Genomic DNA, 114739 nt, shown 5'->3' on the forward strand with positions numbered 1-114739 from the left:
CCGCCGCGTGGAGATCGTCCTCCGCTAAGCGGTCGCGACAGCGACTTCGCCTTCACGGGAAGGGGCGCCGAAAGGCGCCCCTTTCTGCGTTGCAGCATCATCGCGGCTCCGGCAGAATTCATTGACGTGTTTGGTGTAGACTTCCCTCGATGACGACGGCTGCCTCCTCCCGCCGCCTCTCCCTTGCGATCGCGCTGTTCGCCGCCTCAGCGGCGCCGCTCCCCGCAATGGCCCAGGCGGAGTTCGTTTCCGGTCCCTATGTGGCCGGCGGCGCAGGCGTGAATCTCGTTCCCGACACCGACCTCAACCTCGATCGCTCGCTGTCCGGCGCGCTCGGGGCTGCGGGCTATGGACCCTCCGGCAGCGTCGGATTCGACATCGGATTCGGCGGCGTGCTGAGCCTCGGCTGGGGCTTCGGCAATGGCCTGCGCGCCGAGATCGAAGGATCCTGGCGCACCAATTCGGTCGAGAGCGTTTCCGGCGTCGCGGGCTGGAGCAGCCTGCACGCCTTCGGCGGCCGGCAGGACAGCTGGGGCGTGATGGGCAACGTCCTGCTCGACCTCGGAGTCGTCGGGCCGGTGGTGCCCTATGTCGGTCTCGGGGCCGGCTACATCGTCACCGACTGGTCCGGCGTGCGCGGCGTCGGGCAGAACGGCGCCCTTCGGATGACCGTCAACGACAGCGACGGGCAGTTCGCCTACCAGGGCATCGCGGGGCTCGCCTTCCCGCTCGACTTCGCGCCGGGCCTGACGCTGACGGCCGAGTACCGCTTCCTCGGCACGCTCCAGCCGCGGCTCCAGGCGCGGTTCGACAATCCGGCGACGGGCGCGACCGTGGCTCGCGGCACCATCGAGCCGGACAACTACAACCACTCGCTGCTGCTCGGCCTGCGCTACGCGTTCTCGCGCCCCGCGCCGCCTGCTCCGGCGGCGCCCGCGGCGGCACCTGCGACGACGCGCAGCTTCCTCGTCTTCTTCGACTGGAACCGGGCCGACCTGAACGAACGTGCCCGGCAGATCGTGGGCGAGGCCGCGCAGCAGGCCCGCGCCCAGCGGAGCACGCGCATCGAGGTGGCGGGTCATGCCGACCGCTCCGGCACGGTGCAGTACAACCAGGTTCTCTCGCGCCGGCGCGCGGAAACGGTGGCGGCGGAACTGGTGCGCCTCGGCGTTGCGCGGGAGGAAATCACCGTCACCGCTTTCGGCGAGAGCCAGCCGCTCGTCGCGACCGCCGACGACGTCCGCGAGCCGCAGAACCGCCGCGTCGAGATCGTCATCCGCTGAGGCGGATCCCGTCCTGAAATGCAGAAGGGGCGGCCCCGCGGGACCGCCCCTTCGTCTTATCCACGCCCGATCGGACGATCAGCGGCGCGAGGCGCGCGCCGGGCGGGCCGGCGTCGAGCCGCACTCGCCAGGGGTATAGGACTGCGGGATGTTGCGCTCGACCGCGAGCTTCGCGAGGTCGGAAGCCGGCGTCGCGAGGGCCTGGCTGAACAACGAGGTCGCATCCGTGCAGAAGAACGAGCCGGCGCGGATCGCATCCTCGGAATGCTCGTTCGCCAGCGTCGTGTTGAACGAATCCTGGCGCGTGCGGCCCTGCCCGCCATAGGTGCGGGAGAAGTGCACCGCGGCGGCACGGTTCGCATTGGCCAGGTCGCCGCCGAAGCGGCGCATGAACTGGTTGTACGGCTCGGCCTGACGGCACTGCAGGGCGCTGACCATCAGGTAGGTCTGCAGGGCGCGGACATCGAGCGCGGAGCGCTCCTCCGGCCGCAGGCAGCCATCCGCCAGGGCGGGCCCGGCGATCGCGATGCCGCAGATCGCGGCGATGAAGGTACGGGTCTTGGTCATGGGCGCCGGGCGCTCCCTGTCACGATGGAACGGGCCCGGCGTACCGCCCGATTCCACGGGCGCCACGACAGGGCTCCTGATCGCGCTCATTACCGTGCGAGCGCGCTCTGGGGAATCGGAAATTTGTTTCAATCGTCAGCGGAACCAAGTGGTTGCGTGCCGCCGTGAAGACGGCGCCGCAAGGTCATGCTGCGCGGCGCTCCATGACGCGCTTGCGGCACCGCCCGAAGCGCGCGAGCCCCGCCAGGCGGCGGTCGAGGAAGTCGAGCGCCGGGCCGATGTCTTCCGAGCCGTCGCGCAGCCAGAAGGCCAGGGTCGCGCCGTAGATCGCCGCGAGGCTGGCCCGGCGGGTGTACCAGGAGAAGTCGGCCGACCGGTCCCCGGCCGCGTGCCAGATGGCGCTGGCGCTCCGGGCCGCCGTGCGCAGGCCGAGCGGCGCGTTCCACGGCAGCGCGAGCATCGCCATGGCCTGGCGCAGCGCGTCCTTGTGGGGCGCCGCCAGCCGCAGCCGCGCCGCGACCAGGGCGCGGATCCGATCCGGCGTGCGCAGCCCCGCGAGGTCGCCTACGGCGACCGCCATCTGCCGGTCGGTCAGGTCCAGCCAGGCGTCGATCGCGGAGGTGGCGCCGCGTGGGAAGAGGAACTCGGCGTCTTCCTGCGCCATCCCCGCATCGGCGAGGCCTGCCGCGATCGCCCGGAGCGACCAGCCCATCTCGGGCACCAGCGGCAGGATCGTCCGCAACGCGGCGTCGCGGGCCGGGCGGTCGGCTTCGGTCAGGGTCATCATGTCTCCTCCTTCGCCGTGCGGGCCTGGGCGCGGGCGAGTTCCTCGACGAAGCCGAACTGCCCGAGATCCTCCATCCGCATGGGGTAGAGCACGCCGTCGAGGTGGTCGGTCTCGTGCTGCATGACCCTGGCGACGATGCCGGCGGCCTCGCCTGCGATCTCACGGCCATCCATGTCGATGCCGCTGAAGCGCAGGCGGGAGGCTCGCCGCACCGCCCCGCGCAGACCGGGTATGGACAGGCAGCCTTCCCAGGCAAGGTCGGTCTCCTCCCCCACCTGCTCGAGCTCGGGGTTGATCAGGGCGGAGACGCCCCCTGCCCCGGTCCGCCAGACGAACAGGCGCAGCGGCACATGGACCTGCGGGGCGGCAAGGCCGATGCCCCCGGCATCCTCCATCGTTTCGGCCATGTCGGCGATCAGGCGCCGGATCTCGGGCGCGGTCGGGTCCGCGACCTCCTCCGCGCGGCCAAGGAGGACGGGGTGGCCCATGCGGGCGATCTTGAGGAGGGCCATGACGCTCCGAGGGGCGAAAAACGGTTGCGCAGCACACATATAGGGGCCTCGGGTCGCATGCGAGGGCTTCCGGCGCGTTACGAATCCATGCTAAACGCTGCCGCGAAGCGGACCGGGTGACCGGTCGCGCCCGTTTTCGTGCTTTCTGAAACCCAGTTCGCGCAGGAGGTTGCGCCGCGTGCAAGTCGTCGTTCGTGATAACAATATCGACCAGGCGCTGAAGGCGCTGAAGAAGAAGCTGCAGCGGGAAGGTGTGTTCCGCGAGATGAAGCTTCGCCGGCACTACGAGAAGCCGTCCGAGCGCCGCGCGCGCGAGGCTGCCGAGGCCGTCCGTCGCGCCCGCAAGGTCGAGCGCAAGCGCCTGGAGCGCGAGGGCTTCTGAAGCCCTGACCGCCGCCCCGGTTCGGGGCGGCCCCGAGGCACAAGCCGCGGCGTGGGGGAGGCCCCGCGGACCGCGGTTTTTGCTGTTCCTGCCCTGGCACGGACTTTGCCTGCCCCTGGCCCGCAACCAGGAGCCCGCCCTTGCCCCGCACCGTCACCCTGCCCGCGCGCCCCGAGCCCATCACCGTCACCGTCGAGGAGACGGCGCTGGTGATCGTGGACATGCAGAACGCCTACCTCTCGAAGGGCGGCTACATCGACCTGGTGGGGTTCGACGTGTCCGGCGCCCCGCCGGTCATCGCGGAGACCGCCCGCATCGCCATGGCCTGCCGCGCCGTGGGCCTTCCTGTCATCTACCTGCAGAACGGCTTCTCGCCGGACCAGCGGGAGGCACCGCCTTCCGCCCCCGTCTGGCACAAGTCGAACGCGCTGAAGTTCATGCGCGCCAACGAGGCCTATGCCGGGCGATTGATCACCCAGGGCACCTGGGACCACGAGATCGTCCCGGAACTCGCCCCTCAGCCAGGCGACATCGTCGTACCGAAGGCGCGCTATTCGGGCTTCGCGGGCACCACGCTCGAACAGGTGCTGTCGTCGCGGCGCATCCGCACCATGCTGGTCTGCGGCGTGGCATCGAATGTCTGCGTCGAGAGCACGATCCGCGATGCGTACCATCGCGAATTCTTCCCCGTCATGCTGACGGACGCGACCATGGCGGCGGGGCCGGGCCAGCAGCAGGCCACGGAATTCAACGTCGAGCACTTTTTCGGGTGGCTGAGCAGCGGCGCCGAACTGAGGGGCGCGCTGATGGCGAACGCCTGACAAAAAACATGGGGGAGGTGAACCTCCCCCAGACCCTCTCCCTTCTTTGATCACTTGGTACCAAAGAAGGTTGAGGGGGGCCCGGTTCCGCGGGGAGAAGTTCCCTTCTCCCCGGCCTTCCTTACCGCTGCAGCGCCTGCACGATCTCCTGCGTCACCTTCTTGGCGTCGCCGAAGAGCATCATCGTGTTCGGGCGGTAGAACAGCTCGTTCTCCACGCCGGCATAGCCCGAGGACATGCCGCGTTTGATGAAGAACACCGTCTTCGCGCGCTCCACGTCCAGGATCGGCATGCCGTAGATCGCGGACGACTTGTCCGTCTTGGCCGCCGGGTTGGTCACGTCGTTGGCGCCGATGACGAAGGCCACGTCGGCATCCGCGAACTCGGGGTTGATCTCCTCGAGCTCGAAGACCTCGTCGTAGGGCACGTTGGCCTCGGCCAGCAGCACGTTCATGTGCCCGGGCATGCGGCCGGCGACGGGGTGGATCGCGTACTTGATCTCCGCCCCTTCCTTCTTGAGCAGGTCCGCCATCTCGCGCAGCACCTGCTGGGCCTGGGCCACGGCCATGCCGTAGCCCGGCACCACGATGATCTTCTGCGCGTTCTTCATCATGTAGGCGGCATCTTCCGGCGAACCCGCCTTCACCGGCGGACGGTCGCCAACATCGCCGCCACCCGCGGCCGCGCCGCCCTCGGACCCGAACCCGCCCAGCAGCACGTTGATGATGCTGCGGTTCATGCCCTTGCACATGATGTAGGACAGGATGGCACCCGAGGCGCCGACCAGGGCGCCGGTGATGATCAGCAGCAGGTTGCCGATCGTGAAGCCGATGCCCGCCGCCGCCCAGCCCGAGTAGCTGTTCAGCATGGACACCACGACCGGCATGTCCGCCCCGCCGATCGGGATGATCAGCAGGAAGCCGAGCGCGAAGGACAGCAGCGCGATCAGCCAGAACAGCACGCCCGAACCGGTCGCCACGAAGACGATGATCAGCACCAGCAGCAGGATGCCGAGGCCGAGGTTCAGCCAATGCTGCCCGTTGAAGGTGATCGGCGCGCCGGACATCTTCCCCGCCAGCTTGGCGAAGGCGATGACCGAGCCCGAAAAGGTGATGGCACCGATCGCGATGCCGAGCGACATCTCGACCAGCGACTGGGTGTGGATGTGCCCGCGCGTGCCGATCCCGAAGGATTCCGGCGCGTAGAAGGCCGATGCCGCCACGAACACCGCTGCCAGGCCGACCAGCGAGTGGAAGGCCGCGACAAGCTGCGGCAGCGCCGTCATCTGGATGCGCTGCGCCACCACGGTGCCGACCGTGCCGCCGATCGCGAGGCCGGCCAGGATCAGCACGATGCCGCCGAAGCCCATGCCGTGATGGAACAGCGTCGCCACGATGGCGATGCCCATCCCGATCATGCCGAACATGTTGCCCCGGCGGCTCGTTTCGGGGTGGCTCAGGCCGCGCAGCGCCAGGATGAAGAGAACCGAGGCGACCAGGTAGGAGAGGGTCGAGAGCGTCGCACCCATCGGCTCAGCTCCCCTTCTTCTTGAACATGGCGAGCATCCGTCGCGTCACCATGAAGCCGCCGAAGATGTTCACGGCGGCGAGCGTCACGGCGATGAAGCCGAAGATCCGCGCCGCGACCCCATCCGCCGTGCCGGCCGCGAGGATCGCACCCACCACGATAACCGAGGAGATGGCGTTGGTGACGCCCATCAGCGGCGAGTGCAGCGCCGGGGTCACGTTCCACACCACGTGGTAGCCGACGAAGCAGGCCAGCAGGAAGATCGTCAGCAGGTAGAGGAACGGTTCGGCCGCCGCGGCGACCGGGGCGGCGGCCTCGGCCATGCGGCGCGCCTGCTCGGCGAGTTCGAGCGCCCGATGCGCCGCGGCTGTCGCCTGGTTGGCGAGTTCGGTCGGATTCATCGTCCCTGCCCCCTTACGCCGCCGGCTTCATCAGCGGATGGACCACGGCGCCGCCGCGGGTGAGCGTCACGCCCTTCACGATCTCGTCCTCCTCCGGCAGCTTCGGCACCTTCGCTTCCTTGTCCCAGAAGGTGGACAGGAAGGTGAGGAGGTTGCGCGCATAGAGCGCCGAGGCCGCTGCCGGCAGGCGCCCGGGCCAGTTGGTGAAGCCCAGGATCTTCACCCCGTTTTCGGTCACCACCATCTCGCCCGGCTGCGTCAGGGCGCAGTTGCCGCCAGCGTCGGCCGCGATATCCACGATCACCGAACCCGGCTTCATGGTCGCGACCATGGCCGCGGTGACCAGCGTCGGCGCCTTGCGCCCCTGCACCAGCGCGGTGCAGACGACCACGTCCTGCTTCGCGATGTGGGCCGCCACGACCTCGGCCTGCTTGGCGTAGAATTCGGCCGAGAGCTGCTTGGCGTAGCCGCCCGCGGTCTGGGCGGCCTTGCTCTCCTCGTCCTCGTAGCCGACGAAGGAGGCGCCGAGGGACTTGATCTCCTCCATCGCCGCCGGCCGGACGTCGGTCGCCGAGACCCGGCCGCCGAGGCGGCGCGCCGTCGCGATGGCCTGCAGCCCCGCCACGCCCGCGCCCATGATGAAGGCGTTGGCGGCGGGCACCGTGCCGGCCGCCGTCATCATCATCGGGAAGCCCTTGTCGTAGGCGCCCGCCCCCTCGATCACCGCGCGGTAGCCCGCAAGGTTCGCCTGGGAGGACAGCACGTCCATCGACTGGGCGCGCGTGATGCGCGGCAGCAGTTCCATCGAACAGGCGTCGATCCCTGCGCCGGCATAGCGCCCGGCAGCGTCGGCATCGGCGGCGAGGGTGCCGATCAGCAGCGCCCCCTTGCCGATGGCGCCGAACTCCTCGTCGGTCGGCGCCCGCACCTTGAGGACAATGCCGGCCCCGGCCAGCGCGTCGGCGGCCGAGGCGGCAATCGTCGCCCCGGCCTCCGCAAAGGCGGCGTCGGTCATGCCGGACGCGAGGCCCGCCCCCTGCTCGACCGCCACCTCGAGCCCCATGCCGATGTATTTCTTGACCGTCTCGGGCGTTGCCGCGACGCGGGTTTCCCCGTTTCGCCGTTCCTTCAGAACCGCAAGCTTCATGCGGGAGGTCTCCCTGGGCCCGAGTGGTTGATTTCGCACCTACAGGGGGCGCGGCGGGGTGTCCAGCATCCTTCCTGGAACGCGGAACGATCGGCCGCCACGCCCCGATTCAGAACGCGTCCGGGGCGACTCAGGCAGGCCCCGGCACGCCGACCTCGGCCAATGCCGTCTTCTGGCGTTCCGCAAGCTTCGCCTCGTCGAAATCGGCGATCAGCTCGTGGAACAGGTCGTGCCAGTTCACCTTGGCGCCAAGCCGCAGGAACACCGAGCCCAGCCCGATCGCCGCGCGGTCCATCAGCGGGAATTCCCGCGGCACCCGCACGCCGCCGGTACGCTTGAGGCCGGCATGGACCTGCTCGGCGATCTTCCGTCCGTAATTGGGGTCGTCGTTCACCTGGATGGGGCGCACGCGGTCATCGAGCAACGGCTCGTAGAGGAAGCGCGCCCACATGGTGAGCACTTCCATCGTCTCCCGCTTCAGGTCGCGGAAGCCCCAGATACGGTAGGCCTCGACCGCCTTGTCGAAATCGTCGTCGCGCACCGCCTCGTAGAGCATGATGACGCCGCCGATGAAGCTGGGCGGGAAGACCCGGATCACCCCGAAATCGAGCAGGTTGATCCCCCAGCCGTCATTGTCCGGCGCATCCCCGCGCACCTGGTAGTTGCCGAGATGCGGGTCGCCATGGATGACGCCGTAGCGGTAGAGCGGCACGTACCAGGCGCGGAACAGGGCGCGGGCATAGGCGGCGCGCTCCTCCTCGGGCGGATCCTCGTCGATGCGGGCCTGGATGGCGCGGCCGTCGAGCCAGGTCATCGTCAGCAGGCGGCGCGTGCAGAAATCCTGCACCGGCTCGGGCACCCGCACGCCGGGGACGCCCTTCAGCATCAGGCCATACAGGCGCTGCTGCGCGGCTTCCCGCAGGTAGTCCAGTTCCTCCCGCAGCCGGTCCGACAGTTCGGCATAGGCTTCGTCGTTCTCGAGCGTCGGGTCCATCCGGCGATAGATTGCCATGGCGATCTTCAGCTGGCGGAGATCGGCCTCCACCACGGATGCCATGTCCGGATATTGCAGCTTGCAGGCGACGCGGCGCCCGTCCGGCAGCACCGCGCGGTGCACCTGGCCGAGCGAGGCGGCGGCCGCCGCTTCGCGCTCGAAGGAGGCGAAGCGCGTCTCCCAGGCCGGGCCGAGCTCGCTCGCCATGCGGCGGCGCACGAAGGGCCAGCCCATCGGCGGCGCATTCGCCTGCAGCGTGGCCAGTTCCTTCGCGTATTCCGGCGGCAGCGCGTCCGGCACGGTCGAGAGGAACTGCGCGACCTTCATCATCGGACCCTTGAGCCCGCCAAGGATGGCCTTGAGGTCCTCGGCATGCGCCGCGCTGTCCGCCTTCATGCCGAACAGGCGCTGGCCCGCGACGCGCGCGGCGATGCCGGTGACCGCGCCCGAGGTGCGCAGCATCCGCCGCGCCTCCCCGAACAGCGTGCTGCCTTCGCGCTCAGCCATCCGCGCGCTCGAGCTCGTCGATGAAGCCGGAGATGACGTCGAGGCCCTTGGTCCAGAAGGCCGGGTCCGCGGCGTTCAGGCCGAAGGGCGCGAGCAGTTCCTTGTGCCGCTTGGTGCCGCCCGCGCGCAGCATGTCGAGGTACTTGGCCTCGAAATCCTTCACGCTGCCGTCGCGGTAGACGCCGTAGAGCGCGTTCACCAGGCAATCCCCGAAGGCATAGGCGTAGACGTAGAAGGGCGAGTGGATGAAGTGCGGGATATAGGCCCAGTAGACGCCGTAGTCCGGGGTGAACTCGAAGGCGGGGCCGAGGCTTTCCGTCTGCACCTGCATCCACAGCTCGGCGATGCGCTCGGCCGAGAGCTCGCCCTTGCGGCGCTCGTCATGGAGCAGCGTCTCGAAGCGGTAGAAGGCGATCTGGCGGACCACCGTGTTGAGCATGTCCTCGACCTTGCCGGCGAGCATTGCCCGGCGGCGCTTCGGGTCGGTCTCGGCATCGAGCACGGCGCGGAAGGTCAGCATCTCCCCGAACACGGACGCTGTCTCGGCCAGGGTCAGCGGCGTCGAGGACATCAGGTAGCCTTGCGCGCCGGCGAGGATCTGGTGCACGCCATGGCCCAGCTCATGGGCCAGCGTCATCACGTCGCGCGACTTGCCGTGGTAGTTCAGCAGCAGATAGGGGTGCGCCGAGGGCACCGTCGGATGCGCGAAGGCGCCCGAGGCCTTGCCCGGCCGCAGCGCGGCGTCGATCCACGGCTTGTCGAAGAAGCGCCGGCCGATCGCGGCGAGTTCCGGGCTGAAGGCGGCGTAGGAGTTGAGCACGCGCTCCACCGCCTCGTGCCACGGGATGCGGCGGTCATCCTCGTCCGGTAGCGGCGCGTTGCGGTCCCAGTGCTGCATGATAGGCAGCCCGAGCCACTTCGCCTTCATGCCGTAGTAGCGATGCGACAGGCGCCCATAGTTCGAGGTGACGGCGGAGACGAGCGCGTCCACCACCTCGTCCTCGACCATGTTGGAGCGGTTCCGGTAGGAGCCCGGGCGCGGATAGTGGCGCCACTTGTCCTCGATCTCCTTGTCCTTCGCCAAGGTGTTGGTGATCAGCGAGAACAGCCGCACCCGCTCCCCGAAGGCGGCCGACACGCCCTTCGCCGCCGCCTCGCGCTTCGAGCGGTCGCGGTCGGAGAAGCGGTTCAGCGCGGCGGAGACGGTGAGTTCCTCCTCGCCGACCTTCACCTTCATGTTGGCGATGGTCTCGTCGAACAGCCGGTTCCAGGCGGAGGCCCCGGCGACTTCCTTCTCGTGCAGCAGCTTCTCGACCTCGTCAGACAGCTGGTGCGGGCGGAAGACGCGCAGGTCGCGCAGCCAGGGCCGCCACCGACGCAGCGCCTCGGATCCACCGGCCTTGGTCTCGAGGAGATGGTCCTCGAGCCGGTTCACCTCGAGGGTGAAGAACAGCAGGTGCGAGGAGATGTTCGTCACCCGCTCCTGCATCGTCTGGTAGAAGCGGCCATTGGCCGGATCCTGCGCGTCGCCGCTGAAGACCAGGCCGGCATAGGAGGTGACGCGGCCGAGCCGCTCCCACAGCCCCTCGTAATCCGCGATGCCCTGAGCGAGAACGTCGCCGGTCAGCCCGGCGAGGCGCCCCTGGTAGCGCGTCTCGAAGGCGCGGGCCTCGGCCTCGGCGCGGTCGAGGTCGGCTGCCAGCCGCGGGTCGTCCGGCGCGGCGTAGAGGTCCGAGAGGTCCCAGACGGGCAGCGCCGCGTCCGCGGCGGCAGCGCGGTCGAGGGGGGCGCGGGCGGGGGTCGGAAGGGCGATCGTGCTCACGTGGCCCATATAGGCCAAACGGGAGCATGGCCAAGCGCTTCCGCGCCCCTTACACCGTTACGCGATCAAGACCGGGGGAGGCACGATGCCGAAGTCGCAGCGGAACTGGCCGACGCTGCCGGCCATGATGCTGGCGCTGGCCGCCGAATGGGCGGACCGCCCGCTGTTCCGTTACTGGCAGGGGGGTGCCTGGCAATCCCTGCGCTGGGGCGATTTCGCGCTGCGCGTGGCCTCGGTCGCCGCGTTCCTGCGCGCCAAGGGGGTCGGGCCGGGCGACCGGGTGATGCTGGTCAGCGAGAACCGGCCGGAATTCCCGATCGCCGACACCGCCATCATGGCGATCGGCGCGGTCACGGTGCCGACCTACACGACCAACCTCGCCGGAGACCACGCCCACATCCTGCGCGATTCGGGGGCGCGGACGGCGATCGTGTCGACCCGCCGGCTGGCCGAGAAGGTGCTGGAAGGCGCGGCATTGGCGAACGGGCTCGACCTGCTGATCACCTTCGAGGATCCGCCCACCGATGCCGGCCTCCTCGCCCATGGCTGGGCCGAGGCGATCGCGACCCCGGGCGACGTCGCCGCCCTGCATGCCGAGGCCGAGGCCGGCCCGACCGACAGCCTGGCCTGCCTGATCTACACCTCGGGCACCGGCGGGCTGCCGAAGGGGGTGATGCTGCCGCACCGCGCGCTGCTCGCGAACCGCGCCGGGGTGGTGCCGCTGGCGGACCGGCTGGGCCTCAAGGGCAAGCCCTATCTCTCCTTCCTGCCGCTGTCGCATTCCTATGAGCACACCGTGGGCGGGTTCCTGCTCCCCTCGGTCGGCATGGAGGTGGTCTATTCGCGTGGCGCCGACCGGCTTTCCCATGAGCTGGCCGAGATCAAGCCCGCGGTCCTGACCGCCGTGCCGCGCCTGTTCGAGGTGCTGCGCGGGCGCATCCTGCTGGGGCTGGAGAAGGAGACGCCCTTCAAGCGGCGCCTGTTCGACCGGACGGTGGAGCTCGGCCTGCGGAAGATGGACGGGCCGCCGCTCGGCCTGTTCGAGAAGCTGCAGGACCTGGTGCTGGACCGGCTGGTGCGGACCAAGACGCGGGCGCGCTTCGGTGGGGAATTGCTGGCGATGGTCTCGGGCGGGGCGCGGCTCGATCCGGACCTCTCGGGCTTCTTCCTCGCCCTTGGCCTGCCGGTGTTGCAGGGCTACGGCCAGACCGAGGCCGGGCCGGTCGTCTCGGTGAACCTGCCCTGGGCCAACCGCCGCCACACCGTCGGCCCGCCGCTGCAGGGGGTGGAGTTGCGCATCGCCGAGGATGGCGAGGTGCTGGTGCGCGGCGACCTTGTCATGACCGGCTATTGGAACAATCCCGAGGCCACGGCCGCGGCCTTCCGCGCGCCGAACGGCGAGACCGACAACTGGCTGCACACCGGCGATGTCGGCGTCCTCGAGGACGGCTACCTGCGCATCACCGACCGCAAGCGGGACTTCATCAAGACACTGGGCGGCGACATGGTGAGCCCGGCCAAGGTGGAATCCCTGCTGATGGCGGAACCCGAGGTCCACCAGGCGGTGGTCGCGGGCGAAGGTAGGCCCGGTATCGTCGCCCTGGTCGTACCGGCGGACGGCATGGCCGACAAGGTCGCCGAGGCGGTGCGCCGGGTGAACGGGAAGCTCGCGACCATCGAACGCATCCGCCACTTCGCGGTGACCGAGCCCTTCACCATCGACAACGGCCTCCTCACGCCGACGATGAAGGTGAAGCGCCGCGCGGCGATCGAGGCGCGCACCGGGGAGTTCGAACGCCTCTGGGGCTGAGGCGCTGGACGCGCGGCGCGGGCGGGTGGAGGCTCGGCGCATGACGACCTCCCCTTCCGATGCGCTCGACGCGCTGTGGCGCCTGGCCGGTCTCGGTCCGGCGGCCATGCCGCCCGCACGCCTGACCGGCGCCGATCCGCTCCAGCCCTCCACCTTCGCGGTCGGCACCTCGGCCGTGGCGAGCATCGCCGCCGCGGGCGCGGCCGCCGCGGCAATCCACCAGGCGCGCGGCGGGCCGGCGCAGCAGGTGGCGGTCGACATGGCCCATGCGCTGACCGAGTTCCATTCCGAGCGCCACCTGCGCGTCGACGGGCGCGAGGTGCATGAGGGCTGGGACCGCATCGCGGGGCTGCATCCCTGCGGCGACGGGCGCTGGATCCGCCTGCACACGAATTTCCCGCACCACCGGGACGCGGTGCTGCGGGTGCTCGGCTGCGACTACGACCGCGAGGCGGTGACGCGCGCCCTCGGCGCCTGGAGGGCCGAGGAGGCGGAGAGCGCGATCTACGCCGCCGGCGGCGTCGCGACCATGACGCGCAGCCTGGATGAATGGGCCGCCTCGCCGCAGGGACAGGCGGCGGGGTCCCTGCCGGCCGTCGTGATCGAGCGCATCGGGGATGCGCCGCCCACGCCGCTGCCGCCGCTCGCCGCGCGACCTTTGGAAGGCCTCCGCGTGCTCGACCTGACCCGCGTCATTGCGGGGCCGGTCGCCGGGCGGACGCTGGCGGCGCATGGGGCGGAGGTGCTGCACGTCACCAGCCCGACCCTCCCCAGCCTGCCGCCGCTGGTGATGGACACCGGGCGAGGCAAGCGCTGCACGGCGCTCGACCTGCGCGACCCTATGCAGGCGGCGACGCTGCAGAGCCTCGCGGGCCAGGCCGACATCTTCCTGCAGGGCTACCGCCCGGGTGCGATCGCCGGGCTCGGATTCACGCCGGAGGCGCTGGCGGCACTGAAGCCGGGCATCATTTGCGTGTCGCTATCGGCCTTCGGGCATCTCGGGCCCTGGGCCGGGCGGCGCGGCTTCGACTCCCTCGTGCAGAACGCGGACGGCATCAACGACGCCGAAGGCCTCGCGGGCGGCGAGGCGAAGCCGCGCCCCCTGCCCTGCCAGGCGCTCGATCATGCCTCCGGCTACCTGCTCGCCTTCGGCGCCATGGCGGCGCTGCTGCGCCGCGCGACCGAGGGCGGGTCCTGGCTGGTACGCGTCTCGCTCGCCGGCACGGGGGAGTGGATCAAGCGGCTCGGGCGGGTCGAGGGCGGGCTGGCGGCGCCGGGCATCGCCGACATCGCGCCCTTCCTCGAGGAGAGCGACAGCGGCTACGGCCGCATGACGGCGGTGCGGCACGCGGCGATGCTGTCCGCGACGCCCGCGCATTGGGCGCTGCCGTCGATGCCGCTCGGCAGCCATCCGCCGGCCTGGCAGGGTTCGTGACGGCGGCGGGCGATCCCGCCGGCGGCGCGCTCGTCGGCTTGATCCAGGCGAGCCTCAACGGGATCGCCCGGCTGGAGGCCGGAGCCCGGCGGGTCGATCCCGAGACCATCTTCGACCTGATCGCCGGCTTCGATGGCGCGGATGCGGAGGTTGCGGAGGCGCTGGCGCTCTCCCGCGCGACGGATTGGCCGGAACGGCTCGGCCCCGTCCGCGCCTGCGTCGAAGCTTCGGCGGAAGCCGCGGCGCAGGGCCTCGCCGCCCTGGCGCGCGCTGGCGAGGCGCCCGACCCGCTGCGTGCCGCCGGGCGCGCCTTCCGCGCCGCGCCGCGCGCGAGCGAGGCGATCTACCCGCTCGCCCCCTTCGTCACGCTGGTCAGCGACGCTTTCCTCACCCCGGCCGCGCGGACGGACGAGGCCCTGCGCGCGCGGATCGCCGCCACGCCCCCGGGGCGGGAGGGCACCGGGACGATGCATCTCGGCGGCCCGCCGGGCACGCGCGGCGGTGCGGCCGTCTACATCCCCGAATACCTGGCCGAGGACGAACCCGCGCCGCTGGTCGTCGCGCTGCATGGCGGCAGCGGGAACGGGCGGGACTTCCTCTGGACCTGGCTGAGGGATGCGCGCAGCCGCGGCTGCATCCTCATCGCGCCGACCGCGGCGGGGGACACCTGGGCGCTCGGCGAGCCCGCGATCGACGGGGCGCACATCGCCGCCACGATCGACGCCATGGCGCAGCGCCGCGCCATCCATCCGACGCGGCGCCTGCTCACCGGCATGAGCGACGGCGGCACCTTCACCTACACCTATGGCCTTGGGGCCGGGTGCGGCTTCAGCCACCTCGCGCCGGTCGCGGCGGCGTTCAACCGCTTCATCATGGGCTTCGCCGATGCGGAACGCCTTGCCGGCCTGCCCATCCGCATCGTCCACGGCGCGCAGGACTGGATGTTCCCGGTCGAGACCGCGGAGGCCGCCGCGCGCGCCCTGGCAGCCGCCGGCGCGCGCGTGGACTTCGAACCGATCGAGGACCTCGCGCACGCCTATCCGCGCGAGGCGAATGCGCGGATCCTCGACTGGTTCCTGGCGGGCTAGGCCGCGATCGCGCTCACGCCGGGCACCGCGCCGCCGCGCAGCGCGCCCGGTTCGGTGCGGCCCCACTGGACGCGATGGCCTTCCGGCAGCGCGCGGCTTTCCGGCACGGCAAGCCAGATGCGCTGCAGCACGCGATGCTTCCCGCTCGTCGCGTCGTCCGCGTAGGCGGTGCGGCCGTGATAGGTGACGTGCTGGTTCAGCAATTGGATGTCGCCCGGCGTGAAGGGCGCCTCGGCGCAGAGCGCGTCGGCCAGCGCGGCGAGCATGTCCATCGCCTCGACCTGCACGGGCTCGAGGGGCGGCACGCCCGGCTGGTCATGCGCCATCTCGACATAGGTGCGCGAGTACTGGCTGGTGAACGCACCGCCCGGACCGCGCGCGAAGACCGGCATGCGGAAGACGCGGTCGCTGTGGCCCACGCCTTCCTCGTCCGCCGGGCGCATGCGCCAGAAATCCTGGTACAGCACGCGCAGCAGGTCCGGCCGCCGGCGCGCCATCTCGTCATGGATCGCGACCGTCGAGACGACACGGGAGACGCCGCCCTCGATCCCGTTGGACGCGCAGAGCAGCGCCAGCACGTCGCATTTGTCGGTATGGAAGCGCAGCGGTCCGGTCGAGCGGGACCGCGCGCGCGCCGAAGGCACCGGCCCGCTGCCGTCGCCGGTCACGGCGATGCCCTTGCCGGTCTCGTCCTTCACCTCGGCGAGCACCTCCCCGGTCGTGTTCTGCAGCAGCGGCGTGCCGATGTTGCAGGCCAGGCCCCAGAACAGGCGCTTCAGGTCGTCGGTCGCGATGCGATCGACCGGCAGGCCAGACAGGCGCACCACGCCGGCGCCATGTTCCAACTCCCGACCGACCTCGGCCAGCAGGGGCGCCAGCGCGGGGATGGCGAAGCCTTCGCGGCCGAAGCGCGGCGGGGCGCGGCCGGCGTCCCGCACGGACGCCGTCGCGGCCTCCAGCGCGGCGATCTCCTCGGCGGTCAGCCGCCGCGGCCAGAAGCCGCGGGTGGCGAGTTCGGCGCCGCGCCAGGCGACGGCGCCACCGATCGGGGCGATGGTCTCGGTCATGGGCGTTCCCTTCAGTTCACGCTGATGCCGCGCTCGCGGATGATCGTCGCCCAGCGGGCGCTTTCGGCCGCGATGCGCTCGGCGAAGCCGGCACGGGTGTTGGGCAGGTAGACCAGTCCCTGCTCGGCCAGGAATTGCTGCATGTCGGGCCGCTGCGCGACCTCTGTGTAGACGGCGTACAGCCGGTCCAGCACCGCATCGGGCGTTCGTGCCGGCGCGATCACCGCATACCAGGTCGAGACTTCGATGCCCGGCTGGCCGGCCTCGGCCAGCGTCGGCACCTCGGGCAGTTGCGGCACGCGCGTCGGCGTGGTGACGGCGAGCGCGCGCACGCGCCCGTCGCGGATCGCGGGCAGGATGGTGGGCAGCGTCTCGAACATCGCCTGGATGTCGTTCGCGAGCAGCGCGATCAGGCTGTCGGTGTTGCCGCGATAGGGCACGTGCTCCATGGCGATGCCGTCGCGCTGCCTGAACATCTCGAAGATCAGGTGCTGCGCCGTGCCGATGCCGACCGATCCGTAGTTCAGCCGACCGGGCCGCGCCTTCGCGAGCGCGATGAGGTCCGCCACCGATTGCGCCGGCAGGTCCTTGTTCACCACGAGCACGAGCGGGGAGGCCGCGAACATCGTCACCGGCGCGAGGTCCCGCGCCACGTCGAAGGGCATGTCGCGGTACAGGTTGGGGAAGATCGTCAGCGGCCCGAGATTGCCCATGCCGATCACGTAGCCGTCCGGCGCGGCGCGCGCGACCTCGGCCACGCCGATCCGCCCGCCCGCGCCCGGCCTGAAGTCGTTGACGACGGTCTGGCCGAGGGCCGCGCCGACGCGGTCGTTGAAGGCCCGCGCGATCAGGTCGTTCAGCCCGCCCGGCGGCCAGGGAACCACGAAGCGGATCGGCCGCGCGGGCCAGGGTGCCTGGGCATGGGCGGCGGGGGCCGCGGCGGCGAGGCCGAGCAGCGCCGGCAGGGCGCGACGGCTGGTCTGGAACATCGGCGGGCGGGCCCTCGCGGCGCTCTTGAAGATGGCCGGAGCCTCCGCCGCCCGGCGCGGCCGGTCAAGACAGGCCGATCAATCCGGCAGCACCGACGCATCGAGCGGCAGCACCGCCCCCATCCAGACCGCGTGCTCGAGGTGGTCCACCTTCTGCCGCCCCGTTTCCGGATGCACGAGCACCGTCAGCCCTTCGCGGTTCAGCGCGATGAACGGCATCAGGGTGGGGAACAGCGCCGGGGCGAAGGCCACCTGGTACATCGCCTGGGGATGCGGCCCGACCGGCACGTCGTGCCAGCGGCCGAGGCGCGCCTCCGGGAAGGCATCGGCGATGCCTTCGCGCAACCTCGCCGCCGCCTCGCGCGTCGTGGGGTCATAGTAGATGTGGGCGTGCCAGCCCTGAATGCTGTCGGGTGCGGCAAACATCGGGCGACCCTCAGCGTCGCCGCCGGACGAGGCTTGGGAACGACGCATCGCGCAGGATGTGCATGATCTTTCCTCCCCCGGCCGAGCGAGCCTGCCACGGCGCGGCGCATCGCGAAACCGTGAAGCCGTCCCGCTCGCTGGGGTCCGGGGTCCTCAACGGTCCCGTCGTGCTTGGGCCGCCTTCACGAAGGCCGACACCCGGCCGATCTCGCGCGGGTCGGTCCGGACCGTGCGCTTGCGGCTCGGCTTCGCGTGCATGCCGACGTCCGCGCTGTCGCCGGCCGCCGGGTGGTGCGCCCGGGCGGCGTGCTTGCGCGCCAATGCATCGCGCAGCGCCGCGGCGTGCCAGGCGCGCCGAGCCTCCCCCTGAAGGATATCCAGCCGGTGATTCACCCGCTTGAGCGCCGCGGCATAGACCTGCTTGCGGCGCGCCAGCGCGACGTCGTTGCCCGACACCGCGCGCGGTTCGCCCTTGCCGCGGCGGGCGCGGCGGTTGGTGTGCAACATGCCGCGCAGGCGGTCGCGCTGCTCCCGCAGCTGCCGCGCCAGGGCGAGAACGTCCTCGGCAGGCAGATCGGCCAGGGCCGGGTAGTGGCTCTGGGCAATCGCGGCGTAGTCGTCACCCAGAATCTTGCGCTCGGTGCTGATGCTTTCGGCCATGCCGGTGTTTCTCCCAGTTGTCGTTGCAGCGGCAGGATGCCCTGTCGGGCCTTCCTACCGGACGGCTTCCACCCGATAGCGGGACGCGGCGCCAAGGCCGCCGCCGCGATCTAGAGCGGCAGGATGATGGGGATCAGTAGCACACAGACCAGCATCACCACGATGCTGAAGGGCACGCCGACCTTGATGAAATCCCCGAAGGTGTAATTGCCGGGCCCGACCACGAGCGTGTTCACCGGTGAGGACACCGGCGTCATGAAGGCCGTCGAGGCCGCCAACGCGACCGTCATCGCGAAGGGATAGGGAGAGGCGCCGATCTCCTGTGCCACCGCCAGCGCCACGGGTGCCATGAGCACCGCGGTCGCGGTGTTGGAGATGAACAGGCCGAGCATCGCCGTGATGACGAAGATCACAGCCAGGATCACGCGCGGCGCCGCCTCGCCGGCGAGCGCCACCACCGCATCGGCGGCGAGGTCCACCCCCCCCGTGCGTTGCAGCGCGATCGAGAAGGGCAGCATGCCCACGATCAGCACCAGGCTCTTCCAGGAGATCGATCGATAGGCGCTGTTGAGGTCGATGCAGCCGAACAGTCCCATCAGCAGGCAGCCGATGAGCGCCGCGTGCACATTCGGGACGATCCCGCTGATCATAAGCCCGACCGTCAGGGCCAGGACCGCGACCGCCTGTGGTGCCCGGCCGGCGGCCGGCAGCAGGTCGGCATGTTCCGCCGGCAGGTTGAGGATCACGAGGCTGCGGCCATCGGTCTGCAGGCGCCGGATGTCGGCCCAGAAGCCCGTCAGCAGCAGCGTGTCGCCCGTCTTCAGCTTCTCCTCCAGCAGATCCGCGCCGACCACGGTGTTGCCGTGGCGCAGGCCGATCGCCGTCAGCCGGTACTCGGCGCGCATGCGAGCCTGCAGCACGGTCGATCCGACGAGAGGGGAGTCGGGCGTCACCACCGCCTCGACCATGCCGATCTGCTGGGACCGGTCGAGGAAGAAACCACCTTCGGCGAGCGGCAGCACCTGGAGCCGATACTCCTCGCGCATCGATCGCATGCGCTCGGCGCTCATGCGCACGTCGATCAGGATCACGTCGCCCACCTGGATCTCGGTCGCGCCGCTCGGGCGGATCAGGTCGGTCGCGAAGTGGCCCTGGCGTTCGATGGCGAGGATGTTCACCCCCTCCTTGCGCAGGTTCAGGCCCTCCAGCCGCTGACCGACCAGCGGGGAATCCGCGGTGACACGCAGGCGGAAGGCGCGCCCGTCGAGGTCGTAGATCTTCGCCCATTCGCCGAGGCTGGGCGCGCGGCGCTGCTCGCCCGTCTGTTCCCGCCGGTCGGGCAGCAGGCGCCGGGCGAACAACATGTAGCCGATGCCGAGGACAAGCACCGGAATGCCGAAGGGCGTGAAGGCGAAGAAGGCGAAGCCGGCATGGCCCTGGCGGACCAGTTCCGCGCTGACCACCAGGTTCGGCGCGGTCGCGACCAGGGTCATCATGCCGCTGATCAGCGCCGCGACGGACAGCGGCATCATCAGCTGACTGGGCGCGGCGCCGGTGTTGCGGCAGATCCGCAGCACGATCGGGATGAAGATCGCGACCACCGCCGTCGAGCTCATGAAGGCGCCGAGGCCGGCGCCCGCGATCATCAGCAGCACCAGCAGCCGCGTCTCGCTGTTGCCGGCCTTGCGGTTGAGCATGTCGCCGATGGCCTGGGCGGTGCCCGTGCGCACCAGCGCCTCCCCGATCACGAACAGCCCGGCGAGCAGGACGATGGAGGGATCGGCGAAGCCGGCCAGCGCCTCGTTGATCGACAGCACGCCGGTGAAGGGCAGCAGCACGATCATCAGCAGCCCGACCGCGTCCATGCGCGGACGGTTGGCGATGAACATGACGATGGCGGCGCCGAGCAGCCCGAGGACGATGAGGAGGTCGGTGTTCATGGCTTCCGGGTCCGGCGAGGCCTCATCCGCGGGCGGCGAGCAGCGGCCGCAGCGCGTCGCTCGCGCCGATCAGGATGATCTGGACGCCGATGCAGAGGAGGAGGAAGGCGGTGAGCTTGGTCGCGATCAGCGTGCCCTGCGGGCCGATCCGGCGCGCGATCGCCTCTGCGTAGGCATAGGCGAGCCAGACGCAGGCGCCGATCGAGGCGGCGATGAGCAGCGCCGACAAGGCGCTGACGAGCAACACGTCCTGCGACGAGGAGGTCCGTTCCGCGCCGAGCGCGATGGAGGCGGCGATCGAACCGGGCCCGGTCGTCAGCGGCAGGGTGAGCGGGAAGAAGGCCATGCGCTCGATCGGCGCGGTGTCCATGGCCTTCGGCGCCTCCTTCGTCTCGGGCTGGGCACGCAGCATGGCCCAGCCCGAGGCCGCGACCGCAAGCCCACCACCGATCCTGAGGGCCTCCAGCGATATGCCGAAGAAGGACAGCACCCGGGACCCGAGGAACATCGCGATGACCACGACGATGAAGGAATTGATGCCGATCTGACGCGCCAGGCGGGACCGTTCCCGCGGCGTCAGCCAGCGCGTCATGTCGTGGAAGACGAAAGCGATCCCGAAGGGGTTGATGATGCTGATCAGCGTCGAGAAGCCGAACAGCCAGGACGACAGCAGCTTGGCGATGAGGAAGCCGTCGATCATCGCGCGCGCATCCTCAGCGCAGTTCGATCGTCACCCCCGCGTCGTTGAAGCGGAACTGGCCGCCGGTGCGGTCGGTGCGCAGGCGCAGTTCGACCCCGGCGGGATTGCGCAGCCAGCGCGTCTCCGGCCCCGAGGCGCCGTCGCCACGATAGCGGGGCGTCACTTCCTCGGTGTAGCGGCCGCCGAAATCCTCGAGCCGGCGCAGCCCGAAGACCTCGCCGCGTGCCGACAGGGAAGAGACGCCCACCGAGCCGAACTCGATCCCGCGCACCGAGAAGCGGTGCTCCTCGCCGCGAAAATGCAGCCGGCCCCCGCCGACCGAGGCGCCGACCGCGAGCACGCCGACGCGGACCTGCTCGATCTCGATCGTGGCATCCGGGTTGGGGTCCCGCCGCGCGCGCTGCTGCTGCGCGCTGGCCGGCAAGGCCGCGAGGAAGGACAGGACGGCGATCAGGCGGCGTGTCGGCGGCACTCGGCGGCTCCAGCGGCAGGCACGGCGATGCGACCGGCCGGACCGTTCCGGCCGTCGTGGCACTCGCCGGTCCATGATGCCGCATCGCAGCGCATCCGTCGCCCCTGGAGGCGATGGATCGGCCGGCGGGCCTGGGGGGCTCGTCGGCAACCATGCATCAAATGCCCCAGGGCAGGCCCAGGAGGTGCCACCCCGCCAGGAGGGCGGTCCACAGCACCGAGATCCAGATGACATAGGGCAGCATCAGGGCGATGACCGTGCCCACGCCCGCATCCTTCTGGTACTTGATCGCGAAGGTCACGATCATCGCGAAATAGGCATTGAGCGGCGTGATCGAGTTCATCGGGCTGTCGCCGACGCGATAGGCCGCCAGCACGGCCTCCGGCTCCACGCCGAGCTGCATCAGCAGGGGCACGAAGATGGGCGCGAAGATGGCCCATTTCGCGATGGCCGCCGTGATGATGAGGTCGATCAGGAAGACAGCGAGCACGAAGCCGACGAGCAGCCACAGCGCGTCGAGGTTCATCTCCTGCAGGATGCGCCCGAGCGAGACGGCCGCCAGCGTCGCCATGTTGGTGTAGTTGAAGAAGGCGATGAACTGGCTGATCACGAGAAGCAGCAGGATCAGCCCGGACAGCCCGGCGATCGCCTTCTGCATGGCGGCGATCGCGTCGTTCGCGCCCTTCATCGTCCGCGCGCCCATGCCGTAGCAGATGCCGCAGACCATGAAGATCAGCGCGATCGAGACGATCAGGCTGTTCATGAAGGGGGAGGCGCCGATGATCGCGCCCGTTTCCGGATGCCGCAGCGGCGCGCCCGGCGGCAGCGTGAGCGCCGCGATGAAGGCCATGACGCCGAGCATGCCCCACAGCGCATAGCGCAGGCCGCGATACTCGTCCTCGGACAGCGCGCTTTCGCCCGGCACGACATAGTCGCCCGTATAGGGCCCAAGGCGCGGTTCGATCACCTTCTCGGTGATCAGGCCGATCAGGATGGTCAGCATCGCCACCGATCCGATCGAGAACCAGACATTCGCCGCGAGGTCGATCGAGCGGCTGGGGTCGACCAGGCGGATCGCGTCGTTGGTGATCTCGGTGAGGATGCCGTCGGTCGGAACGATCAGGATGTTGACCAGGAAGGCGGACGCCACCGCCGCGAAGGCGGCCGCGAGGCCGGCCAGCGGATGCCGTCCGACGCTGACGAAGGCCGCGGCCGCGAGCGGGATCAGCACCAGGTACCCGGCATCCGCCGCGATCGAGGAGATGATGCCGACGAAGACCAGGATGTAGGTCAGCATCCTGGGCGGCGCGACCACCACCAGCTTGCGGATCAGGGCCTTCACCAGCCCTGCTTCCTCGGCGACGCCGACGCCCACCATCGCGACGATGATCACGCCGACCGCGTTGAAGTTCATGAAGTTCTGGACGATGCCGGTGAACATGAACCGGATGCCGTCCACCGTCAGCAGGCTGCGCGCGACGGTGCTCGCCGGCTCGATCTCCCCGCTCGCGGGGTTGTAGGCCTGGTAGGTGACGTGGGCACCGACCGCCGCGAGGATGGCGGAGAGCACGATCACCAGCGCGATCAGGTAGACGAAGATCATCACCGGGTGGGGCACGCGGTTGCCCACCCGCTCGACCGTGTCGAGGACTCTCTGCATCGTCGTCTTGGGCGCGGCAGCCTCGGTCATGACCGGATCCTCAGGAGGCGAGCGCGGCGAGGATGCGCGCCCAGGACCGCATGCCCTTGCGGAAGGACTGCAGGTCGTACTTCTCGTTCGGGCTGTGGATGCGGTCGTCCTCGAGGCCGAAGCCCGCGAGGATCACGTCCATGCCGAGCGACGTCTTGAGCATGTGCGTCACCGGGATGGATCCGCCGCCGCCGATGAAGAAGGCCTCCCTGCCCCATTCGTCGGTCAGTGCCTGGCGGGCCTTCTGGAAGGCCGGGTCCTCGATCGGGAAGCGGATGGCACGGCCGGCGCCGTGCTCGAGGAACTCGACCTTGCAGTCGGCGGGGATGCGGGCACGGACGAAGGCGCGGAAGGCCTCGCGCACCTTATGCGGGTCCTGATCGAAGACGAGGCGGAAGGAGATCTTGGCCGAGGCCTTGGACGGGATGACGGTCTTGAAGCCGTCGCCCTGGTAGCCGCCGCCCATGCCGTTCACCTCGCAGGTCGGGCGGGACCAGGTCATCTCGAGCACGCTGCGGCCCTTCTCGCCGGCCGGGACCGACAGGCCGACCGCGCCGAGGAAATGCTTCGGGTCGAAGGGCAGCGCGTCCCATTGCTTCTTCAGCGCCGGGTCGAGTTCCGGCACGCCGTCGTAGAAGCCGGGCAACGTCACGCGGCCATCGGCGTCCCGCAGGTCGGCGAGGATGCGCGCGACGACATGGTTGGGATTGGTCGCGGCCGAGCCGTAGAAGCCCGAATGCAGGTCGCGGTCGGCGGCGGTGACGATGATCTCCTCGCCGACCAGGCCGCGCAGCATGGTCGTGATCGCAGGCGTCGCCGCGTCCCACATGTTGGTGTCGCAGATCAGGCCGATATCGGCCTTGAGCTCCGCGGCATTGGCCTCGAGGAAGCCGGGCAGGTTGGCGCCGCCGGATTCCTCCTCGCCTTCCAGGAGGATCGTGATCGGCACGGGCAGCGCGCCGGCGACCTCCTTCCAGGCCCGGCAGGCCTCGACGAAGGTCATCAACTGGCCCTTGTCGTCGGCCGCGCCGCGGGCACGGATCACCTTGCTGCCGTCGGGGCGCGTCTCGATCTTCGGCTCGAAGGGATCGTGGTCCCACAAATCCAGCGGATCGACGGGCTGCACGTCGTAGTGGCCGTAGAACAGCGCCGAGGGTCCCGTCGCGCTGCGGTCATGGGCGACGACGATGGGATGCCCCGCGGTCGGCCGCGCCGAGGCCTCGAAGCCGATCGAGGCGAGGTCCGCGGCATGCCAGTCCGCGCAGGCCTTGCAATCCGCCGCGAAGGCCGGGTCCGTCGAGATCGACCTGATGCGCAGTACGGCGAAGAGCCGTTCGAGGGCGGCATCCGCATTGGCATCGATACGGGCGAGAACGGCGTCGAGCTTGTCCATGGGTCCTCTCGGGCGGCGTCAACGGCGACACCGGGCGAGGCCGGAACGCATGGTCCAGACCCGCGCGGGGGAGGCGCCAGCTGCCGCTGGTCGGCCATGGTCTCTGCTCCCCGATGCGGGACCGGCGACACCGACCCCGGCCCCGTCGCAGCGACGGGCCGGCGAAAACACTAGACGGGTTTCAATCGCAGCGCCTTGGCGAAACGTTCCCGCCCTTGACCGGCCGTCCCGCGGTCAGTTCGCGGGCATCGCCGGCTCGATGGATCCGATCGGACGCAGGGAGTCGCGCCAGCGATCCCCCCGCCGGCCCTGCTCCTGCCCATAGGCAAACAGCGCACGCATGAAGGCGTTGTCGAAGGGCTCGTCCCGCGTCCCGCGGAAATCCGGGCCGATATAGGCCAGGCGGAAGGCCACGCCGTCGCGCTGGGAGGTGAGGTAGATGCGCACGATGTCGTTGGCCGCGCTGAAATGCAGCAGGGTCGATGCGGCCCTGCCGGTGATCGACAGGATCGACCGGTTGGTCGAGGCCCATTCGACGTCCAGCCGACCGTTGCGCACCACCCAGCCGGTGCGCTGGCGGCGCTGCAGGCCATTGGCCTCCGCGCCATTCAGCATGGTCGGGTAGAGGAACATCTGCAGCGCCGCGCCGCCGTCGACATGCATTTCCTGGTAGGTGCGACCGTCATGCTCGATGTCGATCAGCACCGGCGGAAAGGCGCCGGGGATCGAGGCCGAGGCCAGCAGGATGCTGCGGAAAAGCTCGAGCGCGCGGGGATCGCCGCTCGCCGCGATCGCGCCGATGTTCCAGAACACCGGCCGGCCGAGGTCGAGATTGGTCGTGCCGATCAGCAGCATGCGGCCCTTGGCGTATTCCCGGGCGATCGCCGCCATCATCGGCGCGTTCACATGGCGCTCGATCAGCTTGTAGAGCGGCGAGGTGTCGGCCAGGGCCTCGCCGAAGAGGACCGCCCGCAGCCGTCCGCGCATCAGGATGACGTCGCGGGGCGCGACCTCCGTGAAGACCTCCCGCAGCTGCGGATCGTAGTCCGGGCCGAGGAAGGCGAAGGGCGCGATGAGCGCTCCCGCCGAGATGCCCGTCACGAGATCGAAGGACGGACGCCGGCCGGATTCGGTCCAGCCGACCATCAGCCCCGCGCCGAAGGCGCCATTGTCGCCCCCGCCCGACAAGGCGAGGTAGTTCGCCGGGGGAAGGCGCCCGCGCGCCGCGGCCGGCAGCTGGGCCAGCTGGCGCCGCTGCATCTCCAGCGCCTCGCGCCCGAAGGCCGAGGGATCGGCATCGAACCAGAAGCGCGCATTGCTCAGGCCGAGGATCGGCAGGGTGTCGACGGCGTTGCCTGGCGGCGGATCGGCCCGCAGGATGTTGGCGCACCCGGCGAGCATCATCGCGGCCAGCAACAGAACGCTCCTGCGCGCGAGCGCACTCCACATCGACGGCATTACCACCTCGGCCAGGCCCCTTGTCTCCTCCCGGCTCCGGACGGCGTCCGGCGGGTGGTGCCGGATACTAGGGCCACCGGCATGCCCCGTCATCAGAACCGGGCGATGGCGGCGAAGAGGATGCGGTTGGCGATCGCATGCCCGACACCGGACGCCCCCGCCGCCCCCGCGCCGCCGAACAGGTCACGCCGCGTGAAGAGGTATTCCACCCCGAGGTCGAGCCATCCGCTGCCGAAGGTCCCGTTCCGCACCTCGGCGAAGGGGCTCCAGATCAGGTTCGCGAAGACCTGCTGCATCTCCCGATTCAGGGACGTCGCGGATAGCGACCCGGGCGCGAAGCCCAGCGCGTAGCCCGGATAGTCGTTGTGGGCGTAGGCGTAGGAGACGTTGCTGCGCAGCGTTGTGGCCCAGAACCGCCGGTAGGCCAGGATCGCGCCGTAGGAGGTCACCGTGTCGAGCGACGGGGCGATGACGCCCGGCAGCCCCAGATTGGTCAACGCGTCCTGGCCCGAGGTCTGACCCGCGAAGTAGCGCCCGATGCCGTCGCCATAGAAGGCCATGCCGAGGAGTTCGTCCTGGCCCAGCGCCTCGGACAGCCAGCGCATCGGGACGCGCACATGGCCCGCGAGCCCCCAGGCGGCCGTCGTGTCGGACACGCCGGGCGGGGCGGCCGCGGTGCCGGTGGTCCGGATCTCGAGCTGCCGCAGCAGGCCGCGCGCGCCGAGTTCGAGGCCGTCTTGCCGGTAGGTCATGCGCGCGAGCAGGTCGGGCACCGAGTTGAAGGCCGGGCTCGCCCCGCCTTCGAGGCTCGATCCCGGCGTGAAGACCCCGGCGAGCGAGGTGTAGGAGGTGTCCGGTGCCTCGATCGAGACCTGCCCGGTCAGCCCTTCGGCCAGGCGCCCGGTGACGCGCAGCTGCGCCTGGCGCACGAAGGACTGGTTGAGGTTGGTCGCGTCGATCAGCGTCTCGAAGACGCCTTCGTTCCACAGGCTGTTCGCCTGGCCGCCGAGGACGCGGAAATTCTCGTCGCCGAGTTCCGCCCAGGCCTGACGCAACCGGAAGACGGCGTTGGTGGAGGTCGGCGCGCCACCGCCGAAATCGCCTTCGAGGCGGGTCTCCAGCGTGCCCCAGGCGGTGAGCGAGCGCGTGTCGATGCCGAAGCGGCTGAACCGGGCCGTCATGCCGAAATCGCCGCCCTGCTGGTCGGCCGGGCTGCCGGTCAGCGGGATGGCCTGCGGTGCCGGCGCGTCGGTCTGGTTGCGGCCGCCGAAGTCGTAGTAGCCGGTCAGCTTCACGAAGCCGTAGAGGCGGACCTGTGTCTCGGTGCCCGGCACACGGAAGGCGATGCCGGCGAGGTCCGAGCGCAGCGCGTCCCCTGTCGCGGTCTGATCGCCCATCGGCTCCGGCAGCAGCAGGCCGGGGATGTTGGCGGGCTGGGGCGTGCCGGCCTCTGCGCGGGCGGCGGCGAGGTCCGCCTGCGCGGCGCGGGCCTCCGCGGCCGCGGCGCGGGCCTCGGCGGCGGCGGCCTGGGCCTCCGCCTGCGCCGTGGCGCCGCGCGGCGGCGCGACAGCCGGCGGGGGCGCCGGGGCGCGGGCGGCCTGGCGGGCCGGCGCCACGGCGGCAGGCGTGGGCGCCGCCTGGGCCGCTCGGGCCTCGAGTTGTTCGAGCCGCCGGCGCATCTCGTCCAGTTGCCGGCGCAGTTCGGCGATGGTCGCGGCATCGGCGTTGGACTGGGCAAGCGTCGGCGCGGGCAGGATGGCGAGGCCGAGCACCCCGGCCAACGCCAACCCCGGCAGGCGCGCAGCCCGGATCCTGTCGCCCTGTGGCGAAGTGTGGTGCCCGATGGGCGGGACCGTCTGCGTCATCGCCACGTCTCCCAGCGATACTCGCGGGAAGCCTAGAGGGGTGGCGGCCAGCGAACACCGCGCCCGCATTGACCCCCGGTGCCGGCCCTGTGCCCGGCGTCCCGCAGCGCGCCATGGCCGCGTCAGGGCACGCCCGTTTGTGGTTCCGTCCCGGAAGTGTCCGGTCTAGGTTCCTCGCTCATTGTGCAGCGCACACAAACGGCAGGAAGAGGCCCGGCACCCGCCATGACCACCGATGCGACCGCCCATGGCTAAGCCCGCCGGCGCGAAGGCCGCGCGCGACACCCTTCTGATCGACCTCGCGCTGCAGGGCGGCGGCAGCCACGGCGCCTTCACCTGGGGCGTGCTCGACCGCCTGCTCGAGGAACGCTGGCTCGAGATCGAGGCGATCTCCGGCACCTCGGCCGGGGCGATGAACGCCGCCGTGCTCGCCTCCGGCTATGCCAAGGGCGAGCGGGAGGGCGCGCGCGAGGCCCTGGAAGCCTTCTGGCGGCGGGTCTCCCGCGCCGCGGCCTTCAGCCCGTTCCAGCGCACGCCGATCGACGTGATGCTCGGGCGCTGGACGCTCGACCACTCGCCCGTCTTCGTGGCGATGGACATGCTCTCCCGGCTCTACTCTCCCTATGAGCTCGCGCCCTGGGCGCCGAACCCGCTGGGCGACGTGCTGGCGGAGAGTGTCGACTTCGACGCGGTGGCCGCGGGGCCCATCAAGGTCTTCATCACGGCGACCAGCGTGCGGACGGGCCGCGGGCGGATCTTCCGCAACGCCGATCTCTCGCCGCTGGTGCTGTTGGCCTCGGCCTGCCTGCCGACCCTGTTCCAGGCAGTCGAGATCGACGGCGAATCCTATTGGGACGGCGGCTATTCCGGCAACCCGACCATGACGCCGCTGATCCGCGAATGCGTCTCGGACGACACCATCATCGTGCCGATCAACCCGATCGAGCGCCCGGGCACGCCCACCAATGCGCGCGAGATCCTGAACCGGCTGAACGAAGTCTCCTTCAACGCGACGCTGCTGAAGGAACTCAAGATGATCGCCCTGCTGCGCCAGGCGGGCGACCACCGCACCGCCGAGGGAGCGCATTGGGCGCGCAACCGTGTCCACTACGTGAAGAACGAGGTGATGGTCACGCTCGGCTATTCCTCGAAGCTGAACGCCGAGTGGGAGTTCCTCACCATGCTGCGCGACGAGGGCCGGAAATCCGCAGACGCCTTCCTGGCCGAGCACGGCGACGACCTCGGCAAGCGATCGACCCTGCCAATCGAGCGCCTGCTCGAGGAGACCTGATCCATGGGTCTCCTCGGTATCCTGGTCGGCCTCGCCCTCCTTGTCTGGTTTGCCTACAAGGGTTGGTCGGTGCTGCTGCTCGCCCCGGTCGGCGCGCTGGTGGCCGCGGCTTTCGCCGGCGACCCGCTGCTCGCCCACTGGACCCAGACCTTCATGGGCAGCGCGGGGCGCTTCGTCGCGCAGTTCTTCCCGCTGTTCCTGCTCGGCGCGCTGTTCGGCAAGCTGATGGAGGACAGCGGGTCGGTCAGCGCCATCGCCGACTGGATGACCGAGAAGCTCGGCGCGGAGCGCGCCATCCTGGCCGTGGTGCTGGCGGGCGCCATCGTCACCTATGGCGGCGTCAGCCTGTTCGTCGCCTATTTCGTGCTGGCGCCGATGGCGACCGCTCTGTTCCGCGCGGCCGACATCCCGCGGCGGCTGATGCCGGCCGCGATCATCGTGGGGTCATCGACCTTCACCATGTCGGCGCTGCCGGGCACGCCGGCGATCCCGAACACCATCCCGATGCCCTTCTTCGGCACCACGCCCTTCGCAGCGCCGGGGCTCGGCATCATCGCCTCGGCCATCATGCTCGGCATCGGCCTGTGGTGGCTGGCGCGCTGCGAGGCCTCGGCGCGCGCCGCCGGCGAAGGCTTCGGCGCGGACCAGCCCGGCGCGGCGGATGCCGCGGTCGAGGACCCGGTGATCCGCGAGCGCGCCGTCGCCGCGCGCGAATTCGACCCGGCCGAGATCCACAACAGCGCTCCTGCCCCGGACCAGCCCGGCATCGTGGCCGCCGCCCTGCCGCTGGTGGTCGTCGTGGTGGTGAACCTGCTGATGTCCTTCGTGGTGCTGCCGCAGATCGACGCCGCCTTCCTCGCCGAGCCACGCTGGGGCGGGACGACGCTGTCCGCCGTCGCGGGCGTGTGGGCGGTGGCGACCGCGCTCGCCGCGGCGATCGCGACGCTGCTCGCGGTCAGCGGGCGGCGCATCCCCTCCCTGCGCGCCACCATGGACGCAGGTGCCAATGCCGCCGTGCTGCCGATCTTCAGCGTGGCGAGCCTGGTCGGCTTCGGCGCCGTGGTCGCGGCCATGCCGGCCTTCGAGGTGGTGCGGGACTGGGTGCTGGGGATCGGCGGCGGGCCGCTGGTCTCGCTCGCGGTCGCGACCAACGTGCTGGCGGCGCTGACGGGCTCGGCCTCGGGCGGGTTGACCATCGCGCTGGATGCGCTGGGGCCGACCTACATGGCGATCGCGGCCGAGAAGGGCATCGATCCGGGCCTGCTGCACCGCATCGCGGTGATCGGCGCGGGGACTCTCGATATCCTGCCGCACAACGGCGCGGTCATCACGCTGCTCGCGGTCTGCGGCTGCACGCACCGCGAGAGCTACCTCGACATCGTCATCGTCGGCATCGGCGGATCGCTCGCCGCGCTCATCGCCGTGATCGCGATCGGCGGGCTGGTCGGATCCTTCTGATGGGTGCGCGCGCCTCAGCCAGGCTCCGGCGCGCGCCCCGACAGAAGCGACGCGATCCAGCGGGTGCCGGGGAACTGCTCGCACAGCGTCAGCGCCGCGATCAGCGCCGGCACGCCGATGAAGGCGCCCGGGATTCCCCAAAGGAAGGCGCCGAGGAACACGGCGACCAGCACCATGAAGGGCGACACGGCGAGCTGCTTGCCGGTCAGCCGCGGTTCCAGGTAGGACCCGATCAGGAACTGGATGACCTGCAGCACGGCGAAAATGGTCACCACCGCCTGCCAGGACCCGAATTGCAGCAGCCCCACCGCGGTCGGGAAGATCGTCGCGATCAGCGGCCCGATGAAGGGGATGTAGTTCAGCACGAAGGCGATCACGCCCCATTCCAGGGCAAGGTCGAGACCCATCCAGTACGCGAAGCCGTAGACCAACACGCCCGTCAGGACCGATGCGAAGCTGCGGACCATCATGTAGACGCGCAGCTTCGCGGCACTCGCCGCCAGCCCGTCCAGAACGCATTGTGCGCCGGGCTTCGTCGTCTTCATGGCGGCGAGCTGCCCGGCGGCCTGCTCCACCTCCAGCAGGCCGAGGATGATGAAGACCGATGTCACCACCGCGAAGCTGATGATGACCTGGATCTGCGCCAGCACGCCCTGGGCGATGCGGACCAGCCAGCGCACGTCGAACTGCTCGGCCAAGGCGCCGGCGGCGATGACCCCGCGCGCCTCCAGCCAGTCGAGCTTCGCGACGTAGAGCGACTGCAGCCGCGACCCGTTCGCAATGACCCATTCGGCAACGCGGCCGAAGCCCCAGGCGATGGCCAGCGCCAGCACCGCGACAACGACGAGGGTGACGACCACCGTCACCACCACCGCGAGCCCCGCCGACAGCCGCGCCTGCACCGCCTTCTGCACCGGCCAGACCAGGCCGATGACGAACAGGGCGAAGACGATCGGCGCGATGATCGCCTGGCCGGCATGCAGCGCCGCCGCGATCAGGATGGCCGTGCAGAGGCCGAGCATGGCGCGGATGGCGCGGTCCTGGGTCATGCCGGTGCGAAGCCTCTGGATGCGGTGATTCGCGCAGACTTGTCCGGCGGCGCACGCCGCGCAAGGGTGTCGCGCCCATGCTGATCACCACCCGCAGGTTCATGCTGAGAAGCGCAGCCGTCGTCGTCGTGCTGCTGCTCGTCGTGCTCGCGCTGCGGGTCTGGGACATGCAGAACGGCCCGCCGCTCGGGCCCTGGCACACCTTCGTGCCCGAGGAACTCGACCGCGACGCCGTCGATCGCGCCGACTGGGCGCGCTGGATCGCGGCGGAGGATTCGCTCTTCGCGTCCGTGCGGCGCGAGGTGTCCGGACGCCTTGGGCCCGAGGAGCAGGTCGCGACCAACCGCTATTTCAGCGGCAGCCCGGTCGATCCCGACCGCTTCGCGCGCAACTGGAACCGGTCCTTCGTGCTGGAACCCGACGGGCCGCCGCGCGGCGCGGCGGTCTTCCTGCACGGGCTGACCGACGCGCCCTTCAGCCTGCGCCACTTCGCCGAGACCTATCGCGCGCGTGGCTTCGTCGCGATCGGCATCCGCATGCCGGGCCATGGCGCGACGCCCTCCGGCCTGACACAGGCCGTCTGGGAGGACTGGATGGCGGCGACGCGCCTCGCGATGCGGGAGGCCCGGCGCCGCGCCGGCGCCGGCATGCCGCTGCACGTCGTGGGCTATTCCAATGGCGGCGCGCTGGCGTTGAAGCATGTCCTCGATGCGCTCGAGGACGAGCGGCTGCCGCGGGCGGACCGGCTGGTGCTGATCTCGCCGATGGTGGGCGTGACCGCCTTCGCGCGATTCGCCGGGATTGCGGGGCTGCCGGCGCTGCTGCCGCGCTTCGCCAAGACCGCCTGGCTCGACATCCAGCCCGAGTTCAATCCGTTCAAGTTCAATTCCTTCCCGGTGAACGCGGCGCGGCAGACATACCGGCTGACCGCGGCGCTGCACGCGCAGCTCGACCGGCTCGCGACGACGGGGACGCTGCGACGCCTGCCACCGGTGCTGACCTTCCAGTCCGTGGTGGACGCCACCGTCTCCACGCCGGCGGTGCTGTCGCGGCTCTATGCGCGCCTGCCGGCCAATGGCAGCGAGATCGTGCTCTTCGACCTCAACCGGAACGCGCGCTTCGGGCCGCTGTTCGGGGCGGGCGCCGATGCGGCGCTCGAGCGCATCCTGCCCCCCGCGCCGCGGGACTTCGCGGTGACGGTGGTGGCGAACATCTCGCCCGCGACGACGCAGGCGACGGTCCGGCGCACCCCGGCCGGCAGCGCGGCGGTCGAGGAGCAGCCGCTCGGCCTCGCCTGGCCGCGGGATGTCTTCTCCCTGTCACATGTCGCCCTGCCCTTCCCGGCGGAGGACGGGCTCTATGGCAACGAGCCGGATCCCGCCGACGATTTCGGCGTGCGGCTCGGGGCGCTTGCGGTGCGTGGGGAGCGGGGCGTGCTCGCCGTCGGGCTGGACTCGCTGTCGCGCGTCACCTGGAACCCCTTCTTCCCCTATGTCCTGGATCGCGTGACCGGTGGCCTGCCGCCACCGTGACGGCAGGATGGGACGGACGGTGCAGTGCCGGGACATGCCGCCAAGACCGGATTGCGCCATCATCCTCGGCCTCCGCCGCGTGGTATGGCATTCGGGACGCCATCGGATTCCACGGCGGCCCGCCGCCTGCTGCCTCATTGACGCCGGATACAGCCATGCGCCCTCGGACCACCTCCCCCTCAGTGCTGACGCGGCGCCTGCCGCTCGTGCTGCTGCTCGGCGCGATCGCGGGCTGCGACGGCGGCCCGCCCCCTGCCCCGCCCGAGGTGCGCCCCGTCCGTGTCACGACGGTGGAGCGCAGCACCGGCGGCGAGGTCGTCAGCCTGACAGGCATCGTGCAGGCCGAGACCGAGGTGAACCTTGCCTTCCGGATCGACGGACGCATGGTGGAACGGCTGGTCAATGTCGGGGACGTGGTCCGCGCCGGCCAGGTCATCGCGCGGCTGAACCGTGACAATGAGGAGAATGGCGTGCGTGCCGCGCGCGCTGCCGTGGCCGCCGCCCGCGCCCAGCTGACCGAGGCCGAGAACAACTATTGGCGCCAGTCCGAGCTGCTGCGCGAGGGGTGGACCACGCGCGTCCGCTACGACCAGGCGGCGCAGACGCGCCAGACGGCGCGCTCGGCGCTCGATTCGGCCGAGGCGCAGCTCGGCATCGCGGAGACGCGGCTCGGCTACACCGAGCTCGTCTCCGACGTGAACGGCCGGGTCACGCAGCGCGGCGCCGAGCCGGGCGAGGTCGTGCAGCCGGGCCGCATGATCGTGCAGGTGGCGCGCGAGGAGGGCCGCGACGCCGTCTTCGACGTCCCGCCCGCCCTGAAGGACCAGGCGCCCGCCAATCCGCTGATCGAGGTCTCGCTCGCGACCGACCCCGCGGTGCGGACCACGGGCCGCGTGCGGGAGGTCTCGCCGCGCGCCGATGCGGTGACCGGCACCTTCCGGGTGCGGGTGGGCCTCGCCGATCCGCCCGGCGCGATGCGGCTGGGGGCGACGGTGACCGGACGGATGCGGCTCGGCGCCAGCGACGGCTATTCCATCCCCGCCTCCGCCCTGACCCGCGCGGACGGCCAGCCGGCCGTCTGGGTGGTGGATCCGCGCGCCGAGACGGTGGCACTGCGTCGCGTCGAGCTGATCCGCCACGACCCGGCGCACGTCATCGTCGGCCAGGGCCTTGAGACGGGCGAGATCGTGGTCACGGCGGGCGTGCAGGCGCTGCGGCCGGGCCAGAAGGTGCGGCTGCTCGGGGCCGCCGTGCGATGATCGGCCCCAATCTTTCGGCCTGGGCGATCGGGCGCCGCTCGCTCGTCATCTACTTCATGATCGTCGCGCTGGTCGCCGGCGCCTTCGCCTTCGTGAAGCTGGGCCGCAACGAGGACCCGGCCTTCACCTTCCGCACCATGATCGTCTCCGCGGTCTGGCCGGGGGCGACGATCGAGGAGACGCTGCAGCAGGTCACCGAGCGGCTCGAGCGAACGCTGCAGGAAACGCCGAACCTCGACCGGCTGCGCTCCTACACCGTGCCCGGGCAGACCACGATCTTCGTCGATCTGAAGGGGCTGACGCCGCCCCAGGTGGTGCCCGACATGTGGTACCAGGTGCGCCGGCGCGTCGCCGACATGCGCCACACCCTGCCCCAGGGCGTCGTCGGTCCCTTCTTCAACGACGATTTCGGCGACACCTTCGGCATCATCTACGGCTTCACCGCAGACGGATTCAGCCAGCGCGAGCTCCGCGACTTCGTCGAGCAGGCGCGCTCCCGGCTCCTGCTGGTGCCCGACGTCTCGAAGGTCGAGATCCTCGGCGCGCAGGATGAGCGCATCTTCATCGAGTTCTCGACCGAGCGGCTTGCCGGCCTCGGGCTGAACTACGGCGCCCTGGTCACCGCATTGCAGGCGCAGAACCTGGTGCGGCCAGCCGGCGTGGTCGAGACCGGACAGGAACGTCTGGTGGTGCGCGTCTCCGGCGCCTTCGAGAACGAACAGGACATCCTCGCGGTCAATTTCGTCATCGGCGACCGCATCTTCCGCCTGGGCGACCTCGCCGAGGTGCGCCGCGGCTACGCGGACCCGCCCCAGCCGATGTTCCGCGTGAACGGCCAGCCGGCGATCGGACTTGCCGTCGCGATGCGCGAGGCCGGCGACATCCTGGCCCTCGGGCGGAACATCAAGGCGGCGATGGACGAGATCCGCGCCACCCTGCCGATCGGCATCGAGCCCGTCCTGGTCGCCGACCAGTCCGTGACGGTGGACGAGGCGATCGGCGACTTCACCGACAGCCTGTGGCAGGCGATCCTGATCATCATGGCGGCGTCCTTCGTGGCGCTCGGCATGCGGGCGGGCTCGGTGGTCGCGCTGTCGATCCCGTTGACGCTGGCCATCGTCTTCCCCCTGATGTCGGTCTTCGGCATCGACCTGCAGCGCATCTCGCTCGGCGCGCTGATCATCGCCCTGACGCTGCTGGTCGACGACGCGATGACGACGATCGACGCGATGATCCGGCGCCTCGCGGCCGGGGACAGCAAGCCCAAGGCCGCGACCTTCGCCTATACGACGCTCGCCTCCTCGATGCTGACCGGCACGCTGGTGACGATCGCGGGCTTCGTGCCGATCGGCTTCGCCAGGAGCTCGGCCGGCGAGTATACCTTCTCGATCTTCGCGGTCGTCGGGATCGCCCTGATCGTGTCCTGGTTCGTGGCGGTGATCTTTGCCCCGCTGCTGGGCATGGCGATCCTGAAGGCACCGACCGGGACCGTGGAGCCCGAGAAGCCCGGCCGGGTGCTGGTCGCCTACACGCGCTTCCTGACCACGGCGATGCGCTTCAAGTGGGCCACCATCGCCTTCACCGTCGCGATGTTCGGCGTCTCCGTCTTCGCCATGCAGTTCGTGCCGCGACAGTTCTTCCCGTCCTCCGACCGAACGGAGCTGCTGGTTGAGGTGACGTTGCCGCAGAACGCCTCGATCTTCGCGAGCGAGGAAGTGGCGAAACGCCTCGACGCCGCGCTGGCGCAGGACCCCGACGTGCAGCGCTGGAGCACCTATGTCGGGCGCGGCGCGATCCGCTTCTACCTGCCGCTGAACGTGCAGCTCGCCCTGCCCTTCTTCTCGCAGGCCGTGGTGGTCGCGAAGGACCTGCCGGGGCGGGAGCGCCTGCATCGGCGCCTGGAAACCCTGCTGGCCGAGGAATTCCCGTCCGCCGTCGCCCGCGTCTATCCGCTCGAGCTCGGCCCGCCGGTCGGCTGGCCGCTCCAGTACCGCGTCAGCGGACCGGAGATCGAGCGCGTGCGCTCCATCGCCCAGGACGTCGCGAAGCTGATGGCCGAGGCGCCCGGCGCGCGGCACGTCCATTTCGACTGGATGGAGCCGGCCCGGCAGCTGCGCGTCCGCGTGGACCAGGACGAGGCGCGGCGGGTCGGACTGTCCTCCGCGCAGCTCGCCACGGCGCTGAACGCGGCGGTGACCGGTTCGACCGTCACCCAGATCCGCGACGACATCTACCTGATCAACGTCGTCGCCCGCGCGACGGCCGAACAGCGCTTGTCGCTCGATACGCTGCGCGGCATCCAGCTTCCTATTCCGGGGGGGCGGACGGTGCCGCTGGCGCAATTGGCGACCTTCGAATACGCGCAGGAGTATCCGCTGATCTGGCGGCGCGACCGCATGCCGACGCTGACGGTGCGCGCCGACGTCAATCCTGGGGTGCTGCCCGATACAGTCGTCGCGCAACTCGATCCCCGGATCGCCGCGCTGAACGCCAGCCTGCCGCGGGGCTATCACGTCGCGCTCGGCGGCATCGCGGAGGAAAGCGCCTATTCCCAGGCCTCGGTGCTCGCGGTGGTGCCGATGATGCTGCTGATCATGCTGACGCTGCTGATGTTCCAGCTCGGCTCCTTCCGGCGGCTGTTCCTGGTGCTGGCGCTGCTGCCGCTCGGCATCATCGGCGTGGTGCTGGCGCTGCTGGTGTTCAACCGGCCGCTCGGCTTCGTCGCCATCCTCGGCATCCTGTCGCTGCTCGGGATGATCGCGAAGAACGCGGTCATCCTGGTGATGCAGATCGAATCCGACCGGGCCGAGGGCAAGAGCGTCTGGGACGCGGTGATCGCCTCGGCCTCCTCGCGTCTCAGGCCGATGCTGCTGACGGCGATCTCGACGGTGCTGGGGCTGATCCCGATCGCGCCGACGGTGTTCTGGGGGCCGATGGCCTTCGCCATCATGGGCGGGCTGATGATCGCGACGCTGCTGACGCTGGTCTTCCTGCCGACGCTCTACGTCACGGTGTTCCGTGGCCGTCCGCCGGAACCGGCGGCGGAGGCGTGAGGTGGCCGCGGCGGCGCTCGTCCGCTTCGGACTGCTGCTGACGCTCTGGATCGCGCTCGCCGGCGCCGGGTGGAAGGGTCTGGCGCCGGGAGTGGCGGCGGCCGCGCTGAGCACCTGGTGGAGCCTGCGGCTGCTGCCGCCGGCGCCGCTGCGCCTGCATCCGATCGCGCTGGCAGGACTGGTGCTGCGCTTTCCGTGGCAGGCGCTGACCGCGGGGGTGCAGGTGGCCCTGTTGGCGCTCGACCCGCGGCGGCAGCCGGAGCCCAGGCACGTCACCTGGGCGCCAAGCCTGTCGCCGGGCCGGGCACGGGACGCCTTCCTCGCCTATGCCAGCCTGCTGCCGGGCACCCTGCCCGCCGGCGACGCGCCGGACGGGTCCGTCGTCATCCATGCCATCGCCGGCGCCGGTTCCGCCGCGGCGGGGATGAGCGAGGAGGAGGCGCGCTTCGCCCGCGCCTTCGGGCTCGATGACTGAGATCCTGCTCGGCGCGGCGTTGCTGGTGCTGGCGACGGTCATGACGGGGCTGGCACGCGTGCTGCGGGGTCCCGGCATCGCGGACCGCGTCATGGCCGCGCAGTTGCTCGGCACGGGTGGGATCGCCGTGCTGCTGCTGCTCGATGCGGCGACGGGCACGCCAGGGCTCGCGGATGCGGCGCTGACGCTCGCGCTGCTTGCTGCCTTCGCGACGGTGGCGCTGGTGCGCGGCGCGCCTGACGATGGCGGGGACCCGCCGGCATGACCCTTCTGGTCGACGTCTTCACCGTGCTCGCGGTGGCCGCCGGGATCGTCTTCTTCATCGCGGGGACGGCCGGGCTGATCCGCTTCCCTGATACGTCGAGCCGGCTGCATGCGCTGACCAAGGCCGATCACCTCGGCCTCGGGCTGGTGGTGCTCGGCCTGCTGCCGCGGGCGGAAAGCCTCGGCGGCGTGCTGCGGCTGCTGGCGATCTGGGGCCTGGTTCTGGTGTCGAGCGCCGCGGCAGGGCCGATGCTGGCGCGTCTCGCGCGGCGCGGGGCGCGCGGCGGATGATCGCGGACCTGCTGATCGTGGCGGCGATCGTCGCCCTCGCCCTGCCGGTGGTGCTGGGGCGCAGCGCATTCACTTCCGTCGCGCTGTTCGTCGCCTATGGCCTGCTGCTCGCCTTCGCCTGGGTGCGGCTCGATGCGGTCGATGTCGCACTGACCGAGGCCGCGATCGGCGCCGGCCTGTCGGGCGTGCTGCTGCTCGGCGCCGCGCGGCGCCTGGCGGGTGGACCGCCGGTGGAGGATGCGCCGCCGGGCAAGGCGCAGGTGGCCCTGATCGGGGTCGGCTGCGCGGGGCTGGCGGTGGCGCTGGGGGCGGCGATCCTCGCCCTGCCCGACCCGGCGCCGAGCCTCGCCGGACCGGTCATGGCGAACATCGCGGCCCTCGAGGTCGGCAATCCCGTGACCGCGGTGCTGATGGGCTTCCGCGGCCTCGACACCTTGCTTGAGGCGGCGGTGCTGGTGCTTGCCGTGGTCGCGCTCTGGGCGCTCGCGCCGGATGCGGCCTGGGGCGGGGCGCCGGGGTGGCGACAGCCGCGCGCGGCGGACGGACCATTGGCGCTGCTCGCCCGCGTCCTGCCGCCGATCGGGGTCGTGGTCGCCGTGCATATCCTCTGGGTCGGCGCCGATGCGCCGGGGGGCAAGTTCCAGGCGGCGGCGATCCTCACCGCGATGTGGCTGCTGCCCTGGATGGCGGGCATCGCGGCACCGCCGCCGATCTCGCGCGCCTGGCTGCGCATCTTGGTCGCTGCGGGGCCGGTCGCCTTCATCCTAGCGGGCTTCGCGGGGTCGGCACTGCAGGGCGCCTTCCTCGCCTATCCGCAGGGCTACGCGAAGGCCGTCATCATCGCGGTCGAGGTGGTGCTGACGGCATCCATCGCGGTGGCGCTGGCGCTGCTGGTGCTCGGCCCGCCGGCCGAGGATCGTGACGCATGAGCGCCGCCATCTACGGCCTGTTGGGCGCAGCACTGGTCGGTATCGGGTTGTTCGGCCTGCTGGTGCGGCGCGACGCGCTGCTCCGGATCCTCGCCTTCAACCTGCTCGGCGGGGGGGTGTTCCTGGTCTTCGGGGCGGTGGCGCGGCGCGGCGCCGGCGCGGGGCTCGCGGCCGATCCGGTGCCGCAGGCGATCATCCTGACCGGCATCGTGGTGGCCTTCGCGGCGACGACGCTCGCGGTCGCGCTGGTGCTGCGCCTCGCCGCGGCGAAGGACCGCGGCTGATGTCGGCGGGGATGCTGCCGGTGCTCGCGGTGATGCTGCCGGCGCTCGGCATGGTGGTGTCGCTGCCCCTCGGCGCGCGGGGGGCGGAACGGCTGACGCTCGCTTTGGCGCCGCTGGGCCTGGCGGTCGCGGTGGCGATCGCCGTCGTCGTCTATGGCGACAGCGCGCCGATCCGGCACGACCTCGGCCATTGGGCGCCGCCGCTCGGCCTCGCCTTCCGGGTCGACGGCTTGTCCGCGGCGATGATGGTGACGGCCGCGGTCGTGATCGGCGCGACGGCGTTCTTCGCGCGAGGCCAGTTCGGCACGGCGCAGGGAACGGCCGAGACGCGCCGCGCCTTCGCCTTCTGGCCATTGCTGCTCGCCATCTGGGGTGCCACCAACCTGACGCTGGCGGCAAACGACCTCTTCACCTTCTACGTCGCGCTGGAACTGCTGACCTTCGCGGCCATGCCGATGGTGGCCCTCGACGGCAAGCGGGAAACGCTCGAGGCCGCGCTGCGCTACCTGATGTTCGCGCTGCTCGGCTCGGTGCTCTACCTGCTCGGCGTGGCGCTGATGTATGGCGCGGCGGGGACGCTCGACGTCGTGGTGCTGGCGTCGCGCGTCGGCGGGTCCTATCCGGTGCTGCTGGCGGCGGCGCTGATGACGGCGGGGCTGCTCGCCAAGACCGCGCTGCTGCCGCTGCACCTCTGGCTGCCGCCCGCCCATGCCGGTGCGCCGGCGGCGGCGAGTGCCGTCCTGTCCGCCCTGGTGGTGAAGGGGTCCTTCGTCATCCTGCTCCGGCTGTGGTTCGGCGTGCTGCCGGGCATCCCGGGGCCGATGGCGGCACAGATCCTCGCGGGGCTCGGCGCGGCGGCGATCCTGCTCGGGTCCGTCGCGGCACTGGCGCAGGAGAGGCTGAAGCTGCTCGTCGCCTACTCGACCGTCGCGCAGATCGGCTACCTGTTCCTGATGTTTCCGTTGATCGCCTCGATGCCCGGGACGGAGACGGCGGCCAAGGCCTGGACCGGCGGGGTGGTACAGGCGGTCGCCCACGCCTTCGCCAAGGCGGCGATGTTCCTCGCGGTCGGCCTGATGGCGGCGCGGCTCGGGCATGACCGGATCCGGGACATCGCCGGCGCGGGGCGGGCATTACCGGTGCCGATGATCACCTTCGGGCTCGCCGGCCTCACGCTGATGGGCGTGCCGCCCTCGGGCGGGTTCGCGGCGAAGTGGCTGCTCCTCGCCGCAGCGATCGAGGCCGGGCAGTGGTGGTGGGCACTGGTGATCCTGTGCGGCGGGCTTCTGACCGGCGGCTATGTCTACCGCGTGGTATCGGTCGGGCTGCGGACGGGTGAGGCGCCCCAACCCGCCCGCGGCGCGGAGGGCCAGGGGATCGCGTTGGTGCTCGCCATCGTCTCGGTGCTGCTGGGTTTCCTGCCGCTCGGCGCCTTCGGGCTGGTGCAGATCGGCCGGCTGGACCTCGGACCATGAGTGCGCTGCTGCTCACCCTGACGCCCGTCGTGCCGCTGCTGATGGTGGCGGCGCTGGCAGTGCCGGCGCTGCGTGCGACGGTGCTGCGGCTGCTCTGGGTTGCGCCGCTGCCGGGGCTGGCCTGCGCGCTGTTCGCCTACGATGCGGCGCCCTTCGTCGTCTATGCCCGCGTGCGGCTGATGCTGGCGCTGGACGGCTCCTCGGCGCTGCTGCTCGGCGCGGCATCGGTGCTATGGTGCGCGGCCTCGGTCTACGCGCAGTGCTACATGGCGAAGGATGGCCTCGCGCGCTTCGCGGGGTGGTGGCTGCCGACCATGGCGGGCAGCCTCGGCGTCTTCGTCGCGGGCGACCTGATCGGCTTCTATCTGGTCTATGCGCTGGCGAGCCTGCCGGCGTGGGGCCTCGTCGTGCATGACCGCACGGCGCGCGCCTGGAATGCGGGCGCGACCTACATCCTGCTGACCGTGCTGGGCGAGGCCGCGCTGCTTGCCGCCTTCGCGCTGCTCGCGGCCTTCTCTCCGGGATCGACGCTCGCCATCGCCGACGTGCTGCCGCATCTGGCCGACGCGCCGCTGCGCGACGTGACCATCGGGCTGTTGATCCTGGGCTTCGGGCTGAAGGCGGGGCTGGTGCCGCTGCATGTCTGGCTGCCGCTCGCGCATCCGGCCGCACCCATGCCGGCCTCGGCGGTGCTGAGCGGCGCGATCATCAAGGCCGGCGTCATCGGCCTGATCCGCTTCCTGCCCGCCGAGGTCACGCCCGTGGGCTGGGGCGAGGCGCTCGTCGTCATCGGCTTCGTCACCGCCTTCTGGGGCGTGGGCATGGGCGTGACGCAGCGCAATCCGAAGACCGTGCTTGCCTATTCCTCGGTCAGCCAGATGGGGGTGGTGGCAGCGGCGATCGGCATGGGCATCGCCGGCGGCATCGCGACGACGCCCACCTCCGCCGCCTACTACGCGGTGCACCACGTGCTGGCGAAAGGGGCACTGTTCCTTGCCGTCGGTGTCGCGGCCAAGAGCGGCGGCGCCGCGCGCGCCTGGGTCATTCTGCCGGCGGTGCTGCTCGCGCTGGGCTTCGGCGGCATGCCGCTGACCGGCGGCTGGCTGGCGAAGGAGGCGGTGAAGGCCGAACTGGGCAGCGGGCTTGTCGGCATGCTGTCCGCGCTGTCGGCGGCCGGGTCGACGCTGCTGATGCTGCACTTCGCGCGGCGCCTCGCCGCGGGATTCGCCGTGGAGGAACGGGCGCGGCCGCCGCTGGAATTGCTGTTGCCCTGGCTGGCGATGGCCGCCGCCGCGGTGGTGCTGCCCTGGGCGTTGTTCGATGTGGCGGGCGGATCGCTCGACGCCGTGCTGTCCGCCGCATCGATGCGGAAGGCGTTGTGGCCCGTGCTGGTGGGCCTCGCGTTGCTCGGCGCGCTGGCCTGGCTCGGCGATCGGGTGCCCGAGGTCCCGGGCGGCGACGTCCTGCTGGTCGGCCGCCGCCTGCTTCGCCTCGCGGCGCCGGTAGCCCCCGCACTGGAACGCGCCGAGGCCGTGCTGCGCGCCTGGCCCGCGGCGGGTCTTGCGCTCCTGGCGCTCGTCCTGGCCCTTGGCCTGGCCATGGCACACGTGCCATGAGGCGTCGCCTGCGCCGCGCGGCTTGGCTGCTACTGGTGCTGATGCTGCTTGGCGGCAGCGCGATCGCCGCTCTGCAGGCGATGATCGCGCGCGGCGCCTTCACCGCGCGGGTCGACGCCGCGCTCGAACATGCGACCGGCCGGGCGGTCAGCCATGGCGGCATCCAGGTCAGCCCCGGCCTGCGGCCGCGCATCGTGCTGACGGATGCGACGGTTGCGAACATTCCCGGCGGCTCACGCCCCGACTTCGCGCGCATCGGGCGGCTCGAGGTGACGCTCGCGCTGATCCCGCTGCTCTCGGGCCATGTGGAGATCGACAGCCTGCGGCTGGCCGATGCCGACCTCATCCTGGAACGGAATGCCGAGGGCCGACCCAATTGGGTGTTCGGTGGCGGCGGTGGCGGCGGCATCGGCGTCCCGACCGTCGACATCGCCGATACGCGCATCACCTTGCTGCATGGGCCGGTGCGCGACATCCGCGTCGAGCGTCTGCGTCTGGAACGCGAGGCGCCGCACGATCCGCTGGAATTGCGCGGCCATGTGCGGCTCGACGGAGAAGCGCTCACGTTGAATGCCCGGCTCGGCCCGGAGGCCGACGGCATCCTCCCGCTCGCCGCAGACATCGCGGGCGACGGGCTGCGCCTCATGCTCGAAGGGTCCTGGCCACGGCACAGCGGAACGCCCGGCTGGGCACTGGCGGCGGAGGCCGAGCTGAACGCCGCCGCGGCGCGGCGCCTGGCGACGCGCTTCGGGCACGACCTGCCGGTGGCGGGGCCACTGACGCTGAAGTCGCGCCTCGCGCCGGGCAGTCCCCGGCCGTCCATCAGTGATCTCACGGTGCGGCTCGGCCCGACGGACGCGGCGCGCCTGCTGCCGGGATTGCGCGTGACGCGGGCGGAACTGCGCGCGGCGTCCTTCGACGATCCGGCGCAACTGAGCGCCCAGGGCGTGCGCAACAGCGCGGACCTGGGGCTGACGGCCACCTTGCCGTCGCCGCGTCGGATGCTCGAAGCCGCGACCGAGGAGGCGCTGCCGGTCGAAGCCACCGTCATCTCGGGTCGGTCCAGGCTCGTGCTGCGCGGCGAAGTGCGCACCGATCGCCCCCTTGGCGACGCAGTCCTTGCCGCGCAGCTGACCACGCCGGATGTCGCGTCGGTCGGCCCGGTGCTCGGCGTCGGCCTGCCGCGCCTGGCCGGCGTGACGGCCGAAGCGCGCATGTCGGGCCTCTTCACCCGCACGCTGCGCCTGCGGGACCTGCGCCTGGCGGCGGACGGTATCGAGGCGGACGGCAATCTCGATATCGGCTTCGGTGCGCGGCCGACCTTCCGTGGGGATGTCTCGGCGCGACGCCTCGACCTCGATCGCCTCGGCGGCGGCGGTTCCGCGCCGACGCGCCGGACCGAGCGTGTCATCCCCGATCATCCCCTGCCGATCGCCTGGCTGCGCGGCGCGGACGCGGATCTGCGGTTGTCGGCGGCGGTTCTTGTCGCCGGCGGGACCACCTGGCGCGACGCACGCGCGACCGTCGCCCTGGCCGGCGGGCGGCTCACGCTCGATCCGCTCGCCGTGACCATGCCGGGCGGGCCGGTCTCCGGGCGGTTCGCCATCGACGCCGCAGCGGCATCGCCACGGACCAGCCTGTCGATCCGCAGCCTCGGACGCGGCCTCGACCTGTCGGCCATGCGGCGCGCCTTCGGCATGCCGGCGGGCTTCGAAGGCACGGCCGAGCTCGCGCTGGACCTTCACGGAACGGGCACGACGACGCGGGCGCTTGCGGCCAGCCTCGGCGGTGAACTGGGCGTCGCCATGCTGGGCGGACGTTTCACCGGAGCGACGGCGCTGCGCATCGGGCCTCACCTCGCGCGCGCCCTGATGCCCCGCGGCACGCCGGCGGATGGGCTGGCGCTGCGCTGCCTCGCCATCCGGCTGACCGCGGAGGCTGGCCTCGCGCATAGCCAGGCGCTGCTGATGGAAGGCGAGTTCGGCAAGATCGAAGGCAGCCTCGCGCTGAACCTGCGCGACGAGACGATCGCGGCGCGCCTGCTGCCCGACGTCCGCGTCCTCGGCGTCACGGTGCGCGCGCCGGTGGCCGTCGGTGGCACGCTGGCCGATCCGCGCATCGGCGTGGAGCCCGGCGCCGCCTTCGCGCGGGTGGCGGGCGACACGGTGGCGAACCGGCTGTGGCGCAGCAGCACGGTGGAGTTCCTGCGCGGCGCGACGGGCAGCACGCCGCCGGGCGGCGATTGCGGGGCGGCGCTCACCCTCGCGCGCCTCGGCCGCGGGGGCGCGATGCCCGAGGCTGCCGCGACGCCGATCCCGCTGGTGCCGCGCGAATTGCAGGGCGCCGCGCAGGACGTGGTGCGCGGAATCGGCGGCTTGCTCGGCGGCCGGCGGCGCTGAGGCGCCCGACGGCCCTTCCCGGCGCTCAGAAGCGGAAGGACAGGCTCACCGAGCCGAACTGCGTCGTCTCGCGCTGCGTCTGGAACACGCGCGATCGCGCCGTGAGTGCCGGCGCCGACGCCCGTGATCGCGGTGAGCCGGTCCGGCGGATCGGCGGAGGGCGAGCGCCATGCCGCCTGGAAGGCGCCTGCACAGTACCGGTCGGTGCCGGCGAGCAGGTCGTTCTCGTAGGTGAAGGTGAAGGTGCCCCATGGTCGCCGGGCACGCGGTCCTCGGTGACGGCAGGCGTCGCGAACAGGGGCGGCAGCGCGAGTGCCGCAGCGCGACGGCGCGGTCGGGTCATGCTTCGAGCCCGGGTCCTACTGATAGGGTGCGAAGGCGGCGGCGGCCGTGCCGGCTCCGCCGCGCAGCGCGAGGCCGAGGAGCAGCCGGGCCTTGAGCCCCGACAGCATCCCCGCCGGTATGGCACCGCGCCGGATCAGGTCGATCTCGCCGCCGGGATAGCCGTAGGTCTCGGTGAAGACAGGTCCCGCCGCGGAGCGGGAGGCGAGCACGACCGGGATGCGCGTCGCGAGGTCCTCGATCGCCTGCGCCGCATCGGCCGGGACGTGGCCGGCGCCCATGCCCTCGATGACGGCACCGGCATAGCCGAGACCCGGCAGCACCGCGAGCATGCGACCGTCCTCCCCCATCGCCCAGCGGATCAGGGCGATCTCGGGCGGTGCACCCGCCGCGGCGGACAGGACGGGCAGACGCGCGACGCGCCCCAGGATACGGGGGCGACCTTCCGCCACCAGGCCGAGAGGCCCTGCCAGAGGCGACGCAAAGGTCGACGGGAGCGTCGTGCTCGTCTTCTGCACGAAGCGCGCGGCGTGGATCTCGTCATTCAGCACGACCAGCGTACCGAGGCCTGTCGCCTCGTCGCTCGCCGCCACGCGCGCGGCAGCGAGCAGATTGGCCGGACCATCCGCTCCGGGGGCATCCGCACCCCGCATGGCGCCCGTGACGACGACCGGCCGGTCGCCGCCGACCAGCAGGTCGAGGATGAAGGCGGATTCCTCGATCGTATCGGTACCCTGGATGACGACGGCGCCATCCATGCCGGCGGCGAAGCCTTCCTCGATCCGGCGTGCGACCTGGACCAGGTGACCCGGCCTCAGCGACGGGCTGGGGAGGCGCGCCGGACTTTCGGCGACGATGTCGGCGACGTCGCCGAGCGCGGGCACCGCATTCACGAGGTCCGCCGCGCCCAGGGTCGGCGCGATGCCGCCCGTCGCGGCGGGCAGCATCGTGATCGTGCCCCCCAGCGAGAGGACGAGGAGGCGCCTGTGGCTCACGCCGTGGTCTCCTCGCGCCGGCCCGCCCCGCGGCGGGGCTGGATGCCGTCGGGAATCTCGCCCGGTCTGTAGCCGGGCAGACGGCTCGCCGGAATGATGGCGAGTGCCGCGACCGCGGCCATGATGAGAAGGCCGATCTTGAGGGCCTGGAGCCGCGCTTCCGTGTTCACGCGGACCGCCTCGGCCACCTGCGCCGGCGCGGCACCGGTCCGCTCCATGATGCCGAGCAGGCGATCGTTCGACACGAAGTTGATGCTGTCGAGGTCGATCTGGGAAATCACCGCCGGCGGCAGCTGGGGGTTCTCCGCGATGCGGTAGAGGATGCCGGCGGATAGCAGCCCCACCAGCAGCGCGCCCGCGACGGCCGTGCCGACGCCAGCCGCGAGGTTCTGGGTGGTGCCGCGCAGCGAGCCCACGTCGCCCGCCAGTTCCTTGGGCGCAGCCGTGACCAGCACGTTGAACACCAGCGTCACCAGCGCCCCCTGCCCGAGCCCGAAGGTGATCAGCCCGAACATCACCGGGATCGCCGACCAGTCGTTGCGCACCACGAAGGCGAGCCAGAGGAGACCGACGATGCAAAGCAGGAAGCCGCCCTGGGCGATGCGGCGCGGCGTCACCTTGTCGTACAGCCGCACCACCAGCATGGCGGTGAAGAACACGGTCAGGTTGAACGGCATCATGGCGATGGCCGTCTCGATGGGCGTGCGTCCCTGCACGATCTGGATGTAGAGCGGCACGGTGAAGTTCAGCATGGCCTCGAGCCCGACCACGGTGAACATCGCGTAGACCGCGGCACGTTCCTCGCCCGAGGTGATGACGCGCAGGTCCAGCAGCGGCGTGCCGCCGCGCTCCGTGACCCGACGGCACCAGGCGATGAAGGTCTGCAGCAGGATCGCGCCGGTGACGATCATCAACGGCGCGGGCGACATGCCGAAGACGTCGAAGGGTGCCGCGGGGCGGGCGACGCCGAGACCCCAGCGGTTGAGGTTGTTGAAGCCGAAGACGATCATGATGATCGCACAGGCGGCGAGGACGACGCCCACCAGGTCGATCTTCACCTCGGGCCGCGCTTCCTCCGGCTTCAGGCGAAAGCTGAGCACGAAGACGATGGCGGCCAGCACCACCAGGATGCCGAAGACCGGCCGCCAGCCGATGAAGGTGCCGAGCATCCCGCCGATCAGGAAGGCGGCGACGCCGGCCCCCGCGCGTGCGGAACCGAGCGCGCCGACCGCGGTCGCCTGCTGCTGGCCCCGATAGTGATGCGCAATCAGCGCCACCAGGGCCGGGACGATCACCGCGGCCGCGAGACCGGCGAAGAGCTGGGCGGAAAGCATGAAGATCGCCGCCGGGGCCACGACCATCATCACCTGCGCCAGGGCAAAGACGCCGACCACGACGCGGAACACGGCGGTGGAGCCGAAGCGCTGCACGAGCTTCGCGCCCAGCATCACGAAGCCGGCCACCGCCAGGGAGTACATCACGATGCCGGTCGCGATGGTCGTCGGCGGCACGCCGAAGCTGTTCACCATCCCGGCGAGCGAGACCGGCAGCGCCGCCACGTTGAAGGACATCAACACCTGGCCGAGCGCGATCGCGATCATCGGTACCCAGGATTCGCGGGCCTCGGCCCCTGCCGTGCTGCTCATCGATCGTCTCCCCCGATTCAGTGCGTGCCGCCCCGGCCCGTCATTCGGGCTTCGAGGCGAAGAGGTTGAGTCCCAGGCGCTCCGACAGGAACCGCGTGACGAGCTGGCCACGGACGCTGTTGCCGGCGTCGTCGAGCGGCGGCGAGAAGACCCCGAGCCCGCCCTTGCCTGGCGCGATCGTGACAAGCCCGCCGGCAACGCCGCTCTTGCCCGGCAGCCCCACCTCGTAGAGCCAATCGCCGGATTGCTCGTAGAGGCCGGCAGTCGCCATCACGGCGAGGATGCGCTTGCAGCGCTCCGCATCGACGACGCGTTCCTTGGTGACCGGATTCACGCCCCCGTCGGCCAGCGTTGCCCCCATGACCGCAAGGTCGTGCGCCGTGACGTTGAGCGCGCATTGGCGGGTGTAGATGTCGGTCGCCTCGTCCGGATCCGAGTACATGCGGCCATAGCCCTGGAGTAGCCGCGCGATGCCCTGGTTCCGCTGGTTGGTCGCCGCTTCGGAAGCGTAGACCTCCTCGTCCATCATGAGGTCGCGGCCGGCGAAGCGGGACAGGCCCTCGCGGATGAAGCGCCAACGTTCCTCGGCATTGGCACCGGGGGCGAGGCTGGTCGTCGCGATCGCCCCGGCGTTGACCATGGGATTCATGGTGCGGTCGGCGTTCATCTCGATCGCCATCACGGAATTGAAAGGCAGCCCGGTGGCGTTGACGCCCACCGCCTCGCGCGCCCGCCCGCCGCCCAGCGCCTGGCAGACCAGGGCGAAGACGAAGGGCTTGGAGATCGACTGGATCGAGAAGGCGTGAGTTGCCTCCCCCACATCGTGCACCGTCCCGTCGGTACCGGCGACGCAGATGCCGAACCAATCGGCCTTCGCCTTGGCGAGCGCGGGGATGTAGTCGGCGACCTTGCCGTCGGCAACGTCGCGGTAGCGGGCATGGGCTTCCTGCACCAGCGCGGCGACAGCGCCCGTGGGCGGCAGATGGCCGGTCGAGATGGCGGGCGGGCCGAGGACCTCATCGGCATGCAGGCGGTCATGCATGGGACCGGGTTCCGATCATGTGCCGGGGCGATTCCCGGTCGATTGTCGCAAAAGGCTAGCAATGGCCCTGCGGAGGCGGATCGACGCTGCGTCCCGCACCTGGACACGGCGTTCCAAAGGCGCGCCCCGAACGGCCGGGGACGGACTCTCGAAAGGGCAGCACGAGACATGCGCACGCCCCTGCCCTCCGCTAGACTGACGGCATTGCACGGGAACCGGCCGTCCATGTCCATCAGCCATTCCATGCGTCGGGCCGGGCCCGCCGCCTTCGCGCTGCTGCTGATCGCCGCGGCGACCTTCGGTGCGCGGGCCGCGTCGCTGACGGTCGAGGACGACGCCGCGCGCATCGTCGTCGATACCGCGGATCTGCTGGCCCGGCCCGACGCCACCGAGGTCACCATTCCGGCGGACATCGCCTATGGCGGCACCTCACGCCGCTATCGCGCGGTGCCGCTGACAGCCATTCTCGACCTGTTGCCGAACAGGCCCCCGCCTGGGGCGGTCCTCGAGGCCCGCGCGACGGACGGCTTCGCCGCGCAGGTGCCGCTCTCCCTCGTCCGGCCGCCGACACCGGGTGAGCCGAGCGCCTGGCTCGCGATCGAACCGTCCGACGTGCCCTGGCCGAACGTATCGGGACGCCAGGCCAGCGCGGGACCGTTCTACATCGTCTGGGAACGGGCGGCGGCCGGACGCATCTCCCCGGAATACTGGCCCTATCAGATCGCCGCGCTGCGGATCGTTGAACCGCCCGCCGTGCGATGGCCGGAGATCGCGGTCGACGCCGCGCTGCCCGTGGACCATCGCGCGCGGCGCGGTCAGGAAGTCTACACGGCCATCTGCCTCGCCTGTCATCGCATGAACGGCGGCGGTGCCGGGGAGATGGGGCCCGACCTCAACCGCCCCATGAACCCGACCGAGTATTTCCAGCCCGAGGCGCTGCGTCGCCTGCTTCGCGACCCCGCAAGCGTCCGCACCTGGCCCGAGCAGAAGATGCCGGGCTACGCGGAGGCGGAACTGAGCAATGCCGACCTCGATGCCGTCATCGCCTACCTTGCGCAGATGGCCGCGCAGCGACCGGTGGGCTCGCGCTGACGAGGCGTGCGTCTCAGCCGGCGGAGACGAAGGCCTCCGCCCCGCCGTCGATCGCGGGCCGGTTGGAGAAGAAGCGCGCGGGGCGGAAGGGCTCGAGTTCGGGGGCCGGCGTCTGCCCCACGACCTCGCGCGCGATGAGCTTCGCCATATGCGCCGACAGCGTGACGGCGCTGTGCGTCACGGCCAGGTAGTACCCCTCCAGCCCCGGCATCGGCCCGACCGCCGAATAGCCGTCGGCCGGGATCGGCCGCGCGGTGATGCGCACCGCCTCCGCCTGCACGTCGCGCAATCCGGGGAAGAGTCGTGACGCCTGGCGGACCATGCTCGTCGCCTGCGGCATGGCGGGGGAGAGTTCCGCATCGAGCGGCAAGACCGCATCGATGGCGTTGTCGTGCAGCATCAGCCGCCCTGCCCCGTCCGGGCGCATGTCCACCAGCGCCGTCCGCAGCACGTTGCGCAGCGTGACGGGCACCGGGGGAGTGAAGGCGAGGAAGCCGACGCGGGGTGCGAGGGGAATGCGCGGCGCGTGATCGCCGCCGACCAGGTCCGCCCAGCGCCCCGCGCAATTCACCACGCCATCCGCCGCGATGGCCTCGCCATCCTCCGTCACGACGCCGGTGACGCGGCCGGCGGCCTCCGAGACGGCGACGACGCGCGCGCCAAGCCGCAGCACGGCGCCGTGCCGCTCGGCCGCGCGCACCATCCATTGTGCGAAGAGCACCGGATCGATCCAGCCTTCCTCGGGGCACCAGGCGACGGTCGGGGCGTCGATCGCATCGAGAACGAGGTCGGGCTCGAGCTCGGCGAGGCGCGCCGCGTCGATGACCTCCGCAGCGTAGCCCCAGTCCGACAGGCGCGCGACCTTCGCCGCGAGCGTCGCGCCGTCCTTCGCACCGCTGGCAATCTCGATCCCGCCGCTGCGATGCAGCCATGGCGTCGCGGGGAATTCCTCGGCCAGCGCGAAATGCGCCTGCATGCCGGCGACGTTGAGGTCGTGATAGGAACGCGGCGTCTTGTTGCCGGAATTCAGCCAGGCGTAGCTGCAGGACGAGGTGCCGCCGCCCACGCGCCCTGCCTCGAGGATCGTGACCTTGCTGCCCGCCTGGGCGAGGCGAAAGGCGACCGAGGCGCCGAGCACCCCGGCCCCGACGACGATGACATGCGGCATGCTGTTCCTCCCCGTCTATGCGTGGGCGGGCGCGAGCAGCCCGCCGGTGGCCTCGATCTCCTCCGCCCGCCAGCATCGGGCCGCGACACCGTCGCCGAGGTCCCGCAGCGGCGGCGCCTCGGCCCGGCAGCGATCCACCGCGAAGGGACAGCGCGGATGGAAGGTGCATCCGGGCGGCGGCGCGAGCGGGCTCGGCAACTCGCCCTGGAGCGGCGCACGGCGATGATGCCCCTCCCCGTCCAGCGAGGGCGAGGCGGCGAGCAGCGCACGGGTGTAGGGATGCCGCGGGCGGCGATAGAGCGCCTTCGCCGGCGCCGTCTCCACGATGCGGCCGAGATACATCACCGCGACCCGGTCGGCGAAGAACTCCACCAGGTGCAGGTCGTGCGAGATGAAGAGGTAGGCGAGGCCGAGCTTCTCCTGCAGTTCGAGCAGCAGGTTCACCACCTGCGCCTGCACCGAGACATCGAGGGCCGAGACCGGCTCGTCGCAGACGACGAAGGAGGGATGCAGCGCGAGCGCCCGCGCGATCCCGATGCGCTGGCGCTGCCCGCCGCTGAACTCGTGCGGGAAGCGGCGCGCATGTTCGGGCGACAGGCCGACCAGGGCCAGCAGCTCGCGCACGCCCGCCGCGCGTTCCTGCCGGGAGAGACCGTGGATGTCGTAGGCCTCGCCCACGATGTCCTCGACCCGGAAGCGCGGGTTCAGGGAGGCCTGCGGATCCTGGAAGATCATCCGCATGCGCCGTCGCGCGTCGCGCAGTTCCGCCTTGCCGAGCGCACCGAGATCCCGGCCCTCGAAGGCGACGCGTCCCGCCGTCGGTTCCTCGAGGCGCAGCACCGCGCGGCCCAGGGTGGATTTGCCGCAGCCGCTCTCCCCGACCAGGGCCAGCGTCTCGCCCCGCGCCAGGGTCAGGTCCACGCCATCCACCGCGCGCACCGTGCCGACGCGCCGCTGCAGGGGCCCGCGGTGGACCGGGTAGTGGACCTGGAGGCCCTCGACCTCGAGCAATGGCGCCGTCGTCATGCGGCGGCCTCGGTGAGCCAGCAGCGGAAGGCCCGGCCGTCGCCGCCCTGGTGCAACAGCGGTGGCTCCTCCTCGGCGCAGCGCGCGAAGGCGTGCGGGCAGCGGGAGCGGAAGCGGCAGCCCTGCGGCAAGGCGGCGAGGCTCGGCACCGTGCCGGGGATGGCGTTCAGCCGGCGCGAGGTCCCGCCGGCCCCGGCGCGCGGCACGCAGCCCAGCAGGCCCTGGGTGTAGGGATGCAACGGGTTGCGCAGCACGTCCCGCGCGGCGCCCTGCTCGACGACGACGCCGGCATACATGACGCAGACCTGGTCGGCGATCTCGGCGACCACGCGCAGGTCGTGCGTGATGAACACCATGGCGACGCCGAGCCGATCCTGAAGATCCTCGAACAGTGCCAGGATCTGCGCCTGGATGGTGACATCGAGCGCCGTGGTCGGCTCGTCGGCGAGGATCAGCGCCGGTTCGCATGCGATCGCCATGGCGATCACCGCGCGCTGGCGCATGCCGCCGGACAGCTGGTGCGGGTAGTCCAGCGCACGCTGCGCCGGGGACGGCACGCCCACCATGGCGAGAAGCTCGACCGCGCGTTCATGCGCCTCGCGCCGCGACAGGCCGCGATGGACGCGCAGCGGCTCGCCGATCTGCGATCCGATCCGGAAGACGGGATTGAGCGCGCTCATCGGTTCCTGGAAGACCATGCCGATGTCGCGGCCGCGCACCTCGGCCATGGAGGTGTCGTCCAGTCGCCGCAGGTCGCCCCGGCCGGCGAGACGCACGGTGCCGTCGACCACCTTTCCCGCCGCGCGCGGGATCAGGCCCATGATGGACAGGGCCGTGGCGCTCTTGCCGGAGCCGGACTCGCCCACGATGCACAGCGTCTCGCCCCGGCGCACCGAGAAGGAGACGCCGTCGACGGCGCGCACCGCGCCGAAGCTGGTCCGCAGCCCCTCCACGGCCAGGACGGGCGCGCCATCACTCACGCCGCCAGCCCCCCGGTCGCGGCGGCGAGGCCCTCGGCTGCGGCGGCGATCGCCCCGGCACGCGCGGCATGAAGCGCGGTGTCGTCCTCCAGCTGACGACGTGCCCGCGCCACCATGCGGCGCGTCTCGGCGGGCGCGGGCCCGCCAGTGACATGGCGACGGCGGACGTTCTCGCGCGGGTCGAGTGCAGCGCGGACCAGCGCATCGGGCAAGGGCGCAGCGCCTGGTGCGACTTCGGCGACCGCCTCCGCGACCAGCGTGGCGTCGACCTCGGCCGCACCGCGCAGGCCCTGGCCGATGGCAAGCCGCGTCAGCGCGCCGGTCACCGCATGGGCGGCGCGGAATGGCAGGCCTCCGTCCCGCACCATGGTGTCGGCCAGTTCGGTGAAGGTGCTGAAGTTCTGGGCGGCCGCCTGTTCCATTCGCTCGGCATCCACCTGCAGGCCCTTCAGGACCACCAGGGTCAGTTCCAACGCGGCCTCGGCCTCGGCCGCGCTGTCGCGGAAATGGTGCAGCGCCTCCGCATTCTGCCGGGTGTTGGTGTAGGGCGTCTGCGCGGTCGCGGCGACGAAGGCGACCAGGCCCGACAGCGTGATTGCGGGCTTGGCGCGGCATTGCTCGATCGCCGCGGGGTTCTTCTTCTGCGGCATCATGCTGCTGACGCCGGCGATGTCGTCCCGCATACCGAGGAAGCCGAATTCCGCCGTCGTCCACAGATGCAGGTCGTGGTGCATCCGGCTCAGCGTCAGCGTCACCAGGCAGAAGCCCGCCATCAGTTCCGCGGCGAAGTCCCGCGTCGCGACGCAGTCGAGCGAATTCTCCACCAGCCCATCGAAGCCCAGCAGGTCCGCCGAGCGGGCGCGGTCCACCGGGAATCCGGTCGTCGCCAACGCGCCCGCACCCAGCGGGCAAAGGTTCAGCCGCGGATAGGCATCCAGCAGCCGCCCGCAGTCGCGCGCCAGCCCGTCCGCGATGGCACAAAGGTAATGGCCGAAGGTGATGGGCTGCGCGGCCTGGAGGTGCGTGTAGCCGGTCATCACCGTTTCCGCATGCGCCTCGGCCATGTCCAGCAGCTGGGCGCGGACGGCGAGCAGGCTGGCCGTGATCCGCTGCAGCATCGCCCGTGCCTTGAGCCGATGCATGGTGGCGTAGAGGTCGTTGCGGCTGCGCCCGGTATGCATCCGCCCGCCCGTCTCGGCGCCGAGGCGCTTCATCAGCAGCGATTCGATGTTGAGGTGCAGGTCCTCGAGCGCCGTGGTGATCGGCAGGGCGCGCGGTCCCTCCGCATCCATGGCGTCGAGCGCGCGCAGGATCTGCCGCGCCACCTCGGGCTCCAGGATCCGCTGTTCGACCAGCATGACGATGTGCGCGCGATTGACCTGCTGCATGGCGGCATAATCGCCGTCCAGGTCGCCGAAGATGCGCGGCTGGTACATGTAGCGTTGGATGACCTCCGCCGGGGCGGATTGCAGGCGTTCGCGCATGATGTCCCTGTCCTGGTCGGTCTGCACTGGCGTGCCGGACCGCCCGCGTCCCGTCGCTCTCACCCTCCGGAACGCGGGCGGCCCTGGCCGCTTCGGGGTGTCAGCTCTTGCTCACCTCCCCCAGCAGCGGAATCTCGAAGGCAAAGGCGTTGAAGTTGCTGATGCCGCGCTGCATCGCGATGATCTGGCTCTGGTTGTAGAGCGGGATGTTCGGCGGGTTGTCCTGCCACAGCAGCCGGTTAGCCTGGTGGTAGAGATCGAGCCGCGCCGCCGGATCGAGCGTGACGCGGGCACGGTTCAGCAGGTCGTCGACCCGCGGGTCGCTGTAGCCGAGGATGTTCGCGCTCTGCCCGGTCTGGTAGCGGCGCGACAGACGCCAATCCGCGGTCGGAATCGACGTGCCGAGCACCCACATATGCGCGGCGTTGGTCCCGTAGCCGGTGCCCGGGACATTCGGCGTGCGACGATAGAGCGTCTGCTGGTAGCTGGCCCATTCCCAGGCGCGGAACTCGGTCTGCAGGCCGATGGCGTTCAGGTAGCCCTGCACCGCCTCCGCCACCTGCTGGTCCTTCAGGTAGCGGCCGGAGCTCGTCCACATGACGATCTTTTCGGGGAAGCCGCCGGGGAAGACTGCCGCGATTTCGCGCTTCGCGCGGTCAGGGTCGTAGGGGTGCTTGCCGATCGGCTCATAGCTCTGCACGCCCGGCGCGACGAAGCTGTCCGGCACCGTGCCGAAGCCGCCGAGGATGCGCTGGACGATCGCCTCCCGGTCGACCGCGAACTGGATCGCACGGCGGACGCGCACGTCGTTGAAGGGTGGACGCGCGCAGTTGAGTTCGAAGAAGACTTGGAAGGAACTCGGGATGACCTCGAGCTTCAGGCGCGGATTGGCGCGCACGCGGGCGGTCGCCTCGGGTGGGATGCCGGTCGCGATGTCGGCGGTGCCGGCCTCGAGTTCGATCAGCCGTGCCTCGCCTTCGGGAACGGGGCGGTAGATGATCTGCCGGAAGCGCGCAGAGGGTACGGCGCGGGTGAGAACGGTGCGCTCGCCCGGTGCCCATTCCTCCAGCTTGTAGGGGCCGCTGCCGACCGGGTTGCGGCCATAGTTGCGGCCGTGGCGCCGGATCGCGGTCGGGCTGCTGATGGACGCCGAGGATTCCGCGAGGTTCTCCAGCAATCCGGCATGGGGCTGCTCGGTCGTGAAGCGGATGGTGCGCGGATCGACCACCGTGACTGCGGTGATCGCGGTGTAGAGTGAACGGTTCGGCGAACCGAAGGCCGGGTCGCGCAGCCGGTCGATGCAGAACTTCACCGCCTCGGCGTCCGCGGCCGTGCCGTCATGGAAGCGCACGCCCTCCCGCAGGCGGAAGGTCCAGGTCAACTTGTCGTCGGAGATCGTCCAGGATTCCGCGAGGTCCGGACCGATCGCCGACAGGGACGTATCCGTCCAGCGCACCAGGCGGTTGAACATCACGTAGAAGAGGATCTCGGCCGACCGCGTGCGGCTGATGGCGGGATCGAGCGTGTCGAAATCCGATCCCTCGATGAAGGTCAGCACGTCGTTCGCGCGCTGTGCGCGGACGCCCGGCGCCAGCAACGCCCCGGCAGCGCCCCCGAGCAACGCCCGGCGGTCGAGGGACAGCGTCCCGGTCTGTCTCGTCATCCCAGCCTCCTTGTGTGGTGTCCTGTCGACGCCATTGTCAGCGCCCTCCGGTGCCGCTGGCACGCGGGTCACTGAAATCCCTGAGCCCGTCTCCCACCAGGTTCAGGGCCAGCACGAAGACGAACAGCGCGATGCCCGGCGCCAGGACGACATGCGGCGTGCTCATCAGGTGCGAGCGCGACTGCGCGATCATCGCCCCCCATTCCGGCACCGGCGGCTGCGGCCCGAGGCCGAGGAAGCTCAGCCCCGAGGCGATCAGCACCGCCTCGGCGAGCGAGATGCTGCCCTGCACGACGATCAGCGCCGTGAGATTGGGCATGACGTGGCGGAACAGGAGCCGGCCATCCCCTGCACCGAGGGAGCGCGCCGCGACGACATAGTCCCGCTTCTTCAGCGACAGCACGGGCCCGCGGAACAGCCGCGCGAAGACCGGCACCGAGGAGATGGCGATCGCCAGCGTCAGGCTGACGATCCCCGGCCCGAGGATGGTGATCAGCATGATCGCGACCAGGATGCGCGGGAAACTGATGATCGCATCCATCGCCCGCATGGTGACGAAGGTCAGGCGGTTCTCGTAGAAACCGCAGAGGCCGCCGATGACGAGGCCGGCGATCAGCGCCACCCCGACGCTCAGCCCGGCGACGAGCAGCGAGACCCGCGCGCCCCAGACGAGCCGCGCGACCATGCTGCGCCCCATCTCGTCCGCGCCGAGCGGAAGGGCCGCGGAGGGTGCGGCAAGGGCGTCGCCGAGATTCACCCGCGTCGCTTCCTCCCAGCTGAAGAACAGCGGTGCGCAGACCGCGGCCAGCAGGAACAGCGCGATGACCCCGACGCCGAGCAGGGCGAACCAGCGCCCGGTGAGCAGAAGGAAGCGAAGGAAGGCGATCATCCCCCCCTGCCCCCTCAGCCGCGCGCGATCCGCGGGTCGAGGACCGAGTAGAGAAGATCCACGACCAGGTTCACCAGCACGATGGCGGTGGCGAAGAACAGGATGCAGCCCTGCACCAGGTTGATGTCGCGCTGGATGATGCCGTCGACCATCAGGCGCCCGAGCCCGGGCCAGGCGAAGATCGTCTCGACGATCACCGCCCCGCCCAGCAGCCGCCCGAAATAGACGCCGAGCAGCGTCACCAGCGGCACCGCCGCGTTGATGAGCGCATGGCGCCAGACCACTCTGCGCCAGACCAGCCCCTTGGCGCGCGCGGTGCGGATGTAGTCCTCCGACAGTACGTCGAGCATGGTCGAGCGCGCGACGCGGGCGAAGGTCGCGACATAAGGCAGGCCGAGCGTAATGGTCGGCAGCACCAGATGCGCCATGGTCCCGCGCCCGCTTGGCGGCAGCCATTGCAGCCGTGCGGAGAACAAGAGCATCAGCAGCAGACCGAGGAAGAACACTGGCGCGGAGATTCCGAGCGCCGACAGCCCGTTCACGGCACTGTCGATCGCCGAGTTGGGCCGCATGCTCGCGACCACGCCGAGCGCGACGCCGACGACGACGGCGAACAGCATCGCGAAGCCGGCGAGTTCCAGCGTCGCGGGCATGCGGCGCACGATCTCGTCGAGGACCGGGCGCCGCGTTCGGAAGCTCTCCCCGAGATCGCCGCGCACGATATTGCCGAGATAGATGCCGTATTGGCGCCAGAGCGGCTGGTCGAGGCCGAACTGCTCGCGGATCAGCTCGATGTCTTCCTCCGCCGCATCGGGGCCGGCGGCGTTGCGCGCGGGATCGCCGGGCACCAGGTGCAACACGAGGAAGACGGCGAGCGACACCGCCAGCAGCGTCGGAATCAGCACGGCAACGCGGTAGGCGATGTAGTCCAGCACGCGCAGTTCCTCCGGCAGAGGAAGGTGCGATGCGGGCTCTGGACACCCGCGGGCGATCCTTCGGATTCAGCGGAAAGCCTAGGGACACGCCGAATTCAGCGTCAAATGCCGAATTGCGCAGTGTCCATGCCTGGATGTTATGCGGTGCAGCACGTTGCGCAGGCGCGGCGCGGTGTGCATCATTCGCGCTCTCACCCTCGGGGCGGCGCGCCGCCCTTCGCCGCTGCCGGCGCGCCGATGCGCGCCCAGGCCCTTGCGGGCGCGAGGAGGGTGCATGTTCAGGCAGATGGCCGGCGTCACGGCCGAGCAGGTGGAGATCTCACTCGACGGCGAACGCCTCGCCGTTCCGGCGGGCGTCAGCCTCGCTGCGGCGATGCTGACCGGTGGCGCGGTGCCGATGCGCGCAAGCACCGTCGCCGGCGCGCCACGCGCCGCCTATTGCATGATCGGCCATTGCTACGAATGCCTTGTCGAGGTCGACGGCGCCCCTGGCGTGCAGGCCTGCCTCACCACAGTGCGCGCGGGCATGGTGGTGCGTCGGCAATTGCTGGCCGCGGAGACGGCCCATGACTGACCGGCCCGATCTCGCCATCGTCGGCGCCGGGCCCGCCGGGCTCGCCGCCGCCACCGAGGCCGCCGCGCGCGGTCTTAGCGTCACGCTGCTCGATGAGCGCGCGGCGCCTGGCGGGATCGTCTACCACGCCGTGACGCGCAGCCCGCTCGGCGGCACCACGGTCCTCGATGCCGACTACCGCCGCGGCACGGGTCTGGTGGAGGCGTTCCGAAGCTCCGGCTCCACCTATTGCCCGAACGCTTCGGTGTGGGCCGTCGATCGGGATGGCAGCATCGGCGTGACCATCGACGGGCAGGCGCGGTGGCTGAGGCCGCGACGGGTGCTGCTCGCGACGGGCTGCATGGAACGGAGCCTCCCCTTCCCCGGCTGGACGCTGCCGGGCGTCATGACCGCCGGGGCGGGGCAGATCCTGCTCAAGGACAGCGGCGCGATCCCCGATGGTCCCGTGGTGCTGGCCGGCACCGGACCGCTGCTGCTGCTGGTGGCCGTACAGTACCTGCGGGCGGGGGCGCGCATCGCGGCCGTGGCGGATCTCACGCCGCCTGGCGCCTGGCAGCGCGGGCTGCCGCATCTGGCAGGCGCGTTCGGATGCCTGCCGCTGCTCCGAAAGGGCCTGTCGATGATGGCGGAGCTCCGCCGAAGCGACGTCCGCCGCATCCCGGGCGTCACGGGGCTGCGCGCGATCGGGACCGATCGCCTCGAAGCCGTCGAGGTCCGGCAGGGCGAGCGCGCCGAGCGCATTCCGGCCGGCGTGCTGCTTGTGCATGCCGGCGTCGTGCCGAACATCGTGCTGACCCGCATGTTGCGGCTGCCGCACCGCTGGGACCCGCGGCAGCGCTGCTGGCGCCCGGACGCCGACGCGTTCGGCGCCACCGGGCTGGACGCGATCGCCGTCGCGGGCGATGGCGCACGCATCCTGGGCGCGGAGGCCGCCGTGCATGCGGGGCGGCTTGCGGCGCTGGATGCCGCGCATCGGCTCGACGTCCTCGATCGTGCCGAACGCGATCGCCACGCCGCGCCCGAGCAGGCGGCGATCGAACGGCATGCGGGGCTGCGGTCCCTCCTCGACGCCATGTATCCGCCGCCCGACGGCCTCGCCTTCCTGGACGACGACACCACGATCTGTCGATGCGAGGACATCACGGCAGCCGACATCCGTGCCGCAATCGCGGATGGCTGCCGCGACCCAAACCAAGTGAAGGCGGTGACCCGCTGCGCCATGGGTCCATGCCAAGGCCGGCAATGCGGCCAGACGCTGGCGCGGATCGTCGCCGACGCCACCGGCCAGACGGAAGAAGACGTCATGCCGCCCCGCGCGCGTCCGCCCCTGCGCCGGCTGACCATCGGCGACCTCGCGGCCCTGGAGACGGAGTCCACGCCATGACTGAGGACGTCATCATCATCGGCGGCGGGCTGCACGGCAGTTCAACCGCCTACCAGTTGGCGGCGCGCGGGCGTCGTCCCCTGGTGATCGAACGCAACCATGTCGCGCGCCATGCCTCGGGCGCGAGCGCCGGGGGCGTGCGCCGGCTGCGACGGCACCGGGCGGAGCTGCCACTGGCGATGGAATCGCTCGCGCTGTGGCGACGCTTGCCGGAACTGCTCGGCGACGATTGCGGCTTCTCGCCCTGCGGACATCTGCTGCTGGCCGAGACGGAGGCCGACCTCGCCTGGACGGTCGAGCGCGCGGCCACCACGCGGAGCCTCGGCTATGATTTCGAGGAACCGATCGACCGCGCCGAAGTGAAGCGCCTGGTGCCGAGCGTCTCCAATGCCGTCGTCGGCGGCATCATTGCGCGCGACGATGGCTTCGGGAATCCGCTGGTGACCACCGCGGCCTTCCGTCGCCGGGCGGAAAGCCTTGGCGCGCGCTACCTCGAGCGGACCGAGGTGCTGGGCATCGACCGCGACGGCGACGGCTGGACGGTGGCGACCACAGCCGGCCGCTTCTCGGCGCCAAGCCTGGTGAACTGCGCCGGCGGCTGGGGCGAACGGATCGCCGCGATGCTCGGCGAGACCATGCCGGTGCGCATGAAGGCCGCGACCATGACCGTCACGGCGCGCGTACCGCGCTTCCTCGGGCCCGTGATCGGGCATGTGAGGAAGAAGCTTTCCCTGAAGCAGATGCAGAACGGCACCGTGGTGATCGGCGGCGGCTACGAGGGCCGCGTCGACATGGAGGCCGGTGAGTCCGACGTGCTCTATGCCGGCCTGCCAGGCAACATGAAGCCGGTCATCGACGCCTTCCCGCACCTCGCGCGCGTGCCGATCGTGCGCAACTGGACGGGGCTCGAGGGCAATACGCCCGACGCCATCCCCTATATCGGGCCGAGCCCGAACGACCCGACGCTGGTGCACTCCTTCGGTTACTCGGGCCACGGCTTCCAGCTCGGCCCGATCTGCGGCGTGATCGTGGCCGACCTGGTGATGCAGGGCGCGACAGCACTGCCGATCGGCGCCTTCCAGCCCGACCGCTTCGCCACCGCCGGCACCCTGCAATGGGGCGCGAAGGAGGGAACCGCCGTGGAGGAGCAGAAGGCGGTCTGAGGCGCGCCTACTCGGCCGCCACGGTCCTGGCCCGCGCGTTGGGATGCGCCGGGCGGGGCAGGCCGAGATTCTCCCGCAGCGTCCGGCCTTCGTACTCGGTATGGAACAGGCCGCGCCGCTGCAGTTCCGGCACCAGCAGCTCGAAGACCTCCTCCACCGGGCCGGGGAAGAAGGGCGGCAGGATGTTCCACCCGTCGCAGCCGCGGTTGACGAACCAATCCTCCATCTCGTCGGCGATGCTCTGCGGCGTGCCGACGATGACGTGGTGGCCGGATGCGGAGCGCTGGTTGATGAGTTCGCGGATGGTGATGGTCCGCCCTTCCAGTTGCCGCGCCAGCTTCGCGTGCTCGCTCTTGACGCTGTTGGTGTCCGAGAGAAGGTCCGGCACCGGGTCGTCGAGGTCGTAGCCGCTGAGGTCACCGAAAGACGGAATCAGCGCCGCGAGGCCCAATTGCGGGTGAATCAGCTCCTGCATCTGCTCGGCCCGGTCCCGGGCCTCCTGCATGGTGCGGCCCATGATCGGCATCATGCCGGGCATGACGAGGGAATGCTCCGCCGAGCGACCATGCGCCGCGAAGCGGCTCTTGACGCTGCTGTAGAAGGCCTGTGCCTCCTTGCGCGACTTCTGCATGGTGTAGATGAGTTCGGCCGTGCGCCCCGCGAGATCCTGTCCCGGTCCGGACGACCCGGCCTGCGCGATCACCGGGTAGCCCTGGATCGGCCGCGCGGCGTTCAGCGGGCCGCGTACCGTGAAGTGCTCGCCGCGGTGATGCGGGATGTGCAGCTTCGCCGGATCGAAATACTGCCCGCTCGCCTTGTCGCGGATGAAGGCGTCGTCCTCCCAGCTGTCCCAGAGGCCGAAGACCAGGTCGACGAACTCGCCGGCGCGGCGGTAGCGCGCGCCATGTTCCATGTGCTTCTCGCGGCCGAAGTTCAGCGCCTCCTGCTCGGACCAGGAGGTCACCACGTTCCAGCCGACGCGGCCTTCCGTGATGTGGTCCAGCGAAGCGAAGAAACGGGCGAGGTGAAAGGGCTCGTAATAGGTGGTCGAGGCCGTCGCGATGAAGCCCATCCGCTCGGTCACCGCGGACAGGGCCGAGAGCAGGGTCATCGGCTCGAAGACGTCGATGCGGCTGTCGTAGCTCAGCTGCGCCTCGTCCTTGGCAGAGGATCGCACCGCGAGCCCATCCGCCCAGAACATGAAGTGGAACTTCGCCTTCTCGGCCTCCTTCGCCAGGCGCTTCCACATCCGGATGTCCATGGCGGCGCCGAGATGCGCATCCGCCATCCGCCACCCGCCGCCATGCGCGCCGTTCGCCACCAGGTTCAGGCCGAGCTTCATCGTCCGCTGGGTCATCGTGGGCTATCCGTCACTCGGCCGCCGCGGAGCGCGCGCGCTCCTCGGCATGTCGGTTCACATGCGGCTTCAAGCCGAGATTCTCCCGCAGCGTCCTGCCCTCATAGGCCTTGCGGAACAGGCCGCGGCGCTGGAGCTCGGGCGTGATGAACTCGACGAAGTCGTCGCAGCAGCCAGGCAGGTAGGGCGGCAGGATGTTGAAGCCGTCGCAGGCTTCCGCCTCGTACCATTCCTGCAGGCCGTCCACGACGTCGGAGGCCGTCCCGATCAGGTAGAATCCGCCGCCCACGATCTGCTTGTAGAGCTGCCGGATGGTGAGGTTCTGGGACCGCGCGCGTTGCATGATGCGCTCGGTGCTGCTGCGCACTTCCGCTTCCCGCTGCGGCTCCGGCACCGGGCCGTCGATGTCGAAGCCGGTGAGGTCGCCGAGCGCGGCATAGACGCGCGCCAGACCCACCAGCGGATCCGTCAGGTCCTGCAGCCGATCGAACTTGGCCTGCGCCTCGGCGCGCGTCGCCGCGACGATCGTGCGCACGCCCGGCATGATCTTAAGGTCATCCCAGTCGCGGCCATGTTTGGCCATGCGGCCCTTCACGTCGTCATAGTAGGTCTTGGCGGCCTGGAGGGAATCCGCCGCCGCGTAGACGACGTCGGCCGTGGCGGCGGCGATCTCGCGCCCCGGTTCCGATGCGCCTGCCTGCACCAACACCGGCCGTCCCTGCGGCATGCCAGCGACGTTGAGCGGCCCGCGCACCTGGAAATGCTTCCCGCGGTGGTTCAGCAGGTGCATCCGCCTCTCGTCGTAGAACAGCCCGCCTTCCTTGTCATAGACGAGGGAGTCCGGCTCCCAGCAATCCCACAGGCCCTTGACCACTTCGACGAACTCGGCAGCGCGCTCGTAGCGCGTGTCGTAGTCGAGATGCTCCTCGCGGTTGAAGTTCTTCGCTTCCGCCTCGGACCAGGAGGTAACGATGTTCCAGCCGGCGCGGCCGCCACTGATCAGGTCCAGCGTCGCGAACTTGCGGGCGACGTGATAGGGCTCGTTGTAGGTGGTCGACGCCGTGGTCACGAGGCCGATGTTCTTGGTCAAGACGGCGAGCGCCGGCAGCAGCGTCAGCGGCTCCATCTCGACCAGCTCGTAGCCAGACCGTGCCAGGGAGCCGCGCGGCTCGTCGCGTTCGCGCAACCCGATGCCGTCCGCGAAGAAGATCATGTCGAACAGCCCGCGTTCGGCCATCTGCGCGTTGTGCGCGTAATGGTCGAAGCGCAGCGTGCCGTCCGCCGGCACCTCAGGATGGCGCCACGCGGCAGGGTGATACCCCAGGCCGCGCATCGACATCCCGAGCTTCATCATGCCACGCCGAGCCATGCAGACCACCCTCCACGCGGCGCCATTGCGCCAAGGGCGACGCCAAGCGCCGCCTGGTTGCCAAACTGAGGCGACGGCCGCCGAAGCGGCCGGAGGGTGAGGCCACAAGGATGCATAGGCCGCATCGCAGGCGCAAGGCCCTCGCGCTCCGCGGTCGCTAGACCTCGAGCAGCTGATCCATCGTCGCGGCTGCGCGCACGATCTTGGCGAAGCGCTCGACGGCGCGGGAGCGTGGTACGCCAGCCGGGAAGACCAGGGCCGCGGCATAGTCCACGCGCGGCCGGAAGCGGCGGATCACGACAGCCGGATCGCGCACCGCGGAGGCGGTGAAGGGATCCACCAACGCAAGGCCGACACCATGCGCCACCAGCCGGCACAGAACCTCCGAAGCCGTCGATTCCGCCAGCACGGGCACGGCGATGCCCGCAACCCGCAGCAGGGCATCGAGGCGCGCGGAGATCTGGCTGCTCGACCCGAGACTCAGCAATTGCTGGCCCCGCAGATCCTCGATCTCGATGGCCGACCTGCGGGCGAGCGCATGCCCGGCCGGGACGGCGCAGACGGCCTCGAGACCGGGCAGCAGTTCAACATCCACCCCGGGATACTCGGGCCCCGCATAGGCGATGCCGACGTCGAACTGCCGCAGCGACACCCGTTCGAGCGTGGTCGACGAGACGTGGCTGTGCAGGGCGACATAGGTCTCCGGATGCTCCCGCAGGAAGCGCGGCAGAAGGGCCGGCAGGAAGCCATGTGCCGGCCCCGCCATCGCCGAGATGCGCAGACTGCCGTGCCAGGCGCGCTTGATCTCGTGCGCCGTCCGCTCGATGCGGCCGAGGCTGACGAAGCTGCGCTGAACCTCCTCGAACAACAGGCCTGCCTCGGCATTCGGGGCGATCTGATTGCCGCGGCGCTGGAACAGTCGGAGTTGCAGCGTATCCTGCATGTCGCGCATCAGGCGGCTCACCGCCGGCTGGGTCAGCCCCAGCATCTCGGCGGCGCCGGAGATCGATCCGTGCAGCATCACCGCGCGGAATGCCTCGACCTGGCGCTGCGTCAGACGACGTTGCATCGCGGCTTCATAACATCTGCGCATGAAGCATGCTGAATATGGCATTTGACCGCAATAGCAGGCGCTTCCTAGGCTCCCGTTGACGTCGGACAACCGGCGTCAATGGGAGAAATGCTTCGCACGCGGCCGAGGCCCCAGGGGGGACGCGCTGTGACCGACCAGGCGAATTGTCAGGACCCGTCTTTCTTGCCGCTGCCGCAGGCGACGATGCACGCCGGCAGCCCGCGCCTCAACAGCGACCAGCACCAACAGATGCGCCGGGAGGATCGCCATCCCCGAGGGTGAGAGCGAGGGGATGGCGGTCCAGCCCGCCGATATGCCGACTGCAAGGAGCAGAGAGCGGATGACGACACGTCGCATGGCGCCGAGGCCACCACGGTGATGCACCGCTCGGTTCCCCTGCGCGCCGCACCCGCGGACATCGGCTGAAGAGGATCCGGTCCTTGGGAACGGTTCGCTACATCCTCCGGCGCCTCATCTTCTCCGCCTTCCTGATCATCGGCGTGAGCATGATCCTCTTCGCCATGATCAACGCGATCGGCAATCCGATCGAGATCCTCCTCGCCGAACGCCCAGGCATCACGGACGAGATCATCGAGTCCATCACCCAGTACTACGGCCTCGGCGGCAGCGTGACGGACCGCTACTTCACCTGGCTGGGCGCGATCATCCGCTTCGATTTCGGCACCAGCATCATCTACAACCTACCCGTCTCCGAGATGCTCCTGACCTACGGGCTCGAGACGCTGAAGATCCAGATCCCGGCGATCCTGATCGCGTTGCTGGTGTCGGTCCTCATCTCGGTCCTCGCGGCGACGCGCCAGTACAGCCGCATCGATTTCGGCGTGATTGCGGGCGCCATGGTGGGTCATTCGCTGCCCGGCTTCCTGCTGGGCATCCTTCTGATCCTGCTTTTCTCCTACTGGCTCGGAATTCTACCGTCCTACGGCGCCTATTCGACACGCAACCTGCTGATGGACAGCATGGTGATCGACGGGCTGTGGCACATGGTCCTGCCGGTCGCGATGCTCGCCTTCTTCAACACGGCGACCCTGACGCTGCTGCTGCGGGCCTCGCTGGTGGATGTCCTGCGACAGGACTTCATCACGGCCGCACGCGCCTCCGGCCTGCCGGAGCGCCGCGTGGTCTTCGGACACGCGCTGCGCAACGCCTTCATCCCGGTGCTGACCTATCTCGGCATCCTGTTCGGCCTGATGCTCGGTACGGCACCGGTGACCGAGACTGTCTTCACCTGGCCCGGCCTCGGCGCGCTCTACATCATGGCGATCCAGCAGCTCGACTATCCGCTCATCATGGGGGCGACGATGATCATCACCTTCATGCTGGTGACGGCGACGCTGCTGACCGACATCGCCTATGTCATCATCGACCCGCGTATCCGGCTCGCCTGACCATGGACAGCGATGCCACCCCCGCCGCGACCCTGCAGGCCGAGAACCTCGGCAGCCGACAGAGGCCGCCGGGTGTCTGGCGCCAGTCCTGGTATCGCTTCCGGCGCAACCGCGCCGGCATGCTGGGCCTCACGCTCGTTTCGCTGGTCGTCCTGATCGCGATCTTCTGCCCGCTGCTGGCCCCCTTCGATCCCAACGATCAGTCGGCGATGCTGCGCGGGGCAGCGCGGCGCGCACCGGATTCCATCCACCTGCTCGGAACCGACCGCAATGGCTACGACGTGCTGAGCCGGATGCTCTACGGCGCCCGAACCGCGCTTGCGGTCGGGCTCGGCGCCATGGCCATCGCCTCCCTGATCGGCGTGACGATCGGCGGCATCGCCGGCTACGCCGGTGGCATGACCGACGAGCTTCTGATGCGTTTCGCCGAGTTCTTCATGGTCATCCCGGTGTTCATCGTCATTCTCGCGGTGGTGCGCCTGTTCGGCATCGTGGTGGTGGGCACCTGGCTCGAGAACATCCCGAACCTCAACCTCATCACCATCATCGTGCTGCTGGGATGCTTCGAGTGGCCGCCCATAGCCCGCATGGCGCGGGCGGAGTTCCTTCGCCTGAAGCACGCGGAATTCGTCGAGGCGGCGGTCTGCATCGGCTCGCGCAAGCGCGACATCCTGCTGCGCCACATCCTGCCCAACGCCTTGCCGTCGCTGATCGTGCTCGTGGCCCTCGGCATCGGTGGGGCCATCCTGGCCGAAACGATGGTCAGCTTCCTCGGCTTCGGCGACCCCAAGGCGGTGTCCTGGGGCCAGTCGCTCTTCTTCAACTACGAGGCGCTGAAGGTCGCGCCCTGGGCCGTGCTGACCCCGGGCACCGCGATCTTCCTGACCGTGCTGGGCTTCAACCTGCTGGCGGACGGCCTGACCGATGCCTTCAACCCTCGCCTCCGCCAGTAGCCCGGCGCCCATGGCGGCGGCACAGCCGCTGCTGGAGGTGCGCGACCTCAAGGTCCATTTCTTCACGCGCGAGGGCGTGGTGCGCGCGGTCGATGGCGTCGACTACAGCGTCAACCGCGCCGAGACGCTCGGTATCGTCGGGGAGTCCGGAAGCGGCAAGACCGTCTCGAGCCTCGCCATGCTGCGCCTCGTGCCGCCACCTGCGCGGACAGTCGCCGGTCAGATCCTGTTCGACGGCGAGGACCTGCTGACGCGCACGCCCAAGCAGATGGCGGCGCTCCGTGGCCGGCGCATCGCCATGATCTTCCAGAACCCGGCGACGTCGCTCAATCCAATCTATTCCATCGGGGCGCAGCTCACCGAGATCCTGACCTGGCACGAGAAGGCCAGCCGCAGGGATGCCGAGCCCCGGGTGATCGAGCTCCTCGGCCTGGTCGGCATCTCGGATCCGGCGACGCGGCTGCGGCAGTATCCGCATGAACTCAGCGGCGGCATGCGGCAACGCATCGGCATCGCGCGGGCGCTTCTGTGCAATCCCTCGCTGGTCCTCGCCGACGAGCCGACGACCGCGCTCGACGTCACGATTCAGGCGCAGATCCTGGAATTGCTGGCCGAGTTGCAGGCGCGCTTCCGGATGTCCATGGTGCTGGTCACGCACGACATGGGCGTCGTCGCGCGCATGGCGACCCGGATCACCGTCATGTATGCCGGGCGTGTCTGCGAGACGGCGGATGCCGCCACGATCTTCAATGCTCCGCAGCACCCCTATACGCGTGCGCTGCTCGAAAGCATGCCGCGCATCGACCATTCCTATGCGGGCCCGGCGCGTCGGGTGCTGCCGTCGATCCCGGGGCGGCCACCCAACCTCCTGAACCCGCCATCTGGGTGCCGCTTCCACGACCGCTGCCCCGAGGCCCAGGTCGAGTGCCGCCGCCTCCTGCCCGTCGAGACGGCTGTCGCGCCGGGCCATATCGTCAGCTGCCTCCGTCGCGGCAGCCCGGGGATCGTGGCATGAGCGCGCTGCTCGAAGTCGAAGGGCTGTCGAAATCCTACCCGGTGATGGAGCGGCGCCTGTTCCGCGCCCGGCAGCGCACAGAGATCCGCGCCGTCGACGGCGTCTCCTTCAGCATCGCTGCCGGACAGACCCTCGGCCTCGTGGGTGAATCGGGCTGCGGCAAGACGACGACGGCACGCGCGATCCTGAACCTCGTGCAGCCGACCGAAGGCATGGTGCGCTTCGAGGGCGACGATATCGTGCCGATCTTCCGCCAGGGTGATCGCGCCCGGATCCTCGCGATCCGCCGGTCGCTGCAATACGTCTTCCAGGATCCCTGGCTTTCGCTCAATCCGCGTTGGACCATCGGGGAAACGCTGCGGGAGCCCCTGCGCGTCCATCGCCCCGAGGCGCCGCGGACCTGGACAGCGCGCGTCGACGAACTGCTGCGCATGGTCGGCCTGGAGCCGCATCACGCCTGGCGCTACCCGCATGAGTTCAGCGGTGGCCAGCGGCAGCGGGTCGGCATCGCACGGGCGCTCGCGGTCGAGCCGAAGCTGCTGATCCTGGACGAACCGGTCTCCTCCCTCGATGTCTCGGTGCGGGCGCAGATCCTCAACCTTCTGGCGGAACTGCAGGACCGGCTCAGGCTCGCCTACCTCTACATCTCCCACGACCTGAGCTCGGTCCGCTTCATCAGCACGCATGTCGCGGTGATGTATCTCGGCAAGCTGGTCGAGATCGGCGAGGTCGACGAGATCTTCTCCCGCCCTCGCCATCACTATACGCGCGCACTCATGAGTGCGATCCCGGTGCCCCGGCCTGGCGCCGCGCAGACGCGGATCGCCCTGCAGGGCGAAGTGCCGAGCGCCCTGCGCCGGCCGAGCGGCTGCCCCTTCCATCCTCGCTGCGTCGCGGCCCTGCCCGTCTGCGCAGAGATCGAACCGATGCTGCCGCCGGCGGAGGCAGGCCACCGCACGGCATGTCACAACCCCGCGTGAACGGAGAGAGACCATGCGCATGAGCACCAAGCGCCGCACCCTGATGCAGGCAGCGGCGGCCTCGGTCGTTACCGCGGCTGTCGGACCGGCCCGTGCGGCACCGCCCTTCTTCCGGCTCTACCTCATGATCCCGAACAACCAGCCGGCGCGCATGATCTGGGGAACTCTCGCGGCGCAGCAGATGTCGCGCATCGGCATCGACGTCGTCTCGAGCTTCGTGCCCTTCACCGTCATCGCTCCGCGCCGGTCGCGCGGCGACGGGAAGCCGCATGCGGAGGGCGGCTGGGACGCCTATCTGGAGCGCTATTACTACAACGCCATCACGCCGACGCCGAATGCGCTGTTCCATAGTCGGCTGATGCCGCCGAGCGGACAGAACTTCTACTACGTGAACGATCCGCAGATCGACAACGCGCTCGACCGCATCGCCGGTACCATCGATCCCGCACAGCGTGCGCAGGCCTATCGCGATTTCGAGAAGCGTTGGTACGACATCGAGCCGATGACGATCCTGTTCTATCCGGAGGACGTCATTGCGGTGAATCCGAAGCTGCGCGGCTTCGACTTCACCACCTTCAATCCGGTCTTCTATCCGAACCCGGAGAAGTGGACGATCGAAGGCGGCGGCGACAACGCGACCGCGGCTTTCGCCTCCTGGGCGCCGCCCTCCGCCCTGATTCCGATGTACAGCATCGGCTACAATGAATCGAACATCTTCGGCCCGATCTACAATCGGCTCTACGAGTACGACAACTGGGAGAACAAGCGCCTCGAGCCGGCGCTCGCGACCGGCCACTCCATGTCGCCCGACGGCAAGCATTGGGTGATCAGCCTGCGCCAGGGCGTGAAGTGGCATTCGGGCGAGGAATTCACGGCCGAGGACGTGAAGTTCACCTGGGACACCTTCCTCAACAAGGCCTACGGGTCCCAGATCCAGGCGACGGCCGAACAGGTGCTCGGCGGCCCCAACGCCTATCGCGTCACTGGCAAGCACGAGATCACCGTCGATCTGCCGGCCTACAACATGCTGTTCTTCGACTGGTTGCTCGGTGCCCAGGCGATCATGCCCAAGCATGCCTATGAAGGCATCCGGCCGGAAGCGCTGCGCGGCCACGCCGCCAGCACCTGGCTCGGCCGCTACAACGTTCGAACGTCGGACGGGCGAAGCTATACGGCGCAGGGCGGCATCGGTACCGGACCGTGGATTGCGCAGGGCTACGATCCACAGCGGCGCGCCTACAAGTTCGCCCGCAATGAGAACTACTGGAAGCCGCATCCGGGCAATGTGAAGACCTTCTACGTCGTCAATATCCAGGGCACGGATGCGGTGCTTTCCGCACTCCGCGCCGGCGAGATCGACGCCCATGATCCGATGTACGACATCGGACCGGTGGCCAGCACGATCGACGCGTCCTGGGGCAGGGTGCAGACCTTCGACAGCTTCAAGTGGCAGCACATCTGCTACAACCTCCGCCACCCCGTCTTCGGCACTGGCGTCGAGACGCCTCTTGGCCGGCAGGATCCGTCCCGCGCCGCCGAGGCTGCCGCCTACATCCGCAAGGCGATTAGCCACGCCATGCCGCGCGAGCAGATCGTCCAGGAGATCGCCGGCGGCTACGGCAAGCCTGGCACCGTGCCGATCCCCTACTCGGCGCCGGAGTATGACCGCGACATCCTGAAGCCGATCGCCTACGACCTCGACATGTCGCGGCAGTACCTCGAACGCGCCGGCTATCGCTACTGAATCGTTGCGCCGCCTTGCCCCCGGCGGGCGGGGCGGCGCCTTCCAGCCATCCTGACAATGAGATGTGACAGATGAGCAGCCCGAAGCAGATCAGCCTCGGCCTTTCCATGCGCTACCTGGGCTACCACGCGGCCGCCTGGCGGCACCCTTCGGCGGATCCGGACGCGGCGTCGAAGTTCAGCCACTACCGCTACATCGCGCAGACGGCCGAAGCCGCGAAGATGGACATGGTCTTCCTCGCCGACGGGATCGGGCTGCGGACCAAGGACGAACCGCCGGGCGCGCTCTGCCGTTCGCACCAGACGCTGGAACTCGAGCCGCTGACGCTCCTCTCCGCCCTCTCGGCGGTGACGTCGCATATCGGCCTCGTCTCGACGGCGTCCACGACCTACAACGAGCCCTATCACATCGCGCGCAAATGGGCTTCGCTGGATCACCTCAGCGGCGGTCGCGCCGGCTGGAATATCGTGACTTCCTGGTCGGATGCCGAGGCGCGCAACTTCAATCGCGACAAGCACATGGACTACGACCTGCGCTACGAACGCGCGGCCGAGTTCGTGGAGGTCGTGAAAGGCCTATGGGATTCCTGGGAGGAGGACGCGCCGCTGTTCGACAAGGCGAGCGGCATCTTCTTCGACCAGTCGAAGCTCCATGCGCTGAACCATGACGGCAAGCACTTCAAGGTGAAGGGCCCGCTGACGATCAAGCGCACGCCGCAGGGGCGGCCCATACTGGTACAGGCCGGGGCCGCGGAGCAGGGTCTCGAGATCGCCGCACGCAGCGCGGACGTCGTCTACGCCGCGCCGCTCGATCTCGAATCCGCCAAGGCCTACTATGCCAACCTGAAGGGGCGCCTCGCCAAGTACGGACGATCGCGCGACAGCCTCAAGATCATGCCAGGCGTGACGATCTTCGTCGGCCGCACGCGAGAGGAAGCGCGCGAGAAGTTCGATCTTCTGAACAGCTTGGTCGAACCACAACTGGGGCTCTCCTACCTCTACGGCCAGATGGGCGACCTCTCGGCCTATCCGATCGATGGTCCGGTGCCCGAGCCCGAGAACCCCGTCGTGAAGAGCATGACGAAAAACCTGCTCGCCCTGGCGCGGCGCGAGAACCTCACCATCCGGCAACTCTACACCACCATCGCGGCGGGTTTCGGCGGCCGCATCCTGGTCGGAACGCCGAAGGATATCGTCGACGACATGCAGGCCTGGGTCGAAGCGGATGCGGCGGATGGCTTCAACCTCTGCCCGCCGGTCCTGCCGCTCGGCCTCGATGAGTTCGTCGAGCTGGTTCTGCCGGAGCTTCGGGCCCGCGGCATGTTCCGCACGGAGTATGCCGGGTCGACGCTGCGGGAGAATCTCGGGCTGACACCACCCGTGAACCGCTACGTCGGACGGGTTGCCGTCGCCTGACCGTACGGTGGGCCCGCAGCGTGCTATGACCGGCACGCTGCGGAACGGTCCAGGACGGACCCCTCCGCACGCCAAAGGTTGACGGAGGAAGCGCCAATGACCATCGGGTTGCTAGACGCGCAAGGCCTGTCCGCTACGCATGAGGCGATGCGCGACACGGCCCGACGCTTCGCCACGGCGGAGGTCGCGCCCATCGCAACCGAGCTCGATGAGAGCGAAGCCTTTCCTGCCGACCTCTATCGCCGTCTCGCCACCGCGGGGCTGTTCGGGATCACGGTCCCGGAGGCACTCGGCGGCGCCGGCGCCGATGCGCTGGCCTACGCGCTCGTGATGGAGGAACTGTCGCGCGGCTACGCCTCGGTCGCCGACCAGGTCGGACTTGTCGAACTGCTCGGCACCTTGCTGACCCAGCACGGGACCGCCACGCAGCAGGTACGCTACCTCGCCCCGCTGCTTAAGGCGGAGCGGCGTTGCGCCTATGCCCTGACCGAGGCCGGGGCGGGATCGGACCTCGGCTCCCTGAAGACCGAGGCACGGCGCGACGGCACCGGCTGGGTGCTGAACGGCGCGAAGCTGTGGATCCACAATGCGCCGGTGGCCGATTTCGCGGCCGTCCTGGCGCGGACGGATCCCTCGGCGGGGCACCGCGGCATGTCGGTCTTCCTGGTCGACCTCGACCTTCCCGGCGTCTCGCGGGGGCGCAAGGAACACAAGATGGGGCAGCGCGCCTCACAAGTCGGCGGCCTGACCTTTGACGATGTGCGGCTGCCCGGCGAGGCCCTGCTCGGCACCGAGGGTCGCGGCTTCCACATGATGATGTCGGTGCTCGACAAGGGGCGCGTCGGCATCGCCGCGCTGGCGCTCGGCATCCTGATGGCCGCGCTCGAAGAAAGCATCGCCTATGCGAAGCAGCGCGTGCAGTTCGCCAAGCCGATCGCCGAGTTCCAGGCCGTGCAGTGGATGATCGCCGACATGGCCAAGGACATCCAGGCGGCAAGGCTGATGATCATGGAGGCCGCCCGCCTGCTGGATGGCGGCGGCAAGGCGACGCTCGCAGCCAGCATGGCGAAGTGCTTCGCCGCGGATGCGGCCGTGGCGCGCACCGCGGACGCGGTGCAGATCCATGGCGGTTCCGGCTATATCCGCGGTGTGCGGGTGGAACGGCTCTACCGCGACGCCAAGATCACGCAGATCTACGAGGGCACCAACCAGATCCAGCGCATGATCATGGCGCGGACCCTGCTGGCGTAGCGACGGTACGGTGGACCATCAGGTCGTTCTCGCCGGCCTGCACAACCTCCCCCTTCTGGTTGAACAGGGTCAGATCGAGCGTGACGATCCCGCGATCCGGGCGCCGCGTGGCGCGCTTGGCAACGACCTTGATACGGGCCTGGACGCGGTCGCCGACCAGGATCGGGCCGGCGAATCGCCACCGCCATCCGAGCGAGACGATCGCGGCCAGCCGAACGACCGACCGGTTCTTCAGCCCATCCGCGAGGGCAAGCCCCAGCAGCCCATGCGCGACCCGCCCCGGATAGCCGAGGGAACGCGCATAGTCGTCGTCGACATGGATCTCGTAGAAGTCGCCGGACAGGCCGGCAAAGGCGAAGATGTGGCTCTCCGTCACCGTGATTCCAGGCGTCTCCCACGCCAGGTCGTCGGCGATGTCGTCATAGGCGAGGCGGCCGTCATCCGGCGCGGCGGCGCTGTCCATCAGCCGTTCCAATCCTCGATGCCGAGATAGGCGGCGGCGAGGCGCGCCTGGCCTTCATGCATGTCGCGCCCGGTCGTCGTCGCGCAGCCGATGGCCCGAGCGGCCGCGATCAGGGGCGTCACCTCGGGGTTCGGAATCACGTCCGCGACCACCTGCGACGACACCAGCAGCGTCGGGTCGATCGATGTCGGGTCGCCCGGTTGCAGGCCGAGCGGCGTTGCATTCACGACGATATCGAAGCCGCGTGGGTCCGGCGGTCCCAAAACGACGTGCGTCCTCGGGAAATGGGTGCGCAGCAGCGCGGCCAATGCCGCCTGTCGCGCCGCCGCGCTGTCGTGGATCGTCAGGTCCGCGACCCCGGCACGCGCCAGGGCGCAGGCGATCGCGGTGCCCGCCGCGCCACAGCCAACCTGCAGGATACGCTTGCCGCGCACCGGATGGCCGGCGCGCTCGAGCCCGTCTCGGAAGCCCTCCCCGTCGAACATGTCGCCTTCGAAGGCGCCGTCGGGGCGGCGTCGGATGGTATTGACCGAGTGCGTCAGCCGCGCGGTCGGGCCGAGATCCGCGAGCAACGGCATCACCGCTTCCTTGTGCGGCATGGTGATGACGATGCCGTCCAGGTTCTTCATCGCCTCGAAAGCCGGCCAGGAGCGTTCCAGCGCGCCGGCCGGGATCTGGAAGGCCACGAAGGCGGTGTCCCGCCCCATGCGCGCGAAGGCAGCGTTGAAGAAGGCGGGCGAGCGAAGCGGCGCCACCGGATCGCCGATGATGGCGAGCAGGCGCGTCGCACCGGTGATGGTCATGGGCGGCCTCCCAGCCAGGCTTCGATCAGGCGCTGCACATGCAAGGCGCTGCGCGCGTCGTTCGATGGCGCGCGTCCCTCGGCAATGGCGTCGAGCATCTCGGCGATCAGCGCCCGGTGCGGGCCATGGTCGAAGGCCATGGGGTCCGCGCCGCCGCCCGTGCCGCTGCCGGGGTCGAGGATCTCGGGCGGGCCGTCGCCGGCATACAATTCCAGCCGGTTGCCGATGAGCAGCGCGCTCCCCTTGGTGCCGGCGATCTCAATGCGCTCTGGAAAGCCGGGACGCGCGACGGAGGTCGCGTCGATCACGCCGAGCGCCCCGTTCTCGAAGCGGATAGCCGCCGCCGCGACGTCCTCGGTGTCGTTCACGCGCAGGCCCGCATTCTGCGCGAACCCCGCGACGTCACGCACCGGCCCCATCAGGTGCAGCAGCAGGTCCATGGTGTGGATCGCCTGGGTGAGCAGCACGCCCCCGCCATCCCGGGCCATGGTGCCACGACCCGGCTGCGCGAAGTAGTTCGCGTCGCGCCACCACCGGATGCTCGCCGAGGCGCTGAGCGGCTTCCCGAGGTCGCCGTCGCGCAGACGCCGCGCGAGTTCGAGCGCACCGGGGCGGAAACGGTGCTGGAAGCAGACGGAGGCGCGGACGCCGGCGCGCTCGGCCGCAGCAGCCAGGGCTTCGGCGCGCGCGACCGTGCGCTCGAGCGGCTTCTCGACGATCATGTGCTTGCCGGCGGCCGCGACGCGCTCGGCGATCGGCAGGTGTTCGCCGGGCGGCGCAAGGATCAGCGCGAGATCCAGCCCCGGCGCTTCGAGCAGTGCATCAAGGCCATCGAATGCAGCGGCGGACCATCGCGCGCTGAAGGCATCGCGCCGCCCGGCCGAAGGTGCGTAGCCACCGATGATCCGGGCGCGCCCCGCAGCCTCGAGATCACGCAGGGCAAGCATATGCGGCGTCACGGCCATGCCGAGGCCGATGATGCCGACGCCGGTCGCCATGGCGTCCCCCCTTTTCGATTCCGGCTTCCACGCCGTTGCTGGCGAGGTCTAGGCTGCCTTCCCCAACGGCCCGGCACAAGGGTCCCCAGGAGGTTCCGTTCCATGACAGCCACGGTCATCGACCGCCGTACGCTTGCGCGCATGCTGGGACTTTCCGCCGCGGCGCTTCCGATGCTGCCCGAGACGGTGTTCGCGCAGTCCCGCCGCGACACGCTGGTGATCGGCATCGACATCAGCGACACCGTGACGCTCGATCCGGTACGGCAGGCGCAGTACACGCCGCCGATGACGCTGGCCGCGACCTACGACGCGCTGGTGACGCTGACGCCGGACGACCTCGTCAACGTCAAGCCGGCGCTCGCTACGTTCTGGCAGCGGACGCCGGATGGGCGCGGTTGGCGCTTCACGCTGCGGGACGGCGTGAAGTTCGCCTCGGGCAATCCCCTGACGGCCGAGGATGTGCGCTGGACCTTCATGCGCCTGCTGAACATGAAGGAGCAGACGCAGCAGTATCTGAAGTCAGTCGATCGCGTGGTGGCCGTCGACGCCAAGACCGTCGACTTCATCATGAATGCGCCGAACGCGCCGGTGCTGCCGATCCTTGCCGCACCCGGCAACGGGATCCTCGAGAAGGCCGCCGTGATGGCGCAGGGCGGCACCGACGCCGAGAATGCGCGCGAGGCCGACAAGGCGACCGACTGGCTGAACAACAACTCGGCGGGCACCGGCCCCTTCCGCCTGGTGCGCTGGGAACGCAACAGCCAGATCCAGCTCGTGCGGAACCCGCATTACTGGGGCGGCCCCTCCCCCTTCGAACGCGTCATCATCCGCCACCTGTCCGACAGCGCGGCGCAGTTGCTCGCGGTCCGGCGCGGGGACGTGCACGCTGCCTTCAACCTGATCCCCGAACAGATCGCCACGCTCGCTGGCGACAGCGGCGTGCGCATCGACCGCATGCCGAGCCTCGACTTCGTCTACATGGCGGTGACCGAGAGCCCGCAGGCCAACCCTGTGCTCGCGAAGAAGGAAGCGCGACACGCGATCGGCTATGCGATCGACTACGACGGCATTCTCGGCAGCCTGCTCGGCGGGGCGGCGGTTCGCCCGGCGCATTTCCTGCCGATCGGCGTGAACGGCAGCACCGAGCGCATCGCGCGCGAGGTCGGCTTCAACACCAATCTCGACCGGGCGCGGCAGATGCTCCAGGCCGCCGGCGTGCCGGACGGCTTCGAGATGGAGATCGCCTATGGCAACGCGGCCGTTGCCGGCATCTCCTACCAGGTGCTGGGGCAGAAGCTGCAGGCCGACCTCGCGCGCGTGGGTATCCGCGTCCGCCTGAACCCGATGGACCAGGTCAACCTGCGCACCGCCTACACAACGGGTCGCATGGCGGGTGGCGTGCTGACCTTCTGGAACCCGCCGGCGGTGTCGAACGACCTCTGGGCCTCGGCCGTGGTGGAACGTGTCGCGCGGCGCGTGCACTGGACGGTGCCACAGGCGATGACCGACCTGGTCAAGCGCGCCTCGGAGGAACAGGACCTCGAAAAGGCGGCGGGGCTCTGGGTGGAATGGCAGCGCGGCGTAGTGGACGTCGCCCACCACTTCATCCTGTTCCAGCCGACCTACCAGATCGCGGTGCGGAACACGGTCGGCGCCTTCCCGCTGACCGCGGCCGGCTGGCAGCTCGAGATGGGCAAGGTCCGACCGGCCTAGCGGGAGAAGGCCGCGCCTCGCTTCTCGGCGAAGGCGCGGATCCCTTCCAGATGGTCGCCGGCCGAGAAGCAGAGCACGTTCATCTCGTTCTCGTAGAGCAGGCCGGCGGTCAGCGGCGCCTCCATTGCCATGCGCACCGAGGCCTTCACCGACTGCACGGCCACAGGGCTGAACCCGGCGATCTTCGCCGCCATCGCCTGCGCCGCCGCCAGCAGGTCCGCCTGCGGCACCACCTGGTCGAAAAGGCCGAGCGCCTGTGCCTCGGTGGCCTCGATCGGATCGCCGGTCATCAGCATGCGCATGGCGCGCGCCGTGCCGATCATGCGCGGCAGCATCTGGGACGCGCCCCCGCCACCGACCCAGCCGCGCGTGACCTCGGGGAAACCGAAGCGCGTGCCTTCCGCCGCGATGCGGATGTCGGCGCCGAGCGCCATCTCCGCCCCGCCACCGAGCGTCCAGCCTTGTAGCGCCGCGATCACCGGCTTGCGGATGTTGCGGATGGCGGTGGCGTATTCGACGCGGTTACGGAAATGCCATGTGCTTGGATAAGCGGCCAGCGAGTTAAGATCACTGCCCGCACAGAAGGCCCGTTCCCCCGCACCGCGCAGCAGCACGACGCGCACGGCGTCATCGGCATCGAGGGCGTGGGCGGCTTCCGCGATCGCCGCCGCCATGGCCGGGGTCACCGCATTGTGCTTCGCGGGACGGTCCAGCAGCAGTTCCGCCACAGGGCCATGCAGGGTCGTGGTCACGGCGCCGTCCATCGTTTCCTCCAGCATCTTGATTGCCGCATCGGGACAAGTGCAGCATGCCCGCAAGGGAAGGATCTGTCTGCGTGCTGCGATACGTCGCCATACGACTTGCATCCGCGGTGGTGATGGCGTTGCTCGCGAGCCTCGTCATCTTCCTCATCTCGAACTTCGTGCCGGGCGATCCGGTGCTGGCGCAGCTCGGCGACATCCTGGCCAGCGACCCGGCGGTTGTCGCGCAATGGCGCGCGAAGTGGGGCCTCGATCTGCCGCTGTGGGACCGCTACTGGATCTTCCTCAGCGGGCTCCTCCACGGGGACCTCGGCATCTCCATCGCGACGCGACGGCCGGTGCTCGAGGACATCGCGCAATATGCGCCGGCGACGATAGAGCTCGCGACCGTCTCCTTCCTGCTGGCGCTGGTGGTCGGCATCCCGCTCGGCGTCGCGGCCGCCGTTTGGCGGGACAGCATCGTGGACGCGGTGGCACGCGCGGTGTCGCTGCTGGGTGTCTCCGCACCGACTTTCTGGCTCGCCTTCATCTTCCTCGCGATCTTCTACGGCTGGCTTGGCTGGGCACCGGGGCCGGGCCGGCTCGACCCCATCGCCTTCCCGCCCGAGGGCGGCACCGGCTTCTTCCTGTGGGACAGCGCGGTGCAAGGCGATTGGGAGACCTTCCACGACGCCCTCACCCATCTCGCGCTGCCGGCGATCGTCCTGGCGGCTGCAACGCTCGGGCTCATCACGCGGACCACCCGGGCAGCGATGCTGGAATGCCTGCACCAGGACTATGTCCGCGTCGCCCGCGCCAAGGGGCTGAAGGAACGCGCCGTCGTGCTGCATCACGCGCTCCGCAACGCCCTGGTGCCCGTGGTCACCCTCGGCGGGCTCGCCTATGCGAACCTGCTGACCGGCGCGGTGATGACGGAGACGATTTTCGCCTGGCCTGGGCTGGGTCGCTACACCTTCCGCTCGGCGGCGGCACTCGACTTTCCGGCGATCATGGGCATCACGCTGGTGGTCTCGGCCACCTACCTGCTCGTGAACCTGGTCGTCGATCTCTCCTACGCGCTCCTCGATCCGCGGGTGCGGCGATGAGCGCCACTGCGACGCTAACGGCATCGCGGCTGCGCCGGCGGATCCGCCGCTACGGGCTGGCCTGGGCTGGCGGTGGCATCGTCCTGGGCTGGATCCTGGTCGCGATCTTCGCACCCTGGATCGCGCCCTTCCCCCCGGATGCGCAGGATATCGCGAACCGCCTCGCCGCACCCTCGGCGGCGCATTGGCTCGGCACGGACATCCTCGGACGCGACGTGCTGTCGCGGCTGATCTACGGGTCGCGCGTGTCGCTATTGGCGGGCTTCTCGGTGGTGATCCTCGGCGCGGCCTTCGGCACGGCGGTCGGCATCCTCGCCGCCTGGCTGCGTGGCTGGGGCGAGGAAGCCTTGATGCGTTTCACCGACCTGGTGCTGTGCTTCCCGCCGATCATCCTCGCGCTCGCGCTCGCGGCGGCGCTCGGCATCGGGACGACCAACACCATCATCGCCATGCTGGTGGTGTGGTGGCCGAAATTCGCGCGGTTGGCGCGCAGCCTCGCCATCGTCCAGCGCAGCCAGGAATACGTGGAAGCCGCGACGGTGGCCGGCCTGCCGCAGAAGCGCATCCTGTGGCGGCACGTGCTGCCCAACACCTTCGGGCCGATCGCGGTGCTGTGCACGCTCGACCTCGGCATCGCCATCCTGACTTTCGCGGGGCTGTCCTTCCTCGGCCTCGGCGTGGTGCCGCCGACACCGGAATGGGGGTCGATGATCGCCGAGGGCCGCGAGCTGGTCGAGCAATGGTGGGTCGCGACCTTCCCCGGCATTGCCATCCTGTCCGTCGTCGTCGGCTTCAACTTCCTCGGCGACGGGTTGCGCGACTGGCTCGATCCGAAGGCCCGCAGCCGGTGAGCGACGCCGTCCTCCACGTCCGCAACCTCGTCACCGTCTTCCACACCGACGCCGGCCCGGTGCGCGCGGTGGACGGCGTGTCCTTCTCGGTCGGCAAGGGCGAGACCCTCGGCATCGTCGGCGAGAGCGGATCCGGCAAGTCCGTCACCGCGCAGTCCCTGATGCGCCTGCTCGATCCGCCGGCCCGCATCGAAGGCGGCCAGGTCCTGTTCGAGGGCCGCGACGTGCTGACCATGTCACCGCGCGAGCTGACCGCCTGGCGCGGCGCCAATGCGGCGATGGTGTTCCAGGATTCCCTGACCGGGCTGAACCCCGTGTTGCGCATCCTGCGCCAGGTGACGGAGCATGTCGTCGCCCATGGCCGGATGGATGCCCGCGACGCGCGGCGCCATGGCATCGAGTTGCTGCGCCGCATGGGCGTCGCCTCGCCCGAGCGGGCAGCGGCCTCCTACCCGCACCAGTTCTCGGGCGGGATGCGGCAGCGGGTGATGATCGCCATGGGCATGGCGAACGATCCGACGCTGCTGCTGGCGGACGAGCCCACCACCGCGCTCGACGTCACCATCCAGGCCCAGATCCTCGACCTGCTGGCGGGTCTCAACGAGAAGTTCGGCACCGCGATCGTGCTGATCAGCCATGACCTTGGCGTCATCGGCACCATCTGCAAGCGCATCGTCGTGATGTACGCCGGCGAGGTCGTGGAGGAAGGCCCGACCGCCGACGTCCTGTCGGACCCGCGCCATCCTTATGCCTGGGCCTTGGCCAATGCGGTGCCGCGGCTCGACGCGCCGATCGCCGACCGCCTCCCGGGGATCGAGGGCGCGCCACCCGACCCGCTCGCGATGCCGCAGGGTTGCCGCTTCGCCCCGCGCTGCCCCTGGAGGATCGAGCGTTGCGGCACGGAGCGCCCGCCACTCGCCGCGGTCGCGCCCGGCCGCCTCGCGCGCTGCTGGGTGACGGCCGACGGGCGCAGCCTGCCGCCACGAACGGTGCCCGCCCACGCGAAGCCGCCGGAATCTTCCACGACCGAGCCGCTGCTCGTCGCCCGGGATCTGGTGAAGCACTTCCCCCTGCCGAAGAAGTCCTTCTTCGGCGCGCGCGAGGTGGTGCATGCGGTGAACGGGGTCTCGCTGCACGTCATGCCCGGCGAGCGGCTCGGCATCGTCGGCGAGAGCGGCTGCGGCAAGTCCACGCTGGCGCGTCTTGTCACGCGCCTCCATACGCCGGACGCTGGCCACATACGGTTCGACGGCCAGGACATCGCGACCCTGGGCGGCGAGGAATTGCGCCAGCTCCGCCCGCGCCTGCAGATGGTGTTCCAGGATCCCTACGCCTCGCTGAACCCGCGCATGCGCATCGGCGACATCCTGGCAGAACCGCTGCTCGTGCACGGCCGTGCCAGGACGGCCGCTGAAGCGGGCGAGCGGGTCGGCGCGCTGCTCGACATGGTCGGCTTGAACCCGTCCTGGGCGATACGGTTCCCGCATGAATTCTCGGGCGGGCAGCGCCAGCGCATCTCGATCGCCCGGGCGCTCGGGCTGGAACCGGCGCTGATCGTCGCGGATGAGCCCGTCTCGGCACTCGACGTGAACGTGCAGGCGCAGGTGCTGAACCTGATGCTCGACCTGCGGGAGCGGATGGGCCTCGCCTACATGTTCATCGCGCATGACCTCGCGGTGGTGCGCGCCTTCTGCGACCGCGTGGCGGTGATGTATCTCGGCCGCATCGTCGAGGAAGCACCGGCGCGCGATCTGTTTGCGCAGCCGGCGCATCCCTACACGGTGTCCCTGCTCTCCGCCGTGCCGGAGCCGGGCCGCCAGCGCGTCGTGCTCGGGGGCGAACCGCCCTCGACGCTGCGCCTACCGCAGGGCTGCGCGTTCCGCGCGCGCTGCCCCGTGGCGCAGCCCGTCTGCGCCGAACCACCGCCACCGACCGAGATCGCGCCTGGCCATCGCGTGCTGTGCCATGCGCCCGGATCGTTCAAGGGGATGCCATGAGACAGATCACCGCCGCGCAGGCGGCTGCCGCGCTGCGCGATGGCGATACGCTGCTGATCGGCGGCTCGGGCGGCGGCCACGCCGTGCCGGACGCCCTGCTGGAAGCCGTGGGCCACCGCTTCCGCGAGACCGGCGCGCCACGAGGCATCACGGCGCTGCATCCGGTCGGCCTCGGCGACGGCAAGACGCGCGGCGCCGGCCACCTGGCGCAGGACGGTCTGCTGAAGCGCGTCGTCTCGGGCACCTTCGTCAACAGCCCCGGCATCGCGCGCCTGGCGCTGGACGAGAAGATCGAGGCCTACACCCTGCCCCAGGGCGCGCTGTCGCAGCTGATGCGGGAAATGGCGGCCGGTCGCGCGGGCCTGCTCACCAAGGTCGGCTTGCGCACCTTCGTCGATCCGCGCATCGGCGGCGGGCGGCAGAGCCGGCGCGCCACCGAGGATCTGATCGAGGTCGTGACGCTGCGCGGCGAGGAGTACCTCTTCTACAAGCCCTACAAGGTCGATGTCGCCTTCATCCGCGGCTCGGCGATCGACGAAGCGGGCAACCTCTCGATGGAGCACGAGGCCGTGACGCTCGAGATGCTCTCCATCGCCCAGGCGACGCGGCGGCAGGGCGGCATCGTCATCGCCCAGGCCAAGCGCCTGGTGCCGCGCGGCACGCTGCACCCGAAGATGGTGAAGGTCCCGGGTATCCTGGTCGACGCCTTCGTCATCGTGCCCGACCAGTGGCAGACCTACGAGACGCAGGACAGCCTCGCCTATTCCGGCCATCACCGCGTCGCGCTGGACGAGGTCCCTCGCCTGCCGCCCGGCCCCCGGCGCATCGTTGCCCGGCGCGGCGCGATGGAACTGTTCGAGGGCGCGGTCTGCAACCTCGGATCGGGCATCTCCACCGGCATCGCCAATGTCGCGGCGGAGGAGGCGGTGCTCGACCGCATCTGCCTGACCAACGAACAGGGCAACATCGGCGGCGCACCGGCGAGCGGCAACGAGGCCGGCGCCGCCAGCAGCCCCGACGCGCAGGTCGACCAGCCCTACCAGTTCGATTTCTACGACGGTGGCGGGCTAGACCTCGCCTTCCTCTCCTTCGCCGAATTCGATGCGGCGGGGAATGTGAACGTCTCCCGCTTCGGCGGGCGCATCGTCGGGCCGGGCGGCTTCGTCAACATCAGCCAGGGTGCCGGGCGCGTGGTGTTCGGCGGCACGCTCACGGCGGGCGAGGCGAAGAAGGCGGTTCAGCAGGTCGAGCAGATCTCCTTCTCCGGCCCCTATGCGCGCGAACGGGGGCAGGAGGTGCTCTACGTCACGGAACGCGCGGTCTTCCGCCTGGGCGAGAGCGGTCCCGAGCTCGTCGAGATCGCGCCCGGCCTCGATGTCGAGCGCGACGTGATCGGCGCCATGGCGTTCCGGCCGGTGGTCTCGCCGGCGCTGAAGCAGATGGATACGGCGCTGTTTGCGGATCGACCGATGGGCCTCGCGGCGCGCCTGCCGCCGCGGCCGACGCGGATCGCCGCGGAACGGCTGACATGAAGGCCCCGACCTTCCTCGAGACGGGCGAGGTCGCCGAGTACACCCGCCGCATCGACGCCGATGATATCGCCGCCTTCGCCCGCATCAGCGGGGACGACGATCCGGTGCACACCGACCCCGACTTCGCCGCGCGCACCGCCTTCGGGCGCTGCATCGCGCATGGGGCGCATGTGATGGGACTGCTCTCGACGACAGCGAGCATGATGTCGCGCCGGTCGGTCGCGCGCGGGGCCACGGGCACGCCGGTCTCGGCGGGCTACGACCGCATCCGCTTCACCCGTCCGGTCTTCGCCGGCGACACGCTGACCGCGCGATACGTCATCGAGGAAGTGGACGACGGCCGGGCCCGCACCCGCGCGCGGCTGGAGGTGGTGAACCAGGATGGGGACGTCTGCCTTGCCGGGACGCATATCCTGGCTTGGGTCGCGGCCGCCTAGCGGCACCGGGGCCGCCTGCGTCCCCATCGCTGACCTCCGTGTTCCACGGGGGTGAGTTTGCGCCGCACCGACAAACGTCACTCTCGCCCGATGAAGAGATCTCCGTTCACCCGCGACCGCCGGATGCCCAGCATGGACCGGCCGAGCGAGGAATGAGGGAGGATCATGTCAGACCCTGTGCTGTTCGATGCCATCGATAGTGTGGCGCGACTGACGCTGAACCGTCCCGAGCGCCTCAACGCGCTCAGCAACGAGCTTCTGGCCCAGCTGGAAGGGCTGCTGGATCGGATCGAACTGGACCATTCGCTTCGCGCCGTGGTCATCACGGGCAACGGGCGTGCCTTCAGCGCCGGGGCGGACATCAAGGCGTTCCAGCAGCACCTCAGGGCCGGGCCCGCGGACGCGATTGTCCATTTCATGCGTCCCGGGCACCGGCTCACGCGGCGTATCGAAAGCTATCCGAAGCCCGTGATCGCGGCCGTCAACGGCCTCGCCTACGGGGGCGGCTGCGAGCTGGTCGAGGCCACCCACATCGCCTTCGCCGCAGATCAGGCGACCTTCTCGAAGGCCGAGGTGAACATCGGCATCATCCCGACCTTCGGGGGCACCCAGCGGCTGCCGCGCAACGTAGGACGCAAGGCCGCCCTGGAACTGATCCTGACCGGCCGCGTCTTCGATGCCGCAGAGGCGGCACGGCTCGGCCTGGTGAACCGGATCTGTCCCGGCGCCGACCTGCTCGACGCAGCGCTCGACTTCGCCAGGGGCCTCGCCGCCAAGCCACCGCTGACCCTTGCTGCCGCGCTGAGCGCCATCCACCGCGGCATGGACGCCGCGATCGATGACGGCCTCGCCATCGAGGAAGCCGCCTTCGCCCGCATCGTTCCAACGCAGGATGCCCAGGAAGGCGTTGCTGCCTTCGTCGAGAAGCGCGCCCCTCGCTTCGGCGGCCGCTGACGCGCGACCATCCGGGTCAGGTGCCCGTCGCCTCCATCTCGCTGGCCTCGATGCCATCGAGCACGCTCTGCAACGCCGGCAGGAACTGCAGGGCTTCGACCTTTCGAGCGACCGCCATGCCCTCGAGGACAGCCGCCACGGCCTCGGCCCGCCGGCCCATCGCCAGGCGCGCCCGCGCGAGCAGCAGCAGCAACAGCGGGCGCAGCAATTCGCCCTGGGTGCGCCGGTAGGCCTCGAGCCCTTCTTCCATCAGCGCGTGGCCAGCCTCGTAATCGCCGACCCGCACCCGCTCGGCGCCACGCGAGACGCTGCTCATCGCCGTCCAGTAGGCGATGCCGCGTGACGTCGCGATATCGTAGACCTCCTCGGCGAGACGGGCGGCTTCGGCGTGATCGCCCGCCGCGGCATGCACATGCCCAGCGAGCTGGAAGGCGTAGCATTGCAGGATCGCGTTGCCGGATTTCCGCGCCGCCGTCTCCGCGGCGCGGGCAATCGGCCGCGCCTTGTCCGGGCCATCGGTGTCCAGCACGAGCCAGGCAAGGTTCGACAGCGCCGTGACGAAGGGGTCCTGGCTGAGCACGACCGCCCGGTCGCGTTCGGCCGGCTGGCCCGCGAGGCGGATCGCCGCGGTGAGGTGACGCCGCGCCGCATCGACTTCCCCCATGCAGAACAGGCACCACCCGGCCCGCCGATGCGCGTCGGCGCGCGCGAGGGCATCGCCATGCTCCCGCGTCAGCGTCAGCAGGCGGTAGACGAGCCTGCGCGCCACTGAAAGCGGGCCTCGGACCTGGTAGAAACCGATGATGCCGGGGAGCAGCGACAGCAGGCCCGCCTGGTCGGCCATTCCCTCCGCGATCTCGTAGGCGCGGTCGAAGGCCTCCTGCACCGCGGCGGAAGCGTAGCCGAGCGTTTCGATCAGCACGTAGCCGCGCAGCAGCCAGACGCGCAGCTCGGCGCCGCTGCGCGCTTCGCCCTGCAACTGCCGCGTCAGCGCCGCCGCCCGCGCCAGCAGGTTCTCCGCTTCGAGATGCGCGTTGTTGCTCAGCGCCATCTCGGCGGCCCGGTCGATCAGCGGCAGGGCCTCGGCCGGCATGTCGCCGAGCTCGAAATGCCGCGCCAGCGCCTCGGGATGACGTTCGCGGATCTCGGGCCGCAACTGCAGCAGCACCTGCGCGGCACGCCGGTGCAGCGCCGGCCGCCGCGCATGGAGCATCGACTCGTAGGCGGCTTCCTGGAGCAGCATGTGGCGGAAGGAGAAGCCGCTGCTGTCCCGCTCATTGCCGACGACGACGATGTCGGCGTCGATCATGCGGCGGATGCCGTCCTCGGCGGCGTCGGGACCGAGGTCGCACATCGCCGCGAGGGCATCGAGATCGAAGGCGCGCCCCAGCACCGCCGCACGCTGGGCGAGATCCTTCGCGTCTCCGAGCGCGTCGAGGCGCGCGATCAGCAACTGCTGGAGCGTCGGCGGGAGGGCGGGAACCTCGGCCGCCAGCGCGAATTCCTCGAGGAAGAACGGCACCCCCTCGCTGCGCATCAGGATGGTCTCGCGCATGCCCATGCTCATCTGGGGCACGAGATGGTTCACCAGCAGGCACGCCTCCTGTGCCTGCAGCCGGCGCAGCGTGGTGCGCAGGACGTTCGTCCGATCCGGCCAGGCGAGCGCGAAATCGTTGCGATACGTCGCGACGAGCAGGATCGGCAGGGAGGCGATGGTGTCGGCCAGGACCCGGAGGAACTCCAGCAGGCTCGCATCGGCCCATTGCAGGTCCTCGACCCGGACGATCGCGGGCCGGTCCCGTGCATAGGAGGCGATCCAGGCGAGAAGAATCTCGCGCAAGGCCCGCCGGCGCTCGAAGGGTGTCAGGCTTCCGGTGCCGGGACCTGCATCCTCCGGCGGCCCGCTCGTATCCGCTCCGGCCAGCGCCTTGGACAGGATGCCGAGATAGGGATCGAGGCCGAGACCGAGCGCCCCCAGGAAGTCTTCTGCCGCGCCTCCGGTCTCCCGGCCCGACCGCGCGACATCGTTCCGCAGCGCTTCGAGCGCGGGAAGCAATGGGCTGAGCTTGGCCTGCGGCACGCAGGCCATCGTCAGCACCTGCTCTGCAGGCACCTGATCCCGGGCGAGAAACTCGTCCAGCAGCCGCGTCTTCCCGATCCCCGGCTCTCCGCTGACCAGGACGATCTGCCCCCGCCCGTCACGTGTCTGGGCCCAGCGGGCGCTGAGGTCGGACAACTCGCGGTCGCGGCCGACCAGCGGCGCCGCTCGGCCGCGACCGCGACGCAGCGCCGCCTTCACGATGTAGCCGTTGGGCAGGTTCAGAACCGTTCCGTCCGGCAGCGGGCTCGCACTGAATTCGCTGCCGACGATGGCATGGGTCGCAACGCCGATGACGACCCCGTTGGGTGGCGCGCGGTGCTGCAGGTGGGCGGCATCGTTCGGCGCCGTCCCGATCAGCGCGTCGATCTCGGTCGCCGCGCCGGGGCCGAGCCGGCCGGCCACCACCATCCCGGACTCGATCCCGATCCGGATACGGAGGAGGAAGGGTTCGACGCCGCGGCGCGCATTGGTCGCATTCAGCCGTTCGTTGAGCGAGGGCATCTCGGCCGCGATGGCGAGGCCGCAGCTGACCGCCGACTGGGCGTCGCGCCCGCGCGCATGGGGGTAGCCGAAGCAGGCGAGGATGCCGTCCCCGACATACCGCGCCACGTGCCCGCCATGACGCAGGATGATGGCGGCACAGACCTCTCGGTAGGCCAGCAGGACCGTGGCGAAGGCCTCCGGGTCCATCGAGGCGGTGAGCGCCGTCGATCCCACGATGTCGCAGAACATGACCGTGACGATGCGACGGTCCGCTTCGGCGTCGGGTACGGGACTTCGCGCCGCCGGGTTCGGGTGGACCCGCAGCGCTTCACCGCAATCCGGGCAGAAGCGGGCCTTGGGAGGCGTCCGCGAGCCGCAGCTGATGCAATACATGCTCTACGGGGGGCGTTCGAGAAGCTGTGAGAGAAATCACAGCACGCACGGGGCCCCGGCGCAACATTTGGTCTCAACAGGCGGCCGCGATTGCCTTGTGCAGTCCGACGTTGCAAGGTCGCATCGTCGACGTCCTCGCTCGAGAGTCTTCCCCGTCGTGAACCCCCGACTGACTTCGCCTCCCAAGGTAGCCATCTCGATCACGGGGGCCTGCCCCCTGTCGTGCCGGCATTGCTATGGCGACTGCGGGCATGCGCCGCAGGACTCCGAACTCGGCATCGAGGAATGGCGCACCGCCATCCGGCAGCTCGCGTCCGATGGCGTGATCAGCCTGCACATCGAAGGCGGCGAGCCGCTGCTCAAGCCGGGCTTCCTCGGTCTCCTCGGCGAGGCGTCGCAGTCCATGTTCACCATGCTGCGCACCCACGGCACGCTGATCGATGCCGCCATGGCCCGCGCACTGCGTGACAATGGGGTGGGCCGGGTGCTGGTCGACGTGATGGGGTCGACGGCCGAGACGCATGAATGGTTCACGCAGGTGCCAGGCAGCTTCGCCGCCTCGCTCGACGCGGTCCGCCATCTCGTCGATTGCGGCATACCTACCGACGTCCTGGTCATCCTGACGCGGCAGAACGCGCCGGAGATCCAAGGCATCCTCGATCTCGCGGCGCGCCTCGGCGCCGAGCGGGTCGGCGTCCTGCGGCTCTACCCGCTGGGTCGGGCGAAGCGGATCTGGTCGACCATCGCCCTTCCCCTCGCCGATCAGATGCGGACCATCGCGGAGCTTCGACCGCCCGAAGGGCTCGGCCTGATGCAGTCATGGCATCCGAACAACCACAATTGCTGCTGGCAGTCCGCGGCGGTGATCGCGAATGGCGACATCGTCGGCTGCCCCTACCTCCGCGAGGACGTCAACCACGGCAACCTGCGCGAGACGACGCTGCAGCAGGCCTGGGAGACCGCACGGCTCTGGCGGACCCTTCGCGCCGGCGCCGTGGAGCAGAGCTGCCCCGATTGCAGCGCGAGCGAAGGCAGCCACGGCGGCTGCCGCGCCACCGCCTATGCCTGGCACGGCCGGTGGACCGCGCCGGACCCGTTTGATCCGATCCTCAACGACGGTGTCGATGTCAGCCTTCTCCCCGACCGACTGCTTCCGGCTTGAGCCGGGCGTCCGGCTGCGGCCGGTGCCGGAGCTCGGCCATTGCCTTGCCTACACGCCGGCGCGCCCGGCGCTGCACCGGCTGAACCCGTCGGCGTGGCTGCTCGCGGAACTGGCGGATGGTGGCTCCTTCGAGGCCATCGCGACGGAGTACGGCCACGCCGTTGCCGAGCTCGGCGGCCAAGCGGACCTGCCGGACGTGGCGGCCGGGCTGGCCAGCCTCATCGACCTTGGAATTGTCGGGCGCGTCGACACGCATGGGAAGGAAGGAGTTTGAGATGCAAGACATGACCGGAAAGGGGCAGGCGCGCCTGCTGCTGCGTCAGTTCGGGCTGTCCGGCGCGGCTGCGCCGCGCGCCGCCCGCACCACGCCCGTCGTCCGCACGCCGGGCACGATCCCGCACGACAAGGCGACGCCGATGGCGGCGTGGGTCGACAAGGACGCCATCAAGAACGAATTCGGCCTCTATCACGAATGGCGCTTCCAGCTGCCGCAGAAGACCGGCGCCAACGAGCATGCGAAGGCGCTGCTGACCTGGCTGCGGGCACCCGCCGGGCTTCAGGCCGACCTCAAGCTGCCGCCCCCGACCGGCGGCGCGTCCTATGTCACGGCCGGCGGCCAGGGCGGCGACTTCGTGAGCAACGAAGCCCTCATGGCGCATTTCTTCCAGACCCAGGCCACGACGGTGCCCTGCTTCTACCTCGGCACCTTTATCGCGGCCTTCGTCGCCGACGCGATCGAGTTCCGCAGCCTGTTCGTCTTCGCCAGCGGCAATACGCCACAGGCCTGCATGGACAGCTGGACCGCGGGCCTTGCCACGCTGCCGCAGAGCAACCCGTACAAGGCGGTGCTCAAGACCTTCTGGAGCATGATCGCCGCCGCCGCGCCGCAGCTCAGCTGGATGATGCTGGGGCAAACCCTGGCCGACGCCAACTTCACCGACGACGTGCTGAAAGCGCCGGCAAACCCGATCGCCGCGCTCTAGCCCCAGCGGCATGACGCCCAAGCCGCGACGTGACGAGGCGGTCGGCGCCTGGGCGCGCGCCGACCTCCGGCCCCTTCGCGCGACGCTGATCGCCACGCTCGCCGCGATGGGTGAGGACTCACCCGACCGGCACGTGGCCATCCACGCGGCGGGCGATCGCGACGAGTGCGACATGCTGCTCGACTTCGACGGGCATGTCGCGGACCTCGAAGCCCTGCGCGAGGACGGTGCCCCGGTGCTGCGCGTGGTGACGCAGGTCGGCAGCCTGTTCGCCGCCCGCATCCGGACCGGCTACCTGCTGCGCCAGCTGGACGAGCTGGAGCGCTGGAACGACGCCGGCGCCCCGCCTCCCGACAAGGCGTCCGGCGACAGCCTGGCCGGCCTGGTCGCCGCGGGCGCGATCCGTCGCGCCTCGCTCGGACGGGGTGCACGGCTTGCGGGCGATGGCGCCCGTGGCGGCCAGGACGCGCGCATTCCGCCGCGGCGCGCCGCCCGGGCCGAGGATGCCCCGCTGGGCGCGGGGGTCACGCTCGGTATCGTCGACACGGTCTTCGACTACGCCCATGTGACGATGCTGCCCTTCGGCCAGACCCTCGAGGCCCCGCCCCCGCCCAACCCGGACCTCCGGATCGGCCTGCTCTTCGATCCCTACGCCACGCAGCAGGGGGTGGCGCGCTTCGGCGCCAGCTACGATACCCAGGCGCTGGCCCAGGATCTGGCGGCGTGCCTCGGCGCGCAGGACGACCGGCCGCTGAGCCTCGCGCAGCGGGACGCCGCGGCAGGCGGCGACACGGAAGCGACGCGCCGCCAGCTTTTCGCGCAGCATGGCACCTTCACCGCCGGGATCGCGGGGGGCAGCGGCAATGCCTCCGTGGAGGGCCGTTACCGGGGGATCGCACCGGCCGCGCGCCTGGCCTTCGCGATCGCCGGCATCCAGGACAATGCCGTGCTTGCCGACAGCCTGGATGTGCTGGCCGCCGTCAACCGCCTGGTCGAGGACAGCGGGACGCCACTCGCCCTTCTTCTCAACAACGGCGATTGCCTGGGCGCCCATGACGGAACGCTGCTGGGCGAGTTGCTGCTCGATGAGCTGCTGCTGCATCCCGGCCGCGCCATCGTATTGCCGGCGGGCAACCAGAACGCCGGCAACACGGAGCTGATCGGCGCGGGAAAGACCCGCATCGCGCCCCATCTCGCGATCGCCGGCAGCGTTACCCAACCGCGCACGGAACGCATCGGCTTCACCTACACCACGCGTGCCAGCAAGGCCGACACGATCGAGATCTGGTTCCAGGCGTCCGGGATGCCCACGGCGTCCATCACGATGGAGCCCGGCGGCCCACCGATCGAACCGCTGTCCGGCCACGAGGGACGGCCCATGCGCGTGCTGTCCCTGCTGGGCGGCGACGCGCGGATGGTGCTGATCGTCGAACTGGGCCCGGGTGCCGAGCCGAACCTCTGGCGGCTGCGCGTCTCGATGCTGCCGGTGCGCGGCCCGATGCCGGTCGACAGGATCCGCTTCGAGCTCACCCGTGTCATCGGCGAGGTCCATGCCTGGTGCGACTGGAACAACGCCACCCAGCGCGACTGGACCGAACCGGCGACCGGCAGGCAGGACGACGTGACGACGCTGACCACCCCGGCGACGGCGCACCGTGTCATCGTCGCAGGCGAATGCGCCGACGGCCCCATAGGCTTCCAGCCCGCCGAACCGAGCGGGCGCGGTCCGACGCGCGACGGACGCCTGAAACCGGACGTCGTGGCCCTCGGCGCGGCGCTCGCCGCCCCCGTGCCGCAACGCTCGCCGATGGCGCACCGCAACCTGGCGGCGGCTTTCGCGGCCAAGCCGGAACAGCTTGAGCGCTTTGCCTACGCGACGACGCCGGGCGGCACGAGCTTCTCGGCCCCCCAGGTCGCCGGGCTCGCAGCCTTGCTGTTCGAGAAGTGGCCCGACGCGACCTGGGCCGATATCCGCCAGGCCATGGTGGAAGCCGCGCTCCGCCCCGAGCAGTGGAAGCCGAGCGGCGCAGGCCAGGTGGTCGAGTTCCCCGGCGCGCAGGATGATCCTCCCGAAGCCGGGCTGCGGACCTTCGGATGGGATCGCGCCCTCGGCTACGGCCGCATCGACGTCGGCCGGACGCTCGCCCCGCCCCCGCCCACCTTCGACGTCTTCCTGCGCAAGTCCGCGGATGATGACGGGCGGGAGCCCTACGCGGCCGCGACCCTGTGGTCATCGCCCGACATCGTGGTGACCGGCCCGCATCGCCTGAGCGTCGGCACGGCGCAGCGCGGGCAACGACCGGTCGACGGCCCCGCCCGGCTGTTCCTGTTCCATGCGCCCTTCGGGGCGTTGCATCCCTTGCCGCGGATCGATGGCATCCCGGTACCGGACTCGCCGTGGCAATCCCTGCTCACGTCCGGAAGCGGCGGGACCGGATCGGTCGTCGTGACGGCGGGCGATGTCGTCACGGTCGAGACGCGCGCGGATGTCGACCTCATGGACGGGACGGCCCGGTCGATCCTGGCCGTCCTCGACCATGATCAGGATCCCTACGAGCTGTCGGCGACGCTCGGCATGCGCAACAACGTCGCCGCCGTCAGCGTCAGTGTCGCCCCCCTGTCCGACGGCGCCGTCACCGGCATGCCGCCGGTCACGATCCTCGGCACCGACGACGTGGACAGCCTGTCCCTCTGGACGGAGAACCTGGACGCGCGACTGGAGGTGTCTGGCATCCCGGTGACGGCCCTGCCATGGCGCACCATGCGGCTTTTCCTGGGCGACGGGCGGCTGCGGTCCTGGACGCGGCCCTACTTCGGACAACGGGACGCCGCGACGCAGGACCCGGCCAACTGGTTGGCCGAGGCGAGCGACGCCGGCGCCTCGCCCGACGCTGCGACCGGCATCGCCCGTCTGACCGGCGTGGTCGGCGCGGCCCGTCTCGCCCTGCATCCGCGGGACGCGGATGGGTTCCGGCGGCTGGACATCTCCGCCGCCCAGGACCGCCTGTGGATACCGCGCCTCCGCCTGGCGCAGGGACAGCCGCTGATGCTGCAGGTCCGCCTGAACGATGCGCATCTGCGCGATGCCGGTCGGCCCGGTTGGGTGCATATGGGGCATTTCTCCGGCGGCCGGCGCGTCGGGGGTGCCAGCATGCGTATCGTTCCGCTTCCCGGCTAGGACGAGGCGCGGAGGTGAGACGCATCGAAGCACCCCGGGCCTCCCTACGCACGATCGCGTGCGGCCCGCATCCGTCCGTCGCGCACCGGTCCTCCCTGTGCGGAGCCATGGCGCGATGACCGACGGCTTCTTCGAGATCGGCGGGGAAGTGGCGTTCGACGCGCTGGCGCGCGCGCTTGGTGCTGCATTGTGCGAGATCTGCTCCGCCCCCACCATCGCCGTGGACGCCGAAGCGACGGACGAGGGCGCGATCAAGGCGGCGCTCGAGGAAGCCTGGCACTCCGAACGGCCGTTCAGGTTCCTGATCCGCGGGCTGAACGACGCACGCCCGTTCGAGGTGCTCGAGCCCGTTTTCTTCGTGTGCCACGAGGCCGGCGCGACCTGCCGCGTGATCGTGGATGGACCGCAGGGCCGGCAGGCGGCCTATGCCAAGGCTGGAGGCACGATGCTCTGGATCGCCTTCCTCCTCACCGCGACGGGCGAGGTCCGGTATGGCCCCAACTCGACCCACCGCGCGCTGCAGGACGGCGTCGTGCCCAGCGTGTCCGACTGGGTCGACGCGGCCCAGGCCCTCGGCGAGGACCTGCCGCCGGTGATCCCGGCCCGGGCCTGAGCCACAGCTGCCGCGGCCCGGGCCGCCTTTTCAGTCGGCGCCGAGCTGCGGCGCCACTGGCTGACCCGCACGGGACGCCCGTCGCCGCGCCAGCGCGCGGGCCACGATGTAGAAGACGGGCGTGAACACCAGGCCGAACACCGTCACGCCCAGCATCCCGTAGAAGACCGCGACACCGAGGCTCTGGCGCATTTCCGCGCCGGCGCCCGTCGCGATCGTCAGCGGCAACACGCCGAGGATGAAGGCGAGGCTCGTCATCAGGATCGGACGCAGGCGCGTGCGTGCCGCCGCGACGGCCGCCTCCCAGCGGGTCATGCCCTCCTCTTCCGCCGCGCGCGCGAACTCCACGATCAGGATGGCGTTCTTCGCCGCCAGCCCGACGAGAACCACGAGCCCGACCTGCACCAGCACGTTGTTGTCGAGGCCGGCATGGCGCACGCCCAGCAGCGCCGCGAGCACCGACATCGGCGCAATCAGCACGATGGCGAGCGGCAACAGCCAGCTCTCGTACATCGCCGCCAGCACGAGGAAGACGAACACGACCGCGAGGCCGAAGGCGATGGGGGCCGTGTTGCCCACCAGCTTCTCCTGCAGCGCGATCTCCGTCCATTCGTAGCCGAAGCCCTCGGGGAGGTTCTCGGCCAGCACGCGTTCCATGATGGCGATCGCCTGGCCGGTCGAGATGCCCGGCGCCGCGGCGCCCTGCAACTCGACGGCGGGGAACAGGTTGTAGCGCGGCATCCGGTAGGGGCCGGACGTCTCATGGAATGTGGCGAGGCTGCCCAGCGGCACCATGGCACCGCCATCGCTGCGCGTGCGCAGCCGGGCGATGTCCTCGATGCCGGTGCGGTAGGGCGCATCCGCCTGCGCCGTGACGCGCCAGGTGCGCCCGAGCAGGTTGAAGTCGTTCACGAAGGCGGAGCCGAGGTACACGCCCATCGCCTCGTGCACCCGGCTGATCGGCACGCCGAGCATCTCGGCCCGGGAGCGATCGATATCGGTGCGGATCTGCGGCGTCGCGGTGTTGAACAGGCTGAACGCGAAGGCGATGCCCGGCGTCTGGTTGGCCGAGGCCATCACCGCATGCAGGGCGGCTTCCATCTCGCGCGGGCCGCGCCCGGCACGATCCTGGATCATCAGCTTGAAGCCACCGCCCGTGCCGATGCCGGGCACCGAGGGCGGCGCCAGGACGAACACCATGGCATCCGGGTCGCCCATCAGGCGCCCCTGCAGGTCGGCGAGGATCCCGCCCATGGTCAGGTGCTGCGCGGCCCGGTCCTCGAACGGCTTCAGCGTCGCGAAGACCACGCCGGCATTCGGCGCGTTGGTGAAGGTTGCACCGTCGAAACCGACGAAGGCGACCGCGCTCTCGACCCCCGGCGTCGCCAGGATGGCGTCCGACGCCCGCCGGATCACGGCATCCGTCCGCGACAGATTGGCGCCCGGCGGCAGCTGGAAGGCCGCGATGAAGTAGCCGCGGTCGAGCGGGGGGATCAGCCCGGTCGGCGTCGAGGTGACGGTCCACCCCGTCGCGGCCAGCAGGCCGCCATAGACCAGCATGAGCAGCACCGGGATGCGGATCAGCCGGCGCGTGACCGCTCCGTAGCCGATCGACAGCCGATCAAAGAGACGATTGAAGCCACGGGCAAACGCCCCGAACGGACGCAGCAGCAGCGGCCGGGGACCGTGGTCGTGCCCGTGCGGCTTCAGCAGGATCGCCGCGAGCGCGGGCGACAGCGTGAGCGACACCAGCGCGGACAGCAGCGTCGCGACCGAGATCGTCACCGCGAACTGCTTGTAGAAGGTGCCGGAGATGCCCGTGATCAGCGCCGTCGGCACGAAGACGGCGACCAGCACCAGGGCGATGGCGATCAGCGCGAAGCCGACCTCGTCCATGGTCCGTCGCGCCGCCTCCAGGGGCGACAGGCCGGCCGTCATGTGCCGCTCGGCATTCTCGACCACCACGATGGCGTCGTCGACCACGATGCCAATGGCCAGGATCAGGCCGAACATGGTCAGCGTGTTCAGCGTGAAGCCGAGCATCAGCAGGATGGCGAAGGTGCCGACGATGGACACCGGGATGGCGAGCAGCGGGATCACCGCCGCCCGCCAATTCTGCAGGAACAGGATGACGACCAGCACGACGAGGACGATGGCTTCGGCGAAGGTGTGCAGGACCGCTTCCATGCTCTGCGCGATGAAGCGAGTCGGGTCGTAGACGATGCTGTAGCCGATGCCCGGCGGAAAGGATCGTGCGGCTTCCTCCATGGTCGTCCGCACGGCGGCGGCGGTCTGCAGCGCGTTGCTGCCCGGACGCTGGAACACGCCGATCGCCGTGGCGAGGCGGTTGTTCAGCAGCGCGTTCACCGTGTAGTCGGCCGCACCGATCTCGATCCGCGCGACGTCGCGCAGCCGGAGCGGAGCTCCGTGCTCGCCGGTCGCGATGATCTGCTCGCCGAAGGCTTCCGGCGTGGCCAGCCGGCCCTGGGTGAGGACCGAGAGCTCGAAGGCGCCGGCGGCGTCGGTGCGCGGGGCCTGGCCGAGCGCGCCCGCGGCCACCTGGACGTTGGCCCGGCGGAGCGCGTCGACCACCTCGCCCGCGGTCAGCCCGCGCGCCGAGATCCGGTCGGGGTCGAGCCACACCCGCATCGCATAGTCGCGCGCGCCGAAGACCTGCGCGTCACCGACACCGTCGATGCGCGCCAGCCGATCCTTGATGTTCAGCGTCGCGTAGTTGGAGATGTACTCGTGGTCGCGGCTGCCGTCCGGCGAGGTGACGTGCACCACCATCAGGAAGTCCGGCGACGCCTTGCGCACCGTGATGCCGAGGCGCCGGACCTCTTCTGGCAGGCGGGGCTCCGCCACGGCCACGCGATTCTGCACCAGCACCTGCGCCTGGTCGGCATCCACGCCCTGACGGAACACCACCGTGACCGTGAGCCGCCCGTCGCCGGTCGACTGCGACGACACGTAGAGCATGCCGTCGACCCCGTTGACCTCCTGCTCGATCGGGCCCGCCACCGTTTCGGCGATGGTCTCGGCCGAGGCGCCCGGATAGGCCGCGGTGATGGTCACGCTGGGCGGGGCGATCTCCGGATACTCCGAGATCGGAAGGCGGAACGCGGCAATCGCGCCGACCAGCGTGATAGCGATGGAGATCACCGCCGCGAAGACGGGCCGGTCGATGAAGAAGCGAGCGAGGCGCATCTGGGCGAGCCTTCGGCGTCACCGCGCGGCGGCGCGCGGTCGGGTTTGCGGGAACTGAAGGACGGTCTGGGCTAGTCGGCCGCCGCGAGCGGGCTTGGCCCGATGCGCCCCTGCTCGGCCGTCACGCGGGAGCCCGGCCGGGCGCGATGCAGGCCACCGATGATGACCCGGTCATCCGGCGCGAGCCCGCTGCGTACCACCCGCAGCCCGTCGGCCAGCGGACCCAGTCGCACCTGGCGCGGCGTGACGGTGCCGTCGGCGGCGACCGTCAGCACCATGCGCCCGGCCTGGTCGGCCATCACCGCCGCGTCCGGCACCAGCAAGGCGGGCGCCTGGCCGGACGACAGCCGCAGGCGGGCGAAGCTGCCGGGCGTCAGGAACATGTCCGCATTCGCCACCACCGCCCGGGCCCGAATGGTGCCGCTGCGCGGATCGAAGACGCTGTCGACGAAGTCGACATGGCCCTCGCGGGAGAACTCGGGCTCGTCCAGCAGGCGGAGCTGCACGGGAAGGCGACCGTCGCGCAGCCCGCCCTGGGCCGCGCGCGCCTGGCGGAGATACTCCGCCTCGCTCGCGTCGAAGGTGATGTAGACGGGGTCGAGCGCGACCAGCGTCGTCAGCAGCGTCTGTCCGGCCTGCACCAGGTTCCCGGCATCGACGCGCCGGTCGCTGATGCGGCCGGACCGCGGAGCGCGGATCTCCGTGAAATCCAGATCGAGGGCCGCCTGGCGCTCCGCGGCACGCGCCGCAGCCAGGCCGGCCTGCGCCTCGCGCAGCGCCGCACGGCGCGAATCGAGCTCCGCCTGCGGCGCGATGCGACTTGCCGCGAGGGGCTCGTAGCGCGCGACCTGCTGCTCGGCGAGCAGCAGCCGCGCCTCGTTGCGCGCGACTTCGGCCCGCGCGGTCTCGAGGGCGATGCGGAACGGCCGCTGGTCGATGGTAAAGAGCAGGTCGCCGGCGCGGACCAGCGCGCCGTCGGTGAAATGCACCGCGTCCACCTGCCCGGACACCCGGGCGCGCAGTTCCACCCGCGCGGAGGGTTCGACCCGCCCCGTATGTTCCTGCCATTCCGTCACCGCGCGGGCCAGTGGCGCGGCCACGGTGACGGGCGGTGGCGCCGGCTGGGCCAGGGCGACCGGCGCCACAGCGGTCAGCGCGGCACCCATGGCAGCGCCCTGCACGCGGGCCAGCCATGTCGTCCAGAGGCTCGCAGCCTGCTCAGGGACCTTGCGCATGTGGGAGGCCACGGCCTATCTCCAGAGATGTTACCGACCGGTTCGTCTCATCGTTACGTAGAGTGACCGGTCGGTATCATCAAGTGACTTTTTTGTGCGACGCAACGATTGTGCAGAGGAGGTCGGTCACCGATGCCCAGCGACGTCAGTGCCAAGCCCCGGGCCGCCGAGCGGATCCAGGAAGCCGCGCGTGGACTGTTCGAACGCCAGGGCATTCGCGCGACCGGCGTGGAGGAGGTCTGTCGCGTCGCCGGCGCGACGAAGATGAGCCTCTACCGCGCCTACCCCAGCAAGGACGCTCTCGTCGCTGCAATTCTTGCGGAGGACGCGGCGGAACATGAGGCCTGGGTCGAGGAATCGCTGGCCGCCGCGAAGGATGCGGAGGGCCGGCTGCGGGCGCTGATCGAGGCCACCGCGGTCGAGGTCGCCGAGCCCGGCGTCTGCGGCTGTCCCATGCTGCTCGCGCAGGCGGAATTCCGCGATCCGTGTCATCCTACGCACAAGGTGGTGGTCGACTTCAAGCAGGGCTGCCGGGACCGCATCCGCACCCTCGCCGTGGAGGCCGGCGCCGGTGATCCCGACGCGTTGGCCGACGAGCTCGCGCTCGTCATCGAAGGGGCGATCGCCGCCCGAAGCTACCTCGGCGAGGCGCGCGCCGCCGAGGCCCTGCGCCGCTGCGGCGCGGCGCTGATCGGCGCCGCGCTCCCGCATCGCGCGGCCCGGCGGTAGCCGGCGGACGGAACCGGACGGCCAACGTCTCGCCAGGCGCATCGGGTCGGGCCGACGACGCGACGCCGGGGATGCAGGCGGCGATTGCCGCCGTGCCGGGCCCGGCGGCGGCGAAAGGGGAGATCGGGGGCGACATCGGTCCCGACGACCTTGCGCTGTCGGTGACCGGACGCCGGCGGCGACCCTCTCTGCCGTCGCCGTCGCCCCGATGTGCCGCCTTGTCGGCACCGCCGTCGAATGCAAGGGATAGACGGTGCAGCCGGCGCGACTTGCCGGACCGATGGCGGGATGGAAACGACATTGAAGGTGCCTCTCTGGGCCAGCGCCCTCGCTGGAACCCTTCTCGTTCAGACCGTTTGCGCCTTCACGAGCATCTCTCTGCCCATCCTCGGCCCGCCGCTGATGGAACGCGCCGGGCTTCCGCCTGAAGGCATCGGCGCGGTGTCGGCGCTCTCCTCGCTCGGCATCTGCTGGTTCCTCGCGAGCGGAGGGCCGATGCTGAATCGCTTCGGCGCCGTCCGCACGCTGCAGATCGGCATGGGCTGCATGGGCCTCGGCCTGTTGATGCTGGCGTCGCCGCTGGGCCTCGTCGGGTTGGTCGGCGCGCTCGCGGTTGGCTTCGGCAACGGGCCGAATACGCCCGCGGGCAGCCAGATCCTCATCCGCTCCGCGCCCCCGGGCCACCGCACGCTCATCTTCTCCATCAAGCAGGCCGGTGTGCCGCTGGGCGGTGCCCTCGCCGGACTGACCGCTGCCCCTTTTGTCGTCGCGCATGGGGTAACGGCGACGCTCGGGGTCCTCGTCGCGCTGCTCGCGCTGTGCAGCATCGCGATCCAGCCGCTGCGCAGGACGCTCGAGAAGGACGGCGATGCGGCACCAGGGCCCGGATGGGCCAGGGCGCTCGTGCAGCCCGCCGAGGTCGTGCGCTGCGTCGCGGCCCTTCGGTCGCATCCGAGCCTGCCGATGCTGACCGCGGTGGGGGCCTCCTACTCGCTCATGCAGGCCTGCCTGACGGCCTTCACCGCGACCTTCGTCTATACGCGACACGGGATGTCCCTGACCGAGGCCGGCCAGGTCGTGGCCGTGATGCTGGTGTCGAGCATGTGCGGCCGGATCGCACTGGGCTGGCTGGCGGACCGGCTGGGCAACGCGCTGCGCCACCTCGGCATCCAGGCCGTGCTGTCGGCGCTGTCCGTCGCGCTGCTCGTGGCCGTCGACGGCGGATCACCGCATCTGCTGTATCTGTCAGCCGCGCTCGCAGGCTTCACGGCGATCGGCTGGAACGGCGTCCACATCGCGGAACTCGCCAGGGTCGCTCCGCTGTCGCTCGTCAGCAGCGTGACCTCGGCCTCCAGCCTGTTCGGCTTCGTGGCGTCGGTCTGCGGTCCGCTCGTCTTCATGGCGATCGTCGCGGCGGGCGCGCGGTACGAAACGGCCTTCCTCGCGATGGCGGCACAGTTGGCCTGCGTCGGACTGTTGTGCCTGCTCGGCGACGGCCGTCGCCGGGTGGGCTGACGCGCCTACTCGGTCTTGCGTCGCGCCGATCCCCGGGGCGGCTTCCTCCGGGGTGCTGGGTCACCCACGGCTTCGCTGCCGCGCAGATGCGCCGTGGGCAGCGCCGTCGTGTATTTCACCTGGTCGAGCGCGAAGGACGACCGCAGGTTGGCCACGCCGGGGATCGTCGTGAGGTGGTCCACGACGAAGCGGTGATACTGCGCCAGATCCTCGACGACGACGCGCAGCAGGTAATCCGCGTCGCCGCTCATCAGGTAGCACTCCATCACCTCCGGCCGCCGCGCGATGCGGTTCTGGAAGGCGCGCAGCGCGGCCTCGTTCTGCTTCTCGAGCGTGACCTGCACGAAGACATTCACCGTGAGGCCGAGCGCGGCGGGATCGATCACGGCGACGGAGCGCTGGATCACGCCGGTCTTGCGCAGCTCATCGAGCCGTCGCCAGCAGGAGGAGGTTGTGGCGCCAGCCGCCTCGGCGAGTTCGGCGAGGCCGATGTCGCTGTCCTTCTGCATCAGCTCGATCAGGCGGATGCTCAGCGGATCCAGTTCGGTCGAAGTAGTTTTCCGTGAAATGGCTTCTCTCCGAAGAATCTTCGCGAATCTGGCGCGCATTCCGGCAACTTTGCAAGCCCGTGGCGGACCGCATCCCCTAGCCTGACCGCGTCAGGACACGAGGACACGATGCTCGACACCACCAGCCATGCCGGCATGGCCGGCCAGGAAGCGCGGATGCTGGCCGAGGTCGAGCGGAAGGTGCTCTGGTTATCCGCGTGGATGATCCACCACGCCAACCACGTCCGGCCCAATGAGGACGGGCTGAAGGTCGGTGGCCACCAGGCGTCCTCGGCCTCCATGGCGACCATCATGACGGCGCTCTACTTCGGCGTGCTGCGGCCGGAAGACAGGGTCGCGGTGAAGCCGCACGCCTCGCCGGTGTTCCACGCCATCCAGTACCTGCTCGGCAACCAGACCCGGACGCAGCTCGAACGGTTCCGCGCGCTGGGCGGCGCGCAATCCTATCCGTCTCGCACCAAGGACGCGGACGACGTCGATTTCTCCACGGGATCGGTCGGCCTCGGCGCGGCGCAGACGATCTTCGCGAGCCTCGTGCAGGACTACGTGCGGCTGCATGGCTGGGGCGGCACGCGCCCCGAAGGCCGCATGATCGCCCTGGTCGGCGACGCCGAGATGGACGAGGGCAACATCTACGAGGCGCTGCTCGAAGGCTCCCGCCACGGGCTCCGCAACACCTGGTGGGTGATCGACTACAACCGCCAGAGCCTCGACGCCGTGATCGGCGAGGGCGTGAACGACAAGATCCTGGGCACCTTCGCGACCATGGGCTGGGACGTGGTGGTGCTGAAATACGGAAGGCTGCAGCAGGCCGCCTTCGCCGAGCCGGGCGGCGAGGCGCTGCGCGCCTGGATCGATGCCTGCCCCAACGCGCTCTACTCCGCGCTGACCTTCCGCGGCGGCGCGGCCTGGCGCCGGCGGCTCGAGGATGACCTCGGCGACCAGGGCGATGTCTCGGCGCTGCTCGCCCGGCGCAGCGACGCCGAGCTCGCGGCGCTGATGACCAATCTCGGCGGCCATGACCTCGGCATGCTGCTCGATGCCTTCCGGGGCATCGACCATGACCGCCCGGTCTGCTTCCTGGCCTACACCATCAAGGGCATGGGCCTGCCGCTGGCGGGCCACAAGGACAACCATGCCGGTCTGCTCAACCCGCAGCAGATGGAAGCGTGGCGCGCCACCATGGGCATCCGGCCCGGCCATGAGTGGGACATCGCCGAGGGTCTGCGCATCGACGCGGCGGATCTGCGGCGCTTCCTCGCCGGCGCGCGCTTCAATGCCGGCGGCCCGCGTCGCCTTTCGGCGCCGGCGCTGCCGGTGCCCGAGATCGTGGCGCCCGAGGCTCAGGGCGCGGTCTCGACCCAGGCCGGTTTCGGCCAGTTGCTGCATGCGCTGGCCAAGGGCGACGCGCCGATCGCCGACCGCATCGTCACCACCAGCCCGGACGTGACGGTGTCGACCAACCTCGGCGGCTGGGTCGGGCGGCGCGGGCTGTTCGCGCGCGATCCGCGCCGCGACCTGTTCCGCGACGAGAAGATCCCCTCGGCCTTCCGCTGGGATGCCGGGCCGGCCGGGCAGCACATGGAACTCGGCATCGCCGAGATGAACCTGTTCCTGATGCTCTCGGCCCTCGGCCTGTCGGACAGCCTGTTCGGCCAGCGGCTGATCCCGGTCGGCACGCTCTACGATCCCTTCGTCTGCCGCGGCCTCGATGCGATGAACTACGCCTGCTACCAGGATGCGCGCTTCATCCTGGCCGGCACGCCCTCGGGCATCACGCTCGCGCCGGAAGGCGGTGCGCACCAGTCGATCAACACGCCGCTGATCGGCATGGCGCAGCCGGGCCTGTCCTCCTTCGAACCGGCCTTCGTGGATGAGCTGGCGGCGATCCTCGGCTGGTCGCTCGGCCATGTGCAGGCGCCGGGCGACCAGGGCGGCTCGGTCTACCTCCGCCTGTCCACCCGCGCGCTGGAGCAGCCGCGGCGCGCGATGACGCCGGCCCTGGCCGAGGACATCGTGCAGGGCGGCTACTGGATGCGCGCCCCCGGCCCGAACTGCGCGGTCGCGATCGTCTATGCCGGCGCCGTCGCTCCCGAGGCGATCGCCGCGGCGGGCCTGCTCGCCGAGCACCGGCGCGACGTCGCCGTGCTCGCCGTGACCTCGGCCGACCGGCTCTTCTCCGGCTGGCGGACGGCGGAAGCGGCGCGGATGGACGGCGACGACCCCGCGCCCAGCCATGTCGAACGCCTGCTGCGATCATTGCCGCGCCATTGCTGCCTGGTGACCGTCACCGATGCGCATCCCACGGCCCTCGCCTGGCTGGGCAGCGTGGAGGGCCATCGCACCAAGGCCCTCGGCGTGGACCGCTTCGGCCAGAGCGGCACGATCTCCGAACTCTACGGTGCCTACGGGCTGGATACGGCGGCGATCCTGCGCGCCGCGCAGGCGGGTTCCCCGGGCCGCCGGCTTGCCGGCTGACGGAAGAAGGATCCTCCCTCCGTCGCCGGCTTCGGCGGCCGGGCTACTGCGCGTAGTCCGGCTGCGTCCGGTCGAGCATCCGCTTGAGCGCCGCGAAGTGATAGTCGGAGGCGCTCATGGTCAGGGTCGGATCCTTCCACGCTGCCTGCGCGCGCATCTTCTCCAGCACCTCCTCCTTCACGAAGCGGCGACGCTGGCCGGTCCACATCGAGAAGAGCTGCGTGCGGCAAGCGCGCTCGAGGAAGTAGAGGCGCCGATAGGCCTGGGCGACGGTGTCGCCGATCACGACGACGCCGTGATTGGCCATCATCAGGATGACCTTGTCGCCCATCAGCGCCGCCATCCGCTCGCCCTCGGCATGTTCATGGGCGAAGCCGTTGTAGTCGTAGTCGTAGGCGATGCGGCCGTTGAACTGCAGCGCCCCCTGCCCCGTCATCTCGACGGTCATGTCCTCCAGCTGCGACAGCGCCGTCGAATACGGCATGTGCGTGTGCAGCACGCAGGCTGCGCCGGTCGCCTCGTGGATCGGCGCATGGATGCAGATCGCGCTGCGATCCGCCGGCCCCTTGCCCTCAATCACCTCGCCGTCGAAGGACACTTCCATCAGGTTGCTGGCCGTGACCTCGTTCCAATGGAGGCCGAATTCGTTCAGGTAGAAGCGGCGCGGACGGCCGGGCACCACCAGCGTGAAGTGGTTGTCGATCGCCTCGTGATAGTCGTCGAGGACCGCGAGCCGATGCGCGGCGGCGAGGTCGATGCGCGCCTGGCGGCGCTGGGCCTCGAGGAGGTCCGGCGGCGTGGTTTGCAGGCTGTCCATGGATGTTTCCTTCCGTCGTCCCGGGAACGCCGCCGGATTCCGTTACCAGAGCCAGCTCATCATCATCCCACCCTGGGTCCAGAGGCGGTTCAAGCCGCGATCCAGCCCGAGGCCCTGCGACCCGGCATGGCGTTCATACAGCGTACCATAGTCGCCGACCTGGCGGACGACCTGGAAGGCCCAATCGTCCCGCAGCCCGATCCCGGCGCCGACATTCTCGTTCAGCCCGAGGAAGCGGCGGACCTGCGGGTCGGTGGTGCTGGCGCGCGTGGCTTCGACATTCTCGCGCGTCAGGCCGAATTCCTCGGCCTGGATCAGGGCGGAAATGGTCCAGCGCACAAGTAGTCCCCATTCGACGTCGCCGTTGCGCACCATCGCGCCATGCGGCTCCTTCGCGATCAGCTCCGGCAGCAGCATCACCGCATTCGGATCGGGTGCCGCGAGCCGGTTGGCGCTGAGGCTGATCATATCGTTGCTGATGGCGTCGCACCGCCCGGCGAAGAAGGCGGCGATGACGCTCGGCTGGGTGTCGAAGGCGATCGTCGTGAGCCGGATGTTGGACCGCTGCGCGAAGTCGTTGAGGTTGCGCTCGATGACGCTGCCCTGCGTGGCGCAGACCGTGGCCCCGTCCAGTTCCGTGGCGCGCGTGACATTCAGGCTGCGGCGCACGAGGAAGCCCTGGCCCGTATAGAAATAGGGCGGCGCCACGATGCTCAGCCCCAGGGTCGCGTCGCGCGACAGCGTCAGGGCCGTGAGATAGACGAGCACGTCCACCTCACCGCTCTGCAGCGCGGTGAAGCGGCTTTGCGCCGTGAGCGGCACGAAGCGCACCTTCTCGGCATCGCCCAGCGCCGCTGCGGCGATCGCGCGGCAGATGTCGGCATGCAGCCCGACCCAGCGCCCCTGCGAATCCGGCCGCGCCATGCCCGCGACGCCGGTCGGGACGCCGCAACGCACGGCCCCGTTCTGGCGCACCGCATCGAGCGTGGGCCCGGCCTGCGCCGGGGCCGAGACGGCCAGCAGGCCTGCCGCGAGGCAGGCGAAGATCGCGTTGCGCATCAGCCGATGATCCCTCCGGCGCGGAGCTGTTCCGCGCGATTGTCGATGAACGCGGCCACCGCCGCCACGAAGCGATCGAGCTCCGCCTCGCCGACCGGCAGGCTCAGCGCGACCATGCCCCGCCGGGCCAGGTAGATGCCCGCCTCCAGCATGTCGAAGAAGAACAGCTCCCGCAGTTGTTCCTCGCTCTGCCCTTGGGCATAGGGGCGATCCGGCGCCGGCGTGCGGAAATGCGCCGTCACCATGGAACCGATGCCGGTGAAGGACAGAGGCGCGCCCGCTGCCGCCGCCAGGGCGTTCAGCCGCGCGCGCAAGCTTTCCCCGCGCCGATACAACGCTTCGGCGGCCTCGGCGGTGAAGATCTCGCCCATGGCGACGACGCCCGCATTCATCGACAGCACGTTGTTGTTGAAGGTGCCGGCGTGGGCGAGCTTGCCGCCGAACTGGGCCATGACGTCCGCCCGGCCGCCGAAGGCACCGAAGGACATGCCGCCAGCGATGTACTTGCCGAGCGTCGTCATGTCCGGGGTGATGCCGAGCCGTGCCTGCATCCCGCCGGCCGAATGACGGCTGGTCATCACCTCGTCGAAGATGAGCAGCGCACCTGTCTCGGTGGCGAGGGCGCGAAGGGCGGCAAGGAAGTCGGGCAGCGCCGGGATGCAGCCGCCGGAGCCCTGCATGGGCTCGACGATGATGGCGGCCAGGTCCGCCGCATGTTCCCGCGCCACGGCCGTCGCGCTCGCGACGTCGTTGTAGTCGGCCATCACGAAGGGCATCGGCAGCGTGGCGAGGCTGACGCCGGCGAACGGGAAGGTCAGCACGCCGCCATGGTAGCCGCCGCGGAACGCCATGATCTTCGAGCGGCCGGTGAAGGCCCGCGCCGCGGTCAGCGCCATCAGGTTCGCCTCGGTGCCGCTGTTGGTGAAGCGCACCCGTTCCAGCGACGGGAAACGCCCGCACAACAGGCGGGCGAGCTTCTCCTCGCCCGGCCCGACCGAGGCGAAGTTGATGCCGCGACGAAGGACGTCATGCAGCACCGCGTGGATGCGCGGCTCGGAATGCCCGAACAACCCGGCGGTGTATTCGCCGCAGAGGTCGAGATACTCGTGACCGTCGAGGTCCCACAGCCGGCATTCCTCGCCCCGCGTCATGGCGGTCGGGAACGGTGCGTAGGCGATGACGGTCCGGGTGTTCCCGCCGCCCAGCACTTCGAGCGCCTGTTCGTGCAGCGCCGCGCTGCGCGGCCGCTTCGCAGCGTAGGCCTCCCGCGCCGCCGCGACGGCACCCGGCAGATCGAGGCTGTTCCGGCGGGTATCGAGGGCGGTGCTCATGGCGCACCGCAGCGGCAGGACGGGAGGGGCGGCAGCCGGTTGGGCATCGGGGAGCACTCCGGTATGGGCTACGGAGAGAAGTGTTCGGCGCGCAGCCCGATTGCGCCATATAGTTTGTGGAGCAAATGTGATCACAAAGACTGGTTCATGACAATCACGCTGTACCTTCCGGATATCGACGGCGGCGACCTCCCACTTGAGGAACGCGCCTATCGCCGGCTGCGCCAGGCGCTGGTCGAAGGGATCTTCAGCCCGGGCGAGAAACTGTCGATCCGCCGCATCGCCGAGGCGCTCGGCACCAGCCCGATGCCGGCACGGACGGCGTTGCGGCGGCTGGCCACGGAACAGGCGCTGGACGCCCTGCCCTCCGGCACCGTCCTCGTCCCTCGCTTGACCCGGGCAGCCTTCCAGGAGGTCAGCACCATCCGCGCGGAACTCGAACCGCTCGCGGTGCGCCTCGCCGCGACCCGCGTGACGGCGCGGACGCTCGACCGCCTGGCGGCGGTCGTGGCCGAGCACGACGCCGCGCGGGCCGCCGGCAAGCCCGAGATCTACCTCAGGAAGGACCGGGAATTCCTGTTCGGCCTCTATCGCGAGGCCGGCGCGCCCATGCTGCTCAGCATGATCGAGGCGTTGTGGCTCCGCCGTGGTCCGTTGTTCTGGGATGCGCGGTGGATCCTGATGGGGCGTCCGCCCGAAGCCGCGCACCGGCACGAGTTGATGCTCGCCGCGTTGCGTCGCGGCGCCGGGGACGAAGCTGCCCAGGAACTCAAGACCGAGATCGGACGGATGACGGCCTTCCTGCTGGATGCCGTGGCGTTCGAGGGCGCCGCCCCGGCGGGGTCAGGACCGGCGGACAAGCGACGCCGGGCACGAGGGTAAGGGCTGCGGTGTCGCGATGCTGTCCTGCCTCGGTGCGGAGGTCGGCAAGAAGCTGCCGGGCAAGGCCGCGCGAGTTTCGCACCCGCGCCCTTTCGACCGGCAATTCCCGGATGCTGCTGGTATCGGTTCCGCTGCTGGCTGGGCTGCAAGTCTGCCTGGCGGCGAAGGCCCGCGTCGCAGGCAACGGCCTGCGCCCCAGACGATCGGCGTGACCGATCGAACGGGGCGCAGCCGCGTCACATGCCGAGAGCGCGGCGGTACAGGTCGAGCAGCGTCTCCTGCTCCTCGACCTCGGCCGGCTCCTGCTTGCGGATGCGGATGATCTGGCGGATCACCTTCACGTCAAAGCCGGCGGACTTCGCTTCCGCCATGATGTCCTTGATATCGGAGGAGAGCGCCTTCTTCTCCTCCTCGAGGCGCTCCACCCGCTCGATGATCGAGCGCAGCCGATCCGCGGCAATGCCGCCGACCTCGGTGTCGTCCTTCGTCGCAGCCTGAGACATAGACCTACCCGTCGTCTGAAGGGACGCGGGTTTAGCCTTGGGCTTCTTCGCCATCAATCGTCCCTCTCAATGCCCCGTCTGGGCCTTGGCGAACTTCGCCTTCTGCTCGGCGCTCGCCTCGGTCTGATGCTTCGCCTGCCATTCCTTGTAGGGCATGCCGTAGACGATCTCCCGCGCATCGGGATCCGCAAGGCCGATGCCCTTGGCCTCGGCCGCCTCGCGGTACCAGCGGGACAGGCAGTTCCGGCAGAAGCCGGCCAGATTCATCATGTCGATGTTCTGCACATCGGTCCGATCGCGCAGGTGCTGGACCAGGCGGCGGAAGGCTGCGGCCTCGAGTTCGGTGCGCGTCGCGTCGTCCATTTCGGGAACGGGCATGGTGCGGGTCTCCTCGTCCTGCCGCCCTAGATGGCCCATCCGCACCGCCTTCGCCATACTGGCGCGAGGGGAGAAGTTATCCACATGGCCTTCGACGATGCCGCGGCCCGAGCCGCGCTCCGCCGCCTCTTCGACGCCGCCGTCGCGGCGGCCGATCCGCGTGTGGTCCTGGCGCGGCACCTGCCGGAAAGACCGTCCGGCCGCGTGCTGGTGCTCGGCGCGGGCAAGTCGGCGGCGGTGATGGCGGCGGCGGTCGAAGCGGCCTGGCCGGATGCGGATCTGTCCGGGCTGGTCGTCACCCGCTATGGGCACGGCTACCCCACCACGCGCATCGAGGTCGCGGAATCCTCCCACCCGGTGCCGGACGAGGCCGGGGCGCGCGCGGCGCAGCGGATGCTCGACCTCGCCGCCGCGGCCGGGCCGCAGGATCTCGTGCTGTTCCTGGTGTCGGGCGGCGGATCCTCGCTGACGACCCTGCCAGCGCACGGGCTGTCGCTGCCGGACCTGATCGCGGTGAACAAGGCGCTGCTCGCATCCGGGGCGACCATCCACGAGATGAACTGCATCCGGCGGCACCTTTCCGCCTTCTCGGGCGGGCGGCTCGCGGCGGCGGCCCATCCGGCACGGGTCGTCACGCTCGCCATCTCCGACGTGCCCGGCGACGACTCGACGGTGATCGCGTCCGGGCCAACCGTGCCCGACCCATCCACCTTCGCCGATGCGCGCGCCCTCGTTGCGCATTATCGCATGGTGCTGCCGCCGCCGGTGGCGGCGCATCTCACCGCGGCCGCCGAGGAAAGCCCGAAGCCGGGCGATCCGCGCCTCGGCATGCCGGACTACCGCTTCATCGCGACGCCGCAGATGGCACTGGAAGCAGCCGCCGAGGCCGCGCGCGGCCTGGGGCTCGCGCCGCTGATCCTGGGCGACGCGCTGGAAGGCGAGGCGCGTGAGGTCGGCACCGTCCTGGCCGGCATCGCCCTGTCCGCGCGCACCCACGGCCACCCCGTGCCGGGCCCCTGCGTGCTGCTCTCGGGCGGCGAGACGACGGTGACGATCCGCGCGGAGATGCCGGGCCGCGGGGGCCGGAACGGCGAATGCCTGCTCGGTTGCACACTGGGCCTCGCGGGCGCTCCGGGCCTCTGGGCCCTGATGGGCGACACCGACGGCATCGACGGGTCCGAGGAGAATGCCGGCGCCATTGCCGCACCCGACACGCTCGCGCGGGCCCGGGCCGCGGGCCTCGACCCACGGGCGCTACTCGCCGGCCACGACAGCCACCGGCTGTTCTCCACGCTGGGGGACCTCGTGACGACCGGTCCGACCCTGACCAACGTCAACGACTTCCGGGCGATCCTGGTGGCGTGACCCGCGAGGACGCCATCGCCGATCGCTATCGGCGGTTCGCCGCGGAGGAAGCGCGGGGGCGCTCGCCGCTCTACGCGGCGATCACCGAGGCCATCGCGGCGGACGCCGCGGTGCTCGCCCACATCGCAACGCTGCCCGAGGCGAAGCAGCAGCCGAACCTCGTACTCGCCGCCGTGCGTCACCGGCACGGCGTGGCCAGCGGATGGCCGCAGTTCCGCGCCTGGTTCCTCGAGGACTTCGCCGGGATCCGCGAGATCATCCTCGCGCGCTCGACGCAGACCAACGAGCCGGGGCGCTGCGCGGTCCTGCTGCCCGTGCTGACCCGCCTGCAGCAGCCGCTGGCGTTGATCGAGGTCGGCGCCTCGGCTGGGCTGTGCCTGCTGCCGGACCGTTACGGCTACGACTACGGCCGGGCGCGGCTTGGGCCATCGGACCCCGCCGCGCCGGTGTTTCCCTGCAAGGCCGATGCAGCCACCCCCCTGCCCGACAGGTCGCCGCAGGTCGTCTGGCGGGCCGGGCTCGACCTCAATCCGCTCGATGCTGCCGATCCGGAGACGGCGGATTGGCTGATGACGCTGGTCTGGCCCGAGCAGCAGGCGCGGGCGGAACGGCTGCGGGCCGCGCTCGCCATTGCATCGACGGCGCGTCCCCCGATCGTGAAGGGCGACCTCCGGTCCGACCTTGTTGCCTTGGCGGCCCAGGCGCCGAAGGGTGCCACGCTCGTTGTCTTCCACACCGCCGTGCTGAGCTACGTTGCAGAGGCGGCCGAGCGGCAAGCCTTCGCGGTGGAGGCCCGCCGTATCGCTCCGATCTGGATCGCCAACGAAGCACCTTCGGTCCTGCCGGAACGCGCGCAGGGCCTCGGCGCGCCGCCGGTGCCCGGCCGCTTCCTGTTGTCCGTGAACGGCGCGCCGGTCGCCTGGACCGATCCGCATGGTGCGGCGATGGAATGGCTCGAAGGCACCGGATAACTTACAATTCGTAAGGCGCTCATGGCCATTCGCAGGCGATCTTATCCATGCTAAGAACGCTGCCATGCGAGACCCAGCCCTCGAAGACCTCTTCGCCCGCCGCGGCGCCATCACCCGGATCGCGACCGAACTCGGCATTTCCACCGCCGCCGTGTCGCAGTGGAAGCGCGTTCCGGACGACCGGGTGGTCGATGTGGCGCGGATCCTCGGCGTGGCGCCCACGATCATCCGACCGGACCTGACCGCACCCCCCGCGCCCCGGGCAGAGGGTCCCGCGGCCCGGATGCCGTTGCGGCCGGTGCTGCGCCGGCGCCGCCGGACGAAGATCATCGCGACGCTCGGCCCGGCCTCGTCGAGCCTCGAGGTGATCGAGCGCCTGCATCGCGCCGGCGCCGACGTGTTCCGGCTGAACTTCTCCCATGGCAGCCACGAGGACCATGCCGCCCGGATCGTCGCGATCCGGGAGGTCGAGCGCCGCGTCGGCCGCCCCATCGGCATCCTCGCCGACGTGCAGGGGCCGAAGCTCCGGGTCGGCAAGTTCCAGGCCGGGCGGGTGCAACTGCAGACCGGTCAGCCCTTCCGGCTCGACCTGAACCCGACGCCGGGCGACGTCCGCAGGGTGAACCTGCCGCACACCGAGATCATTCAGGCGGCGCAGATCGGCACCACGCTGCTGCTCGACGACGGCAAGCTGCGGCTGCGCGTCACCCGCGCGCGGCCCGATCACCTCGAGACGGAAGTGGTGGTCGGCGGGCCTCTGTCGGATCGCAAGGGCGTCAACGTGCCCGACGTGACCCTGCCGATCCCTGCCCTGACGGAGAAGGACCGCGCCGACCTCGATTTCGTGCTGCCGCTCGGCATCGAGTACATCGGCCTGTCCTTCGTGCAGCGCGCCGAGGACGTCGCCGAGACCAAGCGCATCGCCGATGGCCGCGCCTGGGTGATGGTGAAGATGGAGAAGCCGCAGGCGGTCGAGAACCTCGACGCCATCCTGGAACTGACCGATTGCGTGATGGTGGCGCGCGGCGACCTCGGCGTCGAATTGCCGCCCGAGGAAGTGCCGCTGGTGCAGAAGCGCATCGTCCGCGCGGCACGCGCACTGGGCAAGCCGGTCGTCGTCGCGACGCAGATGCTGGAATCGATGATCACCGCGCCCTCCCCCACGCGGGCCGAGGTCAGCGACGTCGGCACGGCGGTCTTTGACGGGGCGGATGCCGTGATGCTCTCGGCCGAGACGGCCGCCGGCCAGTATCCCTACGAGGCGGTCAACATGATGGACCGCATCGTCGCCCGCGTGGAGCAGGACCCGGATTGGCGGCGCATCACCGACGCCTCCCGCCCGCCGCCGGAGAAGACCAGCGCGGGCGCGATCTCTACCGCCGCCCGGCAGGTGGCCGAGACGATCGACGCCGAGGTGATCGCGACCTTCTCCTCCACCGGATCGACGACGCTGCGCGTGGCGCGGGAGCGGCCGAACTGCCCGATCCTCGGCCTCACCGCGAGCGGCCAGACCGCGCGCCGGATGGCAGTGGTGTGGGGCGTGCATCCGCTCGAGGTGAACGAGATCCACTCCATGACCGAGATGGTCGCCCGCGCCGTGCGCGCCGCGCAGCACGAAGGCTTCGCCAAGAACGGCGACGAGGTGGTGGTCACCGCCGGCGTGCCCTTCGGCACGCCGGGGACGACGAATGCGCTGCGGGTGGCGGTGGTGCGGTAGCCCCGCGGGCGTCAGGCCATCTCGGCCACGAGATTCATCGGCGTCCGTCCCGCGAAGAAGTCTTCCAACGCGTCCAGCATCACCTTTGCCTGCGCCCGCTGCGCCGACAGCGTGAAGGCCGCCATGTGCGGCGTCAGCACGGCGTTCGGCAGGGCGCGCAAGGCTTCCGGCACATGCGGTTCGTGCTCGAAGACATCGAGGCCCGCGGCGGCGATCGCCCCCTGTTCCAGCGCCTCGGTCAGCGCCGCTTCGTCCACCACCAGGCCGCGCGCGACGTTCACCAGCACGCCGTGCTTGCCCAGCGCCGCGAGCACCTCGCGATCGACGGCATGGCGGTTCGCCGGCGTGGCGCGCACCGCAACCACCAGCACGTCGCACCATTCGGCGAGGCCACGCAGCGTGGGGTGGTATTCGTAGCCGATGCCGTCCCGCGGCGCGCGGCCGTGGTAGCCGACCTCCATCTCGAAGGCCGCGGCACGCGTCGCGACGCGCATGCCGATGGCGCCGAGGCCGTAGATGCCCATCCGCTGCCCGGCCAGGCCCGGCACCAGCGGCATGCGCTCGGCCTTGCGGTTCGGCCATTCGCCCGCGCGCAGCATGCGCTCGCCCTTGGTCATGTCGCGCGACGCGGCGATGACGAGGCCCATGGCGAATTCCGCCACGCTCGTCGCATTCGCGTCCTTCGCATGCGTCACCTGGATGCCCCGCGCCTTCGCCGCGGCAAGGTCCACGCCCTCATACCCCGTGCCGTAGCAGGCGATCAGGCCGAGATCGGGCAGCGCATCCATCAGCGCCGCATCGGTGCGGTGCCCGCCGATGGTGATCAGAACTCGGGCGTGCCGCGCCTCGGGCGGGACGGTTTCCGGCCTTACGCCGCCGACGGGTCCGTGGACCTCGTAGAGCGCCTCGAGCCGGCCGCGCATGCGTGCGGAGACTCCGAAGGCGAGAAGGATAGGCTCAGGCATGGTGGCGGCTCCGGGCGCTGCGGGCCGCCAAATTCGCGGCCGCGATATTGCACCGCAGCACGCCACGCCCGCGGGCTCAACCCCGGGCCCGGCCCGCCTTCTCGCCTGCGAGCAGCACGCGTTTGCGCTCCACCCCCCAGCGATAGCCTGTCAGGTCGCCATCCTTGCCCACGACGCGATGGCAGGGGACGGCGAGCGACACCTTGTTCTGCGCGCAGGCCCGCGCGACGGCACGCGTCGCCCGCGGCTCGCCGATCGCGGCGGCGAGGCCGGAATAGGTCCGCGTCTCGCCCAGCGGGATCGCCCGCAACGCCTCCCACACCCGCTTCTGGAAGGCCGTGCCGCGCAGGTCGAGCGGCAGGTCCAGCGCCGCGCGCGGCTCGGCCACGAAGCCGACGACCGTGCGGATGATGTCCGCGAGGTCTTCCGGCGCGTCGACGATGCG

Annotated in this window: 97 protein-coding genes (1 of these 97 cut by a window edge); 49 read left to right on the top strand and 48 right to left on the bottom strand. The window is 70.4% G+C overall.

What is annotated here, in order from left to right; all coding sequences use genetic code 11:
- Positions 1–149: 149 nt before the first annotated feature.
- Positions 150–1283 carry an OmpA family protein gene (locus tag GWK16_RS20450; protein WP_170055833.1) on the top strand — a complete coding sequence of 378 codons (1134 nt, stop codon included), beginning with the start codon at positions 150–152 and terminating at the stop codon, positions 1281–1283.
- 78 nt (positions 1284–1361) lie between these two features.
- On the opposite strand, the gene GWK16_RS20455 is transcribed toward GWK16_RS20450, so the two are convergent.
- From GWK16_RS20455 to def, 3 genes are all read right to left on the bottom strand, one after another.
- A complete protein-coding gene (locus tag GWK16_RS20455; protein ID WP_170055834.1) occupies positions 1362–1850 on the bottom strand; it encodes a hypothetical protein in 489 nt (162 codons plus the stop codon).
- Positions 1851–2034: 184 nt separating this feature from the next.
- Complete coding sequence (locus tag GWK16_RS20460) at positions 2035–2637, bottom strand: COQ9 family protein (protein ID WP_248291526.1); 603 nt, start codon at positions 2635–2637, stop codon at positions 2035–2037.
- Positions 2634–3149 (bottom strand): peptide deformylase, encoded by a 516-nt coding sequence (gene def / locus GWK16_RS20465; RefSeq protein WP_170055835.1) that lies wholly within the window; start codon positions 3147–3149, stop codon positions 2634–2636. Before def ends, GWK16_RS20460 begins: the two co-directional genes overlap by 4 nt.
- A 178-nt stretch (positions 3150–3327) precedes the next feature.
- Here def and rpsU point away from each other — a divergent pair, with 178 nt between their 5' ends.
- Entirely contained in the window at positions 3328–3531 is a 204-nt protein-coding gene (rpsU, locus tag GWK16_RS20470; protein WP_007006360.1) for a 30S ribosomal protein S21, read from the top strand.
- Between the two features lie 140 nt (positions 3532–3671).
- Positions 3672–4352, top strand: a complete 681-nt coding sequence (locus tag GWK16_RS20475) for an isochorismatase family protein (RefSeq protein ID WP_248291527.1) — start codon at positions 3672–3674, stop codon at positions 4350–4352.
- Between the two features lie 121 nt (positions 4353–4473).
- Here the strand turns inward: GWK16_RS20475 and GWK16_RS20480 are convergent, their stop codons facing one another.
- The 5 genes from GWK16_RS20480 to GWK16_RS20500 all read right to left on the bottom strand — a co-directional run bounded on the left by GWK16_RS20480 (position 4474) and on the right by GWK16_RS20500 (position 10759).
- The gene (locus tag GWK16_RS20480) at positions 4474–5880 is read right to left on the bottom strand and encodes an NAD(P)(+) transhydrogenase (Re/Si-specific) subunit beta (RefSeq protein ID WP_170055836.1); all 1407 of its coding nucleotides are present in this window, start codon (positions 5878–5880) and stop codon (positions 4474–4476) included.
- Positions 5881–5884: 4 nt separating this feature from the next.
- Positions 5885–6280, bottom strand: a complete 396-nt coding sequence (locus GWK16_RS20485) for an NAD(P) transhydrogenase subunit alpha (protein ID WP_170055837.1) — start codon at positions 6278–6280, stop codon at positions 5885–5887.
- Positions 6281–6293: 13 nt separating this feature from the next.
- Positions 6294–7427: a Re/Si-specific NAD(P)(+) transhydrogenase subunit alpha gene (locus GWK16_RS20490; protein ID WP_170055838.1), complete on the bottom strand. Its 1134-nt coding sequence runs from the start codon at positions 7425–7427 to the stop codon at positions 6294–6296.
- 130 nt (positions 7428–7557) lie between these two features.
- Positions 7558–8928, bottom strand: a complete 1371-nt coding sequence (locus tag GWK16_RS20495) for an ABC1 kinase family protein (protein ID WP_170055839.1) — start codon at positions 8926–8928, stop codon at positions 7558–7560.
- The gene (locus GWK16_RS20500; protein ID WP_170055840.1) at positions 8921–10759 is read right to left on the bottom strand and encodes a M3 family oligoendopeptidase; all 1839 of its coding nucleotides are present in this window, start codon (positions 10757–10759) and stop codon (positions 8921–8923) included. Before GWK16_RS20500 ends, GWK16_RS20495 begins: the two co-directional genes overlap by 8 nt.
- A 76-nt stretch (positions 10760–10835) precedes the next feature.
- Between GWK16_RS20500 and GWK16_RS20505 the strand changes: the two genes are divergently transcribed.
- The 3 genes from GWK16_RS20505 to GWK16_RS20515 are packed head-to-tail and all read left to right on the top strand — an operon-like array spanning position 10836 to position 15083.
- Positions 10836–12560: an AMP-dependent synthetase/ligase gene (locus GWK16_RS20505; RefSeq protein ID WP_170055841.1), complete on the top strand. Its 1725-nt coding sequence runs from the start codon at positions 10836–10838 to the stop codon at positions 12558–12560.
- A 40-nt stretch (positions 12561–12600) separates the two neighbouring features.
- Complete coding sequence (locus tag GWK16_RS20510) at positions 12601–13995, top strand: CoA transferase (protein ID WP_170055842.1); 1395 nt, start codon at positions 12601–12603, stop codon at positions 13993–13995.
- The gene (locus GWK16_RS20515) at positions 13992–15083 is read left to right on the top strand and encodes a phospholipase (protein WP_170055843.1); all 1092 of its coding nucleotides are present in this window, start codon (positions 13992–13994) and stop codon (positions 15081–15083) included. Before GWK16_RS20510 ends, GWK16_RS20515 begins: the two co-directional genes overlap by 4 nt.
- Here the strand turns inward: GWK16_RS20515 and GWK16_RS20520 are convergent.
- The 11 genes from GWK16_RS20520 to GWK16_RS20570 form a co-directional block, all read right to left on the bottom strand.
- Positions 15080–16150 (bottom strand): TauD/TfdA family dioxygenase, encoded by a 1071-nt coding sequence (locus tag GWK16_RS20520; RefSeq protein ID WP_170055844.1) that lies wholly within the window; start codon positions 16148–16150, stop codon positions 15080–15082. The genes GWK16_RS20515 and GWK16_RS20520 overlap by 4 nt on opposite strands.
- An 11-nt stretch (positions 16151–16161) precedes the next feature.
- On the bottom strand, positions 16162–17139 hold the full coding sequence (locus GWK16_RS20525; protein ID WP_170055845.1) for a Bug family tripartite tricarboxylate transporter substrate binding protein: 978 nt from the start codon (positions 17137–17139) through the stop codon (positions 16162–16164).
- Between the two features lie 78 nt (positions 17140–17217).
- Positions 17218–17565 carry a DOPA 4,5-dioxygenase family protein gene (locus GWK16_RS20530; RefSeq protein WP_170055846.1) on the bottom strand — a complete coding sequence of 116 codons (348 nt, stop codon included), beginning with the start codon at positions 17563–17565 and terminating at the stop codon, positions 17218–17220.
- A 153-nt stretch (positions 17566–17718) separates the two neighbouring features.
- The gene (locus GWK16_RS20535) at positions 17719–18225 is read right to left on the bottom strand and encodes a hypothetical protein (protein ID WP_170055847.1); all 507 of its coding nucleotides are present in this window, start codon (positions 18223–18225) and stop codon (positions 17719–17721) included.
- Positions 18226–18335: 110 nt separating this feature from the next.
- Complete coding sequence (locus GWK16_RS20540; protein ID WP_170055848.1) at positions 18336–20165, bottom strand: SLC13 family permease; 1830 nt, start codon at positions 20163–20165, stop codon at positions 18336–18338.
- Positions 20166–20187: 22 nt separating this feature from the next.
- On the bottom strand, positions 20188–20865 hold the full coding sequence (locus GWK16_RS20545; RefSeq protein WP_170055849.1) for a MarC family protein: 678 nt from the start codon (positions 20863–20865) through the stop codon (positions 20188–20190).
- Positions 20866–20878: 13 nt separating this feature from the next.
- Positions 20879–21337: a hypothetical protein gene (locus tag GWK16_RS20550; protein WP_170055850.1), complete on the bottom strand. Its 459-nt coding sequence runs from the start codon at positions 21335–21337 to the stop codon at positions 20879–20881.
- 157 nt (positions 21338–21494) lie between these two features.
- Positions 21495–23027 (bottom strand): AbgT family transporter, encoded by a 1533-nt coding sequence (locus tag GWK16_RS20555; protein ID WP_211187613.1) that lies wholly within the window; start codon positions 23025–23027, stop codon positions 21495–21497.
- A 10-nt stretch (positions 23028–23037) separates the two neighbouring features.
- Positions 23038–24420: a M20/M25/M40 family metallo-hydrolase gene (locus GWK16_RS20560; protein WP_170055851.1), complete on the bottom strand. Its 1383-nt coding sequence runs from the start codon at positions 24418–24420 to the stop codon at positions 23038–23040.
- Between the two features lie 234 nt (positions 24421–24654).
- Positions 24655–25836: a patatin-like phospholipase family protein gene (locus tag GWK16_RS20565; RefSeq protein WP_170055852.1), complete on the bottom strand. Its 1182-nt coding sequence runs from the start codon at positions 25834–25836 to the stop codon at positions 24655–24657.
- A 134-nt stretch (positions 25837–25970) separates the two neighbouring features.
- Entirely contained in the window at positions 25971–27743 is a 1773-nt protein-coding gene (locus GWK16_RS20570) for a DcaP family trimeric outer membrane transporter (RefSeq protein WP_170055853.1), read from the bottom strand.
- A 247-nt stretch (positions 27744–27990) separates the two neighbouring features.
- On the opposite strand from GWK16_RS20570, the gene GWK16_RS20575 reads away from it, so the two are divergent.
- Together GWK16_RS20575 and GWK16_RS20580 are read left to right on the top strand one after the other, a co-directional pair.
- Positions 27991–29034: a patatin-like phospholipase family protein gene (locus GWK16_RS20575; protein WP_211187615.1), complete on the top strand. Its 1044-nt coding sequence runs from the start codon at positions 27991–27993 to the stop codon at positions 29032–29034.
- A gap of 3 nt (positions 29035–29037) precedes the next feature.
- Positions 29038–30492 (top strand): GntP family permease, encoded by a 1455-nt coding sequence (locus GWK16_RS20580; protein WP_170055855.1) that lies wholly within the window; start codon positions 29038–29040, stop codon positions 30490–30492.
- Between the two features lie 14 nt (positions 30493–30506).
- Here the strand turns inward: GWK16_RS20580 and GWK16_RS20585 are convergent, their stop codons facing one another.
- A complete protein-coding gene (locus tag GWK16_RS20585; protein ID WP_170055856.1) occupies positions 30507–31541 on the bottom strand; it encodes an AI-2E family transporter in 1035 nt (344 codons plus the stop codon).
- Positions 31542–31618: 77 nt separating this feature from the next.
- Between GWK16_RS20585 and GWK16_RS20590 the strand changes: the two genes are divergently transcribed.
- The 11 genes from GWK16_RS20590 to GWK16_RS20640 all read left to right on the top strand — a co-directional run bounded on the left by GWK16_RS20590 (position 31619) and on the right by GWK16_RS20640 (position 45118).
- Positions 31619–33073 carry an alpha/beta hydrolase gene (locus GWK16_RS20590; RefSeq protein WP_170055857.1) on the top strand — a complete coding sequence of 485 codons (1455 nt, stop codon included), beginning with the start codon at positions 31619–31621 and terminating at the stop codon, positions 33071–33073.
- 155 nt (positions 33074–33228) lie between these two features.
- The gene (locus tag GWK16_RS20595; RefSeq protein WP_170055858.1) at positions 33229–34332 is read left to right on the top strand and encodes an efflux RND transporter periplasmic adaptor subunit; all 1104 of its coding nucleotides are present in this window, start codon (positions 33229–33231) and stop codon (positions 34330–34332) included.
- Positions 34329–37385 (top strand): efflux RND transporter permease subunit, encoded by a 3057-nt coding sequence (locus GWK16_RS20600; RefSeq protein ID WP_170055859.1) that lies wholly within the window; start codon positions 34329–34331, stop codon positions 37383–37385. Before GWK16_RS20595 ends, GWK16_RS20600 begins: the two co-directional genes overlap by 4 nt.
- A 1-nt stretch (position 37386) precedes the next feature.
- Positions 37387–37860, top strand: coding sequence for a Na+/H+ antiporter subunit E (locus tag GWK16_RS20605; protein WP_170055860.1), 474 nt, complete (start codon positions 37387–37389; stop codon positions 37858–37860).
- On the top strand, positions 37853–38125 hold the full coding sequence (locus GWK16_RS20610; RefSeq protein ID WP_170055861.1) for a monovalent cation/H+ antiporter complex subunit F: 273 nt from the start codon (positions 37853–37855) through the stop codon (positions 38123–38125). Before GWK16_RS20605 ends, GWK16_RS20610 begins: the two co-directional genes overlap by 8 nt.
- The gene (locus tag GWK16_RS20615) at positions 38122–38415 is read left to right on the top strand and encodes a cation:proton antiporter (protein ID WP_170055862.1); all 294 of its coding nucleotides are present in this window, start codon (positions 38122–38124) and stop codon (positions 38413–38415) included. The genes GWK16_RS20610 and GWK16_RS20615 overlap by 4 nt, the downstream gene beginning before the upstream one ends.
- Positions 38412–39344 carry a Na(+)/H(+) antiporter subunit B gene (locus GWK16_RS20620; RefSeq protein ID WP_170055863.1) on the top strand — a complete coding sequence of 311 codons (933 nt, stop codon included), beginning with the start codon at positions 38412–38414 and terminating at the stop codon, positions 39342–39344. Before GWK16_RS20615 ends, GWK16_RS20620 begins: the two co-directional genes overlap by 4 nt.
- The gene (locus GWK16_RS20625; protein ID WP_170055864.1) at positions 39341–39628 is read left to right on the top strand and encodes an NADH-quinone oxidoreductase subunit K; all 288 of its coding nucleotides are present in this window, start codon (positions 39341–39343) and stop codon (positions 39626–39628) included. The genes GWK16_RS20620 and GWK16_RS20625 overlap by 4 nt, the downstream gene beginning before the upstream one ends.
- The gene (locus GWK16_RS20630; RefSeq protein WP_170055865.1) at positions 39628–41103 is read left to right on the top strand and encodes a complex I subunit 5 family protein; all 1476 of its coding nucleotides are present in this window, start codon (positions 39628–39630) and stop codon (positions 41101–41103) included. The genes GWK16_RS20625 and GWK16_RS20630 overlap by 1 nt, the downstream gene beginning before the upstream one ends.
- A complete protein-coding gene (locus GWK16_RS20635) occupies positions 41100–42719 on the top strand; it encodes a complex I subunit 5 family protein (protein ID WP_170055866.1) in 1620 nt (539 codons plus the stop codon). The genes GWK16_RS20630 and GWK16_RS20635 overlap by 4 nt, the downstream gene beginning before the upstream one ends.
- Positions 42716–45118, top strand: a complete 2403-nt coding sequence (locus tag GWK16_RS20640) for an AsmA family protein (protein ID WP_170055867.1) — start codon at positions 42716–42718, stop codon at positions 45116–45118. Before GWK16_RS20635 ends, GWK16_RS20640 begins: the two co-directional genes overlap by 4 nt.
- A gap of 359 nt (positions 45119–45477) precedes the next feature.
- On the opposite strand, the gene GWK16_RS25800 is transcribed toward GWK16_RS20640, so the two are convergent.
- The 3 genes from GWK16_RS25800 to glsA are packed head-to-tail and all read right to left on the bottom strand — an operon-like array spanning position 45478 to position 49143.
- Positions 45478–46455: an asparaginase domain-containing protein gene (locus GWK16_RS25800; protein ID WP_170055868.1), complete on the bottom strand. Its 978-nt coding sequence runs from the start codon at positions 46453–46455 to the stop codon at positions 45478–45480.
- Entirely contained in the window at positions 46452–48101 is a 1650-nt protein-coding gene (locus tag GWK16_RS20650; RefSeq protein WP_170055869.1) for an MFS transporter, read from the bottom strand. The genes GWK16_RS25800 and GWK16_RS20650 overlap by 4 nt, the downstream gene beginning before the upstream one ends.
- A gap of 40 nt (positions 48102–48141) precedes the next feature.
- On the bottom strand, positions 48142–49143 hold the full coding sequence (glsA, locus tag GWK16_RS20655; protein WP_170055870.1) for a glutaminase A: 1002 nt from the start codon (positions 49141–49143) through the stop codon (positions 48142–48144).
- A gap of 225 nt (positions 49144–49368) precedes the next feature.
- On the opposite strand from glsA, the gene GWK16_RS20660 reads away from it, so the two are divergent.
- A complete protein-coding gene (locus GWK16_RS20660; RefSeq protein WP_170055871.1) occupies positions 49369–50235 on the top strand; it encodes a c-type cytochrome in 867 nt (288 codons plus the stop codon).
- Between the two features lie 13 nt (positions 50236–50248).
- On the opposite strand, the gene GWK16_RS20665 is transcribed toward GWK16_RS20660, so the two are convergent.
- From GWK16_RS20665 to GWK16_RS20690, 7 genes are all read right to left on the bottom strand, one after another.
- Positions 50249–51403: an NAD(P)/FAD-dependent oxidoreductase gene (locus tag GWK16_RS20665; RefSeq protein WP_170055872.1), complete on the bottom strand. Its 1155-nt coding sequence runs from the start codon at positions 51401–51403 to the stop codon at positions 50249–50251.
- Between the two features lie 15 nt (positions 51404–51418).
- Positions 51419–52429: an ABC transporter ATP-binding protein gene (locus tag GWK16_RS20670; RefSeq protein ID WP_170055873.1), complete on the bottom strand. Its 1011-nt coding sequence runs from the start codon at positions 52427–52429 to the stop codon at positions 51419–51421.
- Positions 52426–53409, bottom strand: coding sequence for an ABC transporter ATP-binding protein (locus GWK16_RS25035; RefSeq protein ID WP_338144526.1), 984 nt, complete (start codon positions 53407–53409; stop codon positions 52426–52428). The genes GWK16_RS20670 and GWK16_RS25035 overlap by 4 nt, the downstream gene beginning before the upstream one ends.
- Positions 53406–54893, bottom strand: a complete 1488-nt coding sequence (gene argH, locus GWK16_RS25040; protein ID WP_211187617.1) for an argininosuccinate lyase — start codon at positions 54891–54893, stop codon at positions 53406–53408. The genes GWK16_RS25035 and argH overlap by 4 nt, the downstream gene beginning before the upstream one ends.
- Positions 54894–54993: 100 nt before the next feature.
- Positions 54994–56556, bottom strand: a complete 1563-nt coding sequence (locus GWK16_RS20680) for an ABC transporter substrate-binding protein (protein WP_170055875.1) — start codon at positions 56554–56556, stop codon at positions 54994–54996.
- 37 nt (positions 56557–56593) lie between these two features.
- Positions 56594–57445 carry an ABC transporter permease gene (locus GWK16_RS20685; RefSeq protein WP_168042622.1) on the bottom strand — a complete coding sequence of 284 codons (852 nt, stop codon included), beginning with the start codon at positions 57443–57445 and terminating at the stop codon, positions 56594–56596.
- 14 nt (positions 57446–57459) lie between these two features.
- On the bottom strand, positions 57460–58380 hold the full coding sequence (locus GWK16_RS20690; protein ID WP_170055876.1) for an ABC transporter permease subunit: 921 nt from the start codon (positions 58378–58380) through the stop codon (positions 57460–57462).
- 274 nt (positions 58381–58654) lie between these two features.
- Between GWK16_RS20690 and GWK16_RS20695 the strand changes: the two genes are divergently transcribed.
- From GWK16_RS20695 to GWK16_RS20705, 3 genes are read left to right on the top strand one after another with little or no spacing between them, the layout of a single operon-like run.
- Complete coding sequence (locus GWK16_RS20695; RefSeq protein ID WP_170055877.1) at positions 58655–58954, top strand: (2Fe-2S)-binding protein; 300 nt, start codon at positions 58655–58657, stop codon at positions 58952–58954.
- On the top strand, positions 58947–60338 hold the full coding sequence (locus tag GWK16_RS25640) for an FAD-dependent oxidoreductase (RefSeq protein ID WP_170055878.1): 1392 nt from the start codon (positions 58947–58949) through the stop codon (positions 60336–60338). Before GWK16_RS20695 ends, GWK16_RS25640 begins: the two co-directional genes overlap by 8 nt.
- Positions 60335–61501: an NAD(P)/FAD-dependent oxidoreductase gene (locus tag GWK16_RS20705; protein ID WP_170055879.1), complete on the top strand. Its 1167-nt coding sequence runs from the start codon at positions 60335–60337 to the stop codon at positions 61499–61501. The genes GWK16_RS25640 and GWK16_RS20705 overlap by 4 nt, the downstream gene beginning before the upstream one ends.
- Before the next feature lie 7 nt (positions 61502–61508).
- On the opposite strand, the gene GWK16_RS20710 is transcribed toward GWK16_RS20705, so the two are convergent.
- From GWK16_RS20710 to GWK16_RS20720, 3 genes are all read right to left on the bottom strand, one after another.
- The gene (locus GWK16_RS20710) at positions 61509–62858 is read right to left on the bottom strand and encodes an LLM class flavin-dependent oxidoreductase (protein WP_170055880.1); all 1350 of its coding nucleotides are present in this window, start codon (positions 62856–62858) and stop codon (positions 61509–61511) included.
- 13 nt (positions 62859–62871) lie between these two features.
- Complete coding sequence (locus tag GWK16_RS20715) at positions 62872–64227, bottom strand: LLM class flavin-dependent oxidoreductase (protein ID WP_170055881.1); 1356 nt, start codon at positions 64225–64227, stop codon at positions 62872–62874.
- 157 nt (positions 64228–64384) lie between these two features.
- On the bottom strand, positions 64385–65296 hold the full coding sequence (locus GWK16_RS20720) for a LysR substrate-binding domain-containing protein (protein ID WP_170055882.1): 912 nt from the start codon (positions 65294–65296) through the stop codon (positions 64385–64387).
- Positions 65297–65739: 443 nt separating this feature from the next.
- Between GWK16_RS20720 and GWK16_RS20725 the strand changes: the two genes are divergently transcribed.
- From GWK16_RS20725 to GWK16_RS20755, 7 genes are all read left to right on the top strand, one after another.
- Positions 65740–66708, top strand: a complete 969-nt coding sequence (locus GWK16_RS20725) for an ABC transporter permease (RefSeq protein WP_170055883.1) — start codon at positions 65740–65742, stop codon at positions 66706–66708.
- Positions 66709–66710: 2 nt separating this feature from the next.
- Positions 66711–67661, top strand: coding sequence for an ABC transporter permease (locus GWK16_RS20730; protein ID WP_170055884.1), 951 nt, complete (start codon positions 66711–66713; stop codon positions 67659–67661).
- A 10-nt stretch (positions 67662–67671) separates the two neighbouring features.
- Positions 67672–68676, top strand: coding sequence for an ABC transporter ATP-binding protein (locus tag GWK16_RS20735; protein ID WP_170055885.1), 1005 nt, complete (start codon positions 67672–67674; stop codon positions 68674–68676).
- Positions 68673–69656 carry an ABC transporter ATP-binding protein gene (locus GWK16_RS20740; protein ID WP_170055886.1) on the top strand — a complete coding sequence of 328 codons (984 nt, stop codon included), beginning with the start codon at positions 68673–68675 and terminating at the stop codon, positions 69654–69656. Before GWK16_RS20735 ends, GWK16_RS20740 begins: the two co-directional genes overlap by 4 nt.
- 13 nt (positions 69657–69669) lie before the next feature.
- Positions 69670–71400 (top strand): ABC transporter substrate-binding protein, encoded by a 1731-nt coding sequence (locus tag GWK16_RS20745; RefSeq protein ID WP_170055887.1) that lies wholly within the window; start codon positions 69670–69672, stop codon positions 71398–71400.
- A 71-nt stretch (positions 71401–71471) separates the two neighbouring features.
- A complete protein-coding gene (locus GWK16_RS20750) occupies positions 71472–72815 on the top strand; it encodes an LLM class flavin-dependent oxidoreductase (RefSeq protein ID WP_170055888.1) in 1344 nt (447 codons plus the stop codon).
- Between the two features lie 96 nt (positions 72816–72911).
- On the top strand, positions 72912–74066 hold the full coding sequence (locus GWK16_RS20755; protein WP_170055889.1) for an acyl-CoA dehydrogenase family protein: 1155 nt from the start codon (positions 72912–72914) through the stop codon (positions 74064–74066).
- Here the strand turns inward: GWK16_RS20755 and GWK16_RS20760 are convergent.
- The 3 genes from GWK16_RS20760 to GWK16_RS20770 are packed head-to-tail and all read right to left on the bottom strand — an operon-like array spanning position 74041 to position 76330.
- Entirely contained in the window at positions 74041–74529 is a 489-nt protein-coding gene (locus tag GWK16_RS20760) for a MaoC family dehydratase (protein WP_170055890.1), read from the bottom strand. The two genes, GWK16_RS20755 and GWK16_RS20760, sit on opposite strands and share 26 nt — an antisense overlap.
- Positions 74529–75332, bottom strand: coding sequence for a shikimate dehydrogenase family protein (locus GWK16_RS20765; RefSeq protein WP_170055891.1), 804 nt, complete (start codon positions 75330–75332; stop codon positions 74529–74531). The genes GWK16_RS20760 and GWK16_RS20765 overlap by 1 nt, the downstream gene beginning before the upstream one ends.
- Positions 75329–76330, bottom strand: a complete 1002-nt coding sequence (locus GWK16_RS20770; RefSeq protein ID WP_170055892.1) for a Gfo/Idh/MocA family protein — start codon at positions 76328–76330, stop codon at positions 75329–75331. The genes GWK16_RS20765 and GWK16_RS20770 overlap by 4 nt, the downstream gene beginning before the upstream one ends.
- Positions 76331–76432: 102 nt before the next feature.
- Between GWK16_RS20770 and GWK16_RS20775 the strand changes: the two genes are divergently transcribed.
- The gene (locus GWK16_RS20775; protein ID WP_170055893.1) at positions 76433–78043 is read left to right on the top strand and encodes an ABC transporter substrate-binding protein; all 1611 of its coding nucleotides are present in this window, start codon (positions 76433–76435) and stop codon (positions 78041–78043) included.
- Here GWK16_RS20775 and GWK16_RS20780 read toward each other — a convergent pair.
- Positions 78040–78822: an enoyl-CoA hydratase/isomerase family protein gene (locus GWK16_RS20780; RefSeq protein WP_248291529.1), complete on the bottom strand. Its 783-nt coding sequence runs from the start codon at positions 78820–78822 to the stop codon at positions 78040–78042. The genes GWK16_RS20775 and GWK16_RS20780 overlap by 4 nt on opposite strands.
- Positions 78823–78878: 56 nt before the next feature.
- On the opposite strand from GWK16_RS20780, the gene GWK16_RS20785 reads away from it, so the two are divergent.
- From GWK16_RS20785 to GWK16_RS20810, 6 genes are all read left to right on the top strand, one after another.
- The gene (locus GWK16_RS20785; RefSeq protein WP_170055894.1) at positions 78879–79889 is read left to right on the top strand and encodes an ABC transporter permease subunit; all 1011 of its coding nucleotides are present in this window, start codon (positions 78879–78881) and stop codon (positions 79887–79889) included.
- Positions 79886–80740, top strand: a complete 855-nt coding sequence (locus GWK16_RS20790; protein WP_170055895.1) for an ABC transporter permease — start codon at positions 79886–79888, stop codon at positions 80738–80740. Before GWK16_RS20785 ends, GWK16_RS20790 begins: the two co-directional genes overlap by 4 nt.
- Complete coding sequence (locus tag GWK16_RS20795; protein WP_170055896.1) at positions 80737–82737, top strand: dipeptide ABC transporter ATP-binding protein; 2001 nt, start codon at positions 80737–80739, stop codon at positions 82735–82737. The genes GWK16_RS20790 and GWK16_RS20795 overlap by 4 nt, the downstream gene beginning before the upstream one ends.
- Complete coding sequence (locus tag GWK16_RS20800) at positions 82734–84269, top strand: acyl CoA:acetate/3-ketoacid CoA transferase (protein ID WP_170055897.1); 1536 nt, start codon at positions 82734–82736, stop codon at positions 84267–84269. The genes GWK16_RS20795 and GWK16_RS20800 overlap by 4 nt, the downstream gene beginning before the upstream one ends.
- Positions 84266–84706, top strand: coding sequence for a MaoC family dehydratase (locus tag GWK16_RS20805; RefSeq protein WP_170055898.1), 441 nt, complete (start codon positions 84266–84268; stop codon positions 84704–84706). The genes GWK16_RS20800 and GWK16_RS20805 overlap by 4 nt, the downstream gene beginning before the upstream one ends.
- 165 nt (positions 84707–84871) lie before the next feature.
- Complete coding sequence (locus GWK16_RS20810) at positions 84872–85660, top strand: enoyl-CoA hydratase-related protein (protein ID WP_170055899.1); 789 nt, start codon at positions 84872–84874, stop codon at positions 85658–85660.
- A 16-nt stretch (positions 85661–85676) separates the two neighbouring features.
- On the opposite strand, the gene GWK16_RS20815 is transcribed toward GWK16_RS20810, so the two are convergent.
- On the bottom strand, positions 85677–88493 hold the full coding sequence (locus GWK16_RS20815; protein ID WP_170055900.1) for an AAA family ATPase: 2817 nt from the start codon (positions 88491–88493) through the stop codon (positions 85677–85679).
- A gap of 301 nt (positions 88494–88794) precedes the next feature.
- On the opposite strand from GWK16_RS20815, the gene GWK16_RS20820 reads away from it, so the two are divergent.
- The 5 genes from GWK16_RS20820 to GWK16_RS20840 all read left to right on the top strand — a co-directional run bounded on the left by GWK16_RS20820 (position 88795) and on the right by GWK16_RS20840 (position 94573).
- A complete protein-coding gene (locus GWK16_RS20820; RefSeq protein WP_211187623.1) occupies positions 88795–89799 on the top strand; it encodes a radical SAM/SPASM domain-containing protein in 1005 nt (334 codons plus the stop codon).
- The gene (locus tag GWK16_RS20825; RefSeq protein ID WP_170055901.1) at positions 89762–90073 is read left to right on the top strand and encodes a hypothetical protein; all 312 of its coding nucleotides are present in this window, start codon (positions 89762–89764) and stop codon (positions 90071–90073) included. The genes GWK16_RS20820 and GWK16_RS20825 overlap by 38 nt, the downstream gene beginning before the upstream one ends.
- Positions 90027–90782, top strand: coding sequence for a hypothetical protein (locus GWK16_RS20830; RefSeq protein WP_170055902.1), 756 nt, complete (start codon positions 90027–90029; stop codon positions 90780–90782). The genes GWK16_RS20825 and GWK16_RS20830 overlap by 47 nt, the downstream gene beginning before the upstream one ends.
- Positions 90783–90792: 10 nt before the next feature.
- On the top strand, positions 90793–93960 hold the full coding sequence (locus GWK16_RS20835) for a S8 family serine peptidase (protein ID WP_170055903.1): 3168 nt from the start codon (positions 90793–90795) through the stop codon (positions 93958–93960).
- Between the two features lie 115 nt (positions 93961–94075).
- Entirely contained in the window at positions 94076–94573 is a 498-nt protein-coding gene (locus GWK16_RS20840) for a hypothetical protein (protein ID WP_170055904.1), read from the top strand.
- A 30-nt stretch (positions 94574–94603) separates the two neighbouring features.
- On the opposite strand, the gene GWK16_RS20845 is transcribed toward GWK16_RS20840, so the two are convergent.
- Positions 94604–97780: an efflux RND transporter permease subunit gene (locus tag GWK16_RS20845; RefSeq protein WP_170055905.1), complete on the bottom strand. Its 3177-nt coding sequence runs from the start codon at positions 97778–97780 to the stop codon at positions 94604–94606.
- Between the two features lie 71 nt (positions 97781–97851).
- Positions 97852–99015: an efflux RND transporter periplasmic adaptor subunit gene (locus GWK16_RS20850; protein WP_248291530.1), complete on the bottom strand. Its 1164-nt coding sequence runs from the start codon at positions 99013–99015 to the stop codon at positions 97852–97854.
- 132 nt (positions 99016–99147) lie between these two features.
- Between GWK16_RS20850 and GWK16_RS20855 the strand changes: the two genes are divergently transcribed.
- Positions 99148–99744 (top strand): TetR/AcrR family transcriptional regulator, encoded by a 597-nt coding sequence (locus GWK16_RS20855; protein ID WP_170055906.1) that lies wholly within the window; start codon positions 99148–99150, stop codon positions 99742–99744.
- 306 nt (positions 99745–100050) lie between these two features.
- Complete coding sequence (locus GWK16_RS20860) at positions 100051–101259, top strand: MFS transporter (protein WP_338144530.1); 1209 nt, start codon at positions 100051–100053, stop codon at positions 101257–101259.
- Between the two features lie 5 nt (positions 101260–101264).
- Here the strand turns inward: GWK16_RS20860 and GWK16_RS20865 are convergent, their stop codons facing one another.
- Positions 101265–101867: an Lrp/AsnC family transcriptional regulator gene (locus GWK16_RS20865; RefSeq protein ID WP_170055908.1), complete on the bottom strand. Its 603-nt coding sequence runs from the start codon at positions 101865–101867 to the stop codon at positions 101265–101267.
- 69 nt (positions 101868–101936) lie between these two features.
- Here GWK16_RS20865 and GWK16_RS20870 point away from each other — a divergent pair, with 69 nt between their 5' ends.
- Positions 101937–104306: a transketolase-like TK C-terminal-containing protein gene (locus GWK16_RS20870; RefSeq protein WP_248291532.1), complete on the top strand. Its 2370-nt coding sequence runs from the start codon at positions 101937–101939 to the stop codon at positions 104304–104306.
- Between the two features lie 43 nt (positions 104307–104349).
- Here the strand turns inward: GWK16_RS20870 and GWK16_RS20875 are convergent, their stop codons facing one another.
- From GWK16_RS20875 to GWK16_RS20885, 3 genes are read right to left on the bottom strand one after another with little or no spacing between them, the layout of a single operon-like run.
- On the bottom strand, positions 104350–105123 hold the full coding sequence (locus tag GWK16_RS20875; RefSeq protein ID WP_170055909.1) for a class II aldolase/adducin family protein: 774 nt from the start codon (positions 105121–105123) through the stop codon (positions 104350–104352).
- Between the two features lie 42 nt (positions 105124–105165).
- Complete coding sequence (locus GWK16_RS20880) at positions 105166–106182, bottom strand: amino acid ABC transporter substrate-binding protein (RefSeq protein WP_170055910.1); 1017 nt, start codon at positions 106180–106182, stop codon at positions 105166–105168.
- The gene (locus GWK16_RS20885) at positions 106182–107513 is read right to left on the bottom strand and encodes an aspartate aminotransferase family protein (protein ID WP_170055911.1); all 1332 of its coding nucleotides are present in this window, start codon (positions 107511–107513) and stop codon (positions 106182–106184) included. The genes GWK16_RS20880 and GWK16_RS20885 overlap by 1 nt, the downstream gene beginning before the upstream one ends.
- A 147-nt stretch (positions 107514–107660) precedes the next feature.
- On the opposite strand from GWK16_RS20885, the gene GWK16_RS20890 reads away from it, so the two are divergent.
- Positions 107661–108395 carry a GntR family transcriptional regulator gene (locus GWK16_RS20890; protein WP_170055912.1) on the top strand — a complete coding sequence of 245 codons (735 nt, stop codon included), beginning with the start codon at positions 107661–107663 and terminating at the stop codon, positions 108393–108395.
- A gap of 236 nt (positions 108396–108631) precedes the next feature.
- On the opposite strand, the gene GWK16_RS20895 is transcribed toward GWK16_RS20890, so the two are convergent.
- Both GWK16_RS20895 and GWK16_RS20900 read right to left on the bottom strand, forming a co-directional pair.
- On the bottom strand, positions 108632–108898 hold the full coding sequence (locus tag GWK16_RS20895; protein WP_168042659.1) for a DUF2312 domain-containing protein: 267 nt from the start codon (positions 108896–108898) through the stop codon (positions 108632–108634).
- Positions 108899–108964: 66 nt separating this feature from the next.
- Positions 108965–109276 carry a DUF1244 domain-containing protein gene (locus GWK16_RS20900; RefSeq protein ID WP_170055913.1) on the bottom strand — a complete coding sequence of 104 codons (312 nt, stop codon included), beginning with the start codon at positions 109274–109276 and terminating at the stop codon, positions 108965–108967.
- A gap of 84 nt (positions 109277–109360) precedes the next feature.
- On the opposite strand from GWK16_RS20900, the gene GWK16_RS20905 reads away from it, so the two are divergent.
- From GWK16_RS20905 to pyk, 3 genes are all read left to right on the top strand, one after another.
- Complete coding sequence (locus GWK16_RS20905; protein ID WP_170055914.1) at positions 109361–110641, top strand: glycerate kinase type-2 family protein; 1281 nt, start codon at positions 109361–109363, stop codon at positions 110639–110641.
- The gene (locus GWK16_RS20910) at positions 110638–111612 is read left to right on the top strand and encodes a DUF2332 family protein (protein ID WP_170055915.1); all 975 of its coding nucleotides are present in this window, start codon (positions 110638–110640) and stop codon (positions 111610–111612) included. The genes GWK16_RS20905 and GWK16_RS20910 overlap by 4 nt, the downstream gene beginning before the upstream one ends.
- A 283-nt stretch (positions 111613–111895) precedes the next feature.
- Positions 111896–113329, top strand: a complete 1434-nt coding sequence (gene pyk, locus GWK16_RS20915; RefSeq protein WP_211187638.1) for a pyruvate kinase — start codon at positions 111896–111898, stop codon at positions 113327–113329.
- Positions 113330–113340: 11 nt separating this feature from the next.
- On the opposite strand, the gene GWK16_RS20920 is transcribed toward pyk, so the two are convergent.
- A complete protein-coding gene (locus tag GWK16_RS20920) occupies positions 113341–114294 on the bottom strand; it encodes a 2-hydroxyacid dehydrogenase (protein WP_170055916.1) in 954 nt (317 codons plus the stop codon).
- Positions 114295–114370: 76 nt separating this feature from the next.
- On the bottom strand, positions 114371–114739 hold the end of the coding sequence (gene ada / locus GWK16_RS20925; RefSeq protein ID WP_170055917.1) for a bifunctional DNA-binding transcriptional regulator/O6-methylguanine-DNA methyltransferase Ada. The gene runs 708 nt beyond the window's last position; only the last 369 of its 1077 coding nucleotides appear in the window; the start codon falls outside the window, past its right edge; the stop codon is at positions 114371–114373.

The organism is Neoroseomonas marina, assembly GCF_012927745.1.
In the GTDB taxonomy this organism is placed as follows: Bacteria; Pseudomonadota; Alphaproteobacteria; order Acetobacterales; family Acetobacteraceae; genus Neoroseomonas; species Neoroseomonas marina.

Bases quoted from the DNA above. Each gene is read 5' to 3' on its own strand.
- GWK16_RS20650 (WP_170055869.1), bottom strand. From the start codon at position 48,101: ATGAGCAGCACGGCAGGGGCCGAGGCCCGCGAATCCTGGGTACCGATG.
- GWK16_RS20665 (WP_170055872.1), bottom strand. From the start codon at position 51,403: ATGCCGCATGTCATCGTCGTCGGGGCCGGGGTGCTCGGCGCCTCGGTC.
- GWK16_RS20570 (WP_170055853.1), bottom strand. From the start codon at position 27,743: ATGACGCAGACGGTCCCGCCCATCGGGCACCACACTTCGCCACAGGGC.
- GWK16_RS20460 (WP_248291526.1), bottom strand. From the start codon at position 2,637: ATGATGACCCTGACCGAAGCCGACCGCCCGGCCCGCGACGCCGCGTTG.
- GWK16_RS20545 (WP_170055849.1), bottom strand. From the start codon at position 20,865: ATGATCGACGGCTTCCTCATCGCCAAGCTGCTGTCGTCCTGGCTGTTC.
- GWK16_RS20620 (WP_170055863.1), top strand. From the start codon at position 38,412: ATGATCGCGGACCTGCTGATCGTGGCGGCGATCGTCGCCCTCGCCCTG.
- GWK16_RS20765 (WP_170055891.1), bottom strand. From the start codon at position 75,332: ATGACCATCACCGGTGCGACGCGCCTGCTCGCCATCATCGGCGATCCG.
- GWK16_RS20875 (WP_170055909.1), bottom strand. From the start codon at position 105,123: ATGGACAGCCTGCAAACCACGCCGCCGGACCTCCTCGAGGCCCAGCGC.
- GWK16_RS20525 (WP_170055845.1), bottom strand. From the start codon at position 17,139: ATGTTCCAGACCAGCCGTCGCGCCCTGCCGGCGCTGCTCGGCCTCGCC.
- GWK16_RS20805 (WP_170055898.1), top strand. From the start codon at position 84,266: ATGAAGGCCCCGACCTTCCTCGAGACGGGCGAGGTCGCCGAGTACACC.
- GWK16_RS20760 (WP_170055890.1), bottom strand. From the start codon at position 74,529: ATGGACAGCGCCGCCGCGCCGGATGACGGCCGCCTCGCCTATGACGAC.
- GWK16_RS20625 (WP_170055864.1), top strand. From the start codon at position 39,341: ATGAGCGCCGCCATCTACGGCCTGTTGGGCGCAGCACTGGTCGGTATC.
- GWK16_RS20705 (WP_170055879.1), top strand. From the start codon at position 60,335: ATGACTGAGGACGTCATCATCATCGGCGGCGGGCTGCACGGCAGTTCA.
- GWK16_RS20810 (WP_170055899.1), top strand. From the start codon at position 84,872: ATGTCAGACCCTGTGCTGTTCGATGCCATCGATAGTGTGGCGCGACTG.
- GWK16_RS20695 (WP_170055877.1), top strand. From the start codon at position 58,655: ATGTTCAGGCAGATGGCCGGCGTCACGGCCGAGCAGGTGGAGATCTCA.
- GWK16_RS20740 (WP_170055886.1), top strand. From the start codon at position 68,673: ATGAGCGCGCTGCTCGAAGTCGAAGGGCTGTCGAAATCCTACCCGGTG.
- GWK16_RS20895 (WP_168042659.1), bottom strand. From the start codon at position 108,898: ATGTCTCAGGCTGCGACGAAGGACGACACCGAGGTCGGCGGCATTGCC.
- GWK16_RS20635 (WP_170055866.1), top strand. From the start codon at position 41,100: ATGAGTGCGCTGCTGCTCACCCTGACGCCCGTCGTGCCGCTGCTGATG.
- def (WP_170055835.1), bottom strand. From the start codon at position 3,149: ATGGCCCTCCTCAAGATCGCCCGCATGGGCCACCCCGTCCTCCTTGGC.
- GWK16_RS20900 (WP_170055913.1), bottom strand. From the start codon at position 109,276: ATGCCCGTTCCCGAAATGGACGACGCGACGCGCACCGAACTCGAGGCC.
- GWK16_RS20865 (WP_170055908.1), bottom strand. From the start codon at position 101,867: ATGCGCGCCAGATTCGCGAAGATTCTTCGGAGAGAAGCCATTTCACGG.
- GWK16_RS20750 (WP_170055888.1), top strand. From the start codon at position 71,472: ATGAGCAGCCCGAAGCAGATCAGCCTCGGCCTTTCCATGCGCTACCTG.
- GWK16_RS20890 (WP_170055912.1), top strand. From the start codon at position 107,661: ATGACAATCACGCTGTACCTTCCGGATATCGACGGCGGCGACCTCCCA.
- GWK16_RS20680 (WP_170055875.1), bottom strand. From the start codon at position 56,556: ATGACGAGACAGACCGGGACGCTGTCCCTCGACCGCCGGGCGTTGCTC.
- GWK16_RS20870 (WP_248291532.1), top strand. From the start codon at position 101,937: ATGCTCGACACCACCAGCCATGCCGGCATGGCCGGCCAGGAAGCGCGG.
- GWK16_RS20800 (WP_170055897.1), top strand. From the start codon at position 82,734: ATGAGACAGATCACCGCCGCGCAGGCGGCTGCCGCGCTGCGCGATGGC.
- GWK16_RS20595 (WP_170055858.1), top strand. From the start codon at position 33,229: ATGCGCCCTCGGACCACCTCCCCCTCAGTGCTGACGCGGCGCCTGCCG.
- GWK16_RS20560 (WP_170055851.1), bottom strand. From the start codon at position 24,420: ATGGACAAGCTCGACGCCGTTCTCGCCCGTATCGATGCCAATGCGGAT.
- GWK16_RS20485 (WP_170055837.1), bottom strand. From the start codon at position 6,280: ATGAATCCGACCGAACTCGCCAACCAGGCGACAGCCGCGGCGCATCGG.
- GWK16_RS20715 (WP_170055881.1), bottom strand. From the start codon at position 64,227: ATGGCTCGGCGTGGCATGATGAAGCTCGGGATGTCGATGCGCGGCCTG.
- GWK16_RS20490 (WP_170055838.1), bottom strand. From the start codon at position 7,427: ATGAAGCTTGCGGTTCTGAAGGAACGGCGAAACGGGGAAACCCGCGTC.
- GWK16_RS20590 (WP_170055857.1), top strand. From the start codon at position 31,619: ATGCTGATCACCACCCGCAGGTTCATGCTGAGAAGCGCAGCCGTCGTC.
- GWK16_RS20495 (WP_170055839.1), bottom strand. From the start codon at position 8,928: ATGGCTGAGCGCGAAGGCAGCACGCTGTTCGGGGAGGCGCGGCGGATG.
- GWK16_RS20450 (WP_170055833.1), top strand. From the start codon at position 150: ATGACGACGGCTGCCTCCTCCCGCCGCCTCTCCCTTGCGATCGCGCTG.
- GWK16_RS20770 (WP_170055892.1), bottom strand. From the start codon at position 76,330: ATGGCGACCGGCGTCGGCATCATCGGCCTCGGCATGGCCGTGACGCCG.
- GWK16_RS20710 (WP_170055880.1), bottom strand. From the start codon at position 62,858: ATGACCCAGCGGACGATGAAGCTCGGCCTGAACCTGGTGGCGAACGGC.
- GWK16_RS20575 (WP_211187615.1), top strand. From the start codon at position 27,991: ATGGCTAAGCCCGCCGGCGCGAAGGCCGCGCGCGACACCCTTCTGATC.
- GWK16_RS20735 (WP_170055885.1), top strand. From the start codon at position 67,672: ATGGCGGCGGCACAGCCGCTGCTGGAGGTGCGCGACCTCAAGGTCCAT.
- GWK16_RS20885 (WP_170055911.1), bottom strand. From the start codon at position 107,513: ATGAGCACCGCCCTCGATACCCGCCGGAACAGCCTCGATCTGCCGGGT.
- GWK16_RS20790 (WP_170055895.1), top strand. From the start codon at position 79,886: ATGAGCGCCACTGCGACGCTAACGGCATCGCGGCTGCGCCGGCGGATC.
- GWK16_RS20585 (WP_170055856.1), bottom strand. From the start codon at position 31,541: ATGACCCAGGACCGCGCCATCCGCGCCATGCTCGGCCTCTGCACGGCC.
- GWK16_RS20610 (WP_170055861.1), top strand. From the start codon at position 37,853: ATGACTGAGATCCTGCTCGGCGCGGCGTTGCTGGTGCTGGCGACGGTC.
- GWK16_RS20850 (WP_248291530.1), bottom strand. From the start codon at position 99,015: ATGCGCAAGGTCCCTGAGCAGGCTGCGAGCCTCTGGACGACATGGCTG.
- GWK16_RS20520 (WP_170055844.1), bottom strand. From the start codon at position 16,150: ATGACCGAGACCATCGCCCCGATCGGTGGCGCCGTCGCCTGGCGCGGC.
- GWK16_RS25640 (WP_170055878.1), top strand. From the start codon at position 58,947: ATGACTGACCGGCCCGATCTCGCCATCGTCGGCGCCGGGCCCGCCGGG.
- GWK16_RS20780 (WP_248291529.1), bottom strand. From the start codon at position 78,822: ATGCTGGAGGAAACGATGGACGGCGCCGTGACCACGACCCTGCATGGC.
- GWK16_RS20775 (WP_170055893.1), top strand. From the start codon at position 76,433: ATGACAGCCACGGTCATCGACCGCCGTACGCTTGCGCGCATGCTGGGA.
- GWK16_RS20755 (WP_170055889.1), top strand. From the start codon at position 72,912: ATGACCATCGGGTTGCTAGACGCGCAAGGCCTGTCCGCTACGCATGAG.
- GWK16_RS20835 (WP_170055903.1), top strand. From the start codon at position 90,793: ATGACGCCCAAGCCGCGACGTGACGAGGCGGTCGGCGCCTGGGCGCGC.
- GWK16_RS20500 (WP_170055840.1), bottom strand. From the start codon at position 10,759: ATGGGCCACGTGAGCACGATCGCCCTTCCGACCCCCGCCCGCGCCCCC.
- GWK16_RS20480 (WP_170055836.1), bottom strand. From the start codon at position 5,880: ATGGGTGCGACGCTCTCGACCCTCTCCTACCTGGTCGCCTCGGTTCTC.
- GWK16_RS20920 (WP_170055916.1), bottom strand. From the start codon at position 114,294: ATGCCTGAGCCTATCCTTCTCGCCTTCGGAGTCTCCGCACGCATGCGC.
- GWK16_RS20840 (WP_170055904.1), top strand. From the start codon at position 94,076: ATGACCGACGGCTTCTTCGAGATCGGCGGGGAAGTGGCGTTCGACGCG.
- pyk (WP_211187638.1), top strand. From the start codon at position 111,896: ATGCCGTTGCGGCCGGTGCTGCGCCGGCGCCGCCGGACGAAGATCATC.
- GWK16_RS20845 (WP_170055905.1), bottom strand. From the start codon at position 97,780: ATGCGCCTCGCTCGCTTCTTCATCGACCGGCCCGTCTTCGCGGCGGTG.
- GWK16_RS20630 (WP_170055865.1), top strand. From the start codon at position 39,628: ATGTCGGCGGGGATGCTGCCGGTGCTCGCGGTGATGCTGCCGGCGCTC.
- GWK16_RS20615 (WP_170055862.1), top strand. From the start codon at position 38,122: ATGACCCTTCTGGTCGACGTCTTCACCGTGCTCGCGGTGGCCGCCGGG.
- GWK16_RS20505 (WP_170055841.1), top strand. From the start codon at position 10,836: ATGCCGAAGTCGCAGCGGAACTGGCCGACGCTGCCGGCCATGATGCTG.
- argH (WP_211187617.1), bottom strand. From the start codon at position 54,893: ATGCGCGAACGCCTGCAATCCGCCCCGGCGGAGGTCATCCAACGCTAC.
- GWK16_RS20660 (WP_170055871.1), top strand. From the start codon at position 49,369: ATGTCCATCAGCCATTCCATGCGTCGGGCCGGGCCCGCCGCCTTCGCG.
- GWK16_RS20825 (WP_170055901.1), top strand. From the start codon at position 89,762: ATGTCAGCCTTCTCCCCGACCGACTGCTTCCGGCTTGAGCCGGGCGTC.
- GWK16_RS20685 (WP_168042622.1), bottom strand. From the start codon at position 57,445: ATGATCGCCTTCCTTCGCTTCCTTCTGCTCACCGGGCGCTGGTTCGCC.
- GWK16_RS20455 (WP_170055834.1), bottom strand. From the start codon at position 1,850: ATGACCAAGACCCGTACCTTCATCGCCGCGATCTGCGGCATCGCGATC.
- GWK16_RS20530 (WP_170055846.1), bottom strand. From the start codon at position 17,565: ATGTTTGCCGCACCCGACAGCATTCAGGGCTGGCACGCCCACATCTAC.
- GWK16_RS20540 (WP_170055848.1), bottom strand. From the start codon at position 20,165: ATGAACACCGACCTCCTCATCGTCCTCGGGCTGCTCGGCGCCGCCATC.
- GWK16_RS20905 (WP_170055914.1), top strand. From the start codon at position 109,361: ATGGCCTTCGACGATGCCGCGGCCCGAGCCGCGCTCCGCCGCCTCTTC.
- GWK16_RS20720 (WP_170055882.1), bottom strand. From the start codon at position 65,296: ATGCAACGTCGTCTGACGCAGCGCCAGGTCGAGGCATTCCGCGCGGTG.
- GWK16_RS20640 (WP_170055867.1), top strand. From the start codon at position 42,716: ATGAGGCGTCGCCTGCGCCGCGCGGCTTGGCTGCTACTGGTGCTGATG.
- GWK16_RS20880 (WP_170055910.1), bottom strand. From the start codon at position 106,182: ATGCGCAACGCGATCTTCGCCTGCCTCGCGGCAGGCCTGCTGGCCGTC.
- GWK16_RS20815 (WP_170055900.1), bottom strand. From the start codon at position 88,493: ATGTTCTGCGACATCGTGGGATCGACGGCGCTCACCGCCTCGATGGAC.
- GWK16_RS20745 (WP_170055887.1), top strand. From the start codon at position 69,670: ATGCGCATGAGCACCAAGCGCCGCACCCTGATGCAGGCAGCGGCGGCC.
- GWK16_RS20730 (WP_170055884.1), top strand. From the start codon at position 66,711: ATGGACAGCGATGCCACCCCCGCCGCGACCCTGCAGGCCGAGAACCTC.
- GWK16_RS20580 (WP_170055855.1), top strand. From the start codon at position 29,038: ATGGGTCTCCTCGGTATCCTGGTCGGCCTCGCCCTCCTTGTCTGGTTT.
- GWK16_RS20510 (WP_170055842.1), top strand. From the start codon at position 12,601: ATGACGACCTCCCCTTCCGATGCGCTCGACGCGCTGTGGCGCCTGGCC.
- glsA (WP_170055870.1), bottom strand. From the start codon at position 49,143: ATGCATGACCGCCTGCATGCCGATGAGGTCCTCGGCCCGCCCGCCATC.
- GWK16_RS20600 (WP_170055859.1), top strand. From the start codon at position 34,329: ATGATCGGCCCCAATCTTTCGGCCTGGGCGATCGGGCGCCGCTCGCTC.
- GWK16_RS20855 (WP_170055906.1), top strand. From the start codon at position 99,148: ATGCCCAGCGACGTCAGTGCCAAGCCCCGGGCCGCCGAGCGGATCCAG.
- GWK16_RS20535 (WP_170055847.1), bottom strand. From the start codon at position 18,225: ATGGCCGAAAGCATCAGCACCGAGCGCAAGATTCTGGGTGACGACTAC.
- GWK16_RS20670 (WP_170055873.1), bottom strand. From the start codon at position 52,429: ATGACGACGGCGCCATTGCTCGAGGTCGAGGGCCTCCAGGTCCACTAC.
- GWK16_RS20555 (WP_211187613.1), bottom strand. From the start codon at position 23,027: ATGACCGAGGCTGCCGCGCCCAAGACGACGATGCAGAGAGTCCTCGAC.